The sequence below is a fragment of the Bordetella sp. genome, from assembly GCF_057362025.1.
In genome coordinates this window covers 169,589-250,522 of the sequence record NZ_JBMQQZ010000002.1, presented here as the reverse complement: position 1 = coordinate 250,522, position 80,934 = coordinate 169,589, and the positions used below count along the sequence as shown (strand labels likewise).

General features: G+C 65.0%; 67 protein-coding genes and 1 tRNA gene (1 of these 68 running past the window's edge). 56 read left to right on the top strand and 12 right to left on the bottom strand.

What is annotated here, in order from left to right; all coding sequences use genetic code 11:
- From ACO1P8_RS01205 to ACO1P8_RS01180, 6 genes are all read left to right on the top strand, one after another.
- Nucleotides 1-925, top strand: a 925-nt coding sequence (locus ACO1P8_RS01205) for an AAA family ATPase (RefSeq protein WP_486294099.1), incomplete at its 5' end; no start/stop codon positions are given.
- A 240-nt stretch (nucleotides 926-1,165) separates the two neighbouring features.
- On the top strand, nucleotides 1,166-2,104 hold the full coding sequence (locus ACO1P8_RS01200; RefSeq protein WP_486294098.1) for a LysR family transcriptional regulator: 939 nt from the start codon (nucleotides 1,166-1,168) through the stop codon (nucleotides 2,102-2,104).
- A gap of 114 nt (nucleotides 2,105-2,218) precedes the next feature.
- Nucleotides 2,219-4,357: an FUSC family protein gene (locus ACO1P8_RS01195; RefSeq protein ID WP_486294097.1), complete on the top strand. Its 2,139-nt coding sequence runs from the start codon at nucleotides 2,219-2,221 to the stop codon at nucleotides 4,355-4,357.
- Nucleotides 4,269-4,541: a DUF1656 domain-containing protein gene (locus tag ACO1P8_RS01190; protein ID WP_486294096.1), complete on the top strand. Its 273-nt coding sequence runs from the start codon at nucleotides 4,269-4,271 to the stop codon at nucleotides 4,539-4,541. Before ACO1P8_RS01195 ends, ACO1P8_RS01190 begins: the two co-directional genes overlap by 89 nt.
- Entirely contained in the window at nucleotides 4,534-5,463 is a 930-nt protein-coding gene (locus ACO1P8_RS01185; protein WP_486294095.1) for an efflux RND transporter periplasmic adaptor subunit, read from the top strand. Before ACO1P8_RS01190 ends, ACO1P8_RS01185 begins: the two co-directional genes overlap by 8 nt.
- 57 nt (nucleotides 5,464-5,520) lie before the next feature.
- Entirely contained in the window at nucleotides 5,521-6,918 is a 1,398-nt protein-coding gene (locus ACO1P8_RS01180) for an efflux transporter outer membrane subunit (protein ID WP_486294094.1), read from the top strand.
- On the opposite strand, the gene ACO1P8_RS01175 is transcribed toward ACO1P8_RS01180, so the two are convergent.
- From ACO1P8_RS01175 to glnE, 3 genes are all read right to left on the bottom strand, one after another.
- A complete protein-coding gene (locus ACO1P8_RS01175; protein ID WP_486294093.1) occupies nucleotides 6,915-8,453 on the bottom strand; it encodes an acetolactate synthase large subunit in 1,539 nt (512 codons plus the stop codon). The genes ACO1P8_RS01180 and ACO1P8_RS01175 overlap by 4 nt on opposite strands.
- A gap of 127 nt (nucleotides 8,454-8,580) precedes the next feature.
- Nucleotides 8,581-9,291 (bottom strand): epoxyqueuosine reductase QueH, encoded by a 711-nt coding sequence (locus ACO1P8_RS01170; protein WP_094841228.1) that lies wholly within the window; start codon nucleotides 9,289-9,291, stop codon nucleotides 8,581-8,583.
- Between the two features lie 31 nt (nucleotides 9,292-9,322).
- Complete coding sequence (glnE, locus tag ACO1P8_RS01165; RefSeq protein ID WP_486294092.1) at nucleotides 9,323-12,223, bottom strand: bifunctional [glutamate--ammonia ligase]-adenylyl-L-tyrosine phosphorylase/[glutamate--ammonia-ligase] adenylyltransferase; 2,901 nt, start codon at nucleotides 12,221-12,223, stop codon at nucleotides 9,323-9,325.
- A gap of 86 nt (nucleotides 12,224-12,309) precedes the next feature.
- On the opposite strand from glnE, the gene ACO1P8_RS01160 reads away from it, so the two are divergent.
- The gene (locus ACO1P8_RS01160; RefSeq protein WP_486294091.1) at nucleotides 12,310-15,963 is read left to right on the top strand and encodes a YhdP family protein; all 3,654 of its coding nucleotides are present in this window, start codon (nucleotides 12,310-12,312) and stop codon (nucleotides 15,961-15,963) included.
- 151 nt (nucleotides 15,964-16,114) lie between these two features.
- On the opposite strand, the gene rho is transcribed toward ACO1P8_RS01160, so the two are convergent.
- Together rho and trxA are read right to left on the bottom strand one after the other, a co-directional pair.
- Nucleotides 16,115-17,371: a transcription termination factor Rho gene (gene rho, locus ACO1P8_RS01155; protein ID WP_066347086.1), complete on the bottom strand. Its 1,257-nt coding sequence runs from the start codon at nucleotides 17,369-17,371 to the stop codon at nucleotides 16,115-16,117.
- Between the two features lie 84 nt (nucleotides 17,372-17,455).
- The gene (trxA, locus tag ACO1P8_RS01150; protein WP_486294090.1) at nucleotides 17,456-17,782 is read right to left on the bottom strand and encodes a thioredoxin TrxA; all 327 of its coding nucleotides are present in this window, start codon (nucleotides 17,780-17,782) and stop codon (nucleotides 17,456-17,458) included.
- 295 nt (nucleotides 17,783-18,077) lie between these two features.
- Here trxA and ACO1P8_RS01145 point away from each other — a divergent pair, with 295 nt between their 5' ends.
- The 8 genes from ACO1P8_RS01145 (at nucleotide 18,078) to ACO1P8_RS01110 (ending at nucleotide 27,551) form a co-directional block, all read left to right on the top strand.
- The gene (locus tag ACO1P8_RS01145) at nucleotides 18,078-20,039 is read left to right on the top strand and encodes a DNA topoisomerase IV subunit B (protein ID WP_486294089.1); all 1,962 of its coding nucleotides are present in this window, start codon (nucleotides 18,078-18,080) and stop codon (nucleotides 20,037-20,039) included.
- Between the two features lie 50 nt (nucleotides 20,040-20,089).
- On the top strand, nucleotides 20,090-22,399 hold the full coding sequence (parC, locus tag ACO1P8_RS01140) for a DNA topoisomerase IV subunit A (protein WP_486294088.1): 2,310 nt from the start codon (nucleotides 20,090-20,092) through the stop codon (nucleotides 22,397-22,399).
- Between the two features lie 283 nt (nucleotides 22,400-22,682).
- On the top strand, nucleotides 22,683-23,246 hold the full coding sequence (locus ACO1P8_RS01135; RefSeq protein WP_094841234.1) for a MarR family winged helix-turn-helix transcriptional regulator: 564 nt from the start codon (nucleotides 22,683-22,685) through the stop codon (nucleotides 23,244-23,246).
- The gene (gene ectA / locus ACO1P8_RS01130; RefSeq protein WP_486294087.1) at nucleotides 23,243-23,791 is read left to right on the top strand and encodes a diaminobutyrate acetyltransferase; all 549 of its coding nucleotides are present in this window, start codon (nucleotides 23,243-23,245) and stop codon (nucleotides 23,789-23,791) included. The genes ACO1P8_RS01135 and ectA overlap by 4 nt, the downstream gene beginning before the upstream one ends.
- A gap of 98 nt (nucleotides 23,792-23,889) precedes the next feature.
- Nucleotides 23,890-25,197, top strand: coding sequence for a diaminobutyrate--2-oxoglutarate transaminase (gene ectB, locus ACO1P8_RS01125; protein WP_486294086.1), 1,308 nt, complete (start codon nucleotides 23,890-23,892; stop codon nucleotides 25,195-25,197).
- A complete protein-coding gene (locus ACO1P8_RS01120) occupies nucleotides 25,194-25,592 on the top strand; it encodes an ectoine synthase (RefSeq protein WP_094841237.1) in 399 nt (132 codons plus the stop codon). The genes ectB and ACO1P8_RS01120 overlap by 4 nt, the downstream gene beginning before the upstream one ends.
- A gap of 31 nt (nucleotides 25,593-25,623) precedes the next feature.
- A complete protein-coding gene (gene thpD / locus ACO1P8_RS01115; protein WP_486294085.1) occupies nucleotides 25,624-26,547 on the top strand; it encodes an ectoine hydroxylase in 924 nt (307 codons plus the stop codon).
- A 125-nt stretch (nucleotides 26,548-26,672) separates the two neighbouring features.
- Nucleotides 26,673-27,551, top strand: coding sequence for an MOSC domain-containing protein (locus tag ACO1P8_RS01110; RefSeq protein WP_486294084.1), 879 nt, complete (start codon nucleotides 26,673-26,675; stop codon nucleotides 27,549-27,551).
- A gap of 55 nt (nucleotides 27,552-27,606) precedes the next feature.
- Here ACO1P8_RS01110 and sugE read toward each other — a convergent pair whose 3' ends face one another.
- Entirely contained in the window at nucleotides 27,607-27,927 is a 321-nt protein-coding gene (gene sugE / locus ACO1P8_RS01105; RefSeq protein ID WP_486294083.1) for a quaternary ammonium compound efflux SMR transporter SugE, read from the bottom strand.
- 120 nt (nucleotides 27,928-28,047) lie between these two features.
- Here sugE and ACO1P8_RS01100 point away from each other — a divergent pair, with 120 nt between their 5' ends.
- The 16 genes from ACO1P8_RS01100 (at nucleotide 28,048) to trmD (ending at nucleotide 46,126) form a co-directional block, all read left to right on the top strand.
- Entirely contained in the window at nucleotides 28,048-29,094 is a 1,047-nt protein-coding gene (locus ACO1P8_RS01100; RefSeq protein WP_486294114.1) for a CDP-6-deoxy-delta-3,4-glucoseen reductase, read from the top strand.
- A gap of 171 nt (nucleotides 29,095-29,265) precedes the next feature.
- The gene (locus ACO1P8_RS01095; RefSeq protein ID WP_486294082.1) at nucleotides 29,266-30,522 is read left to right on the top strand and encodes a D-amino acid dehydrogenase; all 1,257 of its coding nucleotides are present in this window, start codon (nucleotides 29,266-29,268) and stop codon (nucleotides 30,520-30,522) included.
- Nucleotides 30,523-30,526: 4 nt separating this feature from the next.
- Nucleotides 30,527-31,867: an extracellular solute-binding protein gene (locus tag ACO1P8_RS01090; RefSeq protein WP_486294081.1), complete on the top strand. Its 1,341-nt coding sequence runs from the start codon at nucleotides 30,527-30,529 to the stop codon at nucleotides 31,865-31,867.
- Between the two features lie 230 nt (nucleotides 31,868-32,097).
- On the top strand, nucleotides 32,098-32,880 hold the full coding sequence (locus tag ACO1P8_RS01085; protein WP_486294080.1) for a TrbG/VirB9 family P-type conjugative transfer protein: 783 nt from the start codon (nucleotides 32,098-32,100) through the stop codon (nucleotides 32,878-32,880).
- Entirely contained in the window at nucleotides 32,877-34,505 is a 1,629-nt protein-coding gene (locus ACO1P8_RS01080) for a hypothetical protein (RefSeq protein WP_486294079.1), read from the top strand. The genes ACO1P8_RS01085 and ACO1P8_RS01080 overlap by 4 nt, the downstream gene beginning before the upstream one ends.
- A 2-nt stretch (nucleotides 34,506-34,507) precedes the next feature.
- Nucleotides 34,508-35,815, top strand: coding sequence for a type IV pilus inner membrane component PilO (locus ACO1P8_RS01075; RefSeq protein ID WP_486294078.1), 1,308 nt, complete (start codon nucleotides 34,508-34,510; stop codon nucleotides 35,813-35,815).
- Nucleotides 35,816-35,852: 37 nt separating this feature from the next.
- Nucleotides 35,853-36,293 carry a hypothetical protein gene (locus ACO1P8_RS01070; RefSeq protein ID WP_486294077.1) on the top strand — a complete coding sequence of 147 codons (441 nt, stop codon included), beginning with the start codon at nucleotides 35,853-35,855 and terminating at the stop codon, nucleotides 36,291-36,293.
- A 10-nt stretch (nucleotides 36,294-36,303) separates the two neighbouring features.
- The gene (locus ACO1P8_RS01065) at nucleotides 36,304-38,130 is read left to right on the top strand and encodes an ATPase, T2SS/T4P/T4SS family (protein ID WP_486294076.1); all 1,827 of its coding nucleotides are present in this window, start codon (nucleotides 36,304-36,306) and stop codon (nucleotides 38,128-38,130) included.
- Nucleotides 38,123-39,268 (top strand): hypothetical protein, encoded by a 1,146-nt coding sequence (locus ACO1P8_RS01060; RefSeq protein WP_486294075.1) that lies wholly within the window; start codon nucleotides 38,123-38,125, stop codon nucleotides 39,266-39,268. Before ACO1P8_RS01065 ends, ACO1P8_RS01060 begins: the two co-directional genes overlap by 8 nt.
- 54 nt (nucleotides 39,269-39,322) lie before the next feature.
- On the top strand, nucleotides 39,323-39,925 hold the full coding sequence (locus ACO1P8_RS01055) for a type 4 pilus major pilin (protein WP_486294074.1): 603 nt from the start codon (nucleotides 39,323-39,325) through the stop codon (nucleotides 39,923-39,925).
- Nucleotides 39,926-39,939: 14 nt separating this feature from the next.
- Nucleotides 39,940-41,007: a type II secretion system protein gene (locus ACO1P8_RS01050; RefSeq protein WP_486294073.1), complete on the top strand. Its 1,068-nt coding sequence runs from the start codon at nucleotides 39,940-39,942 to the stop codon at nucleotides 41,005-41,007.
- A gap of 166 nt (nucleotides 41,008-41,173) precedes the next feature.
- The gene (gene alaS, locus ACO1P8_RS01045; RefSeq protein ID WP_486294113.1) at nucleotides 41,174-43,795 is read left to right on the top strand and encodes an alanine--tRNA ligase; all 2,622 of its coding nucleotides are present in this window, start codon (nucleotides 41,174-41,176) and stop codon (nucleotides 43,793-43,795) included.
- A 38-nt stretch (nucleotides 43,796-43,833) separates the two neighbouring features.
- The gene (locus tag ACO1P8_RS01040; RefSeq protein WP_486294112.1) at nucleotides 43,834-44,088 is read left to right on the top strand and encodes a sulfurtransferase TusA family protein; all 255 of its coding nucleotides are present in this window, start codon (nucleotides 43,834-43,836) and stop codon (nucleotides 44,086-44,088) included.
- A gap of 274 nt (nucleotides 44,089-44,362) precedes the next feature.
- Nucleotides 44,363-44,623 carry a 30S ribosomal protein S16 gene (rpsP, locus tag ACO1P8_RS01035; RefSeq protein ID WP_094841251.1) on the top strand — a complete coding sequence of 87 codons (261 nt, stop codon included), beginning with the start codon at nucleotides 44,363-44,365 and terminating at the stop codon, nucleotides 44,621-44,623.
- Nucleotides 44,624-44,693: 70 nt separating this feature from the next.
- The gene (gene rimM / locus ACO1P8_RS01030) at nucleotides 44,694-45,359 is read left to right on the top strand and encodes a ribosome maturation factor RimM (protein ID WP_486294072.1); all 666 of its coding nucleotides are present in this window, start codon (nucleotides 44,694-44,696) and stop codon (nucleotides 45,357-45,359) included.
- The gene (gene trmD, locus ACO1P8_RS01025) at nucleotides 45,359-46,126 is read left to right on the top strand and encodes a tRNA (guanosine(37)-N1)-methyltransferase TrmD (RefSeq protein ID WP_486294071.1); all 768 of its coding nucleotides are present in this window, start codon (nucleotides 45,359-45,361) and stop codon (nucleotides 46,124-46,126) included. The genes rimM and trmD overlap by 1 nt, the downstream gene beginning before the upstream one ends.
- 149 nt (nucleotides 46,127-46,275) lie before the next feature.
- On the opposite strand, the gene ACO1P8_RS01020 is transcribed toward trmD, so the two are convergent.
- The gene (locus ACO1P8_RS01020; protein WP_486294070.1) at nucleotides 46,276-49,149 is read right to left on the bottom strand and encodes a valine--tRNA ligase; all 2,874 of its coding nucleotides are present in this window, start codon (nucleotides 49,147-49,149) and stop codon (nucleotides 46,276-46,278) included.
- A 144-nt stretch (nucleotides 49,150-49,293) separates the two neighbouring features.
- Here ACO1P8_RS01020 and ndk point away from each other — a divergent pair, with 144 nt between their 5' ends.
- From ndk to ACO1P8_RS00895, 25 genes are all read left to right on the top strand, one after another.
- Nucleotides 49,294-49,719 (top strand): nucleoside-diphosphate kinase, encoded by a 426-nt coding sequence (gene ndk, locus ACO1P8_RS01015; protein ID WP_094841255.1) that lies wholly within the window; start codon nucleotides 49,294-49,296, stop codon nucleotides 49,717-49,719.
- A gap of 20 nt (nucleotides 49,720-49,739) precedes the next feature.
- On the top strand, nucleotides 49,740-50,906 hold the full coding sequence (gene rlmN, locus ACO1P8_RS01010) for a dual-specificity RNA methyltransferase RlmN (RefSeq protein ID WP_486294069.1): 1,167 nt from the start codon (nucleotides 49,740-49,742) through the stop codon (nucleotides 50,904-50,906).
- A complete protein-coding gene (locus ACO1P8_RS01005) occupies nucleotides 50,903-51,394 on the top strand; it encodes a helix-turn-helix domain-containing protein (protein WP_486294068.1) in 492 nt (163 codons plus the stop codon). The genes rlmN and ACO1P8_RS01005 overlap by 4 nt, the downstream gene beginning before the upstream one ends.
- Before the next feature lie 69 nt (nucleotides 51,395-51,463).
- Nucleotides 51,464-52,750 carry a flavodoxin-dependent (E)-4-hydroxy-3-methylbut-2-enyl-diphosphate synthase gene (gene ispG / locus ACO1P8_RS01000; RefSeq protein WP_486294067.1) on the top strand — a complete coding sequence of 429 codons (1,287 nt, stop codon included), beginning with the start codon at nucleotides 51,464-51,466 and terminating at the stop codon, nucleotides 52,748-52,750.
- A gap of 55 nt (nucleotides 52,751-52,805) precedes the next feature.
- Nucleotides 52,806-54,074 (top strand): histidine--tRNA ligase, encoded by a 1,269-nt coding sequence (gene hisS, locus ACO1P8_RS00995; RefSeq protein ID WP_486294066.1) that lies wholly within the window; start codon nucleotides 52,806-52,808, stop codon nucleotides 54,072-54,074.
- A gap of 51 nt (nucleotides 54,075-54,125) precedes the next feature.
- Nucleotides 54,126-54,764, top strand: coding sequence for a YfgM family protein (locus ACO1P8_RS00990; RefSeq protein WP_486294065.1), 639 nt, complete (start codon nucleotides 54,126-54,128; stop codon nucleotides 54,762-54,764).
- Nucleotides 54,765-54,768: 4 nt separating this feature from the next.
- Nucleotides 54,769-55,926 (top strand): outer membrane protein assembly factor BamB, encoded by a 1,158-nt coding sequence (bamB, locus tag ACO1P8_RS00985; protein WP_486294064.1) that lies wholly within the window; start codon nucleotides 54,769-54,771, stop codon nucleotides 55,924-55,926.
- Between the two features lie 20 nt (nucleotides 55,927-55,946).
- A complete protein-coding gene (der, locus tag ACO1P8_RS00980) occupies nucleotides 55,947-57,350 on the top strand; it encodes a ribosome biogenesis GTPase Der (protein ID WP_486294063.1) in 1,404 nt (467 codons plus the stop codon).
- 16 nt (nucleotides 57,351-57,366) lie between these two features.
- On the top strand, nucleotides 57,367-58,437 hold the full coding sequence (gene hisC, locus ACO1P8_RS00975) for a histidinol-phosphate transaminase (RefSeq protein ID WP_486294062.1): 1,071 nt from the start codon (nucleotides 57,367-57,369) through the stop codon (nucleotides 58,435-58,437).
- A gap of 125 nt (nucleotides 58,438-58,562) precedes the next feature.
- Nucleotides 58,563-58,799, top strand: a complete 237-nt coding sequence (gene hfq / locus ACO1P8_RS00970; protein WP_066347256.1) for an RNA chaperone Hfq — start codon at nucleotides 58,563-58,565, stop codon at nucleotides 58,797-58,799.
- Nucleotides 58,800-59,045: 246 nt separating this feature from the next.
- Nucleotides 59,046-60,152: a GTPase HflX gene (gene hflX, locus ACO1P8_RS00965; protein WP_486294061.1), complete on the top strand. Its 1,107-nt coding sequence runs from the start codon at nucleotides 59,046-59,048 to the stop codon at nucleotides 60,150-60,152.
- Nucleotides 60,118-61,413 carry an FtsH protease activity modulator HflK gene (gene hflK / locus ACO1P8_RS00960; RefSeq protein ID WP_486294060.1) on the top strand — a complete coding sequence of 432 codons (1,296 nt, stop codon included), beginning with the start codon at nucleotides 60,118-60,120 and terminating at the stop codon, nucleotides 61,411-61,413. Before hflX ends, hflK begins: the two co-directional genes overlap by 35 nt.
- A 17-nt stretch (nucleotides 61,414-61,430) precedes the next feature.
- A complete protein-coding gene (hflC, locus tag ACO1P8_RS00955) occupies nucleotides 61,431-62,378 on the top strand; it encodes a protease modulator HflC (RefSeq protein WP_486294059.1) in 948 nt (315 codons plus the stop codon).
- 183 nt (nucleotides 62,379-62,561) lie between these two features.
- Nucleotides 62,562-63,719 (top strand): ATP phosphoribosyltransferase regulatory subunit, encoded by a 1,158-nt coding sequence (locus ACO1P8_RS00950; protein WP_486294058.1) that lies wholly within the window; start codon nucleotides 62,562-62,564, stop codon nucleotides 63,717-63,719.
- Between the two features lie 72 nt (nucleotides 63,720-63,791).
- A complete protein-coding gene (locus ACO1P8_RS00945; protein ID WP_094841268.1) occupies nucleotides 63,792-65,087 on the top strand; it encodes an adenylosuccinate synthase in 1,296 nt (431 codons plus the stop codon).
- A gap of 12 nt (nucleotides 65,088-65,099) precedes the next feature.
- Nucleotides 65,100-65,642: a phosphoribosyltransferase gene (locus ACO1P8_RS00940; protein WP_094841269.1), complete on the top strand. Its 543-nt coding sequence runs from the start codon at nucleotides 65,100-65,102 to the stop codon at nucleotides 65,640-65,642.
- 176 nt (nucleotides 65,643-65,818) lie between these two features.
- Nucleotides 65,819-66,031, top strand: a complete 213-nt coding sequence (gene rpsU / locus ACO1P8_RS00935) for a 30S ribosomal protein S21 (RefSeq protein ID WP_006218592.1) — start codon at nucleotides 65,819-65,821, stop codon at nucleotides 66,029-66,031.
- Between the two features lie 47 nt (nucleotides 66,032-66,078).
- Nucleotides 66,079-68,091, top strand: a complete 2,013-nt coding sequence (gene dnaG / locus ACO1P8_RS00930; RefSeq protein WP_486294057.1) for a DNA primase — start codon at nucleotides 66,079-66,081, stop codon at nucleotides 68,089-68,091.
- Between the two features lie 692 nt (nucleotides 68,092-68,783).
- Entirely contained in the window at nucleotides 68,784-71,039 is a 2,256-nt protein-coding gene (gene rpoD / locus ACO1P8_RS00925) for an RNA polymerase sigma factor RpoD (protein WP_486294056.1), read from the top strand.
- A gap of 35 nt (nucleotides 71,040-71,074) precedes the next feature.
- Nucleotides 71,075-71,153: transfer RNA gene (locus ACO1P8_RS00920), tRNA-Ile, on the top strand.
- Nucleotides 71,154-71,288: 135 nt separating this feature from the next.
- Entirely contained in the window at nucleotides 71,289-72,143 is an 855-nt protein-coding gene (locus ACO1P8_RS00915; protein ID WP_486294055.1) for a helix-turn-helix domain-containing protein, read from the top strand.
- A 191-nt stretch (nucleotides 72,144-72,334) separates the two neighbouring features.
- Nucleotides 72,335-74,203 carry an amidohydrolase gene (locus ACO1P8_RS00910; RefSeq protein ID WP_486294054.1) on the top strand — a complete coding sequence of 623 codons (1,869 nt, stop codon included), beginning with the start codon at nucleotides 72,335-72,337 and terminating at the stop codon, nucleotides 74,201-74,203.
- Nucleotides 74,204-74,219: 16 nt separating this feature from the next.
- Nucleotides 74,220-74,699, top strand: coding sequence for a DoxX family protein (locus tag ACO1P8_RS00905; protein WP_486294053.1), 480 nt, complete (start codon nucleotides 74,220-74,222; stop codon nucleotides 74,697-74,699).
- Nucleotides 74,696-74,986, top strand: a complete 291-nt coding sequence (locus ACO1P8_RS00900) for a XapX domain-containing protein (protein ID WP_486294052.1) — start codon at nucleotides 74,696-74,698, stop codon at nucleotides 74,984-74,986. The genes ACO1P8_RS00905 and ACO1P8_RS00900 overlap by 4 nt, the downstream gene beginning before the upstream one ends.
- Complete coding sequence (locus ACO1P8_RS00895; protein WP_486294051.1) at nucleotides 74,983-75,702, top strand: YoaK family protein; 720 nt, start codon at nucleotides 74,983-74,985, stop codon at nucleotides 75,700-75,702. Before ACO1P8_RS00900 ends, ACO1P8_RS00895 begins: the two co-directional genes overlap by 4 nt.
- 390 nt (nucleotides 75,703-76,092) lie before the next feature.
- On the opposite strand, the gene ACO1P8_RS00890 is transcribed toward ACO1P8_RS00895, so the two are convergent.
- The 5 genes in view from ACO1P8_RS00890 to ACO1P8_RS00870 are tightly spaced (at most 27 nt apart) and all read right to left on the bottom strand, a layout consistent with a single transcriptional unit that may run on beyond the window.
- Nucleotides 76,093-77,145: a threonine aldolase family protein gene (locus tag ACO1P8_RS00890; RefSeq protein ID WP_486294050.1), complete on the bottom strand. Its 1,053-nt coding sequence runs from the start codon at nucleotides 77,143-77,145 to the stop codon at nucleotides 76,093-76,095.
- Between the two features lie 27 nt (nucleotides 77,146-77,172).
- Nucleotides 77,173-78,810 (bottom strand): ABC transporter permease, encoded by a 1,638-nt coding sequence (locus ACO1P8_RS00885; RefSeq protein WP_486294049.1) that lies wholly within the window; start codon nucleotides 78,808-78,810, stop codon nucleotides 77,173-77,175.
- On the bottom strand, nucleotides 78,807-79,868 hold the full coding sequence (locus tag ACO1P8_RS00880) for an ABC transporter ATP-binding protein (RefSeq protein WP_486294048.1): 1,062 nt from the start codon (nucleotides 79,866-79,868) through the stop codon (nucleotides 78,807-78,809). The genes ACO1P8_RS00885 and ACO1P8_RS00880 overlap by 4 nt, the downstream gene beginning before the upstream one ends.
- Nucleotides 79,869-79,889: 21 nt before the next feature.
- Entirely contained in the window at nucleotides 79,890-80,891 is a 1,002-nt protein-coding gene (locus ACO1P8_RS00875) for an extracellular solute-binding protein (protein ID WP_486294047.1), read from the bottom strand.
- Nucleotides 80,888-80,934, bottom strand: partial view of a pyridoxal-phosphate-dependent aminotransferase family protein gene (locus tag ACO1P8_RS00870; protein ID WP_486294046.1) — the final stretch only. The gene runs 1,108 nt beyond the window's last position; only the last 47 of its 1,155 coding nucleotides appear in the window; its start codon lies off the right edge, out of view; the stop codon is at nucleotides 80,888-80,890. The genes ACO1P8_RS00875 and ACO1P8_RS00870 overlap by 4 nt, the downstream gene beginning before the upstream one ends.

The window sequence follows — 80,934 nt, the reverse complement described above, 5'->3', positions numbered from 1 at the left end:
GGAAGGCGAACGCGAAAAGCTCCTGCATATGGAAGGCTCGCTGGGCGCCCGCGTCATCGGCCAGTCCGAAGCCGTGGCGGCGGTTGCGAAAGCCGTGCGCCGGTCGCGTGCGGGGCTGCAGGATCCGAACCGGCCGATCGGCTCGTTCATGTTCCTGGGCCCCACCGGCGTCGGCAAGACCGAGCTGACCAAGAGCCTCGCCCAGTTCCTGTTCGATGACGAGACCGCCATGGTGCGGCTCGACATGAGCGAGTTCATGGAAAAGCACTCGGTGGCCCGCCTGATCGGCGCGCCTCCGGGGTACGTCGGCTACGAGGAAGGGGGCTACCTGACCGAGGCCGTGCGCCGCAAGCCGTATAGCGTGATCCTGCTGGACGAAGTCGAAAAAGCGCACCCGGACGTGTTCAACGTGCTGCTGCAAGTGCTGGACGACGGTCGCCTGACCGACGGCCAGGGGCGCACGGTGGACTTCCGCAATACGGTGATCGTGATGACGTCCAACCTGGGCTCGCAGCATATACAGACCATGGCCGGCAAGCCTTACGAGGTCATCAAGGAAGTCGTGTGGGATGAGTTGAAGCAGTCGTTCCGCCCGGAATTCCTGAATCGGATCGACGAGGTCGTCGTATTCCACGGCCTGGAAGCGCAGCACATCGAATCGATCGCACGGATCCAGCTCAAGCGCCTGGCGCAGCGGCTGGAGAAGCAGGAAATGCAGCTGGAGGTGTCAGACGCCGCGCTGGCGGAGATCGCCAGGGCCGGTTTCGATCCGGTGTTCGGGGCTCGTCCCTTGAAGCGGGCCATCCAGCAGCAGATCGAGAACCCGGTGGCCAGGCTGATCCTCGAAGGCCGCTTCGGCCCGCGCGATGTGGTGCCGGTGGACCTGCGAGACGGCAAGCTGGTGTTCGAGCGCACGCTGCAGTGATGCTGCCGGCCGATGGGCCGTAACCCCGGCCCGCAACGACAGCCGTAAAGGCGCCGCATTCGCGGCGCCTTTTTTATTTCGGAGTGACTCCGGCACCGCACTTCGCCGGGCTCAGCCGCAGCCCGATGCGGCAGGTGTTCATTCACTGATATACGGAAGCAGCCCACTTGCCAATCAATGCTTTATGAGTCAATCAACCTGAAATATGATTGCCTGGTAGTTAATGATTCGAGAATCCACATGGCGCGCCCTGATCTCAACCTGCTATTGGCCTTGGATGCGCTACTGGATGAAGGAAGCGTCATCGGCGCCGCGCGTCGCATGAATTTGAGTCCACCGGCGATGAGCCGCACTTTGAGTCGAATTCGGGAGGCGCTCGGTGATCCGGTGTTTGTCCTGGTGGGCCGCAAACTCATGCCCACGCCGAAGGCACTTGCGTTGCGCGAACGGGTGCGCACGGCAGTCGAGCAAGCGACGCAGGTTTTTGAATCCGACACCGAGATCGACCTGAAATCGCTCGACAGGCGTTTCAACGTCCGCGCCACCGATGAGTTCGTCAGCATCCACTTGGGCCACTTGTTGGCCGCGATGGCCACAGAGATGCCGCGGGCGATGCTGCGTTTCTCGCCAGAGGAAGATGACGTGGACGAAGAGGCGCTGCGCAATGGCCGCATTGATCTGTTCATCAGCGCTTCGCGCAAGCTGGGGCCAGAGATCCGTGTGCAGTCGCTGTTCACCACGACGTTCGTGGGCGTCGCACGCGCGCGCCATCCGATCTTTGACGATGAAATCACACCCGCACGCCTCACGCGCTGGGAGCACATCAACGTGTCGCGGCGCGGCAAGGCCACCGGGCCGGTGGATACCGCGCTGGAGGGGCAAGGGCTGCACCGGCACGTCGCCTTGGTTGTACCCAGCCCCTATACCGCATTGTTTGCATTGCAGGATTCGGACTTGCTGCTGCCGTTACCCAGGCATCTGGCCCATAGCGCGCTCGCTGCCGGCCTGAACATTCGCTTGTTTGAACTGCCGACGCCCCTTGAGACAGTGCTATTGACGCAGGCCTGGCATCCGCGCCTGGATGGCGACCCTGCTCACCAATGGCTGCGTAATACGATCCACGCGCTTTGCAAGATGGAGGAGGCGCAGACGGCCCAACGACAAGGCTCTGCGAGGTAACCCTCCTCTGATGAGTGCGTTTTATGCATTCATGAGAATGCAATAAATTCACTTTTTGGAATCATTCGGCATGCCTACAGTGATGCATATCAATCACTGTAGTAGGACTCTGTCGTGCGTTCTCCGAACGTTGCTTCGGCATTTCCAAGCATCATTTCCCGCCGCTTCTCCCAACTTGGGGAGTGGTTCGCACATGGGCTGGCGCACCTCGACCTGACAACACCGCGCGCGACTTACGTCATGCGCTCCATTCTTTCCGCGTGGTTGGCACTCGTTGTCGCTTATTTATTGGACCTGCACGCGCCGTATTCGGCGGCTTCCAGCGCGCTGCTCGTCATTAGTCCGGTCCAGGGAGCCGTGATCGGCAAAGGGATATGGCGGGTGCTGGGCACCTTGGCCGGCATGTTGGCGGCCTTCGTTCTGATGAGCGCATTCGGGCAGATGCCCTGGCTGTTCCTGTTGGGATTCGGGTTGTGGCTGGGCGTTTGCGTGGCGGGGATGACGCTCCTGCGTCATTTTCGGGCCTATGGCGCAGCCTTGGCGGGATACACGGTGGGCTTGGCCGCCTACGGTGCCATGCAGCATCCAGAACGCACGTTCGATCAAGTGATGGGGCGCGGGGCATCAGTGCTGATCGGCGTGGTGTGCTTGGCCGCGGTGTCTGCCCTCTTCAGTACCCAAAGCGTACGCAGCCGTCTGGCCATCCAGCTCAAGCGGCTGGCAGCGGCAACCGCAGGCATGCTCTCGACGAATCACCAGGCGATACACGGCAGCGACGCACCGGGTGGCAAGCCTCTGGATGCAGGTCGGCGCAACCTCATTACCGAAATCTATGGGGTGGACGACTTGCTCGCGCTGGGGAAAGCCGAGTCCGCCGACCTGACCCAGCGTGCCGGTACGGTGCGGCAAACGATGGCGTCCTTGTTTTCCGCATTGGTAGGCGGGACGCCTCCCATGCGGGAGAGCAGTGCAAGCCTCGATGCATTGAGATCGCTGCAGCCCGCCTGGGAAAAGGCGTGGCAGCAAGCCAGTCTGGAACTGGCCAAGGAACCCGGCCCCGAGGGACTGGCGGGTGCCGTCCAGGCATTGTCCGATATGCGTGCACGATTGATGGACATGCTCTCCGCGACTTCGCTCGACGATGCGCTGGAGCAGTCCGCGCTGATGATCGCGGGCGATCGCCTGATCGAACAGCTTGACGATTACCTTGAGGCTTTAAAGGGCATAGAGCGCTTCCATCTCCCCCGGCCCACAGTGGCACCAGCCTCCGCGCCGTTCTACCGCGACACGTCGGCAGCGATTCGGAATGGGCTGCGAGCGTTACTGACAGTCGTGTCTGGCGGTGCGTTCTGGGTGGCAACCGGATGGTCGTACGGAGCCATGATGTTGGCGGGTTTGGCCGCCGCTTGCGCGCTGCTGTCGACCGCACCCAATCCCGCGCTTGGCGCCGTCGAGTTCATCAAGGGAACAGGGATGGCCGTGGTGATGGCCTTCATCTGCGTTTTCGTCCTTCTGCCTCATGTCTGCGGGCTGCCATTGTTGTTGCTGGTCCTGGGCCTGTTTTGGTTGCCAGCGATTTACGCAACCACGATGCCTCGTCATGCATTGGCCGGTGTCGCCTATCTGGTTGCATTCACGTCATTGGCGGCTCCAGACAATCTGATGCGCTACGACTTTGCGGTATTCCTCAACGGCTCCGTGGCCTGGATATTGGCGACATTCTGCACGCTGCTTGGGTTCAGAGTTGTGCTGCCGCGCAACTTGTCCCGTGACGTGGCACGGCTGGACCAGGCTATCCGCGACGCAGCGCTCGGTACCTTGAGAGGCGTGCGGACGGAGACGAGCATATGGCAATGGCGTCAACAGCATCGCGCGGTGCATCTCGGTGCCTTGCTCAAGGCCCATCCGGAGGCGATGGACCGAGCCGTATCCAACGCTTTGACCAGCATTCACTTGGGCCGTGAAGTCCTGCGGGTGCGTAAACGGCTGCGGCAGGCGCGCAGGGACTCCGATTTGCATCGCGTTCTGGCGGACGCTTTTCGCAACATGAGCCGTCGCGCGAGCCAGCCCCGTCTGGCTGCAAGACACGCACGCCGCGCTGCCAAGACCTTGTTGCGGCTACCCGCCATGGATGGGGCCGCCACGGCCGAAACACGGCAACTCAATGTCGTGCTGCTCGATATTGCGGCGTTGCTGGAGAATCACGCGGATTATTTTTCAAAACGATCTGGAGGCCAAGCCGATGCTCAGTGAGTTTTCGTTGGCGGGCATCTACCTGCCGCCATTCTTTGTCTATGCGTGTATCGCGCTGCCGGTCTATTCAGGCGTTCGCTTCGTGCTTGCGCGTAGCGGCGTATTGCGGTGGGTCTGGCACCCCGGCTTGTTCGAATTCGCTATCTCTGTCTGCCTGGTTTCAGTGTTGATTCTCTATGTCTAAGATTCCATTCTCGATAAAACCGCTGATACGGGCGGGGCTTACATTACTTGTCGTTGTTGCCTCTGGGTGGCTTGTGAACGCGCTTTGGCACGCCTATGTCCTGGCCCCTTGGACGCGCGATGGCCGTGTTAGCGCGCAGATCGTACGCATGGCACCGGAGGTGTCCGGTAGCGTAGTCGAAGTCGCGGTGGCAGACGATCAGTACGTGAAACAGGGGCAGGTGCTCTATCGCATCGACTCTGCCAGCTTCGCCCTGGCATTGGCGCAGGCCGATGCTCGATTGGCCGCGGCAACGGCTTCGCTGCGCCAGAAGATCGAGGATGCCAAGCGGCGTCAAGGCATGGAGAACCTCGTGCCTGCCGAAGAAATCCAGCGCGCGAACCAGGCAGTGGTCACGGCCCAGGCTGAACAGCGCGGTGCGCGGGCCGATGTGGATAGGGCCAAACTCGACTTGACGCGCACCGTCTTACGCGCCCCTGTGGATGGCTATGTCACGCGACTGCGATTGAGTAAAGGAGACTACGCTGCGACCGGACAGCCGAATATCGCCTTGGTGGACGCAAACAGTTTCTGGATGACCGGTTATTTTGAGGAGACAAAATTGCATGGCATCCAGCCCGGTGCGGCTGCGCGGATCCGATTGATGGGGTTCGACAAGATCATCCCTGGCCGGGTCGTCAGCATCGGACGAGGCATCACCGACGCCAACCAACAGGCCGATGCCCAGGGCTTGCCAAGTGTGGAGCCGAGCTTCAGTTGGGTTCGCCTGGCACAGCGCATCCCTGTCCGTGTGGCGTTCGAGCAGCTTCCGCATGACATCGTGCTGGTGGCAGGCATGACAGGCAGCATCGAGGTGGCGACGTCGGAAGGCGACTCGCCACCCCAGGGCTGGCTCGTATCCGTACTGCAACGTTGGATGTAAGGGGTGGTCATGCGCGCATTACCGAATCATTCTCTGCCGCGACGTTGCCGAGTACTGATGATGCTCTCGCTCTTTGTCGGGCTCTCGGGCTGCATGACGGTAGGCCCCGACTATCAAAGACCCACGGTGCAGGTTCCTGCTCACTGGGTTGAGACGGGAGCCACCAAGAGAAACAAAGATCAGGACGGTCTTCGTGCGTGGTGGAAATCATTCCAGGACCCCGTGCTCGATAGTCTGGTCGATCAGACCTTGATGCGAAACCAGGATCTCGATATCGCACTGGCGCGATTGCGGCAAGCACGTGCCGAGCGATTGCAGATCGCTTCTTCTTCCGGACCCACGGTTTCAGCCGGTGGCGCAAGAGAGGCCCTGCGCAGCAGCAAGGCACTGACTTCGCAGTCCGGCGGTGAGTCCCGCACTTGGCATCTGGGATTCGATGCCAGTTGGGAACTGGATCTGTTCGGCGGCACTCGCCGGGCAATTGAAGCCGCCGACGCCGGTATAGAAGCGCTTGCCGAAGATCATCGTGCGCTACAAGTGAGTTTGGTTGCTGAACTGGTTTCCAATTACGCAGGGCTGCGTGCTACGCAGCTACGTCTGGATATCTCGCGCGACAACATCCGCGCGCTCGTTGACGCGGAACGGTTGGCCGAACAGGCGCAGCGGATGGGTTTCGGGTCCCAGGCCGATGTCATGCAGGCGCGTGCCGAACGTGAAACAGCCGAAGCGAAGCCACCGTTAATGGAAGCGGATATTGCCCGCTTCAGCCATGCCATTGGTGTCTTGGCAGGTGGCTTCCCTGGCGATTGGCACGACGCCTTGGGCAAGGCTGCACCGATGTTGGCGATGCGTGCCGACCTGCCGCTTTCCATGCCTTCCGAAGTGATTCGCCAACGCCCGGATCTGCGGGCGGACGAACGACGCATTGCGGCAGCCAGCGCTCAGATCGGTGTCGCCGAAGCAGAACGCTTTCCCAGGTTTCGTATCCCGTTGGACATCGGCACCACGGCAAGCTTCATTCACAGTCTCTTTTCGGGCGCCAGCCTGGTCTGGTCGGCGGGAATGCAAGGTAGCCAATCGCTCTACGACGGAGGACGTGGGCGGGCGGGGGTGACGGCGGCACAAGCCAACGCCGATGCGGCAAGGCTGGTCTACGAACGAGACGTGCGGCTTGCGCTTCGCGATGTGGAGGATGCCTTGACGGCATGGACGAGTGAACGGCAACGCCAGGCATCCTTGAACAAGGCCGTTATCACCAGCCAACAAGCCTTGGAGCATTCGACCAAGCTCTACGAGCGGGGATTAAGTGCTTATCTGCCGGTGCTCGTCGCGCAGCGGTCGGTCAACCAGGCGCGAGATGAACTTGCTCTTGGTCGGTTGGAAGAGATCCGAGGCGTGATTGCCCTTTACAAGTCCCTTGGTGCGGGCTGGCAGGGCGCTCCCCGCCGTTCCTAAATGACGAGCTCGATCAGGAAGGGACCTTTGCGACGGTTCGCCATGGACAGCAGATCGGCGAATTTTTCCATCGTATCCGCCTGCGCGGCCTCCACGCCCATGCCCTGGGCGATGCTGACCCATTCCAGGTTGGGACGGGTCAGGTCCAGCATGTCGAGCGCCGTCTTGCCCGCGGCCGCGCCCACGCCTTGCAGTTCGCCCAGCAGGATGGCGTATTTGCGGTTGGCCAGGATAACGGTGGTCACGTCCAGTTGTTCGCGCGCCTGAGTCCAGAGCGCCTGTACCGTGTACATCGCCGATCCGTCCGCCTGCAGCGACACGATGCGCCGGCCCGGGGCGCCGATCGCCGCACCGGTGGCCAGGGGCAGACCGTTGCCGATGGCGCCGCCGGTGATTTGCAGCCAATCATGCGGCGCGGCGTTCATGGTGCCGGGATAGAAGGCGCGGCCGAAGCTGACGCCTTCGTCGACGACGACGGCGTTCTCCGGCAGCAGGGCGGCCACCGTTTGCGCCACCGCCTCCGATGTGACCGCGCCGCGCGCGGGCTCCAGCACCGGGCGTTCGGCCAGGGGCGCATCCGCGCGGGCGTCCAGCGCGTCCGCCAGGCGCGTCAAGGCGTCCGCCAGATCCTGGTCTTCGCGCGCCAGCACATGGACCATGCAATCGTCCGGATAGAGCAGGGCCGGCTTGTCGGGGTAGGCGAAGAAGGCGACCGGCGCCTTGGCGCCGACAAGGATCAAATGCTTGACCCCCTTGAGCGCCGCGACGGCCGGTTCCACCGCGTAGGGCAGGCGGGTGACGGGATAGCGGCCCGCGCCGCGTTCGATGCGGCCATTGGAACTGGGCGCCATGACGCGCGCGCCGGTCTTGTGCGCGATGCGCCCCGCCGTGGCCAAGGGGCCGGCCCGCAAGGCTGAATTGCCGACGAACAGGACGGCCGGCTCGCCGGCGCGCAGCACCCGCGCGATGGCCGCGACGACGCCTTCGTCGGCGCAGGGTGCCGGCGGCGGCGCCAGGGCTTCGGCCACCACGCCGCCGGGGTTCCAGCAGGTGTCGGATGGCGCGATCAGGGTGGCGATCTGTCCCGGCGCCGTGCGGGCTGCCTGGACCGCGGCGGCCGCGTCGCGGCCGATGGTGGCGGCCTCGGCGGCGGTACGCGTCCAACCCGATACGGGCCGCGCCCAGCCTTCGGTGTCCGCCGTCAGCGGGGCATCCAGCGGACGATGATGCGTGGCCTGGTCGCCGACGATATTGACGATGGGGGTATTCGCGCGCCTGGCGTTGTGCAGGTTCGCCAGTCCGTTGGCCAGCCCGGGTCCGCAATGCAGCAGGGTGGCGGCCGGTTTACCGGCCATGCGCGCGTAACCGTCGGCTGCGCCCGTGACGACGCCTTCGGCCAGCGCCAATACGCAATGCATGCCCGGGATGCGGTCCAGCGCCGAGACGAAATGCATTTCGCTGGTGCCTGGATTGGCAAAGCAGGTGTCGATGCCGCTTTTCAGCAGCGTGTGGACCAGACTTTCGGCGCCGTTCATATTGTCCTCATGGTGCGTTGCACGGAATGAGGGCAAAGTGTACGCCGACGGGGTGGGGGGGCCGCAATGAGGGGACATCGCAGCTTGCAAAACGCCATGCGGGCAGGCCGCGTGGCGCCGGCTGGCGCTAGCGGTTTTCCGGCGCGGCCGGCGGATCGTCCTCGAGCAGGGTTTCCCGATTGACCAGGCCTTCCTTGCCGTAGAACTTTACGCCGATGTGGATGCGCTCGCGGCCCTGCGCGCGCCGATGGCGATTGGTATCGCGCAGCGAATAGACGCAGCCGCAATATTCCTGCTGGTAGAAGTTCTCGCGCTTGCTGATTTCGATCATGCGCTGCGAGCCGCCGCCCTTGCGCCAGTTGTAGGTCCAGTAGACGAGCTCCGGATAACGGGCCGCCGCGCGCTCGCCGCAACCGTTGATCTGGTTCATGTCCTTCCAGCGCGAAATGCCCAGCGAACTGGTGATCGTGTCGAAGCCATGCTCGTGGGCATACAGGGCCGTGCGTTCGAACCGCATGTCGAAGCAGGCGGTGCAGCGTACCCCGCGCTCGGGCTCGTTTTCCATGCCCTTGACGCGATCGAACCAGTTATCCATGTCGTAGTCGGCGTCGATGAATTCGATGCCGTGCTTTTCAGCGAAGCGGATGTTTTCCTGCTTGCGGATCTCGTACTCTTTGACCGGATGGATATTGGGGTTGTAGAAGTAGATCGCGTATTCGATGCCGGAAGCGTGCATGGCTTCCATGACTTCGCCGGAACAGGGCGCGCAGCACGAGTGCAGCAGCACTTTGCGGCGGCCTTCGGGCAATTGCAGTGTGGGGCGGACGAGTTCGGACATAGCGCTCATTATATTGCCTGCGGCGGCGCCGTTATTCCGTGGCGGTGGCCTGGTCCGCCGCATTCGTCCCCAGAACCGCATCCCAAAGGGCGTGTACGGCCTCCCGTTCCGCGGCCAGGACGGAGGGCGCTACGCGGGCCTTCTCCTGACCCTGCAGGCGCATCTGGTGCTGCGCCCGGCGCAGGGTGCGGTAGGCGTCGGCCGCCCTTGCGGCGATACCGGCATCGATCAGGCCTTCGCGCGCCGCGATGCCCAGCAGCGCGATGTTGCCCAGGTTGGCCACCAGCACGGGGTGCGCGGGCGCCTGTGTCAGCACCAGGTACTGGGTGACGAATTCGACATCCACCATGCCACCGCGGTCGTGCTTCAGGTCGAACGTGTCCGTCTTGTTGGGATGGCCGGCGCTGATCTTGTCTCGCATGGACAGCACCTCCCGGCGTACCGCTTGCGCATCGCGCGGTTGCAACAGGATCTCCCTGCGCACGGCCTCGAAGCGCGCGCCCACGGCGGCATCGCCGGCGGCGAAGCGCGCGCGCGTCAGCGCCTGGTGTTCCCAGACCCACGCATGCTTGCTCTGGTATTCGGCAAATGCCTGGACGGAAACCGCCAGCAGGCCCGCGTCGCCGTCCGGCCGCAGGCGCAGGTCTACGTCGTACAACCGGCCGGAAGACGTCATGGTGGAGATCCATGACGTCATGCGCCGCCCCAGCTTGGCGTAGACTTCCGCCGCGTCCTCGCGCGGATCGTCGTACAGGAACACCAGGTCCAGGTCCGACACATAGCCCAGTTCCTTGCCACCCAGCTTGCCGTAGGCGATCACGGCGAACCGCGGCACCGCGTCAGGCTGCCTGTTCACCAGCGGCCACACGCGCCGCAGCGTTTCGGCCAGCAGCATGTCGGCCAGGGCGGACAACTGGTCCGCCAGTTTTTCCACCGTCAGCTCGCCTTCCAGGTCTTGCGCCAGCAATTGGAAGCTGGCCTGGCGCTGGACATCGCGCATCAGGTTCATCTGCCTTTCGATGTCCGGGGTGCCGTCCGGCAGCCGGCAGGCATCCAGGTCGGCGGCCAGTTGGCGCGCCATCACGGCGAAATCCAGCGGCTCGTGCAGCGTGCGCCAATCGATCAGGCTGTCCAGCAGCAGCGGGTGCTGGGTCAGGTATTGCGCCGCCCAGGGGCTGGCCGCCATCATGCGGGCGATGCGTGCCAGCGTGTCGGGGTATTCGGCGAGCAGGGCCAGGTAGGCGCTGCGCTGCGCGATCGCTTCGATCAGGTCGAACAGGCGCACCGTCGCGGCGGCGGGCGCGACCGTGCGTGCCGCGGCCCGCATGGCCATGGGCAGCAGGATATCGACGCGCTGGCGGCTGGCCTGCGGCAGCGTACGCAAGCGCGGGCCGCCCAGCAGGGCGCGCGCGCGGCCGGCCAGTTGTTCCGCGTCCGCGCCGAACAGGGTATGGATTTCGTCCATCAGCGCGGTTTCAGGATCGCCGTCCTGCGCGGCGCTGTTCTTGCAGGCGGTCCGGCTGGCGCCGGACGCATCGCCCGCCGTCGCGCCATTGCCGCCGTTTTCGCCGTCCCCCACGCCTGCCAGCCTGAAGGCGTTGCGGAAAGTCTCTTCGACAAAGGCGCGGTGCTCGGTCAGCGTGCGTTCGAAGGCGTGCGCTTCCAGGCCCAATGCCGCGGCCAGCGCCGCGCGCTGTGGCGGGTCGGCGGGCAGCAGATGGGTCTGTTCGTCTTCGCGGTATTGCAGGGCATGCTCCACCCGACGCAGGAAACGATAGGCGGATTCCAGGCGCGCGGCGTCCTCCGCCGGAATCAGCCCGGCGTCGCGCTCGCAATGCAGGGCCGGCAGCAGCCCGCGCACCTGCAGCGCCGGCATGCGGCCGCCCCGTATGAGTTGCGAGAGCTGCACGACGAACTCGATCTCGCGGATGCCGCCTTCGCCCAGCTTGATATTGAGCGCGCTGTCCATGCCGTTGCGGGCCAGCGCCCGCCGCTCCCAATCCAGGCGGATGCGCTCGCGCAGCGCGCGCAGGGCGGCCAGTGCGTCGAAATCGAAGTATTTGCGATAGACGAAGGGTTGGCGCAGGCTTTCCATCTGGCGCAATTGCGGCTCGGGGTCGCTGCCGGCGAAGGCGCGCGCGGGCATGGGGCGCGCCTTCAGCCACGCATAGCGTTCCCACTCGCGTCCCTGGCCCACCAGGTAGTGCTCGAAGGCGTCCAGGCTCCAGGCCAGCGGACCGCCGTCGCCGTCGGGCCGCAGCCGCAGATCGGTGCGAAAGACGTGGCCATTGGCGTCGCGTTCGGAAAGGACGGGCATCATGCGCTGCGTGAGGCGACCGTAGAACTCGTGGTTGCTCAGGCGCCGCGGTCCCGGTGTTTCGCCTTCTTCGCCGTAGAGCATGACCAGGTCGATGTCGGAGGAAACGTTCAGCTCCTGGCCACCCAGCTTGCCCATACCCATGATCAGCATCTCCTGCGGCGCGCCGGTCGCGGGATCGATGGGCATTCCATGCACCGCGGCCAGGTCGGTCGCCACGCTGCGGTAGGCCTCGCCTACCGCCAGGTCGGCCAGCGCGGTCATCGCGCCGACGACTTCCTCCAGGCTGGCGGCTCCGCCGAGGTCGCGTACCATCAGCGCGCAAAAGACGCGCTCGCGCAGCCGCCGCAGCACGGCGCGGCACTCGGCGACGGGCAGGGCGGTATCGCCGCCGGCCAGGGCATCGCGCCAGGCGTGCAGCACGGCCGGCGTCAACGCTTGCGTGACACCTTCCTCGCGCAGCCAGGCATGCAGGTCGGGCCGGGCCTGCAGCGTGCGGCGCAGATGCCCGGACCAGGCCTGGGCGACATCGAAGTCCGGGACCGGGGAGGGGGAGCCGGGATGTGGCGGGATGGCGGATGACGGCGACGGGGTGGGCGAAGGTGGAGAAGACATAGATAGATAAACGTTGCGCAGACGCGATGAAACATTTCGGGTATAAGGGGACGATACTGCAAGACCTCTTTCCTCGCTCAACAAACGTGCGTTTGCCTATCAAATTACTCCGCGGTCTGCTCTGGAGTCTCTGGATCCTTTACGTCGCCGCCGCGGTGGGTTTGCTGGGGCTGCGCTATTTCGTGCTGCCGCGCATCGATCAATGGCGCCCGCAGATCGAGCGTTACGCCAGCGATGCGGTAGGCGCCTCGGTGCATATCGGCCACATCGCCGCGGACTGGAGCGGCTTGAATCCCCGCCTGACGCTGGCCGGCGTCGGGATCGCCGATTCCCAAGGCGCCCCGGTGCTGACGCTGCCCGCCGTGGAGGCCGTGCTGGCCTGGCGCAGCATCCTCAGCCGCGAGCCGCGCCTGGTTTCCCTGCAGGCCGACGGCCTGGACCTGACGCTGCGGCGGGATCGCGATGACCGGTTGTGGGTCGCCGGGCAGTCCATCGACCTGGCGCAGGCGGACGACAGCGATGCCAGCCGGTCCATCGCCCTGCGCTGGCTGGTCCGCCAGCGCGAAATCGTGCTGCGCCACGCCACGGTGCGCTGGGTCGATGAAGCGCGGGCGGCCCCCGAGATGGTCCTGCAGGATGCCAGTTTCGTCATGCTCAACGGCGCGCTATCGCATCGCTTCGCGTTGCAAGCCCGACCGCCCGCCGCGCTGGCGGCAGGCCTGAGCCTGCGCGGCGAGGTCGAGCGCTCGCTTTTCAGCCGGCATCCCGGCGATCTGGCAAGCTGGCACGGACAGGTCTATGCGGAGGTCGCCGATGGCGAGCCAGCGGCCTGGGCGCCATGGGTCGACATGCCGCCGGTGCAGGGGCGCATGGCCACGCGCGCCTGGGTACAGGTCGATGGCCGCCGGCTGGGCACGGTCACCCTGGACCTGGTCGCGCGCCAACTGGCCTGGCGATGGCAGGACGGCGTGGCCGCATCGGCGGGCATGGTGAAGGCCCGGCTGGAGGGGCTGCCTGGAGATCTGCTCGCCCAGGGGGCGCATCCGCCGTTGGCCCGCAGTGCCAATGGCGCCGGGCTTGCCCTGCGTGGGGAGGCCAGCGATGTCCGAACCGAACTGCCGGGTATCCTCGAACAGCCCACGCTGGCCCTGTCCACCGCGCGGGTGGACACGACTTTGCGCCGGGCGCGCAGCGGCGTCCTGGGCATGGAGCTGCGCGACCTGCAGCTGACGAACGACGACGTCGACCTGCGTTTGCAAGGCAGTTGGGAAGCACGCGGTGAAACGGACGCGGGCACGGCCGATATCCACGGCACGCTGCGCCGCGCCACCATGAGCACCATCCATCGATACCTGCCCATGGCTGTATCCCAGGATGCCCGGGAATGGCTGGCGCAGGGACTGCAGGGCGGCGTGGTGCGCGACGCCGCCCTCGCGGTGCAGGGGGACCTGAGCGAATTTCCGTTTTCGCAGCCCGGCCAGCACGGCCGCTTCCATATCGGCGGCCCGTTCGTCGGCGCGACCGTAGACTACGCGCCGGCCGCCCGGGACCGCAAGGCCTGGCCCGCGATACTGGGCATGGATGGCTCCTTCGCCATCGATGGCGCCGCCCTGACCCTGGAAGGCAAGCCGGGCGCTATTTTGCGGCCGTCCGATGCGCGGGATACGCCGCTGCGCCTGGGCGCGATCAAGGCCGGCATTCCGGACATGGAGAACAATGCAGAGCTTTATCTGCAGGGCGACGTGCAAGGTGCCGTGTCTTCATTCCTGTCGACGACCAATGCGTCGCCGCTGGGCGCCTTGCTGGAGAACCGTCTGGCGCAGGCGCGCGGTACGGGCGACTGGACCGTCGCGCTCGCGCTGCGGGTCCCCTTGCTGCATACCGACGACACGCGGGTGGACGGTTCGCTCTCTTTCAACGATAACGACTTCACCCTGTATCCGCAGTTGCCGACGCTGACGCAGCTGCGCGGCATGCTGGAATTCACCGAAACGGATTTGCGCGCGCGCGATGTCCAGGCCCAGTTCCTCGGCGGCCCGCTCAGGATCAACGGCGGCCTGCTGGACACGCGCAACGGGCTGCGTTTCGACGGCCAGGTTACTGGCGCAGCGCTGGCGCAACTGGTACACGCGCCGGCGATGTCGCGGTTTTCGGGCCGTACGGCCGTGCGCGGCAAGCTCCTTTATATACGCGGCGGCCGTGTCGACGTCAGCCTGGAATCCGATCTGACGGGCATGGCCATCGACATGCCGGCGCCGGTCGGCAAGCCGGCGTCGTCGACGCTGCCCCTGCGGCTGCAATGGAGCCCCGCGACCAATCCCGGCAGCCGGGACCGCGATTGGCTGACCGCCAGCCTCGGTGAAAATATCAACCTGCTGCTGGAGCGCGATCCGGCGGAGAAGCGCTGGACGTTCGCGCGCGGCGCGCTGGGCGCCAACCAGCCGGCCACGTTGCCCGCGCAAGGCCTGAGCGTCCGGCTGAAGCTGCCGGACATCGACGTGGATGCCTGGCAGGATGTGGCCGACGGCTTCGAGACACCGCCTTCGGGTACGGCGCGCGGCAAACGCCTGCCCGCCCCGCCGCCCCTGCTGCCGCCGCCGGACCAGATCGCGCTGGAGACACCGCGGCTGCACGTGGCCGGGCTGTTCCTGAACGATCTCAAGCTGTATGCGGTACGGCCCGCGCCGGCACAGTGGCGCGTCGATATCCAATCCAGGCAGGCCGCCGGCGCCATTTCCTGGCGCGAAGCGTCCGGTGCCATCGCCGGCCAGGTCACGGCCCGCTTCAAATATCTGTCCTTCGGCGGGGACGGTCTGGAGAAGCCGCCCGACGACACTTCCTCCGGCGACGACTTGAAGGACATCCCTGCCGTGGACTTGCAGGCGGACGTGCTGCGCTTCTATGGCAAGGACCTGGGGACGCTGCGCGTCGTCGGCACCAACGTGGAACGAGGGCAGCGCTGGCGCCTGGATACGCTGCGCATCGCCAATGAGGATGCCTCGCTGGACGCCACGGGCTTCTGGCGCCTGAGCGGCGCGGACCGCGGACTGACCGTGGATGCTTCGGCCAAATGGAGCGACTTCGGCAAGCTGTTGAACCGGCTGGGCTGGCCGGACATGGCCGTCGGCGGCGCCGGCTCCGCGGAAGGAAAACTGACATGGGCCGACCTGCCGTGGTCGCACAATGTCGCTGCCATCGACGGCGACCTCAAGCTGCGCATGGACAAAGGCCGGCTCATCCATGTGAACTCGCGCACCGCGCGGCTGCTGGAGCTCTTGTCCATGCAGTCGCTGCAGCGGCTTGCCAAGCTGGAATTGAATCCCGCCAACCTGTTCCGCGACGGTTTTCCCTTCGATTCGATACGAGCCCGCTTCAATGTATCGAAGGGCAAAATATATACCGACGACTACAAGGTCAATGGGCCGGTTGCCGCCATCGTGCTGTCCGGGACCACCAGCATCATCGACGAAACCTGGGACCTGAAGGCGGTGGTGATTCCCAACCTCGATGCCAGCGGCGCGGCGGTGGCAACGGCGCTGGCGGTGAACCCGCTGCTGGGCCTGGGGGCCTTCGTGACGCAGTGGCTGCTGAAGTACCCGCTGGCGCGGGCGATGACGGTGCAGTATGCGGTAACCGGGCCGTGGAACGACCCCAAGGTCGCGCCGATCGACGGCCCCTTACCCGCGGGCGTCCCAGGCAACCCCGACGCCACGCGCCCCCAAGACCCCATCGAACACTAATGAACCCACCCCCGATGCGCTTCGGGGGGCACTCCACCACACCACCGCGCAAAAAACAGGTGCGGCAGACCCGGGACGCCGAGGATCCGGCTCCGCCCGTCCTCCAGCTTCGCCCCTCTGGGGGGAAGCGCGCAGCGCTTCGGGGGGGAGCCTACTTCTTCATCATGTCGAAGAATTCGGCGTTCGTCTTGGTGGCGCGCATCTTGTCCAGGATGAATTCCATGGCCTGGATTTCGTCCATGTCGTGGATGAACTTGCGCAGCACCCAGACCTTCTGCAGAAGCTCGGGCTTGATCAGCAGTTCTTCGCGGCGCGTACCGGACTTGTTCAGGTTGATGGACGGATAGACGCGTTTTTCGGCCAGGCGGCGTTCCAGGTGCACTTCGGAGTTGCCGGTGCCCTTGAATTCCTCGTAGATGACTTCGTCCATCCGACTGCCCGTTTCGATCAGGGCCGTGCCGATGATGGTCAGCGAACCGCCTTCTTCCACATTGCGCGCGGCACCGAAGAAGCGCTTGGGGCGCTGTAGCGCATTGGCGTCGACACCGCCGGTCAGCACCTTGCCGGAAGCGGGTACCACCGTGTTGTAGGCGCGCGCCAGGCGGGTGATGGAGTCCAGCAGGATCACCACGTCTTTTTTCAGTTCGACCAGGCGCTTGGCCTTTTCGATGACCATTTCGGCCACCTGCACGTGGCGCGTGGCGGGTTCGTCGAACGTCGACGCAACGACCTCGCCGCGCACGGTGCGCTGCATTTCCGTGACTTCTTCCGGGCGCTCGTCCACCAGCAGCACGATCATGACCGCGTCGGGGAAGTTCGTCGTGATGGCGTGCGCGATATGCTGCATCATCACGGTCTTGCCCGACTTGGGGCTGGCGACGATCAGTCCGCGCTGGCCTTTGCCGATGGGGGCGAAGATATCCAGGATGCGACCGGTCAGGTTCTCTTCGCTTTTGATGTCCCGTTCCAGCCGCATCGCCTGGTTGGGATGCAGCGGCGTCAGGTTCTCGAACATGATCCGATGCTTGATCGCCTCGGGCGGCAGTCCGTTGACCTTGTCCACCTTCACCAGCGCGAAATAACGCTCGCCGTCCTTGGGCGTACGCACCTCGCCCTCGATCGAATCGCCGGTATGCAGATTGAAGCGGCGGATCTGCGAGGGGGATATATAGATGTCATCGGTGCTCGCCAGATACGAGGTATCGGGCGACCGCAGGAAACCGAAGCCATCCGGCAGGACTTCCAGCACGCCGTCGCCGAAGATTTGCTCGCCCTGCTTGGCGCGCTTCTTCATGATGGCGAACATCAGCTCCTGCTTGCGCAGGCGGTTGGCGTTCTCGATTTCCAGGGAGGCGGCAAGTTCCAGCAATTTGGAGACGTGTTGCGCCTTTAGTTCATTCAGGTGCATTGCGTTGATTTATCGGGGGAAGGTAAAGAGAGAGAGGGCGGCGGGCCACGGACGGGCCCGCGCGAACGGAGGAACGAACGCTGTTTACAAGGCGCTGTCCAGAAAGGCGGTGAGCTGGGACTTCGACAGGGCGCCGACCTTGGTCGCCGCGGCCTTGCCATCCTTGAAGAGCATCAGGGTGGGGATGCCGCGGATGCCGTACTTGCCCGGGGTGTCGCCGTTTTCGTCGACGTTGAGCTTGGCGACGGTAACGCGGCCCGCGTATTCCTTGGCGACTTCTTCCAGGATGGGGGCGATCATTTTGCAGGGGCCGCACCATTCCGCCCAGTAATCCACCAGCACGGGGAGGTCGGCCTTCAAAACGTCGGCATCGAAGCTGGCGTCGCTGACATGCTTGATTTGGTCACTCATGACTGTTCTCGTTGCTTTGCGGCGGGGAGGCGTGCTTCGACCCGCCATTCTTGAGTTGGCAGGATTAAAGCATACCACTGTCCATCCGAACAGGCGTCACCGGTTTTTGTGTAGGATAACCAGCCTTGCGGCAGGGGGCGGCTGGCGCCGACAGCCCCGTCCCAGGGGCACGCACCCCGTCCGCCCAGGGTACGCCCGGCAGGTTGCTCAGGATCTGCGCAACCCAGTTCGCGGCGCGCCAATACTGGGCCTTTCCTTAGAATGTCGGTTTTTTTCCACAGATGTTGGGGATAACTTGGCCACACCACGTTATACAGAGGCGTCCATCCGGGTCCTGAAGGGCCTGGAGCCCGTGCGGCAACGCCCGGGCATGTACACCCGTACCGAAAATCCGCTGCACATCGTGCAGGAAGTCATCGACAACGCCGCCGACGAGGCGCTGGCCGGCAACGGCAAGCACATCCTGGTCATCATGCATGCGGACGGCAGCGTGTCGGTCGAGGACGATGGCCGTGGCATTCCGGTGGGCATGCACCCGGAAGAAAACGCCCCGGTGGTGGAATTGGTGTTCACGCGCCTGCACGCCGGCGGCAAGTTCGATAAGCAGGGGGGCGGTGCCTATGCGTTTTCCGGCGGCCTGCACGGCGTCGGCGTCTCGGTCACCAATGCCCTGTCCACCCGCATGGAAGTCATCGTGTGGCGCGACGGCGGCATCCATCGCATGGTCTTTCGCGATGGGGAGGTCGCCGAACCGCTCGCGCCTTTCAGCGGCGTGGCGAAGAAGAAGTCCGGCACCCGCGTGCGGGTCTGGCCCGATCCCGCCTATTTCGACCATCCCAATATCCCGTTGGCCGAACTGACGCAGCTGCTGCGCAGCAAGGCGGTGCTGCTGCCCGGTACCCGGGTCACCCTGACGGTGGAAAAAACGGGCGACAGCAAGACCTGGCTGTACGAGGACGGCTTGCGCGGCTACCTGACCGAAGCCCTGGGCGGCGCGGAGCTGATGATCCCGATGTTCGAGGGTAGCCAGTACGCCGGCGCGGACCACGACACCTTCGCCGAAGGCGAGGGCGCGCAATGGGTGGTCGCCTGGACCGAGGACGGCAATGCCGTGCGCGAATCCTACGTCAACCTGATCCCCACGCCGGCCGGCGGGACGCATGAATCCGGTCTGCGCGAGGGCCTGTTCGCCGCCGTCAAGAGCTTCGCCGAACTGCACAGCCTGCTGCCCAAGGGCGTCAAGCTGCTGCCGGAAGACGTGTTCGCGCGCGCCAGTTTCGTGTTGTCGGCCAAGGTGCTGGACCCGCAGTTCCAGGGACAGATCAAGGAAAGGCTGAACAGCCGCGATGCAGTGCGGCTGGTCGGCGGCTTTACGCGGGGCGCGCTGGATCTTTGGCTGCACAGCAACGTCGAATACGGGCGCAAGCTGGCGGAACTGGCGATACGCCAGGCACAGGCACGGGCGCGGTCGGCCCAGCGCGTTGAAAAACGCAAAAGTTCGGGCGTGGCCGTGCTGCCCGGCAAGCTCACCGATTGCGAATCCAGCGATGTGTCGCGCACGGAAGTCTTCCTGGTAGAAGGCGATTCGGCCGGCGGTTCGGCCAAGATGGGGCGCGATAAAGAGTTCCAGGCCATCCTGCCGCTGCGCGGCAAGGTGCTGAATTCGTGGGAAGTCGAACGCGACCGCCTGTTCGCCAATAACGAAATCCACGATATCGCGGTGGCCATCGGCGTGGACCCGCACGGACCCGGCGATACGCCGGATCTCTCCGGCCTGCGCTACGGCCGCATCTGCATCCTTTCGGACGCGGACGTGGACGGCTCACATATCCAGGTGCTGTTGCTGACGCTCTTCTACAAGCATTTCCCCAGGCTTGTGGAGGCGGGCAACGTCTATGTGGCGCGGCCGCCGCTGTTCCGCGTGGACGTGCCGGCGCAAGGCAAGCGCCCGCCGCGCAAGATCTATTGCCTGGACGCCGGCGAACTGGAAGCCGTCCAGGACAAGCTGCGCAAGGAAGGCCAGCGCGAAGGCAGCTGGAGCATCAGCCGCTTCAAGGGCCTGGGCGAAATGAGCCCCGAGCAATTGTGGGAAACCACCATGAACCCGGATACGCGGCGCCTGCTGCCGGTCAGCTACGGCGACCTGGATCCCGACCAGACGACGCGCGTTTTCGACATGCTCATGGGCAAGGGGGAATCGGCCCAGCGCCGTTCCTGGCTGGAAGAAAAAGGCAATCTCGCCGAACTGGATATCTGATGGCCATGCCGCGCCGGTGCGCCGGCGCGGCATGGCAATGACGCGACACCATGACCGATAGCAATCAACAAGGCTTGTTCGATACCGATTCGGGCGACGCCGCCATCACCCTGGGGCGCTACGCCGAACAGGCTTACCTGGACTACGCCGTATCCGTTGTGCGCGGCCGTGCCTTGCCCGACGTGGGCGACGGGCAAAAACCCGTGCAGCGGCGCATCCTGTACGCCATGCAGGCCATGGGCCTGGGCCCCACCGCCAAACCGGTGAAGTCCGCCCGCGTGGTGGGCGACGTGCTGGGCAAATACCATCCGCACGGCGACCAGGCCGCCTATGACGCCATGGTCCGCATGGCGCAGAGTTTCTCGCTGCGCTACCCGCTGGTTGACGGACAGGGCAACTTCGGCTCGCGCGACGGCGACAACGCGGCGGCGATGCGCTACACCGAGGCACGCCTGACGCCCATCGCCCGGCTGTTGCTGGACGAGCTCGAGGAAGGCACGGTCGACTTCGTGCCCAACTACGACGGCAGCTACCAGGAGCCGCAGATGCTGCCGGCGCGGCTGCCGGTCATGCTGCTGAACGGCGCTTCGGGTATCGCCGTCGGCATGGCCACGGAAATTCCCTCGCACAATCTGCGGGAAGTCGCCCAGGCCTGCGTGGCGCTGCTCAAGCACCCCACGCTGGCCGACGCCGAGCTCTACGCCATGGTCCCCGGCCCGGACTTTGCCGGCGGCGGGCAGATCATCACGCCGGCCGAAGACATCGCGCAGATCTACAACAGTGGCCGTGGTTCGCTGAAGGCCCGCGCCCGTTGGCAATTCGAGGAACTGGCGCGCGGGCAGTGGCAGCTGGTGGTCACCGAACTGCCGCCGGGCGCATCGTGCCAACGCGTGCTGGAGGAAATCGAGGAACTGACCAATCCGAAGGTCAAGGCAGGCAAGAAGGCCCTGACCGCGGACCAGCAGCAGGCCAAGGCCCAGATGCTGGCGCTGCTGGATGCCGTGCGCGACGAGTCGGGCAAGGATGCCGCCGTGCGCCTGGTCTTCGAGCCCAAGACCTCGCGCGTGGATCGCGACGAATTCGTTAATAGCCTGCTGGCGCAAACCAGCATGGAAAGCAGCGTTCCGGTCAACCTGGTCTGCATCGGCACCGACGGCCGCCCGCGCCAGAAGCCGTTGCGGGAAATCCTGCTCGAATGGCTGGCATTCCGCACGGACACCGTCATTCGCCGCACGCGCCACCGCCTGGACAAGGTCATCGACCGTATCCATGTGCTGGAGGGGCGCATGGTGGTCTACCTGAACGTCGACGAGGTCATCCAGACGATCCGGGAATCCGACGAGCCCCGGGCTGCACTGATGCAGCGGTTCAAGCTGAGTGAACGCCAGGCCGAGGACATCCTGGAAATGCGCCTGCGTCAGTTGGCGCGCCTGGATGGCATCAAGGTGGAGCAGGAACTCGCCGACAAGCGCGAAGAACAGGCCAAGCTGCAGGAACTGCTGGACAATCCCTCGTCCCTGAAGCGGACCATTGTCCGCGAGATCGAAGCCGACGCCAAGCAATATGGCGACGGGCGGCGCACGCTGATCGAGGCGGCCGAGCGCGCGGTGATGGAAACACGCGTGGTCGACGAACCGGTCACGGTCATCGTGTCCCAGAAGGGCTGGCTGCGTGCCCGCCAGGGCCACGGGCACGACGCCACGCAATTCGGTTTCAAACAGGGCGACGACCTGTACGGCGCCTTCGAATGCCGCACCACCGATACGCTGATCGCGCTGGGCGACAACGGCCGGGCTTATACGGTCGCGGTCGCCAATCTGCCGTCCGCGCGCGGCGACGGCCAGCCGGTCACCACCATGATCGACCTGGCCTCGGGCACGCGCATCGTGCATATGATCGCGGCCGCCGGCGACACCCGCTGGCTGTTCGCCACCCAGGGCGGTTTCGGCTTTGTCGCGCGCCTGTCGGACATGACCAGCCGCCAGCGCGCCGGCAAGCAGTTCGTCACCCTGGAGGACGGCGACGCGCTGTTGCGTCCGGTGCCGGTTTTCGACGGCGCACAACGCCTGGCGCTGTTGTCGGGCAAGGGCAAGTTTCTGCTATTCGGCCTGGACGAAGTCAAGACACTGGCCGGCGGCGGCCGCGGCACCATATTGATGGGGCTGGACGGTGGCGATGTTCTTGCCCAGGTGGTTCCCATCGGCGCCAAAGGCCTGCGTGCCACGGGGATGTACCGCAACAAGCAGGTCGAAGACATCCTGACCGGCGCGGAGCTGCAGGCCTACGTGGGCAAGCGCGCCCGCAAGGGCCGGCAACTGGACGTGCGGCCCAAGCAGCCGGTGCTGTCGCCGGTGTTCTAGCCGGCCGTTCCATTCCGGCGTCCCAGGCCGGCGGTTCACGGGTGATTTCCCGGGGGCCGCCGGCTTTTTTTTCGCCGTCCCCCGCGCGTTCTGTCGGGGCGCGAAGGCAGGGAACCTATGCGCTGACAGGCGGCGTGTCGGAAGGTAAGAGAGGGTGAAGGTCGGTGCAAACCCGCATTTGGGGTTCACAGGATCCACTTGTGCCCATATAATTCGTACTCAAATCAATTGAGTAGAATTTATTTCTGTATAAATTTTGCTTGACAGACTAATTTCAGCACCTATGACTGAACACGCCCATCCTGAAACCGCCGTACCGGCCGCGACCGCGCAGCAGTACGACTTGCGCATCCTGCGTGCGCTGCGGCGCATTACCCGGTCGATTGCGCTGCATTCCCGGCAGTTGGCCGCCATCAGCCACATCACCGCGCCCCAGCTCATGTGCCTGCGTACCGTGATCGCGCTGGGCCCGCTCACGTCTACGGCCATCAGCCGCGAGATCCACGTCAGCCCCAGCACCGTGGTCGGCATCCTGGACCGCCTGGAAGACAAGGGATTGATTCGCCGCGAACGCGGCCGGGAGGACCGGCGCACGGTGTTTGTCACCGCGACCGTCGCCGGCATCGAGCTGGCCAAGCAGGCGCCGTCCCCCTTGCAGAAGCACCTGGCCGATGCATTGAACGCCTTGCCCGAACTCGAGCAGGCCACGATCACGCTGTCGCTGGAGCGCATCGTCGCGCTGATGGAGCAGGGCGGCCAGGCCGCACCGGCCGATGCGCACGATGCTTCCCCCATCCTGGACGTGCCGACCAGCGGTCCCGCGCCCGAATCGGGCCTGGTGGTATGACCAGGGCCTTCGATACGCGCGGGGCCACCCCGCTGGCCGCGCAGGAACCCTCGCATCTGTTCCGGATTCCGCGTCTGCCCGATGGTGCCGTGATCCATCGACTGGTGGGCGATTGTCCTCCGTTGGACCAGAACACCGTGTATGCCTATCTGTTGTTGTGCGAGCACTTCCCGGCCACCTGCGTGGTCGCGGAAAGCCCTGGCGGCAGCATCGACGGCTTCGTATCGGCCTACGTGCCGCCGGGCCGGACGGACCGTCTGTTCGTCTGGCAGGTCGCGGTGCATGAGCGCGCCCGCGGCCAGCGCCTGGCCCGCCGCATGTTGCACGCGCTGCTGCGACGCCCGGAACTGGCGGACATCCGCCATGTGGAAACGACCGTCGGGCCGGACAACCATGCGTCGCGCCGTACTTTCACCAGTCTCGCCGGCGACCTTGGCGCCCACATGGCTGAACAGCCGTTCTTCGGCAAGCAGTTGTTCGGCCAGGCGGATCACGACGACGAGATGCTGCTCAGAATCGGACCGATCGCTTCGATTCCGCGTTAAGCGGATCGTTGCGGCTTCCCCTTGACGCGGAAAAGGCGCATCGCCGTGACGGCGCTTCGCGTTTTCCCGCTATCCACCCTCAGTAAGGAGAAAACGATATGGACCTGAAAATCTTCGAGCGCATGGAGTCGGAAGTACGCGGCTACATACGGTCTTTCCCGGTGATTTTCAACCAGGCGCGGGGCTCGTTGCTGATCGACGAAGAAGGGACTGAATACATCGACTTCTTCAGCGGCGCGGGTACCCTGAACTACGGGCACAACAATCCGCTGTTCAAGTCCCGCCTCATGGACTACCTGGCTTCCGATGGCGTCGTGCACGGCCTGGATATGGCTACCAGCGCCAAGAAGTACTTCCTGGAGACGGTGGATCGCGTGCTGTTGCAGCCGCGCAAGTGGCAATACACGCTGCAGTTCACCGGTCCGACCGGCACCAATGCCGTCGAGGCGGCGCTGAAGATCGCCCGCCAGGTGAAAGGCCGCCCCAACATCATTTCCTTCACGCACGCCTTCCACGGTGTCAGCGGCGGCTCGCTGCCGGCCACGGCCAACGCCAAGTTCCGCGATGCGGCGGGGTACTCGCTGGCCAACACCACGTTCATGCCCTATGACGGTTACTTCGGCGCGGACGTGGACACCATGGCATACCTGGAGCGCATGCTGGACGATCCCAGCAGCGGCATGGACAAGCCGGCCGCCGTCATCGTCGAGACGGTGCAGGGCGAAGGCGGCGTCAATGTCGCCACCCTGCGCTGGCTGAAGGAACTGGAAAAAGTCTGCCGGCGCCACGACATGTTGCTGATCGTCGACGACATCCAGGTCGGCTGCGGCCGCACGGGCAAGTTCTTCAGTTTCGAAACCGCGGGTATCAGCCCGGACATCATCACGCTTTCCAAGTCGTTGTCCGGCTTTGGACTGCCCATGTCGCTGGTGCTGATGAAGCCCGAACTGGACGTCTGGAAGCCGGGCGCGCACAGCGGGACGTTCCGCGGCAATAACCTGGCCTTCGTCACCGCCGCCGCGGCCCTCGACACATATTGGGCCGATCCGGCCTTCTCGCGCGAGGTTCTGCGCAAGGAACGCCTGGTGCGCGACTGGCTGGAAAACCTCGCGCACAGCTATCCCGGCAGTGGCCTGGTGGTTCGCGGTCGCGGCCTGATCCAGGGCCTGGTGACGGCCGGCCAGCCGGAGCTGGCCAACCGTATCGCGCGCAAGGCGTTCGAGCGCGGCATCGTCATCGAAACGTCCGGCGCCCACGACGAGGTGCTCAAGCTGCTGCCCGCGCTCACCATCGAAGACGAATTGCTCAAGCGGGGTCTCGATGCCATCGAGGCCAGTGTGGCCGAAGTGCTGGCCGAAACCGGGCAGTCTGCCCGCATCCTGAAATTCGGAGGAAAACGCCAATGATCGTACGCAATGTAAAAGATGTCGTCGGGACCCAGGACGAGGTCCGCACCGATACCTGGATGAGCCGGCGCGTGCTGCTCAAGAAAGATGGCATGGGATTCTCGTTCCATGAAACCACCATTTTCCCCGGGACGCGCACCCACATTCATTACCGCAATCACCTCGAGGCGGTGTGGTGCATCGAGGGCGACGGCTCGCTGGAAACGATCGCCGACGGCAAGCGCTACGAGCTGGGGCCCGGCGTCGTCTATGCCTTGAACGACCACGACGAGCATTGGTTGTGCGGGGGCGAAAAACCGCTGCGCGTCATCTGCGTCTTCAACCCGCCGCTCACCGGCCAGGAAGTGCATGACAAAAACGGCGTGTACCCCCTGCCCGAAAAGGAAGCGGCTTGACCCGCCCATCCCTGCGTAAGGAGGAAACGTCATGATTTCACCCGCCAAAGACCGCTACGCGTCCCGCACGGACCGCAGCGCCGGCATCGTTGCCCGCCATGATCCCGTGGTATACGGGGACGGCCTGTATGCCGATGCGCTGACGCCGGAACAGGTCCAGGGCTACGACCGCGACGGCTTTCTGATGCTGGAGAACCTGCTGCCCCAGGCCGAAGTGGATGCGCTGATCGCCGAAATCACCCGGATGGCGCGCGACCAGGCCATCGTTCGCCGCGAGGAATCGATTACCGAGCCGGGCAGCAACGCGGTGCGGTCCATTTTCATGGTGCACCAGCTCAGCCCCCTGGTCGGGCGGCTGGCACGCGATCCGCGGCTGATCAATGTGGCGCGGCAGATCCTGGGATCGGAGGTCTACATCCACCAGTCGCGCGCCAACATGAAGCCGGGCTTCAAGGGCAAGGAATTCTATTGGCACTCGGATTTCGAAACCTGGCACGTCGAAGACGGCATGCCCGCCATGCGCGCGCTCAGCTGCTCGGTGCTGCTGACCGATAACACCGCCTGCAATGGTCCGCTGATGCTGGTGCCCGGCTCCCACCGGCACTTCATTTCGTGCATCGGCGAAACGCCCCAGGATCACTACAAGCAGTCGTTGAAGAAGCAGGAGTACGGCGTTCCCGATCCCGTCAGCCTGCAATTGCTGGTGGAACAGGGGGGGATTCAGGCGATGACGGGCAAGGCCGGTTCGGTGGTGTTTTTCGATTGCAACACCATGCACGGGTCGAACAGCAATATTTCACCCTCGCCGCGATCGAATGTGTTCATGGTCTACAACAGCGTTGAAAACGCGCTGGGCGCGCCGAAATACGGACTGGCGCCGCGGCCCGAGCACATCGCCACCCGGGCCGGATTCAAGGCCCTGACACCGTTGGACACGCTGAAGCTGGTCGGCTGAAGGCCGCCGTCGCGCAAGCACCGGCCGGCGCGGACATTATCCACGTCCGTGCCGGTTTCTTGACATCGGGTCGCGTGGGTTTATTGCTATGCTTGCGCGGTTCCCTTGTCTCCGTCCGGTCCTTCATGTCCCTGTTCGTCCGCAGCCTGCACATATATCCCGTCAAGTCCTGCGCGGGCATCGATGTGGATGCGTCGCCCATCGATGCCGCCGGTCTGGCGTACGATCGTCGCTGGCTGATTGCCGCTGGCACCCGGTTCCTGACGCAGCGGCAGCTTCCGCCCATGGCGCTGGTGCGCACGGCCCTGACGGCGTCCCATCTGCAACTGACCGCCCCCGGCATGCCGATGCTGGAGGTTCCCCTGGACGGGTCCGGCCTGGCTGGCCACGATGAGCCGGTCACGGTATGGCGCGATACCTTCCCGGCGCGGGCCGAAAGCGAGGCTGCTGCGCAGTGGCTCAGTGCTTTCCTGGGCGTTTCCTGTCGCCTGTTCAGAATCGATATCGCCGGCGCGGGCCGCGTTGTCAGCCGCGACTGGGTGGGCCGCTGGCGCCAGGAGCATGCCGACCTGGCGGCCGGTTTCGAGGCCAGTCCCGTGTTCGGTTTCGCCGACGGTTTTCCCTTGCTGATCGCCAACCAGGCGTCGCTGGACGAACTGAACGCCCAACTGCGGACCAAGGGGCACTCGCCCGTTCCGATGGATCGATTCCGTCCCAACATCGTGCTCGCTGGCGAAGACCTCGGGGCGTATGAAGAGGACCACGTGGCCTTGCTGGCGCGGGGCGGCGATATCCGCCTCGCCTTGGTGAAACCGTGCACTCGGTGCAGCATCCCGGACGTGGACCAGCGCACGGGGCAGCGGGGCGACGAACCCGGCCTGACGCTGACAGCCACGCGCAGCGTGGAATTGGGGGTCGTATTCGGCCAGAACGCCATCGTCGACGCGCGCCCGGGCGCCGTCCTGCGCGTTGGCGACGAGATATCGGTGGAATGGGATTTCTAGCGCCGCCACGAAGGCGGCCAGGCGGCACCCCGATGCGACGGGCCGGCCAGTCCGGCTACGACGACCCCGAGAGCTTCAGACCTACCAGGCCGGTCACGATCAGGGCGACACTGGCCAGGCGCAGCCAGCCCAGGCCCTCGTCGAACAGGATGACACCGGCGACGAAGGCGCCCACCGTGCCTATTCCCACCCACACCGCATAAGCCGTCCCGAGGGGCAGGGTGCGCATGGCGATGGCCAGCAGCCACACGCTGGCCACCATGCCGACGATGGTAATGACGGACGGAACGATGCGGGTGAAGCCGTTGGTGTACTTCAGGCCCACCGCCCATACGACTTCACAGAGCCCGGCCAGGAACAGAATGACCCACGTCATGGACAACCTTCCGGCGCATAGCCTGCGTAACGGCCCCGACTGCGCCTGCCCCGGGACGGCAAAAATTATAGAATGCCGGATTCGGTCCCGTTCCAGCCCCGTCACTGCTATTGCCGCGCCATGAGTTTCCAGGTCACCCTCACGCCCACCCAACACCAGTTCAAGGTTGAAGACGGGCAAACCGTCCTCGATGCCGCGCTGGCCGCCGGTTTTGTCCTGCCCTATAGCTGCCGCAGCGGCGCATGCTCCACCTGCAAGGGCAAGGTCCTGTCCGGCGAATTCGACGCCGGTCCGTATCCTGCCCAGATTCTGGCTCCGGAAGAGCTTGCCGCCGGCTATACGCTGTTGTGCCAGGCGCGGCCCGCGTCCGACCTGCTGGTGGAGTCGGCCGAGGTCCGCCTGGCCAGCGACATACAGATCCGCAAGCTTCCGGCTCGCGTGCAGGGCATCGAACGGATCGTGCCGGACGTCGCGGTGATCAAACTGCAACTTCCCGCGTCGGAAACCTTCCGTTTCCATGCCGGCCAGTACATCGAACTCATTCTCAAGGAAGGGCGGCGCCGCAGTTATTCCATGGCGACCGCGCCGCATGCCGGCAGCCCCCTGGAACTGCACATCCGCCATATGCCGGGCGGCCATTTCACGGATCATGTATTCGGGGCCGGCGCCACGCAAATGAAAGAGCGTGAGATCCTGCGCATCGAAGGGCCTTTCGGGTCCTTCTTTCTGCGCGAGGATAGCGACAAGCCTATCGTGCTGCTGGCCAGCGGCACCGGCTTCGCACCGATCAAGGCCATCGTCGAACACATGATCCACAAGCAGATCCGCCGGCCGGTCTCGCTCTATTGGGGCGGGCGCCGCCCGCGCGACCTCTACATGGACGCGCTGGCCGGTTCCTGGGCGGCCTCCGTGCCGGACTTCCGCTACATTCCCGTTATCTCCGATGCCTTGCCCGAAGATGGCTGGAGCGGTCGTACGGGCTTCGTGCACGAGGCCGTGATGCGCGATTTGACCGATCTTTCCGGCTATCAGGTGTATGCTTGCGGCGCCCCGGTCATGGTCGATGCGGCGCGCCGGGAATTCACCGCGCAGTGCGGCTTGCCGGCGGAAGAGTTCTACGCCGACGCGTTCACGTCCGAAGCCGATCTGGCCAAGGCGCGTGCGTGATTTCGGCGGATTGACATAGCAGCTTACAAGCAGACGGATGGCGATGCTTTTCACCGCCGGCGTTTCCGTGCCGGCGCTGTGGGTCAGGGTAAACTTCCTTCCCAGCATTTCAACGGGATTTGACGTGCGCGGCTGAGGTCAGGCGTGCCCGTACCCAGGAGCTTGGCGCGAATGAGAATAGCGGTATTGGGAGCTGGCATCATCGGGATTTCCTCGGCGTGGTGGTTGCGCCAGGCCGGACATGATGTCGTGGTCATCGATCGGCGCACCGGTCCCGCGCAGGAAACCAGTCTCGCCAATGGCGCCCAGATATCCGTTTCTTATGCCGAGCCCTGGGCCAATCCGCAAGCACCCCTGAAGCTGATCAAGTGGCTGTTCCACGAGGACGCCCCGCTGCTGTTCCGGCCGCAGCTGGACTGGCGCCAGTGGGCATGGGGGCTGGCCTTCCTGCGCGAATGCCTTCCCGGCCGGCTCGCGCCCAACATCCGCGCCATGGTGCGCATGGCCGAATACAGCCGCGCGACCTTGCGCGCCATGCGTACCGAACTGGGGATCGAATACGACCACCTGGAACGCGGCATCCTCAATTTCTATCGGGATGCCCACGAATTCGAGCTCTCGCAGAAGGCTGCGGGCGTCATGCGCGATTTCGGCGTGGAGCGGCGCATCATGACCGCCGATGAAGTGGTCGCGGTGGAACCGGCCCTGGCCTCGCAGCGCCACCGCATCGTCGGTGGCGATTACACGCCGGAAGACGAATCCGGCGACGTGCACATGTTCAGCGTCGCGCTGGCGCAGCGCTGCGTGGCGGCCGGCGTGGAATTCCGCTATTCCACCCAGGTCACCCGCCTGGTGTCCGTCGGAGGCCGTGTCGACGCGGCAGAGGTCACCGGTCCGGAAGGCGTGTACGGCCAGATACCCGCCGATGCCTTCGTCGTCGCCATGGGCAGCTATAGCCCGCTGCTGGTGCGCCCGCTTGGCGTTCCATGCAACGTCTATCCGGCCAAGGGCTATTCCGCGACATTCCCCATCGTCGATCCGGTGGCCGCGCCCACGGTCAGCCTTACCGACAGCAGCCACAAAGTCGTCTTTTCGCGCCTGGGCAACCGCCTGCGCATGGCCGGCACGGCTGAACTAGCGGGCTATTCCCGCGCTTTGAATCCCCAGCGCTGCGAGGCCATGACACGCCTGGCGCGCGAGCTTTTCCCCGGCGCGCTCGACTTCGAGCGCGTCGCATACTGGTCGGGCCTGCGTCCGTCCACTCCGTCGAACGTGCCCCTGATAGGCCGGACCCGCATTCCCAACCTGTACCTGAATACAGGACATGGAACGCTGGGTTGGACCATGGGGGTGGGTTCGGGCCGGGCTCTGGCCGATCTGCTCAGCGGACGCGCGCCGGAACCGGAGTTTCCTTTCATCGGTATGTAGACCTATGAAGAACTTGCATGAAGCGGGTCTCTCCCGCGCAATCCGCGCCACCGGGCGCGTGTGGATCTTCGGCGCTGCGTTGATGGCGGCAGGCGTGGCGCATGCGGCGCCGGTGCAGATCCAGGTCTGGCACACGCTGACCGACGCCAACAAGGCGGAATTCGAGAAACTGGTCAAGCAATACAACAAGGAACAAAGCGAGGTCGAGGTTCAACTGCGCGATTTCGCCAACCCGCAGGCGCTGCAGCAGGCCACGGTGGCCGCCGTGGCTGCCAAGAAAACGCCCAACCTGGTCCAGCTGGAGGACAACCATTCCCCGGAAGTCGTGGCGGAATACAAGTCCATCAAGCCCCTGTACGAGCTGCTGGCCAAGTACCCCATCAAGGACGCTACCTGGTTCCTGCCTTCGACGACCAGCTTCACCCGCGACAGCAGGGGGCGCCTGCTGGCCTTCCCCTACATGGCGGAAATCCCGATGATGTTCTACAACATCTCCATGTACAAGAAAGCCGGCCTGGATCCCAACCAGCCGGCGCGTACCTGGCAGGACCTGCAGGGTGAGCTCCTGAAACTGCGCGATGCGGCAGACGTGGCTTGCCCCTATGCCTCGAGCGACCAGGTCGAAGTCCATCTGGAAAACCTGGCACCCATCAATAACCAGCTTTACACCAGCAACGGCAACGGCATCGAAGCGATCAAGGGCAAACCCGTGCCGTCCTCGCTGGAGTTCGATACCCTCTACATGCGGCATGTTTCGCTGATGGCCACATGGAAGCAGTCGCTGCTGTTCACCCAGCATACCAACGACGACAAGCCCGACGAGGCCTTTGCCAAAGGGCAGTGCGGCGTGCTTACGGCCAGCTCCTCGGCCTTGGGCCGGCTGCTCGCGTCCAAGGGCCTGAACTTCGGCATCGCCCCCTTGCCGTACTACGCACAGGTCACCAAGACGCCGGGCAAGCCCTTTGTCAGTGGCGCCGCCCTGTGGGCCATGGAAGGCCACCCCGCGCCACAGGACAAGGCAACGGTGGAGTTCCTGGCCTGGTTGTCCAAGCCGGTCGTCGCGGCCGAATGGCACCAGAACACCGGCTACCTGCCGCTGACGGAAGCGGCATTCCGCGCTTCCGAGGTCTCCTTCTATAACCGCATTCCCGGCGCACAGGCCGTCGTGGCCAGCATGCGCGCGCAGCCCGCGGTGACCGCCCGCGGCTTCCGCGTGAACAACTACGATCGCATCCAGGCGGTGCTGAGCCGCCAATTGGACGCGGCCTTCGACGGTAAGACGCCGCCGGTGGCCGCCCTGACCAGCGCGATCAGCCAGGCGCGAGCCATCGCTCAGCAGCGCTGATCGCGGGCACGCCAGGCAGTGTGAATCCGGCGGGCGCATCCCGCCGGATTTTTTTTGCCGTACGCCGGCTATGCGTCGATGGCGCGCAGGTCGTCGGCGCGGATCGGGCCGGGGCTTGCAGGGGGTGTGGCGTTCGCATCCCTGCGTAGATGTGCGTCTTGTTGGCTGGTCGTGCCCTGGGCACCATGGCTGTGTCGCGCCACTGTCGGCGCGCATCGCGGGGATCCGGCATGCACCGATTATTCAAGACGTTCTTCCTATTGCCCTGGCTATCGGCCTGCGCGCCATCATGGGCGCCGGCCGGTGCGGCGACGGGTGGGGCAGGGGATAGGGGCGCGGCGCCGCCCACGGGACAAACATACGATTTCAATTGGCGCCTGTCGGGCGATCGGCAGGTAGCGCCCCTGCAGGTCTTCGATGACGGCCGCAATACCTGGCTGCAGTTCGCTCCAGGGCAAGCGATTCCGGCGCTATTCGTCGAGCACAACCGTACAGAACGGCCCGCTGCCTACGAGCGGCGCGAACCTTACGCGATCATCCGCGGAAAATGGCCTTCGGTCATCATGCGGGGCGGTGCCCTGCAGGCACGCGCCGATTATCTCGGCGTAGCTGCGCAACAGGCGGTGCCTGCGCCGCCCGCGGTCGCGCGCGCCGCGCCCCGGCCTGGGCCTGGGCAGGGTGCCGCCGCACAGGGCTCGGTCGATTCCGCGGCCGGCCGCCTGTATCGAGTCGGCCCCGCCGATGAAAACATGCGGCGCGCACTCGCGCGTTGGGCCGGCCTGGCGGGCTGGACCTTCCAGTCCGAACACTGGGCGGTGGACGTGGATATTCCCCTATCGGCCAGCGCGGATTTCTCCGACGATTTCAAGCGGTCGGTCCGCGCGCTCGTCGCGGCCACCGAGCTCGGCGAACGCCCGCTGCAGCCGTGCTTCTACGCCAACCGGGTATTGCGGGTCATTCCGCTGTCGCAATCCTGCGACCGTACCGCCGCTCGACCGGGGGCATCGCTATGACGGTGGCGCCCCAATCGGCGCGGGCGCGCATCGGCCGCCAGGCCGCCATGCTGGCCCTGGCCATGGCCAGTCCCGCCTGCGTGGGACCGGAACGCATCGCGGCGATACAGGATCGCGCAGCCCGAACGCAGGCGCGCAGCGATGCCGCCCATGCCGGCTTTTCGCGTTCGCTCTCCGGGCGTGCATCCGATCCCGCCATGCAGGAGATCGCCAAGCCGTGGCTGGCGGGACGCGCACGGCCGTTGGCGCGCGAAGCGACCCTGCCCGCCGCGCTGCGCAAGAATGTCGATACCACGCTGATGTTCGCCGGCGGCCAGGCGGACCTTGCCGTATTGGCGGACCGCATCGCACGTGCCACGGGGATCCCCGTCAAGGTGCGGCCCGATGCCTTGCTGCCTGCGGAATTGTTCCTGCCCCGCCTGGCGGTGTCCGGCGGCAGCGGCACGCCTTTCCCGGCGCGGGCATCCCTGCCCGACGGCGCGCAGCCCCTGCCGCGCGTACTGGACGCCCTCGCATGGCGGCTTGGCGTTTACTGGCGCTATCTGGAAGGCGTCATCGAGTTCTATCGCACCGAGACACGCGTCTTCGATATCCGTGCCCTGACCTTGAACGCGCGTGCCGATGCCCGTCTGGGCCGCGCCGCGCGGCCGGGCGATGAGGGCTTCGAAAATGCATCCAACACCACCTTGTCCAGCGGCGAACACGATGCGATGGCATCCGTGCGGGCCCGCATCGAGCCTTTCCTTACGCGTGCCGGTACCGTCACCGCGGCACCGGGGGCTGGCAGTTCCGTCGTGGTCAACGATACACGCGACGCCCTGGAACAGGTGGCACGCTTCCTGGAGCGCGAAAACAAAGCGCTGACGCGCCGCGTGCGGCTCGTGTTCGAGGAAATCACCGTGGTCGGCAAGGATCAGGCCAAGGCAGGTATCGATTGGAATCTGCTCTATCGCGGCACGCGGGCGGCAGTGTCGGCGGCTGCCGCCGGTATGGGCGGCGGCATGCCGGCAATGGCCTCCGCTGGTGTGCATGACGGGTTGTTTGGCGGTACCAAGGCCATCATCGCCGCCTTGAGCGAAATCGGCACGATCGTCCGTCACAGCAGCGTCCCGGTGTTGACACTCAACCGCCGTCCCGTCACGCACGCCGTGCGCACCACGTTCTCCTATGTGGACCAGGTGCAGGGTGGCGTGCCCGGACTCGTGCCGGCCGGGCGGGCCGCCCACCATGACTTGCTGCCGGCCGTATCGATCAGCCAGAAGCGCGAGACGGTCGGTTCGTTTCTGACCCTCGTCCCGGACGCCCAGGAGGATGGACAGATCCTGCTTTCCATCGCTTACGACAACACGGTGGCCCAGCCGCTCAAAAGCCTGACCTTCGGCAAGCCCGACCATCCGCTCGAGGTGCAGCAGATCACCATCGACGGCAACGGAATGGTGCAGCAGGTGGAGCTGCGCGCGGGACAACCGATGATCATCTCAGGCTTCGACCGGCGCGAAGACGAATACGACCGCCGACGCCTGACACCGGCAGCGCCCTATGCGCTGGGCGGCGGGGACCGTGCATCCGCGCAGCGCGCGACCACAATCGTCATTGTCACGGCACAGGTAGAGGAGGGATTCTGAACATGTCGACGCCATCCCGGAAACCTTCGCTTCCACGAGCCCTGGGCGATCATCTGCTTGTGCCCATGCGTGACGGCGCGGTACTGGTATTCGGATTGAGCTGGTCTCCATTGATCGGCAGCCGCATCGATGTGCTGGCGCGACGCAAGGCAAGGGAGAGTCGCGCCACGCATTATGTCCATGGCGGTGTGGGCGCGGCCGCGGTCGGCTGCGCGCGGCTGCGCGGCCGGGCCAAGGCATGCTACGCAGCCGCCCAAATCTTCGCGACTATGCATGCGCATGGCACGGCGGCAGGGCTGCTGCCGCTGGACGACGGCCGTGTATGGCTGGTTGCCTCGCGCAGCGGCGCCGTCATGGCGCGAGGTGACCGGATTCATGCCAACGACGCGCTGGCGCGCGAGGCATTGGCGGAGCTCGACGCGCTGCATCCCGGCCTGGCGGGGCAGGCACGGGCGCTATCGCTCGATGATCTCTCCGCGGCTGTCGACCCCGCCGCATGCCTCTGGCGGGTGGGACAGTTCCTGGCAAGGATGCCACTGCCGCTGCAGGGGTCTGTCCTTTTGATGGTGCTGGCTCTGCTGGGGCCGCCCGCATGGCGGGCCTGGCAGCGAGCGATGCCGGCGGCGGAACCCGCCCGCGTCGACGCGGCCCAGGCTTGGCGCGATGCCTTGAGCAGGGCCACCGCATCCGTGCGTATCCACGATGCGGACGAACTGGCCCGGGTCTTCGCCACGCTGCGGACATTACCAGTGACATTGCGGGGTTGGTCCATGCGTTCCGCGCGCTGCCGGCCGGAGGGGGGCGCCTGGGCCTGCTTCGCGCGCTATGCCAGGACCGCGCCGGACGCTACCAATCGGGCATTGGCTTTGCAACTTCCCGCAGCCGTGAGGGCCAGCTTCGTTACGTTGGACGAGGCGCAGCTTCATTGGCGTGTCGCCGGCAGCGCGGGCACGTTAAGTCCGGACGACTTGCCGCAGCCGGCGCGAACGGATCTGGACTTCGCCAGCACGCTCCAGGCGATCGGTCCGGCGTTCGCCCGGATCGCCCTGGGCGCTCCCTCGGTGCTGACGGTCGCGCCACCGCGCGATGAACGCGGAGCCGCGCTTCCCGCCCCGGCCGATCTGCCTCGCATGCGCCAACGCAACGTCGTGCTGCAAGGGCCGCTACGCTCCTTTGCCTTGTTCGCGCGGCCGCGGGCGGTGGCCTCATGGACCGGTGTCGGCCTCGAACTGTATGACGACCGTCGTCCGGATATTGCCCACAGTCCCTTGATGGCACAGCTGGAGGGAACAGTCTATGAACGCGAATGAGGTTTGCGGGCGCCGCCTGCGTCGGGGACTGGCATTAATGGCCGTTGCCGCGAGCTGCGCGGCACGTGCGCAAGCGGACGTTGCCGCCGCCGCGCCGCCCGATCCGGCCGCTATCAAGGGATGGCCTGATGCGGACATCGTTGACGAACTCCTCCGTCGCGAAACCCGTGCGGCGCTGGCGGCGCAGGCACAGCGCGGCGGGCCCCGGCATGGTGCGGTGTCGCCCATGCGTTCCGATGCGCCGGCCCAGGCCGACCCCGATCGCATAGACCTGGCCGCGATCTATGGCGTCGGTCAACGGCTGGACGTCGAAATCCTCTTGAATGGGCGCCGTCTGCGTTATCGGCATGGGCGCAAGTGGCCCGACGAGGCGCCCGATGGCGCCGGCGCCTATGCCTTGCGTGCGATACAGGGCCATTGCGTCGTATTCGATGGCAGCGGCGGCGATCGTCGCGTTTGCCTGCCGCGTGGCGGTTAGGGAGCGGCATATGCTGTTACGACGCCTCGCCATGCATGCCGCCGCCCGCGCCGCGACGGACGCACCGCGCACGACAGACGCGACGCCCCCGGCCGTCGCGACGGCCGCCGTTTCCTTGGCGGCCCCGGCAGCGCCAGCGGGGTCAGACGGGCCGGCCGGCAAGGCAGCCGCGCCGGTATTGGCTACCCAGGACGATATCGCACGGCTCATCCCGGCATTTGTGCGGGCCGCGGGTGCGGATTTCGACCTTGCCGCCTTGTCAGGGCGGTTGTGTCCGGTCGTCCTGCAGGACGGTACCGTGGCTATCTTCGCGCTGGCCGACTATGCCGGTGGCGATGAAATCGACGAGGTCGAGCGCATGGTCCTGCGCCGCGGGCGGCGCCTGGCCTCGCCATCGCGCTATGTGCTGCCCGGCCCTTTGCTGCTCAGCGTGGCGCGCGGGCAATTGACCCTGCAGCGGCTGCGTGATCCGCGCGCCGTGCTGGCGGACCGGCACAAGTCCGCGCTGGCGGCCGGCTTCTGCGACATCGTCGCCTGGGGTGTCCACCATGAAGCCAGCGATGTCCACTTCAATGTCCATCTTCGCAAGGCGGAATCCGAGGTCCGCTTCACGATCGCCGGGCGCTACGTCGCGCCATCGCGCTTTCGCCGCATGCCCACCGCGACGCTGATGGAAATGCTGTCCGTCGCATGGATGGATATACGTGGAGGCAACGGCGCGGTATTCGATCCGCAGACGGAACAGCAGGGCCACTTGCACATCCGTGTGGACGACCGACCCGTCATGCTGCGTTGGGCATCGTTGGCGACTGACCGCGGGCCGGCGGTATGTCTGCGGCTGCTGCGCCTCGATATGCAGACGCAGGGTCTGTCGCTGCGGTCGTTGGGCTATCTGGACAGTCAGATCGACATGCTCGGCCATGCCTGCCGGACGGACGGCGGGGCGGTGGTGTTGGCCGGTGTCGTGGGTTCGGGGAAATCCACCACCATTGCCACGCTGATGCGCACCTTGCCGGACGAACGCAAGATCATCACGCTGGAAGACCCGGTGGAATACCTTATCGACAATGCGCTGCAGAACAGCGTATCGCGCAACCTCGACGACAGCAGCGCGACGGCATTCGACGCCAAGCTCAGGACCGTCAAGCGGTCCGCGATGAACGACTTGCTCGTCGGTGAAATCCGCGATGCGGAAACGGGCCGGGCCTTCATGGACCTGGCAGCTTCGGGCGTGAATCTCTACACGACCACGCACGCCGCATCGGCGCTGATGATTCCCGAGCGGCTGGCGTCGGACTTCATTGGCGTTTCGCGTGATTTCCTGGCGACGCCGGGCGTGCTGAAGCTGCTGGCGTACCAGGCGTTGCTGCCGCGGCTCTGTCCACATTGCGCCTTGCCCCTGGAAACCCTGCACGATGGGCCGGACGGCGCCGCCTGGCGTCAGTGGACCCACCGCTTCCTCCGCCTTTATGACTTGCACGTCCAGGCCTTGCGCGTGCGCAATCGCGAAGGATGCCATCGTTGCACCAACGACGAGCTGCCGCATCTGAACGGCACGGCCGGCCGCACGGTGGTCGCCGAAATGATCGAGCCGTCGCTGGACGATACTTTTCTACGGTGCGTGCGGCAGCGCGACAACCTGGGGTTGCGCCGCCATCTGCGCGGGCGGCGCGCCGCGCGTTTCGACAGCCCCGACATGGAGGGCAAGAGCGCCATGGAATGCGCCGTTTACAAGACGTCGACCGGTGAGATCGACCCACGCGACGTGGAATCGCACTTCCAATCCTACGTTTCGGTCGAACGCGAGCGCTCCGTATCGGTGGGCGTCCATGTCTGAGTGGCGCACGATGGCCGCGAGAGCGAAAGATGCATGGACGGATATCGAGCGGATACGCCTGCGTTGCGACGCCTGGCGCTTTACCGCGATGCGCGCGGATTACTACGAGTACCTGGCCGACATGCTGGAAGGGCTGCAAGGGCGCAAGACACTGCGCGACCTGTTCGATGACGATGCCCGCCGCCATGGCGACGGCAGCGTGCGTGGGCGTCTGGCGCGGCGGTGGTCGCGGGCTTTGGAAGCGTGCGGCGGCGATCTCTCCATGGCGTGGACGGGCAGCATGCCGGCCGCAGAGCTGGCCTTGCTGCACGCCGCACAGGCCGGTGGAGCCGGCGCGCTCACCGAGGCGCTGCGCGACCTGGCGCGCGCCGCCCGCGTGGCCGAACAAGCCTCGCGTACCTTCCGCGACACCCTGGTGGCGGGCATGGCCGCCATGGCCGTGGCGCTGGCTCTTGCCTGCGCCGTGCCTTATTTCACTGTTCCGCGCCTGCAACTGGTGTTCCAGGGAGTGCCTCCCGCTTACCACGGCATATTGACGCGCGGCTTGTTCGCGTTTGCCGAGACGGTCCGCCACGGGCTGCCCGTTCTTGCCGCCTGCGCGACCGCCGGCATCTGGCTGTCGTGGTGGTCGCTGGACCACCTTGTCGGACCCTTGCGCAAGCGGCTCGACAACTGGCCGATCTGGCGCTTGTATCGCGACGTGAACGCCATCCGCTTCCTCGCCATGCTCGCCGTACTGGTACGGCGGCGCGGTAACGTCGATATCCGCTTGCGCCGGGCCCTGTCCATGCAGGCGGACCACGCCAGGCCGTGGTTGTCCTGGCATATCCGCGACATGGTCGCGCGTATCGACGCCGGCCTGGTGGGGGCGGACAGCTTCGACACGGGCATGATTGACCGCCGCATCTGGTGGTACTTGAGCGACATGATCACGGCCCATGGCATGGCTCGCGGGCTGGACCGGGTGGCGGATCGCATCGAACGACGGATGCTCGCTCAGGTCGTGCGCCAGGCCCTGGTATTGCGCTGGGCGCTGTTGCTTGGCGCCGTTGCCGCGGTCATCGCGCTGGCCTTGTGGCATTACGCCGCGATCGACGAGCTGCGCCGCGCCATGGTGCATGTCCATGCCCGTGGCTAGCCTGTCCGTCCCCGGGATTCCGAACTTTCGAACCACATCATTGAAGGAGCCGCCATGTCCGCCCGCCGCCGTCGTACCCAGCAGGGGTTCTCGCTTATCGAAGTCTCTATCGTGACCGCCATCGTGCTGCTCATCGCGATCGTCGGGATACCGGCGATCGGCAGCTACGTCGTCGAAAACAAGGTGCCCAAGGTGGGGGAGGAATTGCAGCGCTTCGTCGCGCGGGTCAAGGCCAACGGACAGGGAGGCGGTGTCGCGCCGTACCACAACCTTCATGGCGGAATGCTGGCGAATGCCTTGCGCGATTCCAGCATCTTCTCGGTTGAAGGCAGCGACGCGTCCGCCGTAGTGGCGCATGGCCTGGGCGGCAACGGCACGGGGGGCAACGGCACCATAGCCGTTGCGCCCACCTCCTTCGCCGGCGGCGGGCCCGGATCCGCCTTCACGCTGACGCTGACCAATGTCAATAACGCGGCCTGCCCGGGCCTGGCGTCGGTCATGCAACGGGTGTCCGAGATCATCGTCGTGGAAGGCGAGGGCGGCCCCGTGGTGGTCAAGGACGCGAGCGCGTCGCCGCCCAGGCACTACGACGCCATGTTGGCGCAGGCGCAGTGCGCTCGCGGCGACGCCAATACTTTTGTCTTTACCGCGCGCTGACAAGAGGCGCCGATATGTCCGCTCTTCATCCGGCATGCACGCATGGCGGCGTTCGCGCCCAAGGCGGCTTCGCATTGCTCGAGTTAACGATCGCCGTCGCGATCGCCTGCGTGCTGGCCGTCTGGGGGGCCAACCGCCTGGTCCGCGATGTGGAGGGTGTCGCCGAGCGGGCCGCGGGCCTGTGGCTGCTCGACATCCGCCGCGCCCTGGACGGCATGCTGGCACGCCACGGCGACACGCTGGCCGGCGGCGGCGCGCTGGTGGACGACCATGGCAGAGCGGTGTATGCCGATCCGTGGGCCCCCACGCTGTCCGAGCTGAAGGCGCAGGGCCATCTCGCTGGCGCTGTTCCCGACCTCGGTCCCCTCGGCATGCGGGTCGCCATCAAGTTGTGGCGCGACGGCGACTGCCCCGGCGCGGGGTGCCGCATCGATGCTCTTGCGTACACCCACGTCTTTCCCCCCGCGGCAAGCCGCGGAGAGGTGCCTGTATTGCCGGACCCGACCCGTCTGGCCGGCGTACTCATGGCGGCCGGCGGGGCGGGGGCCAGTGTGTCGGAACTGGCGCCGGATCGCCTGCGCGGCGCGGCGTTCGATCTGCCCAACCCTCCTGCGCCGGGCATGGCGGCGCTGCCCATCGGCACGGTGGCCGTGCGCGCCGACCGCGAGGCCGCCGATGCCCGCCGCTATCTGCGGGCCCGCGACGCCCGCGATCCGCAGTTTCGCGGCGACGTTTCCACGGCCGGCACGCTTTCCAGCCGCCGGCTGGTCGCGGGCGAACACCTGAAACTGGACGGCAAGGCTGTCCCCGGCGAGCCCTGCCCGGAAAACGGCCTGCTCGCGCGCGATACGGACGGCAGCCTGCTTAACTGCGTGGCCGGCACGTGGGCGCCCCCAGGAGGCTTCGGCGGCGCCTACGCGACCAATACCGGGACCGGCTGCGGCATGCCGGGGCGATCGGCGCTCAATCCGAGAACCGGGGCGTGTTCATGTCCGCCAGGCTATCGGGCCGTCATGGTCGCCGCCGGCGGCGAAAGGGACCACGAGGTCGGCTGGACCGAGGGCTACGTGTGCCTGCGCTGAGAAACGGCCGGAAAGCCGGCAATCGACTGCGCCGCCCATGCGCGGACGCCTGCCACCGGCGAGCGGACGGCCTGGCCGACGGCGCTCGCCCGAGTCGTTACAGTCTTCAAACGGACGCAACCCTCTATAATCAAAGATTCGCCTTATGCCGACCGATTCATCCGCGATGAAATCCTCCGAGATCCGTCAGAAGTTCCTGCAGTTCTTCCAATCCAAGGGGCACACGATCGTCCCCTCGTCGTCGCTCGTCCCCGGCAACGACCCGACCCTGCTGTTTACCAATTCGGGCATGGTGCAGTTCAAGGACGTGTTCACCGGCAAGGAAACGCGCGGTTATACGCGGGCGACATCGTCGCAGCGCAGCGTGCGTGCGGGCGGCAAGCACAACGACCTGGAAAACGTCGGCTATACGGCGCGGCATCATACGTTCTTCGAGATGCTCGGCAACTTCAGCTTCGGTGACTATTTCAAGCGCGACGCGATTCACTACGCCTGGGAGCTCCTCACCGCCGTGTACAAGCTGCCGGCCGAGAAGCTCTGGGTCACGGTCTATCACGAGGACGACGAAGCCTACGATATCTGGGCCCGCGAAATCGGCGTTCCCGCCGAGCGCATCGTTCGTATCGGGGACAACAAAGGTGCCCGCTACGCCTCGGATAACTTCTGGCAGATGGCGGAAACCGGGCCTTGCGGCCCATGCTCGGAGATTTTCTACGATCACGGGCCGGACGTCTGGGGCGGCCCTCCGGGCTCGCCTGAAGAGGACGGTGACCGCTACATCGAAATCTGGAATCTGGTGTTCATGCAGTTCGAGCGCGACGCGGCGGGCAATATGTCCAAGCTGCCGAAGCCCTGCGTGGATACCGGCATGGGCCTGGAGCGCATTTCCGCCGTGCTGCAGGGCGTGCACTCGAACTACGAGATCGACCTGTTCCAGAAACTGATCGCTGCCGCCGGGCGTGAAACCGGTGTGCGCGATCTCGCGGACAATTCGCTGAAGGTCATTGCCGACCATATCCGCGCCTGTTCCTTCCTGATCGTCGATGGCGTCATTCCCAGTAATGAAGGGCGTGGCTACGTGCTGCGCCGTATCGTGCGCCGGGCCTTGCGGCACGGGTACAAGCTGGGCCAGACCAAGCCTTTTTTCCATCGCCTGGTGCCGGACCTGGTCGGCGAAATGGGCGACGCCTATCCGGAACTCGCCCGGACCGCGGAGCGCGTGGCGCAGGTGCTCAGGCAGGAAGAGGAACGTTTCGGTGAAACCCTCGAAAACGGCATGAAGATCCTGGAGGGCGCGCTCGCCGGCGTACCCAAAGGGGGACAACTGGACGGCACGACGTTGTTCACGCTGTACGACACCTATGGTTTTCCGGTCGACCTGACCGCCGATATCTGCCGCGAGCGCGGGGTGGAAGTCGACCTGCCCGGCTTCGATGCCGCCATGGCGCGGCAGCGCGAGCAGGCGCGCGCGGCGGGCAAGTTCAAAATGGCGGAAGGCTTGGCCTACGAAGGCGCGGCCACCCGTTTCGAGGGCTATGACAACATCGAGCTGGACGACGTGCGCGTCGTCGCGCTATACGCGGACGGCACGGCGGTGGATCGCATCGAGGCCGGCCAGGATGCCGTGGTCGTACTGGACGCCACGCCCTTCTATGCCGAATCCGGCGGCCAGGTGGGCGATACCGGCCTGCTGGAAGCGGCGGGCATGCGCTTCGCCGTGGCCGACACGCAGAAAATCCAGGCCGGCGTATCGGGCCACCATGGCAGGCTGGAATCCGGCCGCCTGGCCGTCGGCGACACCGTCCTGGCCCGCGTGGACGCGGTGCGGCGCGCGCGCACCGTGCGCAACCACTCGGCCACGCACCTGATGCACAAAGCCTTGCGCGAGGTACTGGGCGCCCACGTGCAGCAGCGCGGCTCGCTGGTCGATCCTGACAAGACCCGCTTCGACTTCGCCCACGATGCGCCCATGACGGCCGAGCAGATCGCCCGTGTCGAAGCCATCGTCAATGCGGAAGTCCTGGCCAACCAGCCCGCACAGTCGCGTGTGCTGCCCTATGACGAAGCGGTCAAGGGGGGCGCCATGGCGCTGTTCGGCGAAAAGTACGGCGACACGGTGCGGGTCCTGGACATCGGTTTTTCCCGCGAATTGTGCGGCGGCACGCACGTCTCGCGCACCGGCGACATCGGCATGTTCAAAATCATCGCGGAGACCGGCGTGGCTGCTGGCGTGCGCCGCGTGGAAGCCATCACCGGCGATAACACGCTGGCCTGGGTGCAGGGCCAGACGGCCTTGCTGAACCGGGCGGCCGCCGTCCTGCGCACGCCGGCGGCCGATCTTCCCGATCGCATCGCCCAGGTCCAGGAACAGATCAAAGCGCTGGAGAAAGATCTGGACCAGGCGCGCAGCCGCCTGGCGGCCAGCGCCGGCAACGACCTGGCCGCCCGCCAGACCGTCGAGATCAAGGGCATCAAGGTGCTCGCGGCGGGCATCGACGGTGCGGATCCCAAGGCGCTGCGTGGCATGGTCGACCAGCTCAAGGACAAGCTCAAGCCGGCCGTCGTGCTGCTGGCGGCCGCTGCCGACGGCAAGATCAGCGTGGTCGGTGGCGTCACCTCGGACCTGACCGATCGCATCAAGGCCGGCGAACTGGTGGGCTTCGTATCGACCCAGCTCGGCGGCAAGGGGGGCGGCCGTCCGGATATGGCCATGGGTGGCGGCAGCGATACGGCCGCCTTGCCGGCGGCCATCGCCAGCGTGCGGTCGTGGGTGGATGAACGGCTGTGACGCGCGATCGTTTTCCCGCACAGGAGCCGGACGCGGCCATTCCGGCCGCGGGACCTGCCGCCACGCCCGCCGCGGATCTGGAAATCGACGCCACGGGCCTGGCTTGCCCGCTTCCCATCCTGCGGGCGAAAAAGGCGCTGGCCCAGTTGGTCAGCGGCCAGGTCCTGAAGGTCACCACGACGGACCGCAACGCCCTCCGCGATTTCCAGGCCTTCTCCCGGCAAACGGGCAACGCCTTGCTGCTGCAGGAAGAAAACGCCGGGCAGGGCGTGCATTACCTGCGTCGCCGTTAAGGTCCGCGCCCAGAAGCCGCGGCATTGCCGGGAGCGCTCGGCGCTGGCGGACAGGGCGCCGCGGATGTAGAGTAGGCTGTCCCTGGCGCTTTCCCGTATGCGCCAGGACATTTGCCATCTCCGGCGTCCGGTCGCCACTCGGCCGGATAACGGGGACGTCGCAAAGCGCGGCCTTGCCGCGACAATATTGAGCCAAATCGGCCGGCCCATTTGCCGGGATACGCTCAGAGTGCTAGAATCTACTGTTTTTCACAACCAATTCAAGGGATTACCTATGCTGGTGATTCGTCTGGCCCGCGGCGGGTCGAAAAAACGTCCGTTCTACAACCTGGTGGCGACCGATTCGCGTAACCGCCGCGACGGCCGTTTCGTCGAGCGCGTAGGCTTCTACAACCCGGTCGCCAACGAAGGCACGGAAAAGCTGCGTATCGCCATGGACCGTGTCCAGTACTGGACTGGCAACGGCGCTCAGCTGTCGCCCGCCGTCGCGCGCCTGGTCAAGGATTACTCGGCCAAGGTTTCGGCTTCGGCCTGATACCTGCCCGTGCCTGTGAACAGGGCGGGGCATACTGCCTCCCGCCTGGTTCCATGACCCGCGCCGCGCAATGAGCAATACCGCATCACCTGCTGTTGCGCCCTCCGACCTGGTCGAACTCGGGCGCATTGTCGCGGCCTATGGGGTCAAAGGTTGGATCAAGGTCCAGCCTCACTCTGCCGACGCGGACGTTCTTCTTTCCATCGCGTCAGGTTCATCCGCCAAGTCTTCGCCCGCGTCGACCTGGTGGTTGATCCGTCCCGCGCCACCCGGCACGCCGGGAGCCTCGTCGGGCAAATCTTCTCCTGTGCATTCGTATGTCATCAGGTCCGCGCGCTCGCACGGTTCGCATGTCGTCGCCCAGCTAGAAGGCGTGGACGACCGCGATCAGGCCGAGGCGTTGAAAGGCATGGCGGTGTGCGCGCCGCGCAGCGCTTTTCCGGCGCCTGACGAAGACGAATACTACTGGGTCGATCTGATCGGCTGTACCGTCTATGGCGAAGACAACGGCGCGTCGGTCCTGATCGGCACTGTCGATGAAGTCGTCGACAACGGCGCGCATGCCATCCTCAAGGTGCGGCGCCAACGCCCTGGCGCGCAGGGCCAGCAGGCTGAGCCCCTGCTCGACACGAAGGGACGGCCTGTCGAAGTCCTGGTGCCTTTCGTCCACGCGCATATACGCGCAGTCGACTTGGCCGGTCGCCGTATCGATACCGATTGGCCCCTGGATTTCTGATGCGCTTCGACGTCATTACCCTGTTCCCGGACATGTTCGCCGTGGTGCGGGATCTGGGAGTGACCGGCCGCGCGCATGGACAGGGGCTGTGGAACCTGCAGGCCTGGAATCCGCGCGATTTCACGCACGATGCCCATCGCACCGTGGACGATCGTCCCTATGGGGGCGGACCGGGCATGGTGATGATGGCCGCGCCGCTCGCGGCTGCCGTGCAGGCGGCGCGCGCGCGCCGCGCCGCCGATGCGCTGGCGCCGGCGCCAGTCATCCTTCTCTCGCCCACCGGACGCCGGTTCGACCAGCCGCGTGCCCAATCGCTTGCCGCGTCGGCCGGCGCCGTGCTCATCTGCGGGCGCTATGAAGGCGTGGACCAGCGCTTCATCGATCGCCACGTCGACGAAGAACTTTCGCTGGGCGACTTCGTGCTGTCCGGCGGCGAGCTCGCAGCCATGGCCATCGTGGACGCCACCGTGCGCCTGTTGCCGGGCGTGCTGAACGACGACGAATCGGCCATACAGGATTCCTTCAATCCCGCCTTGTCGGGGCTGCTCGACAGCCCCCATTACACGCGGCCGGAGGTCTATGAGGGCGAGGCGGTGCCCGCGCCGTTGTTGTCCGGACATCATGCGAATATTGCGCGCTGGCGCCGGGAGCAGTCCCTGCGCCTGACGGCCGAGCGCCGTCCCGACCTGATCCAGCGCGCGCGCGAACAAGGCTGGCTGACCCCGCAAGACGAGCGTTTTCTGGCAACGCTGGGGCCGGGCGCCTAGCGGGCACTTGCCCCTGGCGGGGCGGCTGCGCTGCCGCCAACCCTTCCGCGCCCTCGCGCTCCCGCTTCGCACGCCCTGAAATCCGTGGTGCATCGGCTTCGCGCACTCGTGGCGGGCGCGAGCCCGGGCCAGGGCTCGCGCCTCCCGCGTCAGGCCGCCAGTTTGCCGCGCTGCTCGCGCACCTTGGCCAGCGTTTCCTCGAACTGTCCCAGGCGTGCCTTTTCCTGTTCCACCACGGCCGCGGGTGCCCGTTCCACGAAGCTGGCGTTGGACAGTTTGCCATTCGCCTTGGCGATCTCAACTTGCAGCCGGGCAATCTCCTTGTCCAGCCGCGCGCATTCCGCCGCGACGTCGATTTCGACGTGCAGCATCAGCCGCGCTTCGCCGACGACTTGCACCGGCGCGCCCACGTCGGGCAGGGTGGCGACCACATCGACCTGCGTCAGGCGGGCAAGCGCCGCCAGATACGGCGCATTGCGGGCCAGCAGATCCGCCGGACCATGCGCGATCAGCGGCACCTTTTGCGCCGGCGACAGATTCATTTCGCCGCGCAGTGCCCGTACGGCCTCGATCTGTGCTTTCAGTTCGGCGACGGCGGCTTCGGCCTGCTCGTCGCGCGCCGCGGGGTTCGGCCGCGGATAGGGTTGCACGCTGATGCTGGCAGCCGCGCCCGGTTGCCGCTTGCCCGCCACCACGGAGACCTTCTGCCAGAGTTCTTCCGTGATGAAGGGGATGATGGGATGCGCCAGGCGGAGCACCGCCTCCAGGACGCGGATCAGCGTGGCGCGGGTGGCGGCTTGCTGTGCGGGCGTGCCGGTCTGCAGCTGCACCTTGGCGAGCTCCACGTACCAATCGCAGTATTCGTCCCAGATGAAGCGGTACAGCGCGTTGGCAATATTGTCGAAGCGGTAATCGGCGAATCCGCGCGCGACCTCGGCCTCCAGTACCTGCAGCTGGCTGACGATCCAGCGGTCGACGAAGCTGGGTTCGCCGGCAGTAGCCGTCACCTCGTGGCCCTCGGTATTCATCAGCACGAAGCGCGTGGCGTTCCACAGCTTGTTGCAGAAGTTCCGATAGCCTTCGCAGCGCTTCAGGTCGAAGTTGATATTGCGGCCCAGCGTCGCGTAGGCCGCCATCGTGAAGCGCAGCGCATCGGCGCCGAACGCCGGAATGCCGTCCGGGAATTGCTTGCGGGTCGCTTTCTCGATGCTGCCCGCCTGCTTGGGATTCATCAGGCCGTAGGTGCGTTTGGCGACCAGCGTTTCCAGGTCCACGCCGTCGATCAGATCCACCGGATCCAGCGTATTGCCTTTGGACTTGCTCATCTTCTGGCCCTCCGCGTCGCGGATCAGGCCATGCACGTAAACGTGCTTGAAGGGGATCTCGCCGGTCAGGTGGGTCGTCATCATGACCATCCGGGCAACCCAGAAGAAGATGATGTCGAAGCCCGTCACCAGCACGCTGGAAGGCAGATAGCGGGCCAGGTCCGGGGTTTTTTCCGGCCAGCCCAAATCGGTGAACGGCACCAGCGCCGACGAGAACCAGGTATCCAGGACGTCCGGATCGCGTTCCAGCGGCCCTTCGATCCCCGCGGCACGAGCCTGTTCCAGGGCCTGCTCTTCATTGTGCGCGACGAAGATGGTGCCGTCCTTGGCGTACCAGGCGGGAATCTGATGGCCCCACCACAACTGGCGCGAAATGCACCAGTCCTGGATGTTGTTCAGCCACTGGTTGTAGATGGTGGTCCAGTTTTCGGGGAAGAAAGTCACTCGGCCTTCGGCCACGACTTCCAGCGCGACCTGCGTGATGCTCTTGCCGGGGTGCAGCGTGCCTTCGGGCGCCGGCTTGCTCATCGCCACGAACCATTGGTCCGTCAGCATGGGCTCCAGCACCACGCCCGTGCGGTCGCCCTTGGGCTGCATCATCTTGTGCGCTTCGACGCCTTTCAGGTAGCCGTTCGCTTCCAGCTCGGCCACCACCGCCTGGCGCGCCTCGTAACGCTCCAGGCCGCGGAATTGCTCCGGACCGTTTTCGTTGATGTGCGCGTCCGGCGTGAAAATCACGATCAAGGGCAGGTTGTGCCGCAGGGCGCAGGCGTAGTCGTTGAAATCGTGCGCGCCCGTGATCTTGACCACGCCCGTGCCGAATTCGGGATCGACGAAATCGTCGGCGATGATGGGAATATTGCGGTCGCACAGGGGCAGCTCGACCAGCTTGCCGACCAGGTGGCGGTAGCGCTCGTCGCCAGGGTGTACGCAGAGGGCGCCGTCGGCCAGCATGGTTTCCGGCCGTGTCGTCGCGATTGTCAGCCCGCGCAGGGTGACCGTGTTGCCCTCGCGGTCGACGATGGTCTGGGGGCCGTCGACGAAGGGGTACTCGATGCGCCACATATGGCCTTCGGTCTCCTCGGACTGCACCTCCAGGTCGGACACCGCCGTAAGCAGCTTGGGGTCCCAGTTGACCAGCCGCTTGCCGCGGTAGATCAGGCCTTCCCGGTACAGGCGGACGAAGGTTTCCACCACGCCGCGCGACATGCGCTCGTCCATCGTGAAGTACTCCCGGCTCCAGTCGGCCGAGGCGCCCAGGCGGCGGACCTGCCCGGTGATCGTGCTACCGGATTGCTGCTTCCATTCCCAGATTCTTTCAATGAACTTTTCACGGCCGAGGTCGTGGCGCGAAATGTGCTGCGCATCCAGCTGGCGCTGGACGACGATCTGGGTCGCGATACCGGCATGGTCCGTCCCCGGTATCAGCACGGTGTCCGCCCCCAGCATGCGATGGTAGCGGGTGAGCCCATCCATGATGGTCTGGTTGAACGCATGCCCCATGTGCAACGTTCCTGTCACGTTGGGTGGGGGAAACTGGATGGCGCAACTGCCCGCGGACGCATCGCCCTGGACGTGCCGGCCCCCCTCGAAGTACCCGCGCCGATCCCATTCGGCGTACCAGCGCGCCTCGATTTCGGCGGGTTCGAAGCTTTTGGATAGTTCCTGCGACTCGTTCTGGGGTGCGGCTTTGTTCATTGCACGGTTCCGGCTGACTGATGGCCCCGGGCCGTTTCGCACGGGGCAAACCGTCAATTTTAAGATGTAGACGCCAATCGCGGCATGCTAGAATGTCCGGTTACTGTAAACCACGTAGAAGTCCCTGTTTTTATTGGAGTTTTCATGTCGATCGAACGCACCCTCTCGATTATCAAGCCCGACGCCGTGGCAAAGAATGTTATCGGCCAGATCGTGGCCCGTTTCGAGCAGGCCGGCCTGAAGGTCATCGCCGCGCGCATGCAGCAACTGTCGCGTGCCGATGCGGAACGCTTCTACGCGGTCCATAAGGCGCGTCCCTTCTTCAAGGACCTGGTCGATTTCATGGTTTCCGGCCCCGTGTTCGTGCAAGTGCTGGAAGGCGAGGGCGCCATTGCCAAGAACCGCGACCTGATGGGCGCCACGGATCCCAAGAAAGCCGAACCCGGCACCATCCGCGCCGACTTCGCCGACAGCATCGATGCCAACGCCGTGCATGGCTCGGATGCCCCCGAAACCGCCGCCGTCGAAATCGCTTTCTTCTTCCCCGAAATCAACATCCACAGCCGCTGATCGCGGTTTGCGCCGACGTCATGAACGATTCTGAACGTGTCAATCTGCTGGGCCTGGATGGCGCCGAGCTGACTGCCCTGGTGCAGCGCTGGGGGGGCAAGCCCTTCCGCGCCCGCCAGTTGCAGCGCTGGGTGCATCAGCGCGGCGCGGACACGTTCGACGCCATGACGGACCTGGCGCGCGATTTTCGCGCGCAGTTGGCGCAGGAATGCACGATCCAGGCCCTGCCCGTCGTGACGGAGCAGAAGTCCACCGACGGCACGCGCAAGTGGCTGTTCGACGTCGGGCAGGGCAACGCCATCGAAACCGTCTTCATTCCCGAGGACGACCGCGGCACGCTGTGCATCTCCAGCCAGGCCGGCTGCACTGTGGCCTGCCGGTTTTGTTCTACCGGCCATCAAGGCTTCAACCGGAACCTGCATGCCAGCGAAATCATCGGCCAGCTGTGGTGGGCGCGCAAGACCCTGGAAAGCGATCTGGCCAGCGCCCGCCTGCCGTCCGGCAAGCCTGGCGCGGCGGCCCAGCCGGACAGCCGTGTGGTCAGCAACGTCGTGATGATGGGCATGGGCGAACCCCTGCTGAACTACGACCAGGTGCTGACTTCCCTGCGGCTCATGCTGGACGACAATGCCTATGGGTTGTCCCGCCGGCGCGTTACGGTGTCGACCTCCGGCGTGGTACCCATGATGGACCGCCTCGCGCGCGACTGCCCGGTGGCGCTCGCCGTCTCCCTGCATGCGCCGAACGACGCGCTGCGCGACGAGCTCGTGCCGCTGAACCGCAAGTATCCCTTGGCGGAACTGCTCGCGGCCTGCAATCGCTACCTCGAACACGCGCCGCGCGACTTCATCACTTTCGAATACGTCATGCTCGACGGCGTCAACGATGCCGACGAGCACGCCCGGGAATTGATCCGCATCGCCACGCAGGTGCGCTGCAAGATCAATCTCATCCCGTTCAACCCATTCCCGCAATCCGGCCTGAAGCGCTCGCCTTCCGCGCGCGTCCGGCTCTTTGCGCAACGCCTGATGGACGCAGGCGTCGTGACTACCGTGCGCAAGACGCGCGGCGACGACATCGACGCGGCGTGCGGCCAGCTGGCCGGCGAAGTGCGCGACCGGACCCGCATCACCGAGCGGATCGCCACCCAGCGGCAGGCCATTCCGATCAAGCAGGTGCATGCATGAGCGATTCCTCCACGTCCGTTACCACCCAACCCGGCCAGGATGCGGCCGGTGAGCATGCGGTGGGCGGCGCGCTGCGTGCGCTGCGTGTCAGCAAGGGCTGGTCGCTGGAAGAAGTGGCCGGCCGCATCAAGTTTGCGCCGCGCCAGATCGCCGCGCTCGAAGAAGAGCGCTGGGCCGATCTGCCCAAAGGCATTTCGCTGCGCGGCCTGATCCGCAGTTATGCGCGGCTGCTGGGGGCCGACCCCGAAACCATCATTGCCTCGCTCGAACCGCACATGCGCGGCGGCGGCCCGGCGCGGCTGGCGACCCAGGGTGGCCTGCAATCGCCGCGCGGAACGCTGCCCACCGAGGAAGAACGCAGTTCTTCGTCGTGGGGCTGGCTGATCGTCATCCTGCTGGTCATCGCGGCCGCCCTGGCCTATGGCGTCTGGCAGGGGTGGCTGCCCACCCATTGGCTGCCCGGTTGGCTGTCCCGTTCGGGACATTGACCTAGACCGGGCTGGCATCACCGTCCACCGACGCCTCCAGGTTCCAACACCGCGCTTCGATATTTCGCCATGCAAGAATCGTCATCGCCCTGCCAGGATCAAGCGCCCCCGTCCGTGGGGCCCGAGTCCCGCCATGCCACGCGCGCCGTGCGGGTTCGCTGGAGCGGCCGCGCCGTTACGATAGGCGGCGACGCGCCCGTGGTCGTGCAATCCATGACCAACACCGACACCGCGGACGCCATCGCCACTGCGATCCAGGTTCGCGACCTGGCGCAGGCGGGCTCCGAACTGGTGCGTATCACGGTCAATACGCCCGAAGCCGCGCGCGAGGTCCCCGCCATCCGGGAGCAGCTCGATCGCATGGGCGTGGACACGCCGCTGGTCGGCGATTTCCACTACAACGGCCACAAGCTGCTGACGCAGTTCCCGGAATGCGCGCAGGCCTTGTCCAAGTACCGCATCAACCCGGGCAATATGGGCGGGGGCAAAAAGCGCGACGACAACTTCGCGCAGATGATCGAGGTTGCCTGCCGCCACGACAAGCCCGTGCGCATCGGGGTCAATTGGGGCAGCCTGGACCACGAGCTCATGGCGCGCAAGATGGATGAAAACAGCCGCCGCGCGACGCCCTGGGAGGCCCAGGCCGTGATGCGCGACGCGCTGGTCGTTTCCGCCATCAGCAATGCGCGCCGCGCCGAGGAACTCGGCCTGGCCGGCGACAAGATCATCCTGTCCTGCAAAGTCAGCCATGTGCAGGACCTGATCGCGGTGTATCGAGATCTCGCCGCCCGCTGCGACTACCCTTTGCACCTGGGCCTGACCGAAGCCGGCATGGGGAGCAAAGGCATCGTCGCGTCCACCGCGGCACTGGCGGTTCTGCTGCAGGAAGGCATCGGCGACACCATCCGCATTTCGCTCACGCCCGAGCCGGGGGGGGATCGCACGCGGGAAGTCGTCGTCGCGCAGGAAATCCTGCAAAGCATGGGATTGCGGGCGTTCACCCCCATGGTGGTGGCCTGCCCCGGATGCGGCCGCACCAGCAGCACTGTATTCCAGGAGCTGGCCGACAGCATCCAATCGTATCTGCGGCGCCAGATGCCGCTATGGCGCACCCGCTATCCCGGCGTCGAAAGCATGAACGTCGCCGTCATGGGGTGCGTGGTGAACGGTCCGGGCGAAAGCCGCCATGCGGATATCGGCATCAGCCTGCCCGGGACCGGCGAAGTCCCGGCTGCTCCCGTGTTCATCGATGGCGAACGCACGGTGACGCTCAAGGGCGACCATATCGCCGAAGAATTCCAGACCATCGTCGAAAACTACGTCGCGCGCCGCTACGGCGCGCAGGCCTCACAATAAAAGTAAGGGTACGGCGCTACCGCCGCGGCTGAAGCCACGGCGCGCGCATCACGACATGACGCAAGCTTTCCAGAAAGTCGCCGCGATCCGCGGCATGAACGACGTCCTGCCTGGCGCGGGCGCCCGGTGGGAACAGTTCGAGGAAATCGTCCGGCGCTGGCTGCGCGCCTATGGCTATCGCAATGTCCGCACGCCCGTGCTGGAACACACGCGGCTGTTCGCGCGGGGTATCGGCGAAGTCACCGACATCGTCGAGAAAGAGATGTACACCTTCACCGACGCGCTGAACGGCGATTCGCTGACCATGCGGCCGGAAATGACCGCCGGTATCGTGCGCGCGTCCATCGAACACAATCTCCTGTACGACCGTCCACACCGGGTGTATTCGCTTGGTCCGGTCTTCCGCCACGAACGTCCGCAGCGCGGCCGCTATCGCCAGTTTCACCAGATCGATGTCGAGGCACTGGGATTCGCCGGTCCCGACGTCGATGCCGAGCTGATTGTCATGCTGGCGCGCCTGTGGAAGCTGCTGGGCCTGACCGATGTGCGCCTGGAGCTGAATTCTCTGGGCCAACCCGCCGAACGGGCCGCACACCGCGCGGCGCTGATCGAACACCTGGAAAAGCACCGCGACGTCCTGGACGAGGACGGCCAGCGCCGCATGTACAGCAATCCGCTGCGCGTGCTCGATACCAAGAATCCCGCCATGCAGGCCATGGCCGATAGCGCACCCCGCCTGTTCGATTTCCTGGGCGACGAATCGCGCGCGCACTTCGACGGCGTGCGGCAGCGCCTGGACGATGCCGGCATCTCTTACCGGCTCAATCCCCGGCTGGTGCGCGGACTGGATTACTACAACCTGACGGTTTTCGAATGGGTCACGGACCGCCTCGGCTCGCAGGGCACCGTGTGCGGCGGCGGGCGCTATGACGGCCTCATAGAACTGCTGGGCGGCAAGCCCGCGCCGGCGGTCGGTTTCGCCATCGGCATGGAGCGCCTGCTCGACCTGTGGGAACAGACCATCCCGGCGGAACCCGTGCCGGAATGCGACGTCTATCTCGTTCACCAGGGCGAGCAAGCGCAGCGCCTGGCGGCCGAAGTGGGCGAGCAACTGCGCGATGCCGGACTTTCCGTTATCGTCCACGCCGGCGCGGCCAGCTTCAAGTCGCAATTCAAGCGTGCCGACGCCAGTGGTGCCCGCGTTGCGGTTATCCTTGGCGCCGACGAAGTGGCGGCCGGTACGGCCGGCATCAAGCCCTTGCGCGGCGAAGAGGGGCAGCGCCAGGTACCGCTCGCGGAACTCGCGCAGGCCTTGCTGGGATAAGCGGCGGCCCGCCTCGATTATGAAAACGGTGAATCGGCAGGACATGTAAGCATGGCATACGATCTCGAAGAACAGGAAAAACTCGACGCCTTGAAAGCCTGGTGGGCGCGCTACGGCCTGCTGGTCTCCATCGTCGTGGCGGTGGCGGCCATTTCCTATGGCGGCTGGATGGGTTGGCAGGCGTATCAGGCGCATGCCAGCCGCCAGGCCATGGGCTATTTCGAGGCGCTCGAGGACGCGGCGCGGCTGGGCGGTGCCGACGCCACCGCGCGCATCAAGGCCGCGGCCGGCACCTTGCGTGACGACTATCCGAATACCGGCTATGCCGGCCGCGGGGTTCTCGTGGCCGCCCAGGCCCTGCAGGCACAGGACGACCTGCAAGGCGCCCGCGAGCAGCTCGAATGGCTGGCGGCCCAGCGCAAGCAGGCGGCCCTGCAGCCCGTCGCGAAGCTGCGGCTGGCGGGATTGCTGCTCGACCAGAAGCAATACGATGCGGCGCTGGCCCAGTTGCAGGACCCTCCGCCGGCATTCGCCGCGCTGTACGCGGACCGCCGCGGCGATATCCTCGCCGCCCAGGGCAAGGTCCAGGAAGCGCGCGCCGCCTGGCAAAGCGCCATCGACGGCCTCGGTCCGGGCCATCCCCTGACCCCCGTCGTGCGATTGAAACTCGATGCCCTGAGCGGAGCCTGATTCGATGTTTACGTTTGCCTTCCGTCGTCCCGCCGTTCTCGCCGCCTGCGTTGCGGCCGTGCTCAGCCTGGGCGCGTGCTCGCTGTTCTCCAAGGACGACACCCGCTACGATCCGACGCCTCTCACCGATTACAAGCCCGGCATGTCCGTGCGCCAGGCCTGGTCGGTGTCCGTGGGCAGCGGGGGCGGCTACGGTTTCTATCCGACTGTGGTCGGCGAAGCCGTCTACGCCGCGGCGCCCAACGGCACGGTCGGCAAATACGACCTGCTCAGCGGGCGTGCCCTCTGGCGTGCCGATGCCAAGACCGATCTGACCGCCGGCGCGGGCAGCGACGGCACGACGACCGTCGTGACGTCCGCTGCGGGCGATGTCATCGCCTTCGACGATACCGGCAAGCAGAAATGGAAAGTGCGCGCCACCAGCGAAGTGGACGAGCCGCCCCTGGTCAACGGCGGGCTGGTCGTGGTGCGCAGCGGCGACTATCGCATCAGCGCCTATGACGCCCGCAACGGCGAGCGGATGTGGAGCGTGCAACGGCCCGGCCCCGCTCTGGCGCTGCGCACGAGCACCCAGATGATCATGGCGCAAGGCCTGGTGATCGCCGGCCTGGCGGGTGGCAAGATGATGGCCATCAGCGCCGATAGCGGCAACGTCCAGTGGGAAGGCACCGTGGCCACGCCCAAGGGCGGCAGCGATCTCGAGCGCCTGAACGACGTGGTGGGCGCGCCCCGCCTGATCGGCCCCCTGATGTGCGCGGTCGCCTACCAGGGCCGCATTGCCTGCTTCGACGTATCGCAGGGCGGACGCACCGTCTGGGCCAAGGAGTTTTCCGGCGCCGTCGGCCTGGGTGCGGACGAAAGCGCTGTCTATGCGCCCGACTCGCACAGCATCGTCCACGCTTACAGCCTGCAGGACGGTACCGAGCTCTGGAAGCAGAGCGGCCTGCGCAATCGGCACCTGACCGCGCCCGTGCCCATCGGACCGGCGATCGCCGTTGGCGATTATGATGGCTACGTGCATTTCCTCTCGCGCTCGGACGGCCATTTGCTCGCCCGGCTGTCCGTGGGCGGCGGCGCCGTACTTTCGCCCTTGCAGACTACATCCCAAGGTGTGCTGGTCCAGACCGGAAACGGTAACCTGGTCATGATCGGCGCCAACTGAACCCAAACAGCTTTCCATCCGTGTCCTTCAAGCCTGTCGTCGCTCTGGTCGGCCGTCCCAATGTCGGGAAGTCCACCCTTTTCAATCGCCTGACGCGTTCGCGCGCCGCCCTGGTCGCCGACTATTCGGGACTGACGCGCGATCGCCACTACGGCGAGGGCAGGGTGGGGGACTATCCCTTCATCGTCATCGACACGGGCGGGTTCGAGCCGGTCGCCAAGGATGGCATCCTGCGCGAGATGGCACGCCAGACCCGTCAGGCGATCGCCGAAGCCGACGTGGTCATTTTCCTTGTCGACGGGCGCGCGGGCGTCAACGGGCACGATCACGAGATCGCCGAGCTGCTGCGCCGCTCCGGGCAGCGGCGCATCCTGCTCGCGGTCAACAAGGCCGAAGGCATGGGCATGGCGGCCACGACCGACTTCCACGAACTGGGCCTGGGCCAGCCGTGGCCGATTTCCGCGGCGCACGGCGATGGCATCGTGGACCTCATCGAGCACGCCCTCGAAGGCCTCGTAGAGCCCGAACCGGAACCGTCCGAGGACGAGCAGGCGGATATCGCGGATGGCGAAGACACGCCGCTGCCGGAGGGCCAGTTCAGCGCGCCCGCGGCCGATTACCGTATCAAACTGGCCATTGTCGGCCGCCCCAACGTCGGCAAGTCCACGCTTATCAATACGCTGCTCGGCGAGGAACGCGTCATTGCCTTCGATATGCCGGGGACGACGCGCGATGCCATCGAAATCGACTTCGACCGCGATGGCAAGCGCTACACGCTGATCGACACGGCGGGACTGCGCAAGCGCGGCAAGGTATTCGAGGCTGTCGAGAAATTTTCGGTAATCAAGACCCTGCAGGCCATCGAGGCCAGCAACGTGGTGCTGCTGATGCTGGATGCGCAGACCGAGATTTCCGAGCAGGACGCCCATATCGCGGGCTTCGTGCTGGAAACCGGGCGCGCGGTGGTGGTGGCCATCAATAAATGGGACGGGCTGGATGCCGACCAGCGCGAGCGCATTCAACGCGAGTTCGAGCGCAAGCTGCGTTTCTTGTCCTTTGCGCGGATGCACACTATCTCGGCCCTGAAGGGTGCGGGTGTGAAGGCGCTGCTGAAGTCCGTCAACGCCGCCCATGCGGCGGCGTTCGCCAAGCTGTCCACCCCCAAGCTCACGCGTGAACTGCAGGCCGCCGTAGAGCAACAGCCGCCGCCTCGCAAGGGTATTTTCCGACCCAAGATGCGCTACGCCCACCAGGGCGGCCAGAACCCGCCTTTGGTCGTCATCCACGGCAATGCGCTGGACGCCATTCCGGATGCCTACCGGCGTTACCTGGAAACGCGCTTCCGAAATGCCTTCGATTTGGCCGGCACGCCGCTGCGCATCGAATTCAAGTCTTCGCGCAATCCCTACGTGCAGGATAAATAGCAGCCAAGGATCCGTCATGAGCCCTTACTGGAGCCCCGTCGTCGCCGGGCTCAGCCCCTATGTTCCGGGCGAACAGCCCAAGCTCGCGAACCTCGTCAAGCTCAATACCAACGAGAATCCCTTCGGTCCGTCGCCCAAGGTGCTGGACGCCCTGCGCGCGGCCTGCGACGAGCGGCTGCGGCTTTATCCCGATCCCGGCTCGGAGCGCCTGCGCAAGGCGATCGCCACCCATTACGGCGTCTCGTTGCCCCAGGTCTTTGTCGGCAACGGTTCGGACGAAGTGCTGGCCATCGCGTTCCAGGCCCTGTTGAACCACGACGCGCCTCTGCGCTTTCCGGACATCACCTACAGCTTCTATCCGGTGTATTGCGGTTTGTATGGCGTTCGCCATCAGGTCATTCCGCTTGCCGAGGACTTCAGCATCGATGTGCGGGACTACCTGCCCGCCGCGGGGCAGCCGGTGGGGCCGATCCTTTTTCCCAATCCGAATGCGCCGACCGGGCGTGCCCTGCCGCTTGCCGACATCGAACGCATCGTGGCCGGCAATCCCGATGCGGTTGTCGTGATCGACGAGGCCTACGTGGACTTTGGCGCGGAATCCGCGGTGCCGCTGACCAATCGCTACGACAATGTGCTGGTCGTGCAAACCCTGTCCAAGTCCCGTTCTCTGGCCGGCTTGCGCGTGGGCTTCGCCATCGGCAGCCCGGCCCTGATCGAAGGGTTGGAGCGCGTCAAGAACAGCTTCAACTCCTACCCCATCGACCGGCTGGCGGAGGTCGGCGCCACCGCCGCGATCGAAGACACCGAGTACTTCGAGTTCACCCGTTCGGCTGTCATCCATACGCGGGAGGACCTGGCGGCGTCGCTGCGCGAGCTGGGCTTCGATGTCATCCCTTCTGCCGCCAATTTCGTGCTCGCCAGCCACCCCGCCCGGGACGCTGCGGCGTTGGCTGCTGCACTGCGGGAAAAGGGCATCATCGTGCGTCACTTCAGCCATCCGCGCATCGTCCGGTACTTGCGGATTTCGGTTGGAACGACCCAGGAATGCGACGCGTTGGTGCACGCTTTGCGCACGATTCTGGTGTGAACTTTTAGTGTTATGTTGCGTCACATCATTCAGTGGCATCGCCCGGGAAAACCCTGTAGAGTAGCTAATTCGGCGTCTGCCACTATCAAAACAACACCCCAAAACAACACAATGGAGCCTGGCCAATGAGCAATAAAGGGCAAACTCTGCAAGATCCGTTCTTGAACACGCTGCGTAAGGATCACGTACCCGTGTCCATTTATCTCGTCAACGGCATCAAGCTTCAGGGGCAGATCGAATCCTTCGATCAATACGTCGTGCTGCTACGCAATACCGTGACCCAGATGGTCTACAAGCATGCGATCTCGACTGTCGTTCCGGCCCGCGCGGTCAATTTCCAGGTGGAAATCCCTTCTGAATAAACGTTCGACCGACCGTCGCGCCGGCTCCACCAGCTGCTGCGCGCACGGTCTTTTACGCGGCCCTGCGCCGCTCTATGGCCGCCTTGCTTTTCGTGCCCGCCGCACTCATCGTGTCGGCGGGCATTTTCACTGTGCGCGTGTGGTTCATGCCGCCGGTTCACGCATCGCGTGCGCGATGACACCCGTGCTTTCTCATATTCCCTTTTTTCGTGCCGTTCGTATCGCCCGCGCCGGCCAGGAGGCTGCATGCGTGCGTTGATCATCAGTGTCGACCTCGGCAATCCCGATTTCGAGGCCCATGCCCAGGAGTTCGCCATGCTGGCGCGCGGTGCGGGCGCGGAGATCGTCGATACCGTGCTGGCGCGCCGGGACCGGCCGGACGCCAAGTACTTCATCGGTTCAGGCAAGGTCCAGGAAGCCGTCCTGGTGGCTCGTGCCCACGATGCCGACGTTGTTCTGTTCGACCAGCCCCTGTCGCCGGCCCAACAGCGCAACCTGGAACGCGAATTCAACCTGCGCGTGGTCGATCGCGTCGCCCTGATCCTGGACATTTTCGCGCTGCGGGCCAAGAGCCATGAAGGCAAGCTGCAGGTGGAGCTGGCGCAGTTGCAGCACCTGACCACGCGCTTGACCCGCCTGTGGACTCACCTCGAGCGCCAACGTGGTGGCATCGGCATGCGAGGCCCGGGTGAATCCCAGCTGGAAATGGATCGCCGCATGATCGGCGCCCGGGTCAAGGTGCTGCGCGAACGGCTGGACAAGGTCGAGCGCCAGCGCGTCACCCAGCGCCGTTCGCGGGCGCGGGGCGGGGCGTTGTCGGTTTCCCTGGTCGGCTACACGAACGCGGGAAAATCCAGCCTATTCAACGCCATGACCCGCGCCGGCGCCTATGCGGCGGACCAGCTCTTCGCCACTCTGGACACGACCACGCGCCGCATCTGGATCGAAGGCGCCGGCTCCATCGTCCTGTCCGATACGGTCGGTTTTATCCGTGACCTGCCGCCCACGCTGATCGCCGCCTTCCGGGCGACGCTCGAAGAAACCGTGCACGCGGATCTCCTGCTGCACATCGTGGATGCCGCCAGCCCCCAGCGGGACGAACAGATCCACGAAGTCCAGAAGGTCCTTACCGAAATCGGCGCGGGCGACATCCCGGTCATCATGGTCCATAACAAGATCGATCTGCTGGGGCTGGCTCCCAGGGTCGAAGAGAATGCCCATGGTACGATTGCGCGGGTGTTTGTCAGCGCCGCCGAGCGCGCCGGTCTGGATGCGTTGCGCGCGGCAATTGCACAGGCTGGTCAGATTGCGGGAAATAATGCGTCCAATATCCAAACTGTTCAATCTGAATGACCCAGGCTGGGGCCGAGGTGGCCAGAATGGCTCCGAACCGCCCCGTCGTCCGCAAGGCAGTGGGGATGGTCCCCCCGACCTGGATGAAGTCTGGCGCGATTTCAATAACCGTATTGCCGCCTTGTTCGGCCGCAAAGGCAACCAGGGCGGCCGTACCGGCGGGCCTGGCGGTGGCGGCGGCAACGGGCCGCGGAACGCGCGTATCGGCGCCGGCCTGATCGTCGTCGTCCTGGTGGCGTTGTGGCTGGCCAGCGGTTTCTATATCGTCCAGGAAGGCCAGGTGGCGGTCGTCACCCAGTTCGGCAAGTACTACAAGACCGCCCAGGCCGGTTTCCAATGGCGTATGCCGTATCCGATCCAGAACCAGGAAATCGTCAATATTTCCCAGCTGCGAACCTTCGAGGTCGGTTTCCGCGGCAGTTCGCGCAATAAGGTGCTGCCCGAAGCGCTGATGCTGACCACGGACGAAAACATCGTCGATATGCAGTTCGTGGTGCAATACCGCCTGCGTGCCGATGGCGCGCCCGATTACCTTTTCCGCACTCGCGATCCGGACGAGTCCGTCCGCCAGGCCGCGGAAACGGCCATGCGCGAGATCGTGGGCAAGCAGCCCATGGATTATGTCCTTTACGAAGGCCGAACCAACGTCGCGACGCAGGTGCAGGCGCTCATGCAGCAGATCCTGGACCGCTACGACACCGGTATCCAGGTCAGCACCGTGGCGATCCAGAACGTGCAACCGCCCGAACAGGTGCAGGCCGCGTTCGACGACGCCGTCAAGGCGGGGCAAGACCGCGAACGCCAGATCAACGAAGGCGAGGCCTATGCGAACCAGGTCGTGCCGCTGGCCTCCGGGCAGGCATCGCGCATGATCCAGGAAGCCGAAGGCTACAAGGCCAAGGTCATCGGCGATGCGACGGGTAACACCTCGCGCTTCAATAGCATCGTCAGCGAATACCGCAAATCGCCCGCCGTCATGCGCGAGCGTATGTACCTGGAAACCATGGAGGAAATCTTCTCCCGCGCCAGCAAGGTCATGATCGATACCCGGGGCGGCAATAATGTCGTCTACCTGCCCATCGACAAGATCATCCAGCAGGCCGCGCAGGAGGCCGGCAAGCACTCGCCCGCGTCCGGCTCCCTGAGCCTGCCCGGCGCCAGCCAGCCGACTATCCCGCCAACTCCACGTCCAGCCCCTGGGCAAACATCCGGCAACCCCGGCAGCGGCAACACGCTGTCCCGCGATCGCCTGTCGCGCTAACCGGAGGAGCCCTGAACATGCAACGTCTACTGCCCATACTGGTCGGCCTGCTTATCGTGCTGGCCGCGCTTTCATCCTGCGTTTTCATCGTCCGCGAACGCGACTATGCACTGGTGTTCTCGCTGGGCGAGGTCCGCAAGGTCATCAGCGAGCCCGGTCTTTATTTCAAGGCGCCGCCGCCGTTCCAGAACGTCGTCACGCTGGACAAGCGCATCCTGACCATCGAGTCGACCGACGCCGAACGTATCCAGACGGCGGAAAAGAAGAACCTACTGATCGACTCGTACGTGAAGTGGCGCATCGCCGATCCGCGCCTGTACTACATCACCTTCGGCGGCAACGAACGCGCTGCTCAGGAACGCCTGCAGGCGCAGATCCGCGACGCCCTGAATGCGGCCGTCAACGTCCGTACCGTCAAGGACGTTGTCTCGACCGAACGTGAAAAGGTCATGGCGGAGATCCTCTCCAACGTTGCCAAGCGGGCCGCTCCGCTGGGTGTGCAGATCGTCGATGTGCGGCTGCGCCGGATCGAATTCGCGCCGGAGATCTCCGAGTCCGTCTATCGCCGTATGGAAGCCGAACGCAAGCGCGTGGCCAACGAGCTGCGCTCGATCGGCGCGGCCGAAGGTGAAAAGATCCGTGCGGAAGCCGACCGCCGCCGCGAGGAAATTCTGGCCGATGCCTATGCGAAATCGCAGGCCATCATGGGCGAGGGCGACGCCAGGGCCAGCAGCATCTATGCCGATTCGTACGGCAAGGATCCGGTCTTCTACACCTTCTACAAGAGCCTGGAAGCCTACCGCTCGTCGTTCTCGAAGCTGGGCGACCTGCTGGTGGTGGATCCCAGTTCGGAGTTCTTCCAGTTCTTCAAGTCCTCGGTTGGGGTGCCCGGTGCGCCCAGCGGCACCCTGGGCGGTATCCCGGGCAGCACCACGCCGGGGACCCTGCCGGACGTCAAAAAGTAGGGGATAGCGGGGTTGCGGCATGGGCTGGCGGGATCGCCCGAACCATGTACAATACCCCGTAAGCTTTAAAACATTCCGCAGCGGCTGAGCGGGCTTACGCCCCTCAGCCGCTTTTTCGTTTGTTTGTCGTTCGGGTATCGTCTGGCGCGGCCCTTTCTTTCTAGGCATGATCAGGTAATTAACATGGGCAACTGGTTGCTCCCCGAGCGCCTGGCGGACATTCTGCCCGCCGAGGCCCGGCGCATCGAGGAACTGCGTCGCAAACTGCTCGATCTCTACCGTACCTACGGTTTCGAGCTGGTCGCGCCGCCCCTGGTGGAATACATCGACTCCCTGCTGTCCGGTACCGGCACCGACCTGGACTTGCGCACCAGCAAGCTGGTCGACCAGCTTTCGGGGCGGATGCTGGGTGTGCGCGCGGACATGACGCCGCAGGTTTCGCGCATCGATGCGCATCTGCTGAACCGTGCGGGGGTTACCCGCCTGTGCTATTGCGGCACGGTGCTGCATGCCCGTCCGACGGATCTGCTCTCCAACCGCGAATTGCTGCAGATCGGCGCCGAAATCTACGGCCATGCGGGCGTGGAAGCGGACATCGAAATCCTGCGGCTGGTGCTCGATACCGTCACTATCGCCGGCGTGCATCAGCCGCGCCTGGATCTGTGCCATCCGGGGGTAGTACGCGCCATCATAGACGCGGACCCGGCGGCCAGGGCGCATGGCGAGCAGATCCACGCGCTGCTGCGCGACAAGGACGTCCCGGGCCTGCTGGATCTGGGCCGCAGTCCGGACGGCCCCAGCGCACAGACCACGCAGACGCTGCGCACACTGGCCGGCCTCTACGGCGACATCGGCACGCTGGCCCGAGCCCGCGCCGAACTCCCGCCGCTGCCCGGCATTGCGCAGGCGCTGGAAGCGCTTGAAGCACTGGTACGGGCGCTGCCGGAACTGCGCGTCAGCATCGATCTGGCCGATGTGCGCGGCTACGGCTATCACTCCGGCGTGACTTTTTCGCTTTACGCGGAAGGGTGGCACGACGCCCTGGTCAGCGGCGGCCGCTACGACGATGTCAGCCGCGTCTTCGGGCGTGCCCGCCCGGCGACCGGTTTCAGCCTGGACCTGCGCAAACTGGCCGCCGGCCTGCCGCCGGCGGAACGTTCGCGCGCCGTGCGCGCTCCCTGGGGCCAGGATGCCGCCCTGGTGGCCGCGGTCCGTGGCTTGCGTCAGTCCGGCGAGATCGTCGTGCAGGTGCTGCCGGGCCACGAGCACGATCAGGACGAATTCATCTGCGACCGTGAGCTCACGCTCCACAACGGCGCATGGCAGGTTCGCAACCTTTGACTCATCCCCTCTTTCAAGAGGGTCCCGACGGAATCCGCGGTTTCCCGCGAAACTCGATATTCAATCTCGATCATGAGCAAGAACGTAGTCATTATCGGCACCCAGTGGGGTGACGAAGGCAAAGGAAAAATCGTCGACTGGCTGGCGGAGTCCGTCCACGGCGTCGTGCGTTTCCAGGGTGGCCACAATGCCGGTCACACGTTGTGGATCAACGGCAAGAAAACCATCCTGCGCCTTATCCCGTCGGGCATCATGCACCCGGGGGTCACCTGCTACATTGGCAACGGCGTCGTGCTGTCCCCGGAAGCGCTGCTCAAGGAAATCGAAGAGCTCGAAGCGGCCGGCCTGGATGTGCGCTCGCGCCTGCAGATTTCCGAAATCTGCCCCCTGATCCTTCCGTACCACGTCGCCGTGGACCAGGCTCGCGAAAAGCGCAAGGGTGAAGGCAAGATCGGCACGACCGGCCGCGGCATCGGCCCCGCGTACGAAGACAAAATCGCCCGTCGCGCCCTGCGCGTTCAGGATCTGTTCGACGCCGACCTGTTCGACCAGAAGCTGGCCGAAGTGCTGGATTACCACAACTTCGTGCTTACCCAGTACCTGGGCGCGGAGCCGGTCTCCGCCAACCAGGTACGCGACCAGGCCATGGCGTTGGCGCCGGCCATCGCCCCGATGGTGCGCGACGTATCGAGCAATCTGTTCGCCGCTCAGAAAGCCGGACAACGCCTGTTGTTCGAAGGCGCCCAGGGCGCGCTGCTGGATGTCGATCACGGCACCTATCCCTACGTCACCAGCAGCAACTGCGTCGCCGGCGCGGCGGCGGCGGGGGCGGGTGTCGGTCCGCAGTCGCTGGATTACGTCCTCGGTATCACGAAGGCATACACCACGCGCGTCGGCTCCGGCCCGTTCCCCACCGAACTGCTGGACGAAATCGGCGCGCGGCTGGCTAACATCGGCAAGGAGTTCGGCTCCGTGACCGGACGTCCGCGCCGCTGCGGCTGGTTCGACGGCGCTGCCCTCAAGCGTTCCGTCCGTCTGAACGGTATCACCGGCCTGTGCATTACCAAGCTCGACGTGCTGGATGGACTCGAAACCATCCGCCTCGGCGTGGGTTATCGGGTCAATGGCGAATTCCGCGACGTGCTGCCCTATGGCGCCGTGGAAGTCGCCAAGGCCGAAGCGGTGTTCGAGGAATTGCCCGGCTGGTCCGAATCCACCGTCGGCATTACCGAATACGAAAAGCTGCCGGCTGCCGCCCGCGCCTACCTGGAACGCGTGGCGCAAGTATGCGAGGTGCCGATCGACCTGGTGTCCACCGGTCCCGATCGCGCCGAAACCATCGTCCTGCGTCATCCGCTGAAGGGGTAGGAGCGTACCGCCATGGCTCTACCGCCGAGCACCGACAAAGACCTCTGGGTCAGCTGGGATGAATACCACCGGCTGATCGAACAGCTGGCCCTGCAGGTTTACCGTTCGGAATGGCAGTTCGACCAGATCCTGTGCCTGGCGCGCGGCGGCGTGCGGGTAGGCGATGTGCTCTCCCGTATTTTCGATGTGCCGTTGGGGATCCTGGCGACCAGCAGCTACCGCGAGGCTGCGGGCACCAAGCAGGGTGCGCTGGATATCGCCCAGTTCATCACCATCACGCGAGGTAGCCTGGCGGGCCGCGTCCTGATGGTCGACGACATGGTCGACACCGGTCTGACCTTCAACCGCGTAATGGAACATCTGCGTCACCAGTTTCCGGCGATCACGGAGCTGCGCAGCGCCGTTCTATGGTGGAAGGGGCACGCCAAGGCTGTCCCTGATTATTACGTCAGCAAACTGATGACCAATCCATGGATACATCAGCCCTTCGAGGACTACGACAGCCTGCGGCCCCACCAGCTAGAGGCATGGACAAGGAAGGGCTCGACGTCCTGACTTTCAGCGTGCTATAATCTCCTGTTACCAAGTCAGGGTTTCGACTCTGCAGTACCTATTCAGTCCGGATACGGTGCCAGTTCAGTGCCGGCGTCGTATCGAAGAGGGTATCGAAAGACAATCGATTCACCCTGGCGACTTCACCCTATTTTTTTGCTCCGCACCGCTCAGCACCTATGCCTATTGTTCGCCTGAAGGAAAACGAACCGTTTGAAGCCGCCCTGCGCCGCTTCAAGCGCACCATCGAAAAAACGGGTCTTCTGACCGAACTGCGTTCGCGCGAGTTCTACGAGAAGCCCACGGCAGAGCGCAAGCGCAAGCACGCCGCCGCGGTGAAGCGCCACTACAAGCGGATTCGTAGCCAGCAACTGCCCCCGCGTCTGTATTGACGCCTGTATTTTGATTTGTGGATCGATCCAAATCGATTCGAATTTGATTGATTCCAGAATCTTTCATACAGGAACTGCTCGCCCGAGTCGACGTTGTCGATGTGGTTGGGCGTTATGTGCAGTTGCGCAAGGGTGGGGCCAACCTGCTTGGCCTGTGTCCCTTTCATAACGAAAAAAGTCCTTCCTTCACGGTAAGTCCGACCAAGCAGTTCTATCACTGCTTTGGTTGCGGTGCTCATGGCAGCGCAATAACTTTCCTGATGGAGCACACGGGCGCCAGCTTCCCTGAAGCGGTGCGTTCGCTGGCCGGCTCCGCCGGCATGACCGTGCCGGAAGAAGACCGCAGTCCGCGCCAGCGCGCGGAATCCGCGCGGCGCAAGGAAGAGGTCTCGCGCCATACCCAAGTGCTCGAGGCGGCGCAGGCTTACTACCTGAAGCAGTTACGGGCTTCCGCGCCCGCCATCCGTTATCTCAAGCAGCGTGGCCTGACGGGCGAGATCGCACGTCAGTTCGGCCTTGGATGGTCCGGTACCGATCGGCAGGGGCTGGCCCAGGTGTTCAGTCGCTACGACGATCCCGTGCTGGTGGAGGCCGGCCTGGTCATCGAGGCCGAAGATGGGCGCCGGTACGACCGCTTTCGCGAGCGCGTCATGTTCCCGATCCGCAATGCCCGCGGCGTGTTGATCGGGTTCGGTGGGCGGATCATTGGCAAGGGCGAACCCAAATACCTGAATTCCCCGGAAACACCCATTTTCTCGAAGGGTCATGAGCTCTACGGCTTATGGGAGGCGCGGCAGGCCATGCGCGTCGAGGGCCAGGTCATTGTGGTCGAGGGCTATATGGGTGTGGTCGGCCTGGCGCAACTGGGACTGGGCAACGCCGTGGCCACCCTGGGCACGTCGACCACGCCGGACCACGTCAAGAAACTGTTGCGTGCCAGCGATCGTGTGGTGTTCAGCTTCGACGGCGACAAGGCTGGACGGCGCGCGGCCTGGCGCGCCTTGCAGGCCTGTCTTCCGGTTCTGCGCGATGACATCAATCTGCGCTTTCTATTCCTTCCCGCGGAGCACGATCCGGATTCGTATGTGCGCGAATTCGGTGCGGAGGCCTTCCGTGCCAGCTTGGGCGAGGCCACGGCCCTGTCCCGGTTCCTGCTCGACGAATTGGCGTCCCGCCACAATCTTGCCGAAGCGGAGGGTAGGGCGGCCTGCATGCACGAGGCGCGGCCCCTGCTGGGCGCGATCCCGGCTTGCGGGTTGAAGACACAGATAGAGCGCGAGCTGGGCAAGCTGGTGCAATTGACGCCCGAGGAAGTCGCCCAGGCACTGGCCCAGCCCGCGGGGCCGCCCGCCAACCCGTCGGGTGTCGTTGCGGTGGGCGCCTCGGGACATTCGCCAGGGCCGCGTTCGGAAGTGCCCTTCGACATGGGCATGGAGGCGGATGCGCCGCCGCCTGACTTCTCCTACGAGCCCATTCCCGACGGGGCCGGTGAGCCCTCATGGGAAGGCGGCCGACAGGAAAAAAAGGGTCGGTTCAACGGGCGGCGCTTCGACGCCAGGCCGGGCGGAAAGTGGTCGCGCCGGGACGACCGGGACAAGGTCGGCGGCGTGATAGAGCCGCGCCGTCCCGTTCCCACCATGGCGCGCCGCCTGCTGCGGCTGCTGCTCTCTCACCCTGAGCTGGTGGATACCATGGGGGATCAGCAGCTTGAAGTATTGGATCGGGGGCCCCACCTTGGTATGGTCAGGGATCTCATCGTGCTGGCCCAGCGCAGCGGCGCGCGCCATCTGGGCGCCTTGCTGGAGGCGGCGGAGCCTGAATCGGATATCCAGCTGGTATTGCGCAGCATGAGCGCGGACGTGGTCGGTGAAGAGGACCTTCCCAATCCGCAGGCGGAATGGGACGACGCGCTACATCGCATCGAATTCGTAGCTATTCGGGCCGAGATCGATGAGTTGGCGCGGTCCGGCCTTCAGACGCAGCAGGACCGGGATAGGTATCAGGAACTTTCCAAGCGTTTAGCGGCAATTAAGCATGCCGGGAGTGACTCAATAGGGTAAAATCAAGGGTTTTCCTGACTGGAAAGGTTGTCCGGCGAGCGTTTACGCCTTGGCTTGGTCCACACCCTGGTCTACACCTTCCATCCGGGCCGCCCAGAACCACGCGGTTGCGGCACTGTCTAATGTGGATGATTCGGGTAGTTGTGGGTGATCCGGGTAGTTCGGATCGGGTTCGGCCGTGATTGGGGCCGTAATTGGGACCGTAATTGGGGCCGCAATTCCGCCGTGATCGGGATGTATGGCGATTGCGTGGCCATGTCGGCGTGTCGGACGAGCCCTTGGCGGTTGTGTTGTCCCGGTTGAATGCAAGCATTCTACCGAAGGCATCGTAACAAAGCATTGACACGAGATTACTCAAGGTACCAGAAATCAGGAAGAGCAGGGCCCAATAGTTGGATGGCGCAGGACAGAAATTACCGGACTCCTGCGTGGCCAACCGGGATGGGACGTAAGTTGCGGCACATGTGCCCGAACATTGCAAGACCAGGTGCTGCACCACGCCAAGATCAGGCCCGCAGCCTCGCCCATCAGGGGCTTCTGCAATGTTCGCGCATGGGGCGTGACGAACCGGCCGATCTCCAAGCACTGTTGTTAGTTTTTAAAGTACGCGGCTTGACTCGGCCGGGGCATCAGTCCCGACCGTCGATAGCGGTGCGGCAGGCTTTCCGCCTGCAACGACCACGGAAGCGACTATGACGAAATCCATCGGCAAAACCTCCTCAGCAGTTGAAATGGCCGAAGAAGCCAAAACGGCCAGGCCCGCTGCCAGCAAGGCGGCGGAAAAGACATCGGCCAAAGCGGCCGTCAAGGTTGCGCCCAAGTCCGCCACCGTGAAGCCGGCCGCCGCGAAGAAAGCTGCCAAGGCCGACACCCCCGAGAAGGCCGCCAAGGCGAAGAAGGCCGAAGACAAGCTGGCCGAACTGGTCGGTCGCCCCGCGTCCGTGCCCAGCGGCCGCCGTCCCGGCCGGCCCGCCAAGAACCAGAACAACGACAACGCCGATTTCGACGATGCCGGTGACGGCGAGGGCGAAGTCCTGCCTGAACTGAAGCCGGTCAAGCGCGGCGGCAAGCGCGGCAAGGGCGATCCCAAGGATCTGATCGCCCGCGGCCCCGTCACCCCGGAAGAATACGAAGCCCGCCGCAACCGCCTGAAGCAGCTGATCAAGCTGGGCAAGGACCGCGGCTACCTGACCTACGGCGAAATCAACGACCATTTGCCGGACGACCTGGTCGATGCGGAAGCCATCGACGGGATCATCAGCACGTTCAGCGACATGGGGATCGCGGTCTACGATCAGGCCCCCGATGCCGAAACCCTGCTGATGAGTGAAAACGCGCCGGTCGCGTCCAACGACGATGACGTGGAAGACGAAGCCGAGGCCGCGCTGACCACGGTGGACTCCGACTTCGGCCGCACGACGGATCCGGTCCGCATGTACATGCGTGAAATGGGTTCGGTCGAGCTGCTGACGCGCGAAGGCGAAATCGAAATCGCCAAGCGCATCGAAGACGGCCTGAAGCACATGGTCATGGCGATTTCCGCCTGCCCCACCACGATCAACGAGATCCTGGCGCATGTCACGCGTGTGCGTGAAGGCCAGGCGCAGATCGACGAAGTCGTGGACGGCCTGGTCGATCCGGAAGACGGCGAGGAATACGCCGGCGCCGGTGTGACGGCCGAAGAAGACGAGAACGACGACGGTCCGGCCGGCGGCATGAGCAGCAAGCAGCTGGAAGACCTGCGCGTCAAGGCCCTGGCCAAGTTCGACGAGGTCGGCAAGCAGTTCGAAAAGATGCGCGGTGCCTACGAACAGGAGGGCTACCGGTCGACGATTTATCTGAAGGCGCAGGAAGCCATCCAGAACGAGCTCATGGGCATCCGGTTCACCGCCAAGATGGTGGAGCGCCTGGCCGACACCCTGCGCAACCAGGTCGAGGAAGTGCGCCAGCTCGAACGCGCCGTCCTGCACACCTGCGTGGATCGTGCCGGCATGCCGCGGTCGCATTTCATCAAGGTGTTCCCGGGCAACGAAACCAACCTTCAATGGGTCGTGGATGAAGTCGCCGCTGGCCACCCGTACGCCGAGACCCTGGAGCGCCAGGTGCCGGCCGTGCAGGAATTGCAGCAAAAGCTGATCGATCTGCAATCGCGAGTCGTTCTGCCGCTGAAGGACCTGAAGGAAGTCAACAAGCGCATGGCCACCGGCGAAGCCAAGGCTCGCAAGGCCAAGCGCGAAATGACCGAGGCCAACCTTCGCCTGGTGATCTCCATCGCCAAGAAGTACACCAACCGCGGTCTGCAATTCCTGGATCTGATCCAGGAAGGCAACATCGGATTGATGAAGGCGGTGGACAAGTTCGAGTACCGGCGCGGCTACAAGTTTTCCACGTATGCCACATGGTGGATCCGCCAGGCCATCACGCGATCGATCCCCGACCAGGCGCGAACCATCCGTATCCCGGTCCACATGATCGAAACGATCAACAAGATGAACCGGATCAGCCGTCAGATCCTGCAGGAGACGGGTGCCGAGCCCGATCCCGCGACGCTGGCGCAGAAGATGGACATGCCGGAAGACAAGATCCGCAAGATCCTGAAGATCGCCAAGGAACCGATCTCCATGGAAACGCCCATCGGTGACGACGACGATTCGCACCTGGGCGATTTCATCGAAGACACGGCCACCCTGGCGCCTTCGGATGCTGCCTTGCACGGTTCCATGCGCGATGTGGTCAAGGAAGTGCTAGACTCTCTGACTCCGCGCGAGGCCAAGGTTTTGCGCATGCGCTCCGGCATCGAGATGAGTACGGACCAGACGCTGGAAGAAGTCGGCAAGCAATTCGACGTCACCCGCGAACGGATCCGCCAGATCGAAGCCAAGGCCTTGCGCAAGCTGCGCCATCCCAGCCGTGCCGACAAGCTGAAGAGCTTCCTGGAAGGCCAGTAACAAGGCCGGGCGCGCGCAGGATACAAGATCAATAAGGGCCTCTAGCTCATGCCTGGTTAGAGCAGCGGACTCATAATCCGTTGGTGCCGAGTTCGACTCTCGGGGGGCCTACCAAGCAAATCAAGGGCTTACAACGTTCCTCGTTGTAAGCCCTTTTTTCATGCGTGTCCCGTGGCCATGGTGTGGTCGCTCTCCTATCGAGCCGGTGCCAGACCTGCTTAAATGATCGATCCTTGGACGAGCATCGGCATGGCGTCAACGAACGAGTCGGGATCGCAGCCCCGCAGGAGCTGCAAGCTGGAAGTCGGCGCGCTGGGAATCGAAAGAGCGCAATCGATGGCGCCTCTGGCAGATCCCATCGATGTGCCGGTTGCCAGCCGCACGGCGATCATCGTCCAGAACAGGCCCTTTCCGCTGCACAGGCTGTGGCGCTCGCGGAAACTGGTGTATCAAGGGTCCCATAAGGCGGGCGGCATCTCGATCACCAATCTGGAAGAAGAGTGGCGATGCCATCATCTTTCCGCCTTCGATAATTTCCGCATCCAGATCGATCATGAACGACTGCGCGAGCTGGCGGCCCAGAGCGGCGCGGCGCGCGACTTTTTCCTGCGCAATCCGGCGGGCAGGGTGGACAGGACGATGCTGTCGCTGGTGAACGCGATCGCCCCGGCCCTGGAGTGCCGCAATGACTTGGACCGGCTATATATCGATCACATCGCCAGCGCGATGATGATCCATATTATTTCCACCTACGGCGGCCCCCTGCGATGCGGCAGCTATGTCCCGAGATTGGGCGCACGTCGTGAAAGGCGCATCGTGGAATATATGCGCCACCATGTCGCCACCAATATATCCGTCGAGGACATCGCTGCCGAATGCGGGATTTCGGCGGGACATTTCACCAAGGCATTCTTCCAATCGACGGGATTGACGCCGCATCAGTGGATTCTGCGTGCCCGTGTCGATCTGGCCAAGGACATGCTGCGCCAGGATATCGATATCGCCAGCATCGCGCACAACTGCGGCTTTTCGGACCAGAGCCATTTCAGCCGTGTGTTCAAAAAGCTGACAGGCGTGTCGCCCGCCCAGTGGAGAAAAAACTAGGGTCTGTCAGTATTGTGAGCGGTCGGACCGGCGAGGTAGGCTGTCGCCGTTTTATCCAAATCACCGCACTTTTGTCCAATACCCTTTTCGACCGGCAAGGTATCTTGCGGCTGCGTTTTCTCGCCCCAATCAACCACCGCTAGTTCCTCGCCGGCGCCAACGCGGGCGGTACTCGCAATCGGAGTTTCGTCATGACCGAACCCTCCACTCCGGACCTTGTCCTGGTCAATGGAAAGTTCACCACGCTGGATCGCGCCAACCCGCAGGCGGATGCGGTAGCGGTGCGGGATGGCCGGTTTGTCGGCGTCGGGCTGCGCGACGACATCATGAAACTGGCCGGCCCACGCACGCAGGTGATAGACCTGAATGGCCGACGTGTTATCCCCGGCCTGATCGACAGCCACATGCATATCATCCGCGGTGGGCTGAACTACAACATGGAGCTGCGCTGGGATGGGGTGCGTTCGCTAGCGGACGCCATGCGCATGCTCAAGGACCAGGTAGCCCGCACGCCCGCGCCCCAATGGGTGCGGGTGGTAGGGGGGTTTACCGAACACCAGTTTGTGGAAAAGCGTCTGCCGACGATAGACGAATTGAATGCCGCGGCGCCCGATACGCCGGTATTCATCCTGCATCTGTACGACCGCGCGATATTGAATGCCGCCGCGTTGCGCGCGGTGGGATATACCAAGGACACACCGAATCCCCCCGGCGGCGAGATCATGCGGGATGCCCATGGCAACCCCACCGGGTTGCTGCTGGCCAAGCCCAACGCCACGATCCTGTACGCGACCCTGGCCAAGGGGCCGAAGCTGCCGCCGGAATACCAGTTGAACTCCACGCGCCATTTCATGCGGGAAGTGAACCGGCTGGGCGTGACGGGCGTGATCGACGCCGGCGGCGGCTTCCAGAACTACCCCGAGGACTACGCCATCATCGAACAGCTGCATGCGGCGGGGCACCTGACCGTGCGACTGGCCTACAACCTGTTCACGCAAAAGCCCAAGGAAGAACTGAACGACTTCAAGACGTGGACGGCCGCCGTCAAGCCGGGGCAGGGAGACGATCTGTACCGCCATAATGGCGCGGGCGAAATGCTGGTGTATTCCGCGGCGGACTTCGAGGATTTCCGCGTCGAACGTCCTGACATGCCTCCCTCCATGGAAGGAGACCTGGAACCGGTGATTCGCATGCTGGCGGAGAAGCGCTGGCCGTGGCGCCTGCACGCCACGTACGACCAGACCATTTCCCGTGCTCTGGATGTCTATGAGAAAGTGGCGCGCGACGTTCCCTTCGACGGCCTGAACTGGTTCTTCGATCATGCCGAAACGATCTCGGACCGCAATATCGATCGCATCGCCGCGCTGGGCGGCGGCATTGCTGTGCAGCACCGCATGGCCTACCAGGGTGAATACTTCGTCGAACGCTACGGTGCCAGGGCAGCGGAGGCCACGCCGCCGGTGAAGCGGATGCTGGAGAAGGGCGTCAAAGTGGGCGCCGGGACCGACGCCACGCGCGTGGCGTCGTATAACCCCTGGGTCTCCCTGTATTGGCTAACGACCGGCAAGACCGTGGGCGGCACGTCCATGTATCCGCAGGCCAATGTGCTGGATCGCGAAACTGCGCTGCGCCTTTGGACCGAAGCCAATACCTGGTTCTCGTCGGAAGTCGGCAAGAAGGGCCAGATCAAGGTCGGCCAGCTGGCCGACCTGGCGGTACTTTCCGCCGATTACTTCGCCGTACCCGGCGACGAAATCCAGGACATCACGTCCGTCATGACTGTGCTGGGCGGCAAGGTTGTCTACGGCGACGGGGAGTTCGACGGACACGCCCCGGAGATCCCGCCGGCGATGCCCGACTGGTCGCCCGTGCGTCACCGTGGGGGCTACCAGGCGCGCGCGCAGGCATCCCGCCGCACTGCGTTGAAGACCCTGTGCGGCTGCGCGCAGTCTTGCGGCGTGCACGGTCATGCGCACGCGCGGGCGTGGACCTCCAGCACGCCGGTTTCCGATGAGAAAACATTCTGGGGCGCGCTGGGCTGCTCTTGCTGGGCTTTTTGAACGAGCGGAACGCGCCATGAATCCATTGTCCGATTCTTCCTCGCCGCAGTCCGGCGCTCATCCGCGCTTGCCGCGCGGCCTCCACTGGGTCGCGTTGCTGCTGCTCTGCGCCGCCTATCTGCAGGGCGGCCTGGTCAAGCTTTATGATTTCCCCGGCGCGGTAACGGAAATCCAGCGGCTGGGCCTGGCTCCGGCACAGCCCATGGCCGTTGCCGTCATCGTATTGGAGCTGGGCGCATCGGCCATGATCCTGCTGGGACGGTGGCGCTGGCTGGGCGCTTTGCTGCTGGCCGCGTTCACGCTGGCCGCCACCTTTCTCGCGCTCCGTTTCTGGAGCGCCCCGCCCGATGCCCGCTTCGCGATGGCGAATGCGTTCTTCGAGCACCTGGGGCTGGTGGGCGGCTTCCTGCTGGTCGCGTGGGAGGACTTGTCCAGGCAGCATGTCCCTCCGTCGACCCATGCTTTCCCCCGCGCCATCACAGGAGTGCAGTCATGAAGGTGTATTTGATCTCGCTGGGCGCGGGTATATTGGTGGGCATTATTTATTCGCTGCTCGGCGTGCGATCGCCCGCTCCACCGGCGATCGCCCTGGTGGGTCTGCTGGGCATGCTGATCGGAGAGCAGGTCCTGCCACCAGTAAAGCGGATGATGGCCGGGGAGCCGGTCACGACGGCCTGGTTCCGGCAGGAATGCGTGCCCAAGATTACGGGCAATGCACCAAAAGCCGCGGCGTCCTCGGACGCCGCCGACGCCGACTGCGATCCACCGTCCAGGAGCCAATGATGGCATCGACGTACCAGGCGCCCCAGACCTCGCAATCGGCGGCGGCCGACATTCCGGGCTGGCTGCTATCGTTCGCCGCCGGCTACGTGGATGTCGTGGGCTTCGCGGCGCTGTTCGGCCTGTTCACGGCGCACGTGACGGGCAACTTCATCATGATCGGCGTGCAGCTTATCGGCGCGTCGGAGGGCCTGCTCACCAAGCTGTTGGCATTGCCGACCTTCGTCCTCGCGGTGGGCTGCACCCGTTTGCTCGAAACCACGCTGCGCCGCCGGAAACAACCCGTCATCGCGGTGCTGTTCTTCCTCGAGGGTACGTTGCTGGCGGCTTTCATGGTGGCAGGGCTGGTGGCCAGTCCCATGAGCGATCCGAGCGCACCCCTGGTCATCGTATGCGGCTTGCTGGGCGTGGCCGCAATGGGCGTGCAAAACGCGATGTCGCGCACCATTCTGTCCGATGCCGGCCCCACTACCATCATGACCGGTAATACGACGCAGATCGTGATCGACGCGGTGGACCTGCCTCGCGCCACACCGGAGGCCCGCGCCGCGATCCGGCGCAGGATGGGAAAGATGTTGCCGGCGGTGATCGGCTTCGCCCTGGGCGCCATCATCGGAGCGTTTGCGTTCAAGCTGGGCTCATTCTGGAGCGTATTGCTGCCCACTGTGCTCCTGCTCGGTCTGGCCGTACGGCTTCGCAGGGAAACGCAGTCATTCTGAACCCGAAAAAAAACGCCACGGCCGGGGCCGTGGCGATAAGTGCGCTACGTTCGCTTATACGGTGCTGCGAGACCGATAAAAAGCGGACGCGCAACAGTACCAAAGCGCCCTTATCGCAAGGGCCGCGGCGCCCTTAGTCGTGCAACGGAGTGTGTCTTTCGGCTTTGCGTGAACCGAAATACGAAACTGCTTTTTTCGGCCGTGGTTTGCGCTGCCAGGTCGATCGGTCTCGATGACGTGAAATACCTGTCGATACAATATTGCGTTGGTCCGACCGCTGGGGCGGCGCAAGGCAGCAGGGCTGCGCGTGGCCCATGCACAATGCCGCTCATGTTCGCTGGATACGCGTGCTGCCTGCCTCGGCTGGCCGGGAAGCGCGCTCGGGTCGCGTCAGAGCAGCGCGCATCGCACGATATCGACCAGCGTGCCAGCCTCCGCCTCGTCCATATCGAAGCGCGTGACCAATCGGATCACGCCGCCGCGGCGGCGGCCGAAGCGCGCGCCGGCGGCCTCGATCGCCTGGATGGCGGGGGCCGGCATGCGCAGGAACAACATATTGGCGTCGACCGGGGCGGCCAGTTCCACGCCTGGCAATGCGGCCAATTCCTGGCTGAGGCGCGCGGCGATGGCATTCGAGTGGCGGGCCAGGCGTAGATACAGGTCGTCTTGTACGTAAGCCAGCAATTGGGCCGAGGCGAAGCGCATTTTCGACCAGGTCTGGCCGGCGCGGCGCAAGCGATAGGACAGGGACTCCACCAGATCCGCATCGAATACGACGATGGCGTCGGCATTCATGCCGCCATTCTTGGTGACACCGAAGGAAAGGATGTCGACGCCGGCACGCCAGGTCATCTCGGCCGGACTGCATCCCAGCGTGGCAAGTGCGTTGGCGAAGCGCGCGCCGTCCATGTGGAATCGGATTCCGGCCTCGTGGGCCATCGCACCGATCGCGGCGATCTCGTCGCGGCGATACACCGTCCCGTATTCGCTGGCCTGGGTGATCGTGACCGCGTCGGGCTGGGACCGGTTGCGTATACCGCGCTCGGCGGCCGCCAGGGCATCCCGCAGGGTTGCCGCGGGCAGTTTGTAATTTTCGCCGGGCAGCGCCACCAGTTTCGCGCCGCCGCTATAGAACTCCGTGGCGCCGCCTTCCGATGTATGAACGTGCGCTTCCTGATGACAGTAGATCGCGCCCCACGGTCGTGCGCAGCAGGCCAGGGATAAGGCGTTGGCCGCCGTGCCGGTGGCGACCGGAAACACCGTGACCGGCGCTTCGAACAGCGCCGAAAAGGCCTCGTTGACGGCCGCGCTGTAGTCGTCGTCGCCGTAGGAGGCGGCGGGATCGCGATTGGCCGCCTCGATGGCGCGCAAAATCTCCGGGCTTGCCGTACCGACGTTGTCGCTACGGAAATTCAGCGTGACCTTGGTTGAGGCATCGTTCACCTTGGACTCCAGGCAGCATCGTCGACGCTACATCAATGGGCTATCGCGCCGGCGCATGCGCAGCTGGAGCAGCAGTAGCGGGACGGCGGTAAAAAATATCAATATCGCGGCCGCCGCGGCCGCCAACCCGGCGCCGGTGCCTTCCAGCAACTGGTACATGCGCACCGTGACGGTGGACCAGCGGCTGGTGTACAGCACGATGGTCGAGCTGAGTTCGGAGGCGACCGTTATCCACACCAGCACCATGCCGCCGACCAGGCCGCCGGCCATCAACGGCACGACCAGGCCGACGAAGGTCTTGAATGGGGAGACGCCGAGATTGATGGAGGCTTCTTCGAGACTGGGTTCGATCTGGTGCACGATGGCGGCCGCCGAGCGTACGCTGAACGGCAGCTTGCGCACGACGTAGGCAATAATCAGGATAAGCCAGCCGCCGGTCAGCACCAGGGGCTGGTTGTTGAAGGCCAGGATCAGACCCACGCCTATTACGGTGCCGGATACGGCGAATGGCACCATGCCTATCATGTCCAGCGTGGCGGACAGCCGGCCGCGATGGCGCGTGACGATGTAGCCGATGGGCGCGCCGATGATCGTTGCCACCAGGGCCGCCACGGTTGCCAGGATCAAGGTGTTGTATAGCGGCTCGTACGAGCCTGCCAGCAAACCCGCGTAGTTGCCCAGTCCCAGTTCCCACGTCAGCACCGGCCCCCTGAAACGCAGGAAGGAAATGCCCAGGACGGCGATGAAAGGCATCAGCGACAGTAGCACGATACCCCAGCTGTAGCATGTCGCCACCGTGCTCCAGCCGCGCGATAGCGGCAGTGCCGGCGGCGCGCTGCGCGCATTCGTGGTGAAGCGCCGCTTGCCCAGGTAATGCCGCTGCGCCAGCAGTCCGAGTGCCGTGCACAGGATCAGCAGCACGCTAAGGGCCCCGGCGGCGGCCGGGTTGTTGTCCGCTTCGCCCGCGAACAGCTTGAAGATGTCGACCGCCAGGAAAGGCCGGTCCTCGGCAAGCACGGACGGTACGCCGAAATTCTCCAGGGTTTCGATGAAGACGAGCAGGGCCCCCGCGAGTACCGCCGGCATGACTACCGGTAGCAGTACGGTGCGAAAGACGTGCCAGCGCGAACCGCCCAGGTTGCGGGCGGCTTCTTCGACGGAAATGTCGATGGCCTTGAAGCCGGCCATGGCCGGCATCAGCACATAGGGGTAGAGGGTCAGCGAGAACACCGCAATGATGCCGGGCAAGCCGTAGATGGGACCGATCGGCACGCCGATTTCGCGCAGCGCGGTCGTGATAACGCCGGCATGGCCGAACAGCAGCACCAGCGCATAGGCGGCCACGAAAGAGGGCAGCACCAGAGGTAGCGAGGCCAGCGTGAAGAGCAGGGTCTTGGCCGGCAGGTCCACGCGGGCCATGCAGAAGGCCAGCGGTACGCCTATCGCGGTGGCCCCCGCCGTGGCGCAAGCCGCCGCGATCAGGCTGTTGCTTACACTCTTGATGTAATAGCCGCTATTGAAGATTCCCGCATAGTTGGCCAGCGTAAAAGGCCCGGTGCCGTCCACCCGCAGGCTGGCGTTCAGCACCAGCGCCAGGGGATAGAGAAGGAATAGCGCCAGCAGGACCAGCGCGCCGATGGACACCGCATAGCGAAAGCCCTTCATGAGGCAGGAAACGCAATGATGTGGGCGGGGTCGTAGGCCAGGGTCAGCGGTGTGCCCTCGGCCATCCCGCCCAACGAGGCGCCCAGCGCGGAGATCCGGATCGGCGTGCCATCGGGCAGCGCGGCGTGCAGCCGCTGGATCTGGCCCAGGAATTCGCGCAGCACCAGCCTGGCACGCAGCAGCGGCCCCGGCGCCTGGTCCACCAGCCGCAAGGCCTCGGGCCGTATCGAGAGCAGCACTTTGCCGCCCGGTTCCGCCACTTTGCCCTGCACCGATATGGTCGTGCCGCCTGTCGCGACTTCGCTGGTCTGGCCGTCGAAGCGGCCGGCGACGCCGGGCAGCATATTGGTGCCTCCCAGGAACTCCGCAACGAAGGCCGTTTGCGGTTGCTGGTAGATGGCTTCGGGCGAACCCACCTGTTCGACCCTGCCGTCGCGCAGTACGGCGATGCGGTCCGAAATGGCCAGCGCCTCTTCCTGATCGTGGGTGACATAGACCGCGGTCAGGCCCAGCGATTTCTGCAACTGGCGAATCTCGACGCGCATCTCCACGCGTAGCTGGGCGTCCAGGTTGGATAGCGGCTCGTCGAACAACAGCACGGCGGGTTCGATCACCAGCGCGCGCGCGATGGCCACGCGCTGCAATTGCCCGCCGGACAGTTGATGGGGCCAGCGCGGGCCGTAGTTCGCCAGGCGCACCCGTTCAAGCGCCTTGCGCACGCGGGCCTCGATGGCAGCCGCCGGCACCTTGCGCGCGCGCAACCCGTACGCCACGTTGTCGGCCACGGTCAGGTTGGGAAAGATGGCGTAGTTCTGGAACACCATCGCAATGTTGCGCCGGTGCGCCGGCAGGCGGTCGATACGCGTTTCACCCAGCAGGATGCTGCCGGACGCGATATCGGTGAAGCCCGCGATGCTGCGCAGCAGCGTGGTCTTGCCGCAACCGGAAGGGCCGAGCAGCGTGAATAGCTCTCCGTCGCCGATGGTCAGCGAGATGCCATCCACCGCCCGCGCCGCGCCGTAGCTGCAGACCAACTCGTCAATCCGTATGGTCGTCATGGAAGCAGCGGACCGGGGCGCTCAGCGCGTTTCCTGGATGGTCGTCTTCAGGCGGCGCAGGGTCTCGGCGCGGGTGGATTCCCACTTGGCAGCGTCGTAAGGCAACACCTTGATAGCGCTGAATGGCGGCATATTGCCTGCCACGCTCAAGTCGACGTCCTGTCTGGCGGGGCGGCGGAAGGTGGCCTTCAGCAGCATTTCCTGGGTCGGCTTGCTGGCCAGGTAGTCGATCAGCTTTCGGGCGTTGTCCGGATCCGGGCCTCCCTTGATGATGGCCGCGCCTTCTGCCAGGGCGACCGTGCCGTCCTCGGGATAGCCAACCGCCACCGGCGCGCCGTTGTGCGCCCACAGGAAGCCCGCGTATTCCAGGGAAATTCCCAGCGGATACTCGCCGCTGCCATTGCCGTCGAACACCAGGGTCGAGCGGTTCAGCACCTTGGCATTGGCGACCAGCTTGCCGAATTTCTGCCAGGCCGCATCGTTGTCGCCCCAGGCCTGGAGCAGGGCCGTGGCCGCCGCGTAGGAAAATCCGGAATTGGCCGGATCTGTATAGGCGAGGCGGCCTTTCCATTTGGCGTCGAGCAAATCTTCCCAGCGCTTGGGCGCGTCCTTATCGGGAATGGCCTTGCTGTTCCGGTTGATGGTGACCACCTGGATATTGGTACCGACCCATAGATTGTCGGGATCGCGATACGGCGCGGGAACGACGTCGCGTCCCTGGACGGCGTAAGGCTGGAAATACTTGCTGTTCTGCTTGAGCAGGGCGGCGCTGACACCCCACACCACATCGCCCTGCGGATTGCCCTGTTCGGAGGCGATACGCCGAAACAGCACGCCGGATCCGGTGGAAATCACGTTCACCGTCAGGCCGGTGGACTGCTTGAAACCGTCGGCCACCAATTTGTTGACGGTGTCGTCATTGGCCGAGTACAGCACCACATGGTCGGACGCGGCCATCGCGGGCACCGCTGCGCCGACGGTGGCGAGGGCCAATATCGCAATACAGGTGGGCAGGCTTTTCATGTTTTCCCCTTGTTTATCGTTGAATTGGATGCGGCAAGGCTGG

Excerpts from the sequence above, each read along its gene's own strand:
- hisC (WP_486294062.1), top strand. The coding sequence starts at position 57,367 with ATGAGCCCTTACTGGAGCCCCGTCGTCGCCGGGCTCAGCCCCTATGTT.
- ACO1P8_RS01180 (WP_486294094.1), top strand. The coding sequence starts at position 5,521 with ATGATGCTCTCGCTCTTTGTCGGGCTCTCGGGCTGCATGACGGTAGGC.
- rpoD (WP_486294056.1), top strand. The coding sequence starts at position 68,784 with ATGACGAAATCCATCGGCAAAACCTCCTCAGCAGTTGAAATGGCCGAA.
- ACO1P8_RS01005 (WP_486294068.1), top strand. The coding sequence starts at position 50,903 with ATGAGCGATTCCTCCACGTCCGTTACCACCCAACCCGGCCAGGATGCG.
- alaS (WP_486294113.1), top strand. The coding sequence starts at position 41,174 with ATGAAATCCTCCGAGATCCGTCAGAAGTTCCTGCAGTTCTTCCAATCC.
- ACO1P8_RS00950 (WP_486294058.1), top strand. The coding sequence starts at position 62,562 with ATGGGCAACTGGTTGCTCCCCGAGCGCCTGGCGGACATTCTGCCCGCC.
- ACO1P8_RS01020 (WP_486294070.1), bottom strand. The coding sequence starts at position 49,149 with ATGAACAAAGCCGCACCCCAGAACGAGTCGCAGGAACTATCCAAAAGC.
- ACO1P8_RS00880 (WP_486294048.1), bottom strand. The coding sequence starts at position 79,868 with ATGACGACCATACGGATTGACGAGTTGGTCTGCAGCTACGGCGCGGCG.
- ACO1P8_RS01120 (WP_094841237.1), top strand. The coding sequence starts at position 25,194 with ATGATCGTACGCAATGTAAAAGATGTCGTCGGGACCCAGGACGAGGTC.
- ACO1P8_RS00940 (WP_094841269.1), top strand. The coding sequence starts at position 65,100 with ATGGCTCTACCGCCGAGCACCGACAAAGACCTCTGGGTCAGCTGGGAT.
- ACO1P8_RS00990 (WP_486294065.1), top strand. The coding sequence starts at position 54,126 with ATGGCATACGATCTCGAAGAACAGGAAAAACTCGACGCCTTGAAAGCC.
- ACO1P8_RS00875 (WP_486294047.1), bottom strand. The coding sequence starts at position 80,891 with ATGAAAAGCCTGCCCACCTGTATTGCGATATTGGCCCTCGCCACCGTC.
- ACO1P8_RS01060 (WP_486294075.1), top strand. The coding sequence starts at position 38,123 with ATGTCTGAGTGGCGCACGATGGCCGCGAGAGCGAAAGATGCATGGACG.
- ACO1P8_RS01050 (WP_486294073.1), top strand. The coding sequence starts at position 39,940 with ATGTCCGCTCTTCATCCGGCATGCACGCATGGCGGCGTTCGCGCCCAA.
- ACO1P8_RS01080 (WP_486294079.1), top strand. The coding sequence starts at position 32,877 with ATGACGGTGGCGCCCCAATCGGCGCGGGCGCGCATCGGCCGCCAGGCC.
- ACO1P8_RS00900 (WP_486294052.1), top strand. The coding sequence starts at position 74,696 with ATGAAGGTGTATTTGATCTCGCTGGGCGCGGGTATATTGGTGGGCATT.
- ndk (WP_094841255.1), top strand. The coding sequence starts at position 49,294 with ATGTCGATCGAACGCACCCTCTCGATTATCAAGCCCGACGCCGTGGCA.
- hflK (WP_486294060.1), top strand. The coding sequence starts at position 60,118 with ATGCGTCCAATATCCAAACTGTTCAATCTGAATGACCCAGGCTGGGGC.
- rpsP (WP_094841251.1), top strand. The coding sequence starts at position 44,363 with ATGCTGGTGATTCGTCTGGCCCGCGGCGGGTCGAAAAAACGTCCGTTC.
- rho (WP_066347086.1), bottom strand. The coding sequence starts at position 17,371 with ATGCACCTGAATGAACTAAAGGCGCAACACGTCTCCAAATTGCTGGAA.
- ACO1P8_RS01135 (WP_094841234.1), top strand. The coding sequence starts at position 22,683 with ATGACTGAACACGCCCATCCTGAAACCGCCGTACCGGCCGCGACCGCG.
- ACO1P8_RS00895 (WP_486294051.1), top strand. The coding sequence starts at position 74,983 with ATGATGGCATCGACGTACCAGGCGCCCCAGACCTCGCAATCGGCGGCG.
- trmD (WP_486294071.1), top strand. The coding sequence starts at position 45,359 with ATGCGCTTCGACGTCATTACCCTGTTCCCGGACATGTTCGCCGTGGTG.
- glnE (WP_486294092.1), bottom strand. The coding sequence starts at position 12,223 with ATGTCTTCTCCACCTTCGCCCACCCCGTCGCCGTCATCCGCCATCCCG.
- thpD (WP_486294085.1), top strand. The coding sequence starts at position 25,624 with ATGATTTCACCCGCCAAAGACCGCTACGCGTCCCGCACGGACCGCAGC.
- ACO1P8_RS00910 (WP_486294054.1), top strand. The coding sequence starts at position 72,335 with ATGACCGAACCCTCCACTCCGGACCTTGTCCTGGTCAATGGAAAGTTC.
- ACO1P8_RS01070 (WP_486294077.1), top strand. The coding sequence starts at position 35,853 with ATGGCCGTTGCCGCGAGCTGCGCGGCACGTGCGCAAGCGGACGTTGCC.
- ACO1P8_RS01090 (WP_486294081.1), top strand. The coding sequence starts at position 30,527 with ATGAAGAACTTGCATGAAGCGGGTCTCTCCCGCGCAATCCGCGCCACC.
- ACO1P8_RS01065 (WP_486294076.1), top strand. The coding sequence starts at position 36,304 with ATGCTGTTACGACGCCTCGCCATGCATGCCGCCGCCCGCGCCGCGACG.
- ACO1P8_RS00905 (WP_486294053.1), top strand. The coding sequence starts at position 74,220 with ATGAATCCATTGTCCGATTCTTCCTCGCCGCAGTCCGGCGCTCATCCG.
- ACO1P8_RS01075 (WP_486294078.1), top strand. The coding sequence starts at position 34,508 with ATGTCGACGCCATCCCGGAAACCTTCGCTTCCACGAGCCCTGGGCGAT.
- ACO1P8_RS01175 (WP_486294093.1), bottom strand. The coding sequence starts at position 8,453 with ATGAACGGCGCCGAAAGTCTGGTCCACACGCTGCTGAAAAGCGGCATC.
- ispG (WP_486294067.1), top strand. The coding sequence starts at position 51,464 with ATGCAAGAATCGTCATCGCCCTGCCAGGATCAAGCGCCCCCGTCCGTG.
- ACO1P8_RS01095 (WP_486294082.1), top strand. The coding sequence starts at position 29,266 with ATGAGAATAGCGGTATTGGGAGCTGGCATCATCGGGATTTCCTCGGCG.
- rpsU (WP_006218592.1), top strand. The coding sequence starts at position 65,819 with ATGCCTATTGTTCGCCTGAAGGAAAACGAACCGTTTGAAGCCGCCCTG.
- trxA (WP_486294090.1), bottom strand. The coding sequence starts at position 17,782 with ATGAGTGACCAAATCAAGCATGTCAGCGACGCCAGCTTCGATGCCGAC.
- hflX (WP_486294061.1), top strand. The coding sequence starts at position 59,046 with ATGCGTGCGTTGATCATCAGTGTCGACCTCGGCAATCCCGATTTCGAG.
- ectB (WP_486294086.1), top strand. The coding sequence starts at position 23,890 with ATGGACCTGAAAATCTTCGAGCGCATGGAGTCGGAAGTACGCGGCTAC.
- ACO1P8_RS00885 (WP_486294049.1), bottom strand. The coding sequence starts at position 78,810 with ATGAAGGGCTTTCGCTATGCGGTGTCCATCGGCGCGCTGGTCCTGCTG.
- ACO1P8_RS00945 (WP_094841268.1), top strand. The coding sequence starts at position 63,792 with ATGAGCAAGAACGTAGTCATTATCGGCACCCAGTGGGGTGACGAAGGC.
- ectA (WP_486294087.1), top strand. The coding sequence starts at position 23,243 with ATGACCAGGGCCTTCGATACGCGCGGGGCCACCCCGCTGGCCGCGCAG.
- rimM (WP_486294072.1), top strand. The coding sequence starts at position 44,694 with ATGAGCAATACCGCATCACCTGCTGTTGCGCCCTCCGACCTGGTCGAA.
- ACO1P8_RS01170 (WP_094841228.1), bottom strand. The coding sequence starts at position 9,291 with ATGTCCGAACTCGTCCGCCCCACACTGCAATTGCCCGAAGGCCGCCGC.
- rlmN (WP_486294069.1), top strand. The coding sequence starts at position 49,740 with ATGAACGATTCTGAACGTGTCAATCTGCTGGGCCTGGATGGCGCCGAG.
- ACO1P8_RS01100 (WP_486294114.1), top strand. The coding sequence starts at position 28,048 with ATGAGTTTCCAGGTCACCCTCACGCCCACCCAACACCAGTTCAAGGTT.
- ACO1P8_RS01110 (WP_486294084.1), top strand. The coding sequence starts at position 26,673 with ATGTCCCTGTTCGTCCGCAGCCTGCACATATATCCCGTCAAGTCCTGC.
- ACO1P8_RS01190 (WP_486294096.1), top strand. The coding sequence starts at position 4,269 with ATGTCGTGCTGCTCGATATTGCGGCGTTGCTGGAGAATCACGCGGATT.
- ACO1P8_RS01200 (WP_486294098.1), top strand. The coding sequence starts at position 1,166 with ATGGCGCGCCCTGATCTCAACCTGCTATTGGCCTTGGATGCGCTACTG.
- hfq (WP_066347256.1), top strand. The coding sequence starts at position 58,563 with ATGAGCAATAAAGGGCAAACTCTGCAAGATCCGTTCTTGAACACGCTG.
- bamB (WP_486294064.1), top strand. The coding sequence starts at position 54,769 with ATGTTTACGTTTGCCTTCCGTCGTCCCGCCGTTCTCGCCGCCTGCGTT.
- ACO1P8_RS01185 (WP_486294095.1), top strand. The coding sequence starts at position 4,534 with ATGTCTAAGATTCCATTCTCGATAAAACCGCTGATACGGGCGGGGCTT.
- ACO1P8_RS00915 (WP_486294055.1), top strand. The coding sequence starts at position 71,289 with ATGGCGTCAACGAACGAGTCGGGATCGCAGCCCCGCAGGAGCTGCAAG.
- sugE (WP_486294083.1), bottom strand. The coding sequence starts at position 27,927 with ATGACGTGGGTCATTCTGTTCCTGGCCGGGCTCTGTGAAGTCGTATGG.
- hflC (WP_486294059.1), top strand. The coding sequence starts at position 61,431 with ATGCAACGTCTACTGCCCATACTGGTCGGCCTGCTTATCGTGCTGGCC.
- hisS (WP_486294066.1), top strand. The coding sequence starts at position 52,806 with ATGACGCAAGCTTTCCAGAAAGTCGCCGCGATCCGCGGCATGAACGAC.
- ACO1P8_RS01055 (WP_486294074.1), top strand. The coding sequence starts at position 39,323 with ATGTCCGCCCGCCGCCGTCGTACCCAGCAGGGGTTCTCGCTTATCGAA.
- parC (WP_486294088.1), top strand. The coding sequence starts at position 20,090 with ATGACCGATAGCAATCAACAAGGCTTGTTCGATACCGATTCGGGCGAC.
- ACO1P8_RS01085 (WP_486294080.1), top strand. The coding sequence starts at position 32,098 with ATGCACCGATTATTCAAGACGTTCTTCCTATTGCCCTGGCTATCGGCC.